Source organism: Roseibium sp., assembly GCF_048261595.1.
Classification (GTDB): Bacteria; Pseudomonadota; Alphaproteobacteria; order Rhizobiales; family Stappiaceae; genus Roseibium.
The window spans coordinates 57672-171715 of sequence record NZ_JBLXFW010000003.1; the positions used below are offsets into that span (position 1 = coordinate 57672).

Below are 114044 nucleotides of genomic sequence, written 5' to 3' on the forward strand. Positions count from 1 at the left end.
TCGCTAGACGCGGCTGTCCCAAAGCGAAAAAGGGCCCGCCGGAGGCGGACCCTTATGCCGTTACTTGAATGCCAGATCTCAGAGACCTTCGAAAAGAGCCGTTGAAAGATAACGCTCCGCGAAGGATGGAATGATGACGACAATGGTCTTGCCGGCCATTTCGTCCCTCTGACCAACGCGGATCGCGGCAGTCAGCGCAGCGCCGGAGGAAATACCAACCGGCACACCTTCCGTCTTTGCTACTTCACGGGCCATCGCAAACGCGTCTTCATTCGCGACTGTCGCGACTTCATCAAAGACAGACGTATCGAGAACGCCCGGAACGAAGCCGGCACCGATGCCCTGGATCTTGTGCGGGCCGGGGTTCCCACCGGACAGCACCGGGCTGTCGGCCGGCTCGACCGCAACCACGTGCAGATCCGGCTTTCGGCTCTTGAGAACCTGGGAAACACCAGTGATGGTCCCGCCGGTTCCGATGCCGGAAACAAATACATCGATGGCGCCATCGGTATCGTTCCAGATTTCCTCAGCGGTCGTATTGCGATGGATTTCGGGGTTGGCAGGATTCTCGAACTGCTGCGGCATCACCGAATTCGGGATCTCCTCCAGAAGCTCCTGAGCCCGACCAATCGCGCCCTTCATACCCTTGGCGCCGTCGGTCAATTCCAGCTCCGCGCCCAGGATCTTGAACATCTTGCGGCGTTCGACGGACATGGTTTCCGGCATGACCAGGATCAGGCGGTATCCCTTCGCAGCAGCCACAAAGGCAAGCGCAATACCCGTGTTGCCGGAAGTAGGCTCAACCAGAACCGACTTGCCGGGCTCGATCTTGCCGTCGCGCTCAAGCGACTCGATCATGGCTACACCGATACGGTCCTTAACGCTCGAAATCGGGTTGAAGAATTCGAGCTTGGCCAAGAGGTTTGCCTTTACGCCATGGGCATTGGCCAGACGGTCCAGACGGACAATCGGTGTGTCGCCGATGGTCTCGGTGATCGAGGAATAGATCCGGCCACGTCCCGGCTTCTTGTCACTCATCATAATCTCCCAGTTCGATTGCCGCTTCGGCGTGTTCTGATGATTGGAAGTTAGGTCCTATTGTCGAAAAATGCGAGGGGTGACGCACTCAAGCCGTTCCCGTCGAACCAAATCCGCCCTGTCCGCGCACGGTCTCGTCCAGTTCCTCAACCTCGATGATCGTTGCCTGATGGACCGGAGCAATCACGAGCTGTGCGATCCGGCTGCCGCGTTCGATAGTAAAGGTTTCCTCTCCCAGATTGATCAGGATGACCTTCACCTCACCACGATAGTCCGCATCGATCGTGCCGGGCGTGTTCAGCACAGTAACGCCGTTCTTGGCGGCGAGACCCGAGCGAGGGCGCACTTGCCCCTCAAAACCAGCCGGAATTGCCATGGCGAGACCGGTTGGCACAAGTGCCCGCTTGCCCGGCAAGATGTCCACAGGGGTGTCGACAGCAGCAAGCAGATCAAGACCGGCCGCCAGATCCGACTGATATGCGGGCAAGGGCAGACCCAAGCAATTGGGAAGACGTTTGATTTGCAGACTGACGGTCATGACGGATCCTGTTTCCTGTCCATTTCGTTCTCCGCTACTCATCGATCTGGGCAAGGTCTTGTCAACTCTAACCAAAGCGGGCTCCCCCTGTTTTCGGTATTCCCTTGCGGAAGGCAGGGTCGAATGAAACACTTCGACTGCGGATTATGATTACGTCCAATGGGAGGAAGGATCGTGAATGCGCAGAAAATCCCGCAGGTTTCACAGTGCCTTATAGCAATGGAAAGGACTTGGAAGGGCCTTTTGATGATTGAGTGCCCAATCTCTCAAGTTCAATGAGGACACCGACACTCATCATTGCCGGTGTTGCAGCGCTCGGGATTGCTCTCGTAATGAGTCTGGCTGCCCCTTCGGCACAGACCTCCGGATCGAAAGCAGCCCCGATGCAAGTTGATCAAGGCACAGACCGAAACTGAAATGAGCAGGCAAGTGCCGGCAACCGCCAAGCCGGCACTTGCCATTTTTCAAAGCCAATCGCTCGCCCTGATGTAACGACAGGATAAAATCTGAACTCAATTTTGCGAATCAGCCTGAAGGGCTTCGGCAATCCGCACGACCAGTCGGCGAGCGACCTCGCTCTTGTTCAACGCCGGCCACGCATCGATACCGTCGCTGCTGACAATGCGCACCGTATTGGCGTCCCCACCCATGATTCCCGTTTCCGGACTGACGTCATTGGCGACAATCCAGTCGGCCTTCTTGCGCTCCAGCTTGGAGCGGGCATTGTCGATCAAATTCTGGGTCTCGGCGGCAAAGCCGACCAGTAACGCCGGTCGCAGGCTCTCGTGATGGCCAATCGTTGCCAAAATATCCGGGTTCTCGACCATCTCCAGGGCAGGTGGCTTGCCGGATCCGTCTTTCTTGATCTTCTGGCTGCCTTCACTCGCCACGCGCCAATCGGCGACGGCCGCGGCCATAACTGCAACATCGGCCGGAAGCGCGCTCGTCACGGCATCCAGCATCTGGACGGCTGTCTCCACGTGGATGACATCGACACCCTGCGGATCGGGAATCGAGACCGGCCCGGATATGAGTGTGACGCGTGCACCCGCCTCTGCCGCCGCAGCGGCAATGGCATGACCCTGCTTGCCGGAGGATCGGTTGGCGATGTAGCGAACCGGGTCTATCGGCTCATGCGTCGGACCTGACGTTATGACGATATGACGGCCGCTAAGCGGACGGGTGCCAGCATCCGCATCACCAGACAGAAGCTTTGAGGCAGCTTCTGCAATCTCGAGGGGCTCGGCCATCCGACCGACGCCGGCTTCGCCACTCTCGGCCATTTCGCCGCGGTTCGGACCAATGAAATGCTTGCCGTCAGCGTGCAGGGTCTCGACGTTGCGCCGGGTTGCCGGGTTGTCCCACATCTTCGGGTTCATGGCCGGCGCAATCAGTACCGGCTTGTCGGAGGCAAGGAGCACCGCCGTCGCCAGATCGTCGGCAATTCCGTGAACCATCTTGGCCATGAGATCGGCTGTCGCCGGAGCAATCAGGATCAGATCGTAGTCGCGCGCCAGACGGATGTGGCCGACATCCTGCTCCGCCTCCCGGTCAAACAGATCCGTGTAGACCTTCTGAGCGGTCAAGGCGCCAACGGCCAGCGGCGTCACGAACTCGCGCGCTCCGCGGGTCATGATGGCATGCACGCTGGCACCACGCTCTCGCAGACGCCGGATCAGATCCAGCGACTTGTAAGCGGCAATACCGCCGGAAATGATCAGCACCACGCGCTTGTTGGTGAGCATGTCGATAGACCTTCAAGGGCCGGATCAGGTGCCGGACCGGAAATCGCGGGGCGCTGCGGAAATCACCTGATTGCCGGAGCCGGTCAGCTGATAGACGGCCAGGCCGCGCTCGTTCTGTCCGTCGGAGCGGAAGCGGAACAGACCGTCGATGCCGATGAAGCCATCCCGGTTGGTCATGACACCCGTTGAGAACCTCTGAGGACCGGCCGAGCGGACAAGTCCGGCAGCAAGGGTTACGCCGTCATAGGCGAGCGTTGCATTTCGCGGAGGCACGGAGCCGTAGGCGCTCTGGTAACGGCCGGCAAAAGCCTGATAACCCTTGTCCTCGGGACCCGGATACCAGCTGCCTGCCATGATCGGGTTGGACTTCATGTCCGGAGTGTCCCACTGCCCGCTGCCGAGAACCTTCACACGGCCGAAATCGGCGCCCTGGACGGTAAGCGTCTGGACGACCAGCGGAGCAACCCCTCCGCCTGCCGGCACGAACAGGGCGTCAACCTTGCCCAGCGAACCCGCAATGGTATTCGTCTTGGCGATGAGGTCAGACGTGTCGGAGCCGTTCAGCTTGTAGCGCTGGATCGAGACGATCCGCCCGCCAATGCGGCCGACTTCCTGCCGGAACGCCGCCTCGGCGACGGCTCCGTAGGTGTCGTCCGGCAGCAGGGCCGCATAGGAGCGCTTGGACTGGCTGGCAGCGTAACCGATGATACGCTGAACATCGGTCTGCGGCAGGAAGCTCAAGAGGTAGACACCGCGCGATGCGACGGACGCATCAGACGAAAAGGCAACAAGGGGGACACCGGTCGAGCGCGCAACCGCAGCTGCCCCGGAAACTGCCGGGGAAAACACCGGTCCAAGGATCAACTCAGCGCCTTCCGCGATCGCCGACTGGGCTGCCGCACGCCCGCCTTCGGCAGTTCCTCCGGTATCCTTGACCAGAAGCTGGACATCCGCATTGGGAAAGTTGTTCAACGCCAGCTCGGCAGCATTGCGGAACACCGTCCCGATCGATGTCGAACCACCGCTGGCATTCATCGGAAGCAGAAGGCCAACCCGGACGGAACCGGTTCCAAGAACGTCGCCGGTCGCAGTTCCGACCTCACCGGGATTGATCGAGGTTCCCGGGTAGGATCCGAGTGTAGACCCCATGCAACCGGCGAGGCCGAGCGCGAGAAGACCTGCCGCCCCAGCGCGCGCACCCGCCATGACCGATTTCACGGTCCGGTCAATGCCAGAGAAAGGACCGGAGAAAAGCGTCGCGTCGTTCAAGTCTGCCTCCTGAAACACATTTCCAAACACTTACGAATTCATTGAAGATCTGTCCAGTTTCACCGCATCCAAGATGGGGACACCTGACCCGGCTCGGATTTGCGCTTGAGAAAGCGATCGGCCACCATTAGCCAGAACGACATGGAAATTCCGCGTGCATCCAGCACATGGCCAGTGAAAGACACCCTCGCATGAACTCCCCGACCGGTGCGGACCAACGCCGCTACATCCTGTCCCAGCACGCGTTCTCCGCTCCGCCACTTGAGCCCGCGCTGTACATCGTCTCGACTCCGATCGGAAACCTGGGAGACATCACCGTGCGGGCGCTGGAAACCCTTGCGGGAGCCGCGGTGATCGCCTGCGAGGACACGCGGGTGACCGGAACGCTCACTCATCGCTTCGGCCTGAAGACACCACTCATGCCCTACCATGAGCACAACGCGGACAAGCAGCGACCCAAAATCCTGGAGACCCTTGAACGCGGCGAGGCCGTTGCCCTCGTCAGTGACGCCGGAACGCCGCTCATCTCCGATCCGGGGTACCGGCTGGTGCGCGACGTGGTGGCAGCGGGTTACAAGGTGGTTCCGATCCCCGGTGCCTCTGCCTTGCTTGCCGGCATGGTCGGCGCGGGCCTACCCAGCGACACGGTGCTCTTCGCAGGCTTCCTGCCGCAAAAAGGCGGACCAAAGACGCGGCGCATCGAGGAATTGGCGAAAATCCCGGCCACGCTCGTATTTTACGAAAGCCCGCGCCGGGTCGGCGCGACACTGGCGACCATGGCCGAAATCATGGGCGAGACCCGCGAAGCCTGTGTCGCCCGCGAACTGACCAAGCGCTTCGAGACCTTCGAACGGGGAACCCTCGGTAGTCTGGCAGAGCTATTCTCGGGCGATGCGCCTAAAGGGGAGATCGTCATCCTGATCGCACCGCCGGAAGAGGCGCCGGAAGCGGACGCAGGCGATGCGGAAGCGCTGCTTGTCGAGGCCCTTAAGGACATGCCGGTGAGTGCCGCCGCCAAGACGGTCGCGAAACAGACCGGGCTTGATCGCAATGACCTGTACAAGCGTGCACTGGAGCTGAAGGCCGGCGGCGACTGACTGGCGAACGCGGAGAAACGATGGGGAAGGGGCAGATCACAGACGAGAACCGCAAACGGCAACGCGCCCAGCGCCGCGGCCGTTTTGCCGAGATCCTCGCCGCCCTGTCGCTGCAACTACGCGGCTGGCGCATCCTGAAACGGCGCTACAAGACGAGAGCGGGCGAAATCGACCTGATCGCCAAGCGCGGCAAGACGGTCGCCTTTGTAGAAGTAAAGGCCCGCCGGACCCGGGAGGCCGCCATGGAGGCAGTCACACCGGCCAGCCAGCGGCGTATCGTCAAGGCCGCACGGATCTTCATAACCGAACACCCCAAGGCCGCCTTCTTCACCTTGCGCTTCGACGTCGTCATCGTCCGTCCCTGGCGCTGGCCCGAGTGGATCCGAAACGCTTTCGAGGCACACGGTTGAGCCAGGAGCGACGATACCGACCTCTGCCCCACTGGACAAAGACGTTTGCGAAACGCATATCTGGACCAACCAAACCATAATTCCCTCCAGCGCGACACACGCGCCCCTGCCGGGAGACGTCTCACATGGCCCTCAAGGTCGCGGTCCAGATGGACCACATTTCCTCCATCAACATTGCCGGGGACAGCGCCTTCGCGTTGATGCTGGAAGCGCAGGCGCGGGGCCACGAGCTCTATCACTACACGCCAGACCGCCTTGCGATGATCGGCGAGGAAGTCTTCTGCGGACTGGAGCCGGTGGAGGTTCGCGACGAGGCCGGAAACCACTTCAGCCTCGGCGAAAAGAAGCGCTTCAACATGGCGGATATGGACGTGGTGCTGATGCGCCAGGACCCGCCGTTTGACCTCGCCTATATCGCAGCAACTCATATTCTGCAGAAGATCCACCCGAAAACACTGGTGGTGAACGATCCGGTCGAGGTGCGCAACGCACCGGAAAAGCTGTTCGTGACCGAGTTTGCGGACCTGATGCCGCCCACGCTGATCACCCGGGACAAGTCAGAAATCGACCTGTTCCGCGCCGAATATGGCGACATCGTCATGAAGCCTCTGTTCGGCCACGGCGGCGCGGCGGTGTTCCGTATCACCTCGGACGATCTCAACTACGGCTCGCTCTACGATTTCTTCGCCGCGACCTTCCGGGAACCCTGGGTCATCCAGCAGTTCCTGCCGAACGTGAAGCACGGCGACAAGCGCATCCTTCTCGTCGACGGTGAATTTGCCGGCGCCGTCAACCGGGTACCAGCCGAAGGCGACCTGCGCTCCAACATGGTGCGGGGCGGCGCGGCGCGGGCCAGCGAGCTGACCGAGCAGGAACGCCACATCTGCGAACGTCTCGGCCCGTCCCTGAAGGCAAAAGGCCTGATCCTGGTGGGCATTGACGTGATCGACGGCAAGCTGACGGAAATCAACGTCACCGCCCCTACCGGCATCCGCGCCGTCAAGCGCATCGGCGGCCCGGACATCGCCGCCCATGTCTGGGACGTGCTGGAAGCCAAGGTGAAGGGTTAAGGCTGAAGCCGGACGCAATCTTTCAGGCCCCTCACCCCAGCCCTCTCCCCATGGGAGAGGTCGGCACGTCAGTGCCTAGTGAGGGGACCAGCATCTAGGATTGTTCCGCAATTTCGCTGTCTTAGGTCCCGGGTCTTCGCCCGGGACGGCGAGTAGGTCGACACGCTTTCTCTCAGCCTCATCCGGAGGAGCGGGCATTGCTCGCGTCTCGGTAAAAGAGGACTGTCGCGCCACACCCTCCTGCGTCATCCCGCACTTGATGCGGGATCCATTGGCACCCGTGTCCTCACGATGAGGAAAGGTACTCCCGGCATGGCGAAAATGGAGGGGCTTTGTGACCTCTCCCGAGTCTGTTGCTAAACCCCAGAACCTGTCATCCCGAACGAAGGCAAAGCCGCGGATCAGGGATCGGAGAGCCGGGGTGTTTCGGAAGTCAACTGCCCGAAACCGAGAGGATTTTGATACTACGGTCCCGGGTCGCGCTTCGCTTGCCCCGGGTGACTAATTTAAAGGTTTGTACCTTCGCCGACAGTCCAGGGAGAGGGACTGCGCCGCCTCTCCCTCTGCCGTTCCGGTTGATGGCGAGTGTTACTCTGCAGCGTCGACCTTGATCACGCCGCGGCGGATCTGGTCTTCCTCGATGCTTTCGAAGAGCGCACGGAAGTTGCCTTCGCCAAAGCCTTCGTCACCTTTTCGCTGGATGAACTCGAAGAAGATCGGGCCGATGACCGTCCTGGAGAAGATCTGCAAAAGGATCTTGGTCATGCCGCCGTCAACGACGCCTTCCCCATCGATCAGGATGCCGTGCTGCTTCATCCGCTCGATCGGCTCATCGTGGCCCTGCACACGGTCGAAGCTCTGCTCGTAGTAGACCTCCGGCGGGCCGGGCATGAACTTCAGGCCATTGGCCGCCAGCTTGTCGGTGGCATCGTAGATGTTTTCCGTGCCGACCGCGATGTGCTGGATGCCTTCGCCCTTGTACTTCTTCAGGTATTCGACGATCTGGCTGGTGTCGTCCTTGGACTCGTTCAGCGGAATGCGGATCTTGCCGCAGGGCGAGGTGATCGCCCGGCTGACGAGACCGGTGATGCGGCCGTCGATGTCGAAATAATGGATCTGCTTGAAGCCGAAGAGCTCGCGGTAGAAGTCCCACCACTTGTCCATATTGCCGCGATAAACGTTATGGGTCAGGTGGTCGAGATAGTAGAAGCCGACGCCTTCCGGCTTGGGGTTCTTCTCGTCCAGCCAGTCGAACTCGGCGTCATAGGCAGAGCCCTTTTCGCCGTATTTGTCGATGAAATAGAGAAGTGAGCCTCCTATGCCGACAATCGCCGGAGCATCCAGCGCCTTGTCGGTGCCGGTGTAGGGTTCCGCACCCTTGGAAACGGCATGGTTGAAGGCGTGTTCTGCATTGACGACGCGCCAGGCCATGGATGGGGCACAGGGTCCGTGATCCTCGACAAAGCGCATGGCATGGCTGCCCGGCTCGGCGTTGATCAGGTAGGTGACGTCGCCTTGGCGCCAGACGGAGACCTTCCTGGTCTTGTGGCGGGCGACTTCCCGATAGCCCATACGGGTGAAAAGCTCTTCAAGCTTTTCCGGCTCGGAATGGGCGAATTCAACGAACTCGAAGCCGTCGGTTCCGGCCGGGTTGTCTGCGGTTACCCGCGCCACCGGCGCATCGTGCGGAAAGGGACCCATGAGCTCCTCCTCTGAAGTCATCTGAATGTTGGAGAAGCATGCTCTCTTTGACGCGCAAGGTGTGTGCAAAACACGTAAGTTCACCTATAATACCGCACAATATCACGACCAAACTCGGACTACATGCATGACTGTTGCATTGGACAGCTTTGACGTAAAAATCCTGCGCACGTTGCAGGAGAACGCGGCCCTGACCAATCAGGAGCTCGGCGATCGCATCGGCCTGTCGGCGAGCCAGGTCTCCCGTCGGAGGCAAAGGTTGGAACAGGAGGGTGTTATCCGGTGCACGCGAGTCAGCCTCGACCCGGACGCTCTCGGGCTTAGCGTAATCGCTTATGTTGGCGTGACGCTCGGGGCACACAGCCGGGAGAACGCCCGCCGGTTCCGCGAAATGGTGACGGCCATGCCCGAGGTGCAGGAGGCGCACACGCTGACAGGGGACGTCGACTACATGCTGAAAGTGGTGGTGAAGGACCTGAAGGCCCTCAGTCGCATTATCAATGACCAACTCTTGCCACATGAGGCCGTGCAGCATGTGCGCTCCTCCATCGCCATGGAGACGCTTAAAGACGACAACCTGCTGCCTGTTTCGTGAAACTTTGGCAAGAAACCTTGTGTCAGTAGGTTCACTTCCCCAAATCGGAAGGGATTGACGATTTGCGGTGCTCGAGCCGCCAGAGGGAGTGACAGAATGTTCGATGCCAAATCCTTGCTGGATCAGTTTCTTGGCGGTGCAGCCGGGGGCGCCACGAGCGGACGCCGGTCCGGCAGAGGCGGGACAGACGATCTCCTTGCCCAGGGAAAGGATTTCCTGTCATCCCAGGGCGGAGGCCTTGCGCTTGGCAGTCTGGCAGGCCTCATGCTCGGCACCAAGACCGGGCGCAAGCTTGGCGGCAAGGCAGTGCAGTACGGCAGCCTCGCGCTCGTCGCCGGGCTCGCCTACAAGGCCTATCAGGGCTACCAGGCCAACAAGCAGGGCGAACAGCGCCCGCAATATCCTTCCGACGAACCGGTTCCGATCGAAGCCCCGCGCGGCACTGCCTTTGATCCCGAGCGCCAACCCGGCGGAGAAAATGCCTTCGCCATCACGCTGCTGACAGCCATGATCTCGGCTGCCAAGGCCGACGGTCATATCGACCGGGATGAGCAGGATCGGATCTTCGCCAAGATCGATGAAGCCGGGCTCGAATCGGACGCAAAAGCCTTCCTGATGGACGAACTGCGGTCGCCGCTCGATCTGGACAAGGTGGTGGCTGGCGCAACCTGCCCGGAAACGGCCGCCGAGATCTACGCGGCATCCCGCCTTGCCATCAACCCGGACCACAGGGCCGAACAGGCCTATCTCCAGATGCTTGCCGCACGGCTGGATCTGGACCCGGCACTGGTTGAAGAGATCGAGCTTGCGGTTCGCGAAGCCGAAGCGATCGGCTAGTACCGATCACTCGCAAGGCCTCAGCCTTCACTCAGACTGAGCGGCAAGCAGCGGCGGATCATTCCGCCGCGCTTACGCGTGCGACCTGCTTTTCGCTTTCAAGGTCCGCGATCAATGCCTTCATCTCGTCGATTTCCCGCACCTGAGCCTCGATGATTTCATCGGCAAGCTGACGAACGCGCGGATCTGAAATCTCGGCACGGCGGCTGGTCATGATGGCAATGGAATGGTGCGGGATCATGGCTTTCATCCATGCAACGTCCTGGATCGTTTCCTGGGAACGTACAAGATAGAGCGACCCGGAGAACAGGATCGTCGCGGCAACCAGAATTGCCATGTTCGCAAAGCGGTTCCTGTACATGTTGAGCATGAAGGCGAGCATAACCACCATCATCGCCGCCCCCATGTAGAGCGCCATGTAGAGCCGCGTCTCACTGAAGAAGACATGGTCGGCGGCATAGGTGTTCAGATACATCAGCCCAAGCATCACCACTGTCGACGTGGCGATCATTGCAAAGAAACGCATATAGGACGCTTGCATGTCGGGTCTCCTGATCGGGTTGGCTGCTTGATGGTCTCGAAAATCAACGGCAACCTCAGGCCATGGTTCCCGTTGCGGCGTTTCCGCCAAAATTTTCGGCAACCTTTAGCCTGCGGCATGAGCCTTCGCCAATTGCATTTGTTCTATTTCTGTTCTTGAAATTTTCGCAAAAGCTGTTCTACTATCGATTGCAATCATTGGTGGAGATGACAATGGTCAGCCGCGTCACGACTGTTGCTTTTCAGGGCATAGAGGCTCTTCCCGTCGACGTTCAGGTCCAGGTCGGCCCCGGAATGGTCGCCTTCACCATCGTCGGCCTGCCGGACAAGGCGGTCGCGGAGAGCCGGGAACGGGTGCGCGCGGCGCTTCATGCTTCAGGCCTGGCGCTGCCGGCCAAGCGAGTGACGGTCAATCTCGCTCCTGCCGACCTTCCCAAGGAAGGCTCTCACTATGATCTGCCGATCGCGCTGGGCGTCATGGCTGCCATTGGCGCCCTACCGGGCGACATGCTCGAGAGTTACGCGGTTCTCGGGGAACTCGGGCTTGATGGGCGGCTTGCCCCGGTGGCCGGTGTCCTGCCGGCGGCCATGGGGGCGAACGCGCTCGGCAAGGGCCTGATTTGTCCGGCGCAAAGCGGTGCGGAAGCGGCCTGGGCCGACAGCGAAATGGATATTCTCGCACCTGTTTCCCTGATCCAGCTTGCCAACCATTTCAAGGGGACGCAGGTTCTCGGCCGGCCCCACCCGAAACTGCAAGGCGCTCCGGAGGGACTGCCGGACCTCGGCGAAGTCAAGGGCCAGGAAAGCGCCAAGCGCGCGCTCGAAATCGCAGCTGCCGGTGGGCACAATCTCCTGATGTGCGGGCCACCGGGCGCCGGAAAGTCGATGTTGGCCAGCCGCCTGCCCTCGATCCTGCCCCCTTTGCGTCCGCGAGAGCTGCTGGAAGTTTCCATGATTGCCTCCCTGGCCGGAGAGCTTGCCGACGGACGGCTGAGCGACCGGAGGCCCTTTCGCGCGCCGCATCATTCGGCGTCCATGGCCGCGCTTGTCGGCGGCGGCATCAAGGCACGCCCCGGCGAGGTCTCGCTCGCGCATAACGGCGTCCTGTTTCTCGACGAGCTACCGGAATTCAACCCGCAGGTGCTCGACAGCCTGCGCCAGCCCCTGGAAAGCGGCGAGGCCGTCATTGCGCGGGCAAACCATCGGGTATCCTATCCGGCTCGCATCCAGCTCATTGCTGCCATGAATCCGTGCCGCTGCGGTCACGCGGGGGAGCCCGGTCATCAGTGCCGGCGCGGAGAGCGCTGCGCGAGCGAATATCAGGCACGGCTGTCCGGCCCGTTGCTCGACAGGATAGACCTGCGAATAGAGGTTCCCGCCGTTACTGCCGTTGACCTGATCGCGCCCGCGCCGGCCGAACCATCCGCGATCGTTGCCGAGCGGGTCGCTGAGGCGCGGCGCATCCAGCGGGACCGTTACCTGGCGCTCGGACTTGCCTGCACCACCAACGCGGCAGCACCGGCGTCGGTGGTCGAACAGGTGGCAAGCCCCGATGCGGCTGGCCTTCAGTTCCTGCGCGATGCCGCAGCAACGCTTGCCCTCAGCGCACGCGGATATCACCGGGTGCTAAAGCTGGCGCGGACACTGGCGGATCTCGACGGTCTTGATACGGTTGGGCGCATTCACTTGGCCGAGGCGCTGAGTTATCGCGGCAAGGACGCCATTCGTCAGGCAGCCTGAAAACAGCAGGCGGATTATGCGGTCTTCCGGGGCGATGACCGGGAGCAGCTTTTTCCTGGGCGTTGATCCATCAGCTTTCGCGGTGGAAACGGTTTTTCAAAGGTTACCGGTCACACTTGCAACCGAGTGAAGTCTCAGTAGCGAGTATCAGTCTTGACCAGCCAGACGAACCACCGGGCAGACCTTCCGGACATGACCCTTCCGCAGGCCACTGCAGACGGTGCAGCGGAACACCGGCTTCAGACAACCGCATCCGGAGGCACCAGTACGGTTTCGAGTGGACCCGGTGATCTGCGCTCGCTCGTATGGCCAAGCATGATCGAGGAAGGCCGGACCATCGGGAGCGAACCGGTAGAAGCGGGCGATTCCGCACACTCCCGGGTCGAGCTACGCCGGTCCGTCGGAGCGTCCGCCAAGATCCGGTCGGAACGTCGAGGCGAGGCGGGAGACAACGGCCTCGGCGGCGCGCAAGCCCCGACAAAAGCGCTGATGATGCTCTCGGTGGTCGGCGCAGCTGTTGGAGCTGTCGGCGCGATCGCCCTTGTAGCCTCGCCGGGCTTCAGGTTGGTTGCCATTGCCCTTGCCTTCTTTGCCGGTGCCATGGCGGTCTGGCGACTGATGGCCGACGACCAGCACCGTGCAGTAGAGGCGCTGGAGAAAAAGGATGCCAAGATCCGCCGGCTGATGGCCCGCTGCGAGGAACTCGAAGACGGTGCCTGGGAGCTCCGGGAAAGCGACGAACGCCAGGCCAGTATCCTGTCCACTCTCGGCGACATCGTCATTCGCCGCGACACCTCCAGCACCGTTGTCTACGCCAATACAGCTGCCCAGGAAGCGTTCGGCCAGCCGAATTCCCCTCTCCTGGGCCTGCCGCTGAAGCTGCCACGCGCCGATGCAAACGATGGCGATCCGACGCAGGACCTTTCAAAGGATAGCGGTAGCGATTTCGGCGATGTCCGACTGCAGACGAAGTCAGGACCACGGTGGTTTTCCCGTCTCGACATCAGCGTTCGCGACACGGTCACCGATCAGCCGCTGATCCAGACGGTTTTGCGGGATGTCACCGATCGGCGCATGATCGAGGACGAATTGCTGGCCGCCCGCCAGTCCGCGGAAAGCTCCAGTGAGGCAAAATCACGTTTCCTGGCCACCGTCAGTCATGAGATTCGTACGCCGCTCAACGGCATTTTGGGCATGGCTGCGCTGCTGCGCGACACAAGGCTCACGAAGGAACAAACCGCCTATATCGAGGCGCTTGAAACATCCGGCGAGACGTTGCTGCTCCTGATCGATGAAGTCCTCGACTTCTCCAAGGTTGAAGCCGGAAAGCTCGACATTCAGGCGCGGCCTACCCCCCTTGCCCCGCTGGCGGAAAATGTTGTCGAACTTCTGGCACCAAAAGCCCAGGCCAAGGGCTTGGAAATCGGGACGTGTATCGATCCCGCGCTACCCGAGATGGTCACACTCGATGCGACCCGCGTCCGGCAGATCCTCTTCAACCTCGCCGGCAACGGCGTGAAGTTTACAGATGAGGGCGGTGTTTCGATCACCCTTTCCGGCCGCGCCAATCCGGATGGTGGTTGCTTCATCGACATCGGCGTTCGCGATACGGGTATTGGCTTCGCGAGGGACCAGGCGGAGCGGCTTTTCAAGGAATTTGAACAGATCGACCACGGCCCCGCGCGAAAGTTCGACGGTACCGGACTGGGTCTCGCCATCGCACAGCGGCTCGCCAAGCTCATGGGCGGATCGATCACGGCGGAACCAGGCACGGTCGGCGGCGCGCTGTTCAAGGTTTCCTTGCCGGTGCCGGAGAACCTGCGTTCGGATGCCGAAGCCGGGCTGGACAATGCCGCGGGCAAGAAGATCGTTATTGCCAGCAACGGCCGTATCGAGGCGCCTCTTCTGGCCAAGCGCATGAGCGCCCAGGATGCTGACGTCCGTCTTTGCCTTCCAGGGTCCGTGGATATGCCGGATCTGCTTGCTGAAGCTGATCTTGTGATCGTCGACAATTCCGCTGTTCCCGACAGCGGTGGCTGGCTTGCATCAGCCAGGCTTGCCGGCTGCTCCGCTCCTGCCGTGGTGATGGTGTCGCCGCCGGAGCGCGACAGGCTTGATCGCCTGCGCGAAGCCGGGTTCGCCGCTTATCTTATTCGCCCGGTCCGGATGGATACCCTGTCGCAGGTGATCTCCGGATTGCTCGGCAATGCCGAAGCGGAGCATTGCTGGGATGTTGGAAACGAACTCGTGCCGCAGAGCAATCTGAAATCACTCGTACCGGCCCGGCCGCTGCGCCTTCTCGTCGCCGAAGACAATGATATCAACCGCCTTCTCAGCGAGGCGTTGCTGCGCAAACTGGGTCATGAACCAGTGATGGTCGTTGATGGAGAAAAAGCCGTCGAGGCCGCCTCGGGCGGAAACTTCGACGCTGTTCTGATGGACCTTCACATGCCGGGCCTCGATGGCATCGGCGCCATTCGGCAGATCCGCGCGGAGGAGGCCGAGAACGGCCGCGACCCCGTGCCGATCCTGATGGTCACGGCAGATGTCATGCAAGATGCCCGAGACAAGGCTGCAGCGGTCGGGGCGGCGGGATACCTGACCAAACCGCTGTCGGCGGAGGCAATCAGTGAAGCGCTGGACGGGTTGGCACGGAAATCCGCCTGACCAACTTGCGAGAACCTCCAGACCAAAACGGGCGTGCATCGACGCCTGTTTTGGCGTATTGGCTCCGGTGTCATGTATTTGTCGGATTAATGTGATCTACGGCAAACGAACAAACGGCCGGATACAGCCGCCGTACAAAACGACAACACGGAGACCGGTTTTCCATGATGCGGTCGGGCATGTTTTCGCCGAGGAAACTCGCACAAAAGCTTTCACCAAACGGGGCTCCCCTGTCACCGCTCTGGGTCCCGAAGGTTGTTCGCGGGGATGCGGGTCCTTCCCTTGTTGATCGCGGCGAACACTCCCTTGGCCGTGTCGGCTCCCTTGAAGTCCGCCTTGCGCGCAGCGCCAAGGAGATCAAGACGGCGCAGCGCCTGCGCTATGAAGTCTTCTACGAGGAAATGTCTGCAATTGCGGACGCCCAGACACTGGCGACCCGGCGCGACGCAGATCCTTTCGATGCGTATTGCGATCATCTGCTGGTCATTGATCATTCCTCGATGAAGCGGAACCGGATCGGACGCCTGAAACCTCAAATCGTTGGAACCTACCGTTTGCTTCGTCAGGATGTGGCCGAGCGAAATAGCGGTTTCTATACCTCCGGCGAGTTCGATATCCAGCGCCTGATCGACGCCAATCCGGGCAAACGCTTCCTGGAACTCGGCCGCTCATGCGTTCTCAAGGCCTACCGCAACAAGAAGACCGTGGAGCTTCTGTGGCACGGCATCTGGGCCTATGTTCTGGAGCACAAGATCGACGTCATGCTCGGCTGCGCCTCCATCGAAGGCACTAGTCCGGATGCCCTCGCAGGACAGCTCTCGTTCCTGCATCACAATGCACGCGCACCTGAAAACTGGCAGGTCCGGGCACTAGATCACCGCTATGTCGACATGAACCGGATCGCCGCGGCCGAGCTGAACCAGAAAGCCGCGTTGCGCGACCTGCCACCGCTTGTGAAGGGATACCTGCGTCTGGGCGCATATATCGGCGATGGCGCCGTCATCGATCACCAGTTCGGCACGACCGACGTTCTGATCATCATGCCGGTTTCGGATCTCAATTCACGCTATGTGAACTACTACGGGGCCGACGCCAGCCGCTACGCCAGCTAGCGCCTCCCGCCTGTTCAGAACCCGAGGGGTCAAGCGTCCCCAGGCTGCGGGCCGTCATAACCCTCGATGATGACGAGATCGCCCTCGGAAGCCTCATCGCGCAATGCCTTCGCACGGGCGTATTCCGGGGACTTGTAGCAGGCCATCGCGGTTTCGTAGTCGACGAACTCGATCACCACGTTGCGCGACCGGGATGATCCCTCCATCGTCTCGAAATTTCCGCCACGCACCAGGAAGCGGGCACCATACTTGGAAAACGCTTCTGCATTGGCGGCAACATAGTTCTTGTAAGCATCAGGATCGTTCACGTCGACGCGGGCGACCCAATAGGCTTTGGCCATGAATTTTCTCCTTTTTTACAAACTCTTGTCGTATCAAGTAGACGCATTTTCCAGTTGCCAACAAGGCCAGATCGCAGTGCTCGCGAGCCACAAGGCTTAACGCCCCCTTAAATTGCCGCATTCTAAGGTCATTGGCGGAGATACCGGCTCAAGGGCCGGCACTGGATCGGGACAATTCACCACATGGCACGCAAGCCGGCACGCAAACAGCGGATCGAGCCGCGGTTTGAGGACGACCAGGACGGTTCGTCCCTCGACCTGCGTCCAACGCAGCGTGACCGTGCAGCCGCGCCCGGCCCGAAACGGACGCGAAAGAAGCCTGCGAGCGATCAAGCGAGAGCAGCCGGAAAAGCAGCCGGTCGGCGCAAGCCTCCGTCAGGGAAGAAAAGCGGCGCCGGATCATCGGGCGGAGGCCGCAGAGGCGGTGGCAAGAGGTCCGCGCGCAAGTCCCGAAGCTGGCTGGGACGACTGGTCAAGCGCGGCCTGTACTGGAGCTTTGTCCTCGGCATATGGGGCGGGATCTTCGCGGTCGGCGTCCTTCTATACTACGCCGCCTTCCTGCCGCCGACGTCCGAATGGGAGGTGCCGCAACGCCCGCCGAATGTGAAGATCGTGTCGGCCAGCGGCAATCTCATTGCCAACCGAGGCGACACCGGAGGCGAGGCCGTGAGGCTCGAGCAACTGCCTCCCTATCTGCCCAATGCCGTGATTGCGATCGAGGACCGGCGGTTCCGCTCACATTTCGGGATAGACCCGATCGGCCTTGCACGTGCCGTGGTCACAAACGTGACCGCTGGAACCCTGCGCCAGGGCGGCTCGACACTCACTCAGCAGCTTGCCAAGAACCTGTTCCTCGAACCTGACCGAACGCTGAAGCGCAAAATGCAGGAGTTGGTTCTGTCGCTTTGGCTGGAGGCGAAATTCTCCAAGGACGAAATCCTGGAGATGTATCTGAATCGGGTATACCTGGGAGCCGGCGCCTATGGGGTCGATGCCGCGGCCCGGCGTTACTTCGGCAAGTCTGCGCGTCTGGTGACCATTGCCGAGGCGGCTACGCTTGCGGGCCTGCTCAAGGCACCGTCACGCTACTCCCCGGCGACCAACCCGGACCTGGCCGAAGAGCGCGCGCAGCTGGTGCTGGCTGCAATGCACGAGGAAGGCTACATCACGGGCGAAGAGGCAAAGAACGCCCTCGCCGCACCGGCCAAGGTGGTCCGCCGCTACACGACGGCCAGCTCGAATTATGTCGCCGACTGGGTGATGGATGTCCTGCCCCACTATGTAGGCTCCTTCGACCAGGACATCATCGTCGACACGACCATCGATCTCGACATGCAAAGCGCCGCGGAAACGGCCTTGCGCGACGCCATGTCCGAAAACCGGGAAAAATACGGCGTCAGCCAGGGCGCAATCGTAACCCTGGACACCGCCGGCGCCGTCAAGGCGCTGGTCGGAGGGGTCGATTACTCCAAGAGCCAATTTAACAGGGCTGTCTACGCCAAGCGCCAGCCAGGCTCCGCGTTCAAGCCATTCGTCTACCTGACCGCACTCGAGCAAGGCATGACGCCCGACACGGTCCGGCAAGATGCCCCCATCACGATCAAGGGCTGGTCACCCCAGAACTACACGAAGAAGCACTACGGCGACGTCACTCTCACCCAGGCGCTCAGCATGTCGCTGAACACTGTCGCTGCCCGGCTTGCCTATGAAACCGGTCCAAAGGCGGTTATCCGCACTGCGCGGAAGATGGGGATCACATCCGATTTGCAGTCCAATCTTTCGATCTCCCTTGGCACCTCGGAGGTCACTCCGCTGGAAATCGCTTCGGCCTATGTGCCCTTCTCCAATGGCGGCTACGGCGTGCTGCCGCATGTTGTACGGCGAATCACGACGGTGGACGGCAAAATCCTCTACTCCCGCCAAGGAGACGGCCGTGGCCGGGTCATATCCCGCGAACAGCTGGGCCAGATGAACCGGATGATGGCGGAAACGCTTCTGACCGGAACCGGCAAAAAGGCCCTGCTTGCGGACAACCGGCCGGCAGGCGGAAAGACGGGCACCAGTCAGGACTTCCGCGACGCCTGGTTCATCGGCTACACGGGCAACCTGACGACGGCTGTCTGGTTCGGGAACGACGACAATTCACCGACAAAAAAGGCGTCCGGCAGCACTCTGCCCGCGATCGTCTGGAAAGCGGCAATGGATGCTGCACATCGCGACATCCCGATTGCAGATCTTCCAGGCGTACCCAGCTACGGTGCACCCGTCACTGCTCCGGCACAGAAAGCGCCTGTTCCGCCTGCGAACGTCGGCAGCGGCAGCGATCTGGTGCGTCCGCCCGCGGGCAATAGCACCGGGGGACCGCTCAATCTCCTGAAAAACCTCTTCGGCGGGTAAGTCCAGCCTTATCAGCCGTAGCCATGAAGACGCGCGCCGTTTTCCTTGAGCCACTGGCGTGCCTCGGGCGTGTGCGGGGCCAGTTGCCGGCACAGCTTCCAGAAGCGCGCGGAGTGGTTCATTTCGCGAAGATGGGCCACCTCGTGCGCCGCGACGTAGTCCAGGATCTCCGGCGGCGCCAGGATCAGGCGCCAGGAAAATGACAGGTTTCCGTTGGAAGCGCAGGAGCCCCAACGGCTCCTGGTGTCACGAATGGTGATCGCTGAAAATTCGGCACCAAGCCGCCCCGCGTGATGCGCGACGGCGCGCGTCAGATCGTCTTTGGCCTGCCCTTTCAGCCAGGTAACCAGCTTGCGCGGAACGTGATCGTCAGCTCCGGGGACGAGCAGCTCGGGCATCTCTCCCTCATGTCGCCATGCGACAAGCCCCCGCAACTTGCCGGTCGGCACGATAAGATGGTCCCTCCCACGCAAAGGTACAATGTCACCTGGCCGCAAGGCGACATGGTCAGGGCGGCTCGTCATCCGCTCCTGCAACCACTGCAGATGTTCGCGGGCAAAACGCTCGGCCCGGGCAAGGTTGCCCCCCTTCGGGACAGTCAGAACCGGCCCGGAATTGTCGGCAGGCAGACGCAAGAGGTATCGGCGTGCGCGCGGATCAGAGCGCAGGCGGATACGCAGCGGTACATCGCCAGTGTCAATCTCGATATGATCGGGAAGCGCCGGTTGCCGGCGCAGGCGTAGCAGCATCTGCGGGTCGTCATACGGGTTCGAATCAGGTCAACACAGTTTATCTGCTGGCCAAGAACGACGAAAGCGGCGCTTCATCAGCGCCGCTCTCCGTCGCAAGATCCGGAGGAAGCCGGATCAGAGGCTGCTTGCCGCCGGCCGATTGCGGGCAGACATGAAGCGGTCGAACTCTTCCTGGTCCTTCGCACGGCGCAGGTCCTTGAGGAAATCATCGAACTCGTCCCGCATCCGGTCGAGCTTTGCGCGCTCTTCCTCGAGACGCTTCAGCTCTGCTTCGCGGTAATCGTCAAAGGCAACATTGCCCGTCCGGCCATAAGATCCGGTGTTCATCTGGTTCATGGCTCCTTTGAGAGGGCTCGAATGCCATTGATCGCGGGCATCCCGCATCATTCCATGAAAGCGATCGCCCCACAGAATGTAGGCCAGCATGGCGAGACCAAGCGGCCAGAAGGCCACGAAACCGAGAACCATCAAGCCGATGGTTACCGGCGTCCAGCCAGGTCTGATCGAACAGTTTGCAGTCGTCATTGTCCTATCCATGATTGACATCCACGCCAGATCACGTGGGGGCAGGACAGGAGGATTTCAAGAATAAGTGATCGAGCCGCGAAGGTGAGTTGGGCGTCGACAGATAAAAAATGCCTGCCGAAGCATCCGGCAAGCATTTGATTTACCGCTGTATTAGCTTAGCGCGGCGGATGGCCACCAAGCAGTCAGCCCACCGTCTCGGAGAGCTTCTTGGCCTGCTCGATCCAGTTGAACCGCTCGATACGGCCACGGAAATCAAGCTTGGTATCCAGTGCCTCGATCTGCTTTTCGGTCAGACCGGCGATCTGCCAGTAGTGAAAGATACCTGCTTCGTTAAGGGCTGTTTCCAGCTTCGGTCCGATGCCGTCGAGCGCCTTGAGGTCATCTGCAACGCCCCGCGGACTGGACAGGAGAATCTCCGCCAAGGAATCAGTCTTCGGTGTTGAAGCGTCCTCGGTCACCTGCGCCTTCTTTGCCGCAGTTGCCTTAACGGGAGCAGCAGCATCGGCAGACTTTGCGGCAGAACGGGACGGACGAGCATCCCCAACCCTGTTGGACTGGATGAAATCCATGATCCGCGGGCAGATCTCTGCACGCCAGCGCGACCCGTTGAAGACACCGTAGTGACCGACATTCGGCTGTTCGTAGTGCGCTTTCATGTCATCAGGAAGATTGGAACAAAGATCGTGCGCCGCGCGTGTCTGGCCACGTCCGGTGATATCGTCCTTCTCACCCTCGACGGTCATCAGCGCCGTACGGCGGATCTTCGAGCAATCGACCAGTGTGTCGCCATGGGTCATCGTTCCAAGCGGCAGGGCATGTTCGATGAACACGGTTTCAACCGTCTGGAGGTAGAATTCTGCCGTGAGATCCATCACCGCCAGGTATTCGTCGTAGAAATCGCGGTGCTTTTCCGCGCTGTCTCCGTCACCTTCGATCAGGTGCTGGAAGAAGTCGCGATGCGCGGTCATGTGGCGGTCCAGGTTCATGGACATGAAGCCGGTCAGCTGCAGGAAGCCAGGGTAAACATCGCGCATGAAGCCAGGATGCGGGAAGGGCACCTTCATGACGACGTTGCGCTTGAACCAGTCGATTCCCTTGTCGACCGCCAGGTCATTGACGGCAGTCGGCGCGACCCGTGTATCAATCGGTCCGCCCATCAGCGTCATGGTACCGGGAACATAGGGATCGTCTCGCCCCTCCATGACCGCAACGGCGGCCAGAACCGGAACAGACGGCTGGCACACGCCAATGACGTGAGTGTCAGGTCCGAGGAAGTGAAGCATCGAGATGATGTAGTCGATGTAATCATCCAGATCGAACTTGCCTTCCTGGATCGGCACCATACGGGCATCGATCCAGTCGGTGATGTAAACGTCAGCTCTCGGCAGAAGCGCTTCGACGGTCCCGCGCAGGAGCGTCGCGTAATGGCCGGACATGGGTGCAACGACCAGGATCTTCGGGTCGTTCTTGCGAGAATCCATGCGGCGGTCAAAGTGAATCAGGTCGCAAAAGGGCCGGGACCAGACAATGTCCTCGTGGACCGGCACTTTCACACCGCTGACCGTTGTTTCGTTCAGGCCGAAGTCAGGTTTGCCATACCGCCGGGTCATCCGCTCAAGGACCTCGCAACCAGCAGCAATGGAGCGGCCAAACTCGGTATGGGTCATGGGATTGAGCGGGTTCTGGAAGTAGAGCCGCGTCATGTCCGCAGCCGCTCGGACAGGTCCCATGGCTGCGTGATTCAGTTCATAGAGATGGTAGTAGGGCACCCACTCTTCTCCTCGAAAAATCCCATCGCCCCGGCGACCGGGCGGCGTTGCACACGCCATTTTGCATTGCAACACAATAGGCCGAACTAAGGATCCGTAGCAATACTGCTATTTTCCGAGTTTGTTTGCCGCAGAACGGCCCTGCAAGCACCGGACAAATGGCCTTGTCCAATTGGACAAGGCGAAGCTTTGGCGCACCAAATCTTTGAAATATGTTGGAGTTTTCAGCTAATCAGGCGGCGAGATCGGCAACTACGGCATCCAGAACGGCAAAACCGTCAGGGGTCGCGCGAAGGCGGTTTCCCTCCAGTTCCTCAACCATACCGTGCTCCAACAGGGCCGCTAGGCGGCGCGGGTCGATCTTGCGATGCGCGAGAGCCTCATACCGTGCAACGTCGATACCTTCCACGAGACGCAGACCCATTAGCAGGTACTCGTCACCCTGCTCTTCTTCACTCAGGCCGACATTCTCGACCATGCCATGACCATGGGTCTCGACATTTTCCAGCCAGGTTTCCGGATATCGTTCGATTGCCGTCGCCAGCTTGTTGGCTCCAACCTGAATGCGGCCATGAGCACCCGGACCGACACCGACATAATCCCCATAGCGCCAGTAGACGAGGTTATGACGGCATTCCGCACCCGGCTTCGCGTGGTTGGATACCTCATAGGCCGGCAGGCCATGGGCGGCTGTCACCGCTTGGGTCAGCTCGTAGAGTTCTGCGCCCAGTTCCGGATCCGGCACCTGCAGCTTGCCTGCATTGTAGAGATTGAAGAAGGGCGTGCCTTCCTCGATCGTCAGCTGGTAGAGCGAGAGGTGATCGGCAGCGAGGGAAATCGCCCGTTCCAGCTCCGCCTGCCATGCCTCTACCGTCTGATCCGGACGCGCATAGATGAGGTCGAAGGACAAGCGCGGGAACGTGCTGCGCGCGGTCTCGATGGCCCGAAGCGCCGTGTCGACATCATGCAGACGCCCCAGAAGCTTCAAGTCCCGATCGTGAAGCGACTGAACACCGAGTGAAACCCGATTGACGCCGGCAGCACGGTACCCCTTGAAGCGTTCGGCCTCGACGCTGGACGGGTTGGCCTCCATGGAGATCTCGACATTGTCGTCGATGGACCAGAGGCCGGAAATCCGGTCGAGAATACGCTCAACGGTCCGCGGCTCCATCAGCGAAGGCGTGCCGCCGCCCATGAAGATGGACTGAACCGTCCTGCCCTTGGTCAACTCGGCAAAATGACCGAGTTCCCTGTCGAAGGCGGCAACAAATCTTTCCTGGTCCACCGGCTGGTGGCGAACATGGGAGTTGAAGTCGCAATAGGGGCACTTGGCCGCGCAAAACGGCCAATGCACGTAGATGCCGAAACCGCCTTCAGGGGACTGGCTCATCAGGCCTCCAGACAAGCCTTGGAGAAAAGCTGGAACGCGCGGGCACGATGTGACAGCGCCGGTGCATCCTTGGACCAACCGTGCTTTTCTTCTGACGTCATTTCACCAAAGGTCCGGTCATGTCCATCCGGCTGGAACACCGGATCGTAGCCGAAGCCTCTCTCGCCACGTGGCGGCCAGACCACCTGCCCCTCAACCTCGCCGCGGAAGAACTCCCTGTGACCATCCGGCCAGGCAAGGCACAGGACAGCCACGAAGGACCCCCGGCGGTCAGCGTCCGTGCTCGCGCCCTTTTCCTGCAGTTTTTCCTCGACGTTACGCATGGCCATGGCGAAGTCCTTGTCCGGACCTGCCCAGCGCGCGGAGTAGATACCCGGAGCCCCGTCAAGCGCAGCGACACAGAAGCCGCTGTCATCAGCGAGTGAGGGCAGGCCGGACGCCTCGGCGGCCGCAACGGCCTTGAGTTCCGCATTTGCCTCGAAGGTCGTGCCCGTCTCTTCCGGCTCCGGCAGGTCCAGATCACCAGCGGAAACAACATCGAAACCATAGGGCGCGAGCAGCTCGTTGATCTCTCGGATCTTGCCCTTGTTGTGGCTGGCGACGACCAGACGGCCCGGCTCAAGCTTGCGGTGGCTCATTGATAGGTCCTTAGAGAATGGACATCTTCTGAAGGTCGACCAGACGGCCGATACCGTTCTTTGCAAGGCCGAGGAGTTGACCGAATTCGGCCTCCGAGAAAGGAGCTCCCTCAGCCGTTCCCTGGATCTCGACGATGCCGCCCGAGCCGGTCATGACGAAGTTGGCATCCGTGTGGGCGGTGCTGTCTTCGGCATAATCAAGATCGAGGACCGGGGTGCCTTCGTAGATGCCGCAGGAAATCGCCGCAATATGGTCGGTCAGGACTTCCTTCTTGACCATTTCACGGGCCTTCATCCACTCGATGCAATCGCGCAGGGCAACCCAGGCACCGGTAATCGAAGCTGTGCGGGTGCCGCCATCGGCCTGGATGACGTCACAGTCGACGGAAATCTGGCACTCGCCGAGAGCCTGCAGATCGACGACGGCACGCAGGGAGCGGCCGATGAGGCGCTGGATTTCCTGGGTGCGGCCGGACTGCTTGCCGGCTGAGGCTTCACGGCGCATGCGATCACCGGTCGCGCGCGGAAGCATTCCGTATTCCGCGGTCACCCAGCCGCGCTGCTGGCCGCGAAGCCACGGCGGAACGCGTTCCTCAAGGCTTGCGGTGCACAGGACGTGCGTATCGCCGAATTTCACCAGGCAGGACCCTTCCGCGTGTTTGGAAACGCCTCTTTCGAGCGTGACCGGGCGAAGTTCGTCTGCGGCGCGTTTGGACGGACGCATCATCTGCTCCCTCATGTTGAACCGGCTCCTTGGTCGGCTCCTCAGGGGCCGCGAGCCTTGTGATTTTCCGGATGTCCCGAGTGTCTGTCCGGCCTTGTAGACCTTGTGGGCGTTCAACGCAAAGGTCGGCTTGCAACTGATGCCCATTTTGCGCCTATATCTAGGACAACAGTTCGGGAGGCAAGATAAGCCCCGATCTTCGAAGGAGAACCATAGGTGAGCCTGAGCGATCTCGACAAACGATCTCGGGAGATTTTCCGGTCCATCGTCGAATCCTATCTGGAAACGGGAGAGCCCGTCGGATCCCGCAATGTTTCGCGCGCTTTGAACATGTCGCTTTCACCCGCATCCGTGCGCAACGTGATGTCGGATCTGGAACACATGGGCCTGTTGCACTCGCCCCACACCAGCGCCGGCCGGCTGCCGACCCAGATCGGCCTGCGGTTCTTCATCGATGCCCTGCTCGAGGTCGGCGACCTGAGCATGGAAGAGCGCCAGCGCATCGACATTCAGGTGCGTGCATCGCGCAATGCAAATTCCGCAGAACAGGTGCTGACCGAGGCGAGCCAGATGCTGTCCGGCCTGTCAAGCGGCGCGGGTGTCGTCCTGACCCACAAGTCGGACATGCGTCTGAAGCACATTGAGTTCGTACGCATCGAGCCGCTCAAGGCACTCGCCATCCTCGTCGGAGAAGATGGCCAGGTCGAGAACCGTGTGGTCGATCTGCCTGCGGGTTTGCCGCCCTCGGCACTGATCGAGGCGAGCAACTACCTCAATGCCCAGCTCCAGGGGCGAACCATCGCCGAGGTTCGCCGCGAACTGGAACGCGTTCAGGCTGTCGACCAGGCCGAGCTGGACCAGCTCAGCCGAAAAGTCGTCGATGCAGGCCTTGCAGTGTGGAGCAACACGGCAAACGATGAACCGGACACCCTGATTGTCCGCGGCCGTTCCAATCTCCTGACGGATCTAGAAGCCGCGGAAGACCTGGAACGTATCCGTCTGCTGTTCGACGATCTTGAAAACAAGCGTGACCTGATACAGCTGCTGGGCCTTGCGGAAAAAGGCGACGGGGTGCGGATCTTCATCGGCTCGGAGAACAACCTCTTCTCGCTTTCCGGATCGTCCCTGGTCGTCTCGCCCTACCGCGACAGCAACCAGCGGATCGTTGGTGTTCTCGGGGTGATCGGGCCGACACGGTTGAACTATGCCCGCGTCATCCCCATGGTCGACTACACGGCAAAACTGGTCAGTCGGCTTCTTGGCTGACCATCGGCGACGCAACGCCCAACATACAACTGGACAAGAAATGCAGACCCTGACCCCGGCTGAACTGGAACGCTACGCCCGACATATCGTCATGCAGGACATTGGCGGCCCGGGGCAGCAGAAACTCAAGAATGCGCGGGTTCTGGTAATCGGGGCCGGCGGTCTTGGCGCACCGCTTCTGCAGTATCTTGCTGCCGCAGGCGTTGGAACGCTCGGGATCGTAGATGACGATACCGTCAGCCTGTCCAACCTGCAGCGCCAGGTCATCCACGACACGGATCAACTCGGCGAACCAAAGGTTGCGAGCGCTGCCGAGGCCATTGCCCGGCTCAACCCGAACGTCAAGGTGGAGCCGTATCCGACGCGGATTGCCGGGCACAACGCCATGCAGCTGGTCTCGAATTACGACCTGGTGGCAGACGGATCTGACAATTTCGGCACCCGCTATCTCGTGTCCGACGCCTGTTTCTTCGCGCAAAAGCCCCTTGTCACGGCAGCAGTCGGCCAGTTCGACGGGTCGATCACGACGCTGAAGCCGTTCGAGGAAGACGGCAACGGCAATCTCAACCCGACCTACCGCTGCGTTTTTCCCGACCGCCCGCGCGACGGATTGCTGCCGACCTGCGCTGAGGCCGGAGTTATGGGCGCGCTCACCGGCATCATCGGCGCCATGCAGGCGATGGAAGTGATCAAGGAAATCACCGGGGCAGGCGAGGGGCTGGTCGGACGCCTCATGATGTTCGACGCCCGCGCCTTCCGGATGGAAACCATCCGCTACAAGCGCTCGAAGAAGAACCCCCTTCACGGCGACAATCCGAAGACCTGGGCCGAACTTCTGGAAGAAAGCTAAGCTGTTCACACGTCACTTGGCGGCACTCCGCTCTTGGCCCCGGCATCTAAGGCCGGGGCGGCACAGATGTGAGCTCGCTTCAAGGCATGAAAAAGGCTTCCGGCAGACCGTAGACATCAAGCCAGCCATACCAATGCACGTCGGTCGGACCGATGACATAATCCATCACCTGCCACCTGCCACCGGACTTGCGCATGAGCACCATCACCACGTCGCTCATGGCATCTGCTTTCCAGTCGCGGGCAAAAGGCGTCCGCAACCAGTTGAGCGGAGCGCCGTTGGGCTGGACGGGCGTTCCCTGCAGGTACGCCCAGTTGCCATCCGTGTGCAGGACAGAGACGACGAAGATCACCTTCTGACCGAGTTCGTTCGAGATCGGCACCCGTGCGGCGTCCATCAGAGCCTTGCGCTCCGGCGAGCCACGCTTGGGTGTGTAGGTCCGGCCCGGATTGGCGCCTGCGGTGCGCGTCGGTGCCGACGGCTCGGCCCACCCACCCGAAGCCGGGCCGGAGGAAATCGTCGGAGACGGCGCGTCGGGTATCGGAGCAGGAGAGACCGGAGTGGGAGCTGCCTGCGCCAGACGGTTCAACTTGTTGCGGGCAAGCGCTGCGAAGGTGCCATTTGGCCATTGCGACAGATAGGCCTCGAAGTCTGCGGGATCCTCTGATGCTGCGATGGCCTGCCAGAAGGCGAGTTCCATCGCGGATTGATCGGCAGCCGGTTGTTGCGGTTGGGAGGGTACATTCGAAGCAGGCGACATGTCCGGATGTTCCGCCCGGAAGGTGATCGCCATCTCGCTAAGGTCGGAGACAAGTTTCTCCGAAAGATCCGCATCATGGGCGATGTCGAGCGTATGGACGATGTTCTGTTCGTCGAGGATTTCGACATGGACGACCGACCGGCCATCTCTGGTACCGCCGACCTCGAAGCGGTCGCCCTGCATGACGGACGAGGTGAGCGCCTGATACCCACCCTCCGCAATCTGCCGCGCCATCAACGCCGGAAGCGTACTGTCATCGAAATTGTGACTGCCGTAGACAAGGACCCTTGCCTTGCCATCGATACTCTCGAAGGTCCGGCCATCGTCGTTCGTCGGCGCCGGCTGCATCACGAGATAGCCGGCAGGGTAGTCCACGACCGTTCCGAACCGTCCGTTCGCGTAGGTTTGCCAGACAACATCCATCTTGTCCGGGGACGAGGGTGCTGAAGAAGCAACCTGATTTCCGGACCCGGAGCCTGCCGCAGCAGCAGGCCCGGCTTTGGCGCAATCATGGGTGCCTTCCGGCAAGGTCAGAGATATCGCTGATAGGAGATCTTCGAATCCCTTGCTTTCCATCCAGCGCGGTGCCCCGACCTGAGTGACATGAATCTCACCGAGGTCGGGCAGGCAGCGGTCCAGAATGAAGAGCTTCTTGACCCCGGACACCATGGACATGCCTTCCATGATTTCCTGGTCGCGAGTCATACCGGCATAAACCCGGGCAGTCTCGCCCAGGATGGTCGCGCGCTCCTCGGCGGGCGGGCCAGCGAATTCCGGTTCCACCCCGTTCGGCAATTTGCCGCGCTCCCCTGTGCCGATCGTCAGATACGCGCTGTATTCGGGTGTCGTCGTGAAGGAGACATAGGTGTCGCTGTTGGAGACGACTTTCCAGCCTTGTGGAACGGTGAACGTCACCAGTCCGGCCAATCCGCCCTTTGGCGCCGCCTCTGCCGCCATTTTCGCCTCATGCGGAGCGATGACCTCGGCACGAAAGGCTCCCGGGTTGGCAAGCCTGACGGTCTTGCGGATTTGATCCATTTGAGCACGATGCGGCTCGGGATCGACGTTCATGGCGACAATGCTGAAAACACTGTGTTCCTCTTCAGCGTTTGGCCAGGGAGATACGACGAAGTAGCCCTCGCCTTTTGTCCGCTTGTCATCCACGTGAACGCGGTACTGGTTGAAATGGATCTCGCCGCCCACATCCAGACTTTCGATGCTGTCGACGATTCCGGACCGGCTTTTGAAGCCGATGCGTTCGCCGCTGAAATCGCGGGCAAACTCGCGATCGTCGAGCTGGTGCAGAACGACCATCAGGCCGCCTTTCTTGGCCTGTTCAATGTCTGTCGCGAGAATAACCGCGCCGTCGTCCTCATGTACGACCTTCCAGTCCGGAGGTAAGGACACGGCAAACACGCCGCCTTCAAAGACCTGCCAGCCCTCGGGAACCACCGGTTTCGCCGGCTCCGCAGTTTGGGCGTCCGCCGTTGTTGCTTCTAGCGTCTCAACGGCGTCCTCCGGCTGCGGCAGCTTCTCCACCAGCTCGTCAAGTGGCCGCTCCGCTTCCGACGGGGCAAAGTCATCCAGCCCGTTGGCGAAGTCGTCGAGTTGCTTGCCGGAGGTCTGAGCCGCTGCAGGCAGACCTTGCAGAAACGCCAGAGCAATACCGAGGCAAAGGGAGGTTCGGATCGTCATCACTTTGATACTCCGGGATTGGCGAAGCCTTTTTTCATGGATTCCTTGAGGACACCGCGAATGATCTCCCCCTGTGGTCCGTCGAGCGGATAATACTGCTGGGTGCCTCCCTGGGGCATGTAGACGCCCTTGAGAGAAAAGGTGGCAGTCGACAGGCAGGTGGTTTCCGTTTCCGTGCCTTCAGATGTTTTCTCGACTTTTTGCCGTTTCACCTTGCAGGTGCCGCCGCTGAGGATGTCGCCTTTCAAAAAAGCCGAAGAGCAGTCCGTCAGGGCAACGATGTCCTCAAAATAAGGCGCGGCAAAACCCGTCGACCCATCCGCTTGCAGCGCGCCGGGGGATGCAATTACCCAGCCGGACGATGGATCGTATTTTCCAAAGAGAACGCTCGTGAGGTCGGGAGATGCGGACGTATGGATAACGGGCGAGAAATTTGCCGGACGCTGTTCCGTGGCCGTGGTCGTCTGACCCGATTTCGTGGTGCGCCGAATGGTGCAGGAGAGGGCGGTCTCGGATTTTTCAAGAACGGTCACCAATATCGCGGATGGCGCTCCGAAAACAACAACTCCCCGCCCGCCACTGAAGACTATCCGCTTTTCGACAGGCCCCGTTTCGCCTTCCAGCACCACCTGATCCGGAAGCCCCGCCTTGATGAAGGCGAGCTTGGTGATCTTCAGGGTGCGGGTCTGGCCAGGTTTCAAGGTGCCTGCCCACGCACCGCCTGCTGGCCGAGGCATCGAAAAGCGGGCAGGGGCCTTCAGATCGTAGGCGGACACGTCGATGTCGATGGTGGAGTTGAGATCCGGGACCGTTTCGGCGTTCAGCTTACCAACCTCGCGCTCAAGCCCTTCGACCCAAGCCTTGTAGGCTATCTCTGGAAAGATCTTCGTCGCGAACATGGCCTTCAGACGGGCCTTGTGCTCGTCTTCCAGCGCCGTCTTGATCTTCTTGGTCAGGCTCGCCCCCTTGGCGAGCCCGGTCGTACCGCCTCCGGTATCGGCGACATATTCCTCGAAGTCGGCGCTGGTCCAGAAGCGGGAAGCATAGAGATCCAGTTCCGCTTCCAGTATGGCCTTGAAGCGTTCCGGTGACCTTGCACGCCGAAAATAATCAGTCAGCAGGATCTTCCATTCATTCACCGACCGGCCACCTTCGGTCTGCGTGCGAATGGCACGGACCTTTTCCTCGAGTGTCGGAGACAGGTAACCAGACTGGGGACCGAGTTCGTTGGCGCGGGCCGCAGCATCCCGGTCTCTGTAGTAGGCGGTGTAGACCTTGCGCCAGTAGTCTTCGCGCGCCAACCATGCGTTCGTGCCGAACTCGGTCAAGGTCACATCGACCACGAACCAGACGACACTCGCGGCCTGCAACGTTGACCAGCCCCATTTGCCGGCGGCAAACCCCATCATGCCCTTGTAGGCATTGCGGCCTGCGGCAGAGTTGTCGCCGGCCGACAGATCCAGACCGACCTGCCAAACGGTCATGAACAGACCGAGATTAGTCATGGCGTTGTTGATGCCGCCAAGACCTTCGAACTTGACCACATGCTCAGCCAGAGTTCCGACGGCTGCGCCGGCACCGAACCAGAACCCGAACTGACCCCAGCCCTCGGCACGGGCAACCGCTTCCTGCCGAGCCTGATTGTCGCCAAATGCCTCGTCGGAGATTGCAGCAAGGGTCGGCGCGGAGACGAAATGCCGTTTCATCACGCGCGAGGTGTAGACTTCCGGGTTCACCTTGAAGGCGGTGACCACTTCGCCCGGGCCCTTGCCCTTGGTCTGAGCAAGGATCGGCTGAAACTGCGCGGCTTCATCGGCCTGAGCTGCGGGAAGCGGGACAGCTGCAGCGAGGGCACATACCCCGCCAAACACTCGGGTGCGCCAAGCCTGGGATATCGATTTGTTTGTTTGCGCCACCAGCACCTGCCCCGTCTGACACGACGCTGCCGCCGAAGCGACAGATGATCAGACGTCAAACTCTCATGAAGTCGCTGGAAGATCGGGCAGATTGGCGATGCATGCGTTGACATGCCTCAAGATTGTAGGAGGCGCAGGGATCCGAGAATGAAAAAAGGCCGCGGCACCTGGCGCCACGGCCTTCGAATGTCGTCCGGTCGCAGTCGATCAGTTCGGCTTCGACGGCTGCTGCTGAGCCATGTTCTGACGATACAGCTGGGCAAAGTCGATCGGGTCGAGCAGCAGCGGCGGGAAACCGCCGTTGCGGGTCGCTTCGGCCAGAATGTTGCGCGCGAACGGGAAGAGCATACGCGGGCACTCGATCATGACGAACGGATGCATGTGCTCCTGCGGAACGCCGGTGATGCGGAACAGGCCGGCATAGACAAGCTCGACATTGAACATGACGAGGTCCGGACGCTCGGCCTTTGCGTTGAGTGTCAGGATGACCTCGAACTGGTCTTCGCCCATGGGCTGCGCGCTGACATTGACATTGATGTCCAGCTTCGGCTGCTCACCCTGCTGGAGAGAACGCGGCGCATTCGGGTTCTCGAAAGAGAGATCCTTGATGTACTGGCCGATGATGTTCATGCCCGGTGCGGCGGGTGCGCTTTCTGCCTGCGGAGCTGCGCCGGCGTCGTTGGTATCGCTCATCTTGTCCTGTTCCGTTTCGCGGTCATCGTGGGGTCGTCGTCGCAGCAATTCGACAACATCCGGTTGGCGGCCCGCGTCTCGCCGCACAACCCCTTTTAGCGGCTGAGCTACCATCTGGGGAAGTCACACACAAGAGCTGCGCCTTGCCAGCGCTAAGAAACCGCTACAAAAAGGGCAGATGCAGCACCAGCCCAACACCCGGATTTCGCTTCCCCACCGACGCCTCAGACTCGATACGCTCGTTCGCCTGCGATGGCTTGCAGTCGGCGGGCAGACTGCGGCACTGCTGGTGGTTCATATCGGCCTCGGGTATCCCCTGCCGATCGGCGTCGCTTTCTTCCTCGTCGCCATGTCGGCATGGCTGAATGTGTTCCTGAAGATCCAGTCGCCCTCCCCGACCCGCATTTCGGAGCGTGCGGCAACGGTCCAGCTCGGCTACGACATCCTTCAGATGAGCGGTCTGTTGTTCCTGACCGGTGGCCTCGGCAACCCCTTTGCGTTTCTGCTCATGGCCCCCGTGATGGTGTCGGCGACAGCTCTTTCCGCGCAGAAAACGATCATCCTCGGTCTTCTGGCAACCATCAGCGCGACTTTCCTTGCAGTCTTCCATCTACCTCTACCATGGCCGGGGGATGCGGAGTTCGGTCTGCCGGCGGTCTATTCAGTCGGGATCTGGATCGCCCTCGTATCGACGCTCGGCTTCATGGCAATTTATGCCTTTCGTGTGGCGGAAGAGGCGCGACAGCTTGCCGATGCCCTTGCAGCAACCGAACTGGTTCTGACCAAGGAGCAACACCTGAATGCGCTCGATGGATTGGCGACGGCGGCTGCACACGAGTTGGGAACGCCGCTCGCGACCATCTTCCTCGCTGCAAAGGAACTTTCGGACGAGTTCGAACCGGACGACCCCCGCGGCGAGGACATCGAGCTCATTCGCTCTCAGTCTGAGCGATGTCGCGACATCCTGCGCAAGCTGACCAGCCTGTCTAGCGACGAGGACAAGACCTTCCAGCGCATGCCGGTTTCGCAACTGGTCGAAGATGTGGTCGATCCTCACCGGGGTTTCGGCGTTGACATAAAGGTCTCCGTCTCCGGCCATGGTCCCGAGCCTGTAGGAACTCGAAACCCCGCGATCCGCTACGGCCTGGGCAACCTCGTCGAGAACGCGGTCGACTTTGCTGAAGGCGAGGTGAGTGTTTCTGCCACCTGGGATGCGAAGACCGTCAGCATCTCCATTCGCGACGACGGGCAGGGCTTTGCGATGGAGGTGCTCCCCAAGATCGGAGACCCTTACGTTTCCGTTCGCAACGATCGGGCCGACCGGAGCCAGACGGGGGGCGGCCTGGGCCTCGGGTTCTTTATTGCAAAGACGCTGCTGGAGCGGACGGGCGCCAAGCTTTTCCTCGAGAACAGGGCACCTCCCGAACACGGTGCACACATCCGCGTGACCTGGCCACGTGCGGCAATTGAGTCCTCCGAACAAGTGGACTGATGGTGGTTTTCCCGGCATAAGGACGGGAAATGGCGCTTCAACTGCCCGGGATTAGGGGTGAACCGGCAGCGATCTTGTGCCGTAAACACGATAAAGACGGGATCGTGAGCATGACCGACCCAGTAGCCGATCTGGCAGGCGCAGAAGACAAGAGCCTGCTGATCGTAGACGACGACAAGGCATTCCAGCAAAGACTTGCCAGGGCAATGGAAAAGCGCGGGTTTGCAACGGACACCGCCGACGGTGTTCGCGAAGCTGTCGCCAAGGCCAGCGCAAACCCGCCAGCCTATGCCATTGTAGACATGCGCCTTGAAGACGGAAACGGCCTCGATGTCATCGAAGCCATCCGGCAAAAGCGCGAAGACTGTCGAGCCATCATCCTCACAGGATACGGCAACATCGCGACCGCGGTGACCGCAGTGAAGCTCGGCGCCATCGATTACCTCGCCAAGCCCGCTGATCCGGACGACATTCTCGCAGCCCTCGAACGCAAGCCGGAAGACAAGGCTGTTCCGCCCGAGAACCCGATGTCGGCAGATCGCGTTCGCTGGGAACATATCCAGCGCGTCTACGAGCTGTGCGATCGCAACGTGTCGGAAACGGCCCGGCGGCTGAACATGCACCGTCGGACGCTGCAGCGCATTCTTGCAAAAAGAGCACCCAGGTAATCCTGTACTCCGGAGCTCCATTTGCGTAAATCTTCGCCTTGGCGCTTGCCCTTTCTTGCCCGATTTGACTAAATCCGGCTGTTGAACCGCTACAAATCGCGCCTCTACGGAGATTTTGCATGCCGCGTCCGGCTGTTGGCCTTTACCCTGCCGTTCTTGCAGGCCTTGTAAACTTCGTCCTGCTTTCAGGTTTGTCTGTCGCCTTGGCACAGACCCCACCCGAAACCTTGCGGATCAACGTCGAGCCTGCAAAGCCCGGCATTCGGTCCATCACGATCGACAAGAAGTACCGGCCGATCATCAGCAGGGACGACGCGGGCGTCGTGATCGACACCATGGGCAGTGCGAGCTCCTTGCCGCCCTGCGAGGTCCAGCTGGAAGTGACCCTGGAAAACAGCCGCGTGCTTCATCGCAGCGCTGATATCTGTTCCGGGGATACGCTGGTGGTGGATGTCGCTAGCGACGGCAAGCCGGGTAGCGCGCGGATTGTCGGAACCTCCGGAAGCGCCGTTTCGGCCCAGAGAACGCCTGCTGCACCTGCCGCAACCACACTCACGCAGACACAGCCCTCGACGACTCTTGCACCCGTTGAAGCTCCCGAAAACAACGGTCTTGATCCTGTTTCAGGACAAAGCAATCGCGCGGACCCTGCGACTGCCGACGCACCCGCGCCGCAGGAGGAAAGCGTACTCAAGCCGCTGGAACGCGTCGATATCGACGGCGGACAGCCCGGCAACAATGACCTTGGCGCGACCCCTGACCAGTTTGGAAACGGTATCAGCGGCCAGAACGGCTTTCTCGTCTCTCCCTCCGAAGACCGTGTCTGGAACACCACGACGGGGTTTGGTGCCAACTCACGCACGGACCTCACCCACGGCGTCCCCGAGACAGACGACATCGATTTCCGCGCCGCCTGCCTAAGCCAGTCGGGTCAGGCTACGCTTGTCTTCAGCCAGACATCACCTTCCGTTTCCGAAGGTATTTCAGAGACGGTCAACGTCAGCGCCGGTGATTTTTCGGCTAGCTATTCCGCCATCGGCGGCAGCACGAACAACCAGTACGGCCAGTCCTTCCCGCAAGTCGTTTTGCCAATGACGGACCCGCTTTGGCAAGCCTTGATCGCGCAGTCCGAGCTGACGGTCCAGGTTGCTGGAATTGCCCCCTATACAGTCTCCCTTAAAGGTAGCGCACAGCCGGTGCGCCTTTTCATCGCCACCTGCGCGCAGCCTCAGACCATTATCGGAGAGGACGGCGGGCTAAACGGCGCCGGGCAGGTCATTGCGGCAAATTCAGATGTATCTTGTGGCGAGATTGGCCGGATTACGTCGCTCGAAGGCACCCGCCCCGGTCAAATCGTCTTCCGCAATACCAGCCAGGAAGCCGTTGACATCCATTGGATCGACTACAACGGCGGTGAACGGGTTTACGCACGGCTTCAGCCCGGCCAATTGCTTGATCAGCAGACCTTCGTCTCCCATGCGTGGCTGGTTCGAAGCGCCGCCGGTCAATGTCTCGGCATTTACGTGACCCGCACACCCTATCGTGAGGTCGTCATTTCCGGAGGTGGCCAAGCAACGGAAACTCAGCAGCCGGGATTCGGACTTCCGACGGAGACCTTGCCGGCCGGGCCAATTCCCCCGGGCTCTATCGGTGATCGTCCATCTGACCGAGGAGGCTGGGATCAGTCGTCGTTTTCGCCAGATCGACAGGCAGTCAATTACCTCTGTTCGGCAGGCGTAGACCTGAACGTGTCATTCTCGCCCGACGGTTCAACCGCAACGGTCGCGGAAATGGGCTTTGGCGTTTTCACGCTTACCAGGATCGGCAGCCCCTCCAGTTTTCATTACGAAGCGCAAGGATACGTCCTGAAAGGCCAGATCGCGAATACAACGTGGTCACGCCCTGGCCTTCGCGACGTCTTTTGTGCCGCACAGTAGAAAAGAATTGTCTAAGCCTACTATCTGTATCAATTGGTAAGTGCAGATACAAAATATTTGTAAGTATAGATACATTTACCTGTATCGTAAAAAATAACTATAACAAAAATTAAACCATTACTTCCTAGGTTTATTCCATCGTGCTGAAGATGGAAAAGAACAATGACATTCTCACGCCTTCCTGTTGTTTGGAAGATCATAATCCCAGTCGTCACAATATTCGCATTCACGATCGTCCTTGCCTTCGTCAGCCTGAACTCGTTGCACAGCTCCATGCTGAACGAGCGAATAACGACGATCGAGCATATCTCGAAGACCGCAAAGTCGATCGCTGCCAACTATCATGCGCAGGAAGTCGCAGGTGAACTCACCCGCGATGAGGCTCAGGCACTTGCAAAAGGTGCTATCGGGGCCATGCGCTATGAGGGCAACAACTACATCTTCGTGTTTGACTACGAATCCGTCACGCTCGTGCATGTCAATGAGAAGCTCATCGGCAAGGACCTCAGCGACCTGACGGACTCCAATGGCACCCGCATTATCGACGGCCTTGTCGCAAACGCGAAGGCCGGCGGAGGCGTGCTCCTCTACCAGTGGCCGCGCGCAGGAAGCGACGTTCCGATCGACAAGTGGGGCTGGGGCGAGGGCTTCGAACCCTGGGGCTGGATGATGGGTACGGGCGTCTATGTCGACGACCTTGAGACGTCCTATCGCAGTCAGGCAGTGATCATTGTCGCAATTGCAGTCGCCGGCGCATTGATCGCCTTCGCCATCGCCTTCTTCTCCATTCGCAGCATCGTTTCACCGCTGTCCGTGCTGACCGCGAACATGAATGAGCTGGCCGAAGGCAACAGCGACATTGACATTGACGGAGCTGATCGCGGCGACGAGATTGGCCAGATGGCAAGCGCCATGCAGGTCTTCGTCCAGAATGAGCGCAACCGAAAGGCCCTGGAGGCTGAGCAGCAGGAAACGCAGCGCATTGCGGCCCAGCGCGGTGACGAGATCCAGGCCCTGTCGAGCGACTTCGACAGCCGCGTCATGGAAATGATGGACGTGATCGAGCAGTCTGTTCACAGCCTCCAGCATGCTTCCGCAGAAATGACCGAGGGCGCAGCTCGCACAAACGAGCAAAGCGATCTTGTATCAAGCGCTTCCTCTCAGGCAGCACACAACGTCGAAACCGTGGCAGCGGCAGCGGAAGAACTCTCGGCCTCAGTCAATGAGATCCGCCGCCAGGTGCAGTCGTCCAGCGAGATTGCAGCCCAGGCCGCTTCCGAAGCCTCCTCGACAAACGAGCGCATGAAGGGCCTCTCGGACGCGGCAGGCCGAATCGGCGAGGTTGTGACGTTGATTCAGGCGATTGCCGAGCAAACGAACCTCTTGGCCCTGAACGCTACCATTGAGGCAGCACGTGCCGGCGAGGCAGGCAAGGGCTTCGCGGTCGTCGCGGCCGAGGTGAAGGAACTTGCCACCCAGACCTCGAAAGCAACGGAAGAGATTTCCAGCCAGATCGGTGCGATCCAGGGTGAAACCGAGCACGCGGCGGGTGCGATCTCCTCGGTGACCGAGATCATCAACCAGATGAACGAGATCGCCAGCTCGATTGCCTCTGCAGTCGAGGAGCAGGGTGTCGCCACACAGGAAATCGCTGTCAATGCGACCGAGGCATCGCGTTCGACGATTGAGGTGACCACCAATATCGAGAGCGTGTCCCAGGCGGCTGAGACCACAAAATCTACAGCCGAAACAGTCGATGCATCGGCGCGCCAACTGGAAGACAATGCGAACTTCCTGAAGCAGACGGTATCCGGCTTCCTCGCGGAGGTACGTAGGCGCTCCGCCGCCTGACACCTATCTTACATTCCGGCAATTGAAGACCCCGTCGCAGCCCTGCGGCGGGGTTTGTCATTTCGAGACAACGTTGTCCTATCTGGACTGAAAGAACCCGTTTGAGATCCAAAGTGCCTTTTTCCTGCCAGGTCGAAATCCGGTGAGGTAATCGATTTTCTATAATCAAGGATAGGCTGCATTAACCAGTTTGATAGGAAGTGAACCCTAGAGAGAGGCAAGAACAACACTTAAAGGTGCACTCATGTCCTTTGCCCGCTGGCCACTGGCCTGGAAAATCTCGGTTCCAGTCCTCGTTATCCTTCTCTTTACCGCGATGCTCAGCGTCCTGAGCCTCAGGGCACTCGATCACGCCATGCTGGACGAACGTCTTCGGCAGATCGAAAGTCTTTCCGACAGCGCGAAGGCCATTGCTGGTGCGTATCACGCACGCGCGCAGTCGGGTGAGATGACCGTCGATGAAGCGAAGGCCGGTGCGCTCAAGGCGATCGGTGCCATTCGGTTTGAAGGCGACAACTACATATTCGCCTACGATTACTCCGGCACGGCGCTGATGCACCCCAAGGCCGATATGATCGGCAAGAACTTCATGAGTTTGACCGACAAGTCCGGCGTCAAGATCGTCGCCGAACTGATCGATATCGCCAGGAACGGTGGCGGCTCTCTTCTGTACAACTGGCCGCGCGTGGGCAGCGATGTCGCCGTACCGAAATACGGCTGGGGCACAGGCTTTGCGCCCTGGGGCTGGATGCTCGGCACAGGCGTTTATATCGATGATCTGGAAACCGCTTTCTGGGATCAGGCTCTCACCATCATCGCTCTGGCCGTTGTCGGCTCGGTTCTGGCGATCCTTATCGCTATCGCGGCAATCAAGAGCACGATCCGCCCGCTCAGCGCACTGACCCGGAACATGAAGGAACTCGCCAACGGCAACAGCGATATCGAAGTTTCAGGTGCCGATCGCGGTGACGAAATCGGTGAAATGGCCAGTGCAATGCAGGTCTTTATCCGCAACGAGCATGCTCGCAAGGAGCTGGAAACAAGGCAGAATGCAAATCAGGAAGCGGCTGCCCAGCGCGGAGCGGAAATCCAGCATCTGTCCAGCGATTTCGACAGCAAGATCATGACCATGATGGACGTGATCGAGAAGTCGGTGAAAAACCTCCAGCACGCATCCGCCGAGATGACGGAAGGCGCAGCACGCACCAACGAACAGAGTGGTCTTGTCTCCAATGCGTCTTCGCAGGCTTCCCACAATGTGGAAACCGTAGCGGCGGCGGCTGAAGAACTCTCCGCGTCCGTAAACGAGATTCGTCGCCAGGTTCAGGCCTCCAGCGAGATCGCTGCCCAGGCCGCGTCGGAGGCCACCTCCACCAACGAGCGCATGAATGGCCTTTCCGAGGCTGCCGGGCGTATCGGTGAGGTCGTCACGCTCATTCAGGCGATTGCCGAGCAGACCAACCTGCTGGCCCTCAATGCTACGATCGAGGCAGCGCGAGCAGGTGAAGCAGGCAAGGGCTTCGCTGTCGTTGCCGCCGAGGTGAAGGAACTCGCCACCCAGACGTCCAAGGCGACCGAAGAAATCTCCAGCCAGATTTCGGCGATCCAGAGCGAGACCGAACATGCGGCCGGCGCTATCTCCTCGGTCACGGAAATCATCAACCGGATGAACGAGATCGCAAGCTCGATTGCGTCTGCAGTCGAAGAGCAGGGTGTCGCGACCCAGGAGATCGCGGTCAATGCGACCGAGGCTTCCCGCAGCACGGTCGAGGTTACCACCAACATCGAGAGCGTGGCGCAGGCCGCGGAGAACACCAAGTCCACTGCGGACATGGTCGACACATCCGCCCGCCAGCTCGAGGACAATGCAAAGTCCCTGCGTCAGACGGTCTCCGGTTTCCTTGCCGAAGTTCGCAATCGCTCTGCTGCCTAAGCAGTCCGCCGCAGTCAAAAAAAAAGCCCCGCCGCAAACATTTGCGGCGGGGTTTTTTATGCTTGTATTTCAGCTCAACAGTCAGATTTTCCGAAGGGCGACCTTTGAGATCTTGTGGCTCGCGTCCTTCGTGAGGATGAGATCAGCGCGCGGCCGGGTCGGCAGGATGTTTTCCCGCAGATTCTCAAGGTTGATCTCGTTCCAGATCTTGTGAGCGGTCGCGAGCGCTTCCTCGTCCGAGATTCGGGAGTACTTGTGGAAGTATGAGCCTGGATCGCGGAAGGCCGTTTCCCGCAGGCGCATGAATCGTTCCACGTACCAGTTCAGCAGCAGATCCTCGTCCGCGTCGATATAGACGGAGAAGTCGAAGAAATCGGACACGAAGGGAACCGCACGACCATCCTTCGGCAACTCGCGCGTCTGAAGCACGTTCAGGCCTTCGACGATCAGGATATCCGGGTTGTCCACGGTGACGGTATGGCCCGGCATGACGTCGTAATAGAAGTGCGAATAGACAGGTGCGCGAACGTTGCGCTGCCCGGCCTTGATGTCGGACAGGAATTTCAGAAGCGCCGGCCGGTCAAAGCTCTCCGGAAAGCCCTTCTTCTGCATCAGGCCCTCGGCTTCGAGCACCGCGTTGGGATAAAGAAAGCCGTCCGTCGTCACCAGGTCGACCTTGGGGCTTGCGGGCCAACGGGCCAAAAGCGCGCGCAAAACGCGCGACGTAGTCGACTTCCCGACTGAAACGGAGCCTGCAACGCCAATGATGAACGGCGTCTTGCCGTCGCGGATATCAAGGAATTTCTGGGTGGCCTGATGCAGGCTCACCGTCGCTTCGGCGTAATACGCCAGGAGGCGGGACAGTGGCAGGTAAATCTTCTCGACCTGCTCGATGGACATTGGATCGTTGAGACCCTGCAGCTGGGCGACTTCAGCGCCTGTCAGCGTCATCGGGGTGTCCGCCCTCAACCGGGCCCATTCACGTTCGGTGAAGACCCTGTAGGGGGACAGATCCATGTCCCGCTTCAAATCGACAGTCTGATCCATATCCTGATGCAGTCCGTGCTGCGAAGATCGTCAGGCCAACCGGACATCAGTCCTTCGGTCTGGATGCCTTTTCTTCCAGACCGCTCTGACCAGTCCGGCGTGACAGTTCCGCCATCACGTCCTCAAGGCTTACTCCCGAGATCCTGAGAACAACAAGCAGATGATAAAGGATATCAGCGGCTTCCGCCGTGAGCTCCTCGCGATCCTCCCGAACGGCAGCGATCGCCGCCTCGACTGCTTCTTCTCCCAGCTTTTGGGCGCATTTGGCGACGCCCTTGCCAATCAGTTTGCGCGTATAGGAGTTCTCATCGTCGCTCGACGCACGCGCGGCGATAATGGCGTCCAGATCGGCAAGAGTAAAATTCGTCATTCGTCTAGTCTTTCCCCAAGGGCAACCGGCGATCACATGGATCCGTTCCGGATCTATGGTCAGCCGTCCATCCGCATGGCGACGCCAGCATCATTCATATGCGCCTTGGCTTCATGAATCGTATACTCGCCGAAATGGAAGATCGAGGCGGCAAGCACAGCGGTCGCGTGGCCGCCGCGGATGCCCTCCACCATGTGGTCGAGATTACCGACACCGCCTGAAGCGATGACCGGCACCGGCACCGCGTCGGCGATAGCTCGCGTCAGGGCAATGTTGTAACCAGACTTGGTGCCGTCGCGATCCATGGACGTCACGAGAAGCTCGCCTGCACCGAGCTCGACCACCTTCCTTGCGAATTCAACGGCGTCGATTCCGGTGGCATTGCGTCCACCATGAGTGAAGATCTCGAATCTCTCCGGCTCGCCCGGTGCATTGACCTGCTTGGCGTCGATGGAGACGACAATGCACTGGGAACCGAACTTTTCGGCAGCCTCGCGAACGAAATCGGGATTGTTCACGGCAGCGGTGTTGATGGACACCTTGTCAGCACCAGCGATCAAGAGCTTGCGGATGTCATCAACAGTACGCACGCCACCACCGACAGTCACCGGCATGAAACAGGCTTCAGCGGTCCGGCGCACCACATCGAATATGGTGTCCCGACCTTCGTGGCTCGCCGTGATATCGAGGAAGCAGAGCTCGTCGGCGCCTGCAGCATCATAGGCCTTGGCCGCCTCGACAGGATCACCCGCGTCGACAAGATCGACGAAATTGACGCCCTTGACGACGCGGCCGTCCTTGACGTCCAGACAGGGAATTACACGAGCCTTGAGGGTCATGATGCCTCCTTGCGGGCTGCCTTGATCAGATCCATCGCTTCGGCCGGATCCAGACGGCCATCATAGAGTGCGCGGCCGGAAATTGCGCCCTCAAGAATGGTGCAATCGGGTTCGAGCAGGCGCTTGACGTCGTCAATGGATGCAAGACCGCCGGACGCGATAACCGGGATCGACACCGCGTTGGCGAGTTCCAGCGTCGAGGGGATGTTGAGCCCCTTCAGGATGCCATCGCGGTCAATGTCGGTGTAGATGATCGCCGAAACGCCTGCGTCCTCGAACCGCCTTGCGAGATCGACCGCAGTCAGCTCGGACGTTTCCGCCCAGCCTTCCACGGCGACATAACCGCCCTTGGCGTCGATGCCGACTGCGATCTTGCCCGGAAACCGCTTACAGGCTTCCTTGACGAGGTCCGGATCACGAACCGCCACCGTACCCAGAATAACGCGGGTGATGCCTTTCGTCAGCCAGGTCTCGATATGCTCGAGCGTACGAATGCCGCCACCGAGCTGCACCGGGTTTTTCGTGGACGCCAGAATTCTGTCGACCGCGGCGCCATTGACGCTTTCACCGGCAAAGGCGCCGTTGAGGTCCACTACATGCAGCCATTCGAAGCCCTGGTCCTCGAAGGCCTTGGCCTGTGCGCCGGGATCGTCGTTGAAGACCGTGGCCTGGTCCATGTCGCCCAGTTTCAGGCGCACGCACTGGCCGTCCTTCAGATCGATTGCGGGAAAGAGAATGGTCATAAGCTTGTTCAATGTCCTTCGACGACCACCAGATCGGTGTCGGCGTAGCGCTGCCGCAGTTTCGCGGCAGCCTGGTATTCCGGTGAATTGTAGCAATCGAGCGCCTGCTGGTAGCTGTCGAACTCGATCACCACGTGACGTTCCTTTTCCCGGCCCTCAAGGGTCGTATACTGACCACCCAGGACCAGGGACCTGCCGCCGAACGTGTCGAGCGAGGGCAGTCCGATCTTCAGGTATTCCTCGAACCCTTCGGGATCATGCACATGGACATGTGCAACGATATAGCCCTTTTTCATCTCAGGCTCCTTGCCGACGTTTACGGCGTCCAGTCCAGGAAATTGGCGATGAGGCCGAGACCGAGCCGCTGGCTCTTTTCCGGGTGAAACTGGGTTCCGACCATGTTGTCCCGCGCCACCATGGCGGTGAAGGTGCCGGAATAGTCGAAGGTGGCGAGACGATCCTCCTCGCGCGCTGTCGCGAAGTGGTAGGAATGGACGAAATAAGCGTGCAGGCCGTCCGGTCCGGTGTCGAGATCCTTCAGCACCGGATGGCCGCCTTCGCGCACGTCGATGGTATTCCAGCCCATGTGCGGGATTTTCAGCGTCGGGTCAGACGGCTTCATTTCGGATACGTCGCCGTCGATCCAGCCAAGACCCTCAACTGTTTCGAATTCGAGGCCCCGGCTCGCCATCAGCTGCATGCCAACGCAAATGCCCATGAAAGGCCGGGCCTTTACCCGAACGGCCTCTTCCAAGGCCTCGGCCATGCCGTCGACAGCATAGAGCCCGCGCTTGCAGTCGGCGAAAGCACCCACACCCGGCAGCACAACCCGGTCTGCCTTCAGCACCTGATCAGGATCGGCACTGACCAGCACATCCGGCATCCTGGCATGATCGCGCGCCGCGCGTTCAAAGGCCTTTGCGGCCGAGCGCAGGTTGCCCGATCCATAGTCGATGATAACGATGCTCATCGGTTCGTCTCCTGGCCCAATGTCAGGCCAACAACAGTTTCAGTTCCAATGCGCGGAATGATCTTGGAAGCGCGCACGATGGGGGCCGGAGGCTGTGAGGCCGCCGACATGCCGGTTGCCTTGGCCTGAAGTCCCTGGAAAAAGCGGAGTTCTGCTTCCGTCTGGTCGGAGCCGCACGCCAGGCCCATCAGGCGCCAACCCTTGCGCTCGAGCGTCCAACGGCGAAGGCCATTGCCTTCGAAACCGAAGATGATCGAAACGGCCAGGGCCGCAACAGCTGGCGCTGCGCCACCGGCAAGGGCGGCGGCCAGCTCGAGACTCAGCGTAGCAGCCAGATAGGCCAAAAGAATCAGCCACATGCGGTTCCAGGCCAGCCAGACAAGAGTGATGACGCAAGCACCCCAGGAGAACTTGTCTGCGATAAACAGCAGACGGTCCGCCTCATGGGGACTTGCCACCGGATCCTTCAGGTCCGGCGGCGCCATAACATAGTAGGTGCTCATGTGCCGTCCTCAGCCGCCGAGCTGGCCCTTGGTGGTCGGAATGCGGTTTGCCTGACGCGGGTCAATCTCGATCGCCTTTCTCAGGGTCCGTGCCACCGCCTTGAAACACGTCTCGGCGATATGATGGCAATTGGATCCGTAGAGATTGGCGATATGGAGCGTGATCCCGGCGTTCATTGCAAAAGCCCGGAAGAACTCCTCGAAGAGTTCCGTGTCAAAGTCGCCGACCTTGTCGCGATCGAAGGTCACGTCCCAGACCAGGAACGGACGTCCCGAGACATCCAGCGCGCAACGGGTCAGCGCTTCGTCCATGGCAAGGTGGGTGTCGGCATAGCGGGTAATGCCCGCCATGTCGCCCAGCGCCTGACGGATCGCCTGGCCGAGCGCGATGCCTGTGTCCTCGACCGTGTGGTGAAAGTCGATATGGGTGTCGCCCTCCGCACGAGCGGTGATGTCGATCAGCGAATGTCGCGCAAGCTGCTCCAGCATATGGTCGAAAAATCCGACGCCGGTCGCTACGTCATAAGCGCCCGTGCCATCGAGATTGATTTCAACGGAAATGCGGGTTTCCTTGGTGTCGCGCGAGATCTTCGCTGTGCGCATCTCTGATCCTTCCGAGAAGGCCGGGATGTTTCCCGGCGAAACGGCGTCGTTTTAGCAGGCCCTACCGGACATGGGAACACTTATCGACCGATTGGAACTCAAGGAAAATCAGGGACTCGTGCGTTCGATTGCCGCTGGTCGACGCTCCTTGACGATGGTAGGAAGGCCAAATTCGTCCGACCGATGACCTGACCCAGCGCGAGCGCCGCGCCGATCATGGAGGCTGCCCATGTCCACGACCCTTGTCCCAAGCCCCTTCGCACCGACGTCCGCCGTTGACCGGCTGATGCTTCCGCTGGACGTTCCGACCGTCGAGGAAGCGCGCACCCTGGTCAAGAAAACCGAGGGCGTGGTTGGTGTCTACAAGATTGGCATGGAGCTGCAATTCGCGGGCGGGCTGGAGTTGGCTCGGCTGTTGGCCTCAGAAGGTCACAAGATCTTTCTGGACGTGAAACTGCACGACATCGACAACACCATCTTCAGTGCCGTCCGGAATGTTGCGAAGATGGGCGTTCGCTTCATGACGCTGCATGCCTATCCGAAGACCATGCGCGCGGCGGTGCGGGCGCTTCAGGAAGACGGTGTTTCGGATCTCTGCCTTCTTGGCGTCACGGTGCTGACCTCGATGGACGACGACGACCTGCAGGCTGCCGGCTATCGCGGCCGGGTGGCCGAACTGGTGGCAAAACGTGCGGAAGACGCAAGACTTGCCGGAATGGGTGGCATCGTCTGCTCCCCCCAGGAAGCTGCGGCCATGCGTCCGATCCTCGGCAGCGAGATGGTCATGGTCACCCCTGGCATCCGCCCGGCAGGCAGCGACGCCGGCGACCAGAAGCGCATCATGACGCCGGGCGATGCCATCCGCGCCGGAAGCGACTACCTCGTTATCGGTCGTCCGATCTCGAAAGCCGCCGATCCGCGCGCAGCAGCTGAAGCCATCCTTGCGGAAATTGAAGCGGCGATCTGAGCGCTCCTGTTATCTTTTGACCTCAACATGCCTGGCTTTCTTCAGGCTTGAACTTGCGCTATGCAGGTGCTGCAGAACACTCCGATCTATATGATTTTCCTAGGTTTACGAATTTTATGAGAATTTCAAAGCGGCTCCAAAGAGCTCTCGCTGCCATCTTTCTTTTTCTCTTGATGGCAGCCCCTACAGCGGCTTTTCAGCTTTTCGTCAATGTCCCGCCCGGCAAGTTGATCACGCTTGATGTCGAGGGCAATGACACAATTGAAAATGTGAAGGCCAAGATTCAGGACAAGGAAGGTACGCCTCCGTCGCAGCAGCAACTGAGCTTCGCAAGCCAGGTCCTGCAAGAAGGGTACACGCTTTCAGACTATAGTATTCAAAAAGAAGATACGCTCGTTCTTACAATCGCCACATCTGCGCCAGACATCGGCATTAACGGTCAAAAAGAACAGCTCAAATCAGTCATCAGGGCTCACATAACGTCCGATCTTCGCATGCAGATAGCGGCGGCGAGCAAAATTCTCTCCACCGCCTCCGAGCGACTTCTGAGGGGCTCGAGCGCCTCGCAGCCCGCCCTTCATCTCAACAGCTTTGTTTCCCGCCATGAAGCCGGGCCTGTAAACGCCTTTGCCAACTTCTTCGGCGGACAGGAAGACGGCGGTTTCCGTCAATTCTACAGTGGAAATTTCGAAATCGCGGGCGACTCGCAGGGCACGATCTCCGGCCGGTTCGATGTGAACGCCGGGGTTGAGCGCGCGCTATCGAATGACACCGCCTTGGCACTGTTTGTAACAGTCGATGGAACGCAATCTCATATAGATGACGTTTTCAACGGCAACGCTTCACGCATCGGCTCCGCTTTGGGGGCATACGCCGTCACCAAACTCAGCAACACTATTACACTGGGGGCTTTCGGCACTTTCGGGTTCGACTACAATAGGTTCGACCTGCGAAGCACGGCCCTGTCATCATCCAGCGACACTTTCAATGCCCGATTTCTGGCAGGTGCTTCGCTAAGCGGCCGCTACGAAAGCGCTCAGGCTAGCATTTTGCCGCAGCTGTCGATTTCCACCGGCATATCTGATCTGGACAAAATCCCGTTTGAAGTCTTTAGCGATAGTACTTCTGGAGCGGTAGAGCTGAGCGGCGTGACTTTGACCCGCCTGGAATTCGAACCCGAAGTCCGGTTCAGCTTTCCCTGGTTTCAGAGTACGGGTCACCGCAACGGGCAATATGCTTTCTTTGCACCGCGGGCAATCTGTGAAGCCGTGCATGAAGGGGCGGGCAGTTCAGATTGCGGCGCAGGTGCCAGCTTTGGCGTCAACCACGCCTTTGCCAATGGCGCCGGATTGCTCGCAGCAAAGGTTTCCTATGAGTTTGTCGGAGGACTGGAACGCACGTCTTCAAAATTGAAGTTCGCGCGCCAATTCTGAAGTCCACGGCGATCAGCCAGACGAACTTGAAGGGAACGGACTCAAATCCTCACGTTCCGGACAGCATCCGCGCGACCTTGACCGCATAGCGATCGGTCATGCCGGAGACATAGTCCGCGAGGGAGTGGAGAGCGGTATAGGAGCTGTCGACATCCCGGATGTCGACGCCGCACGCCTTGATCAGCTGACGATAATAGGAATCCAGATCTTCCGGGTTCCAATTCACTGCCTGGAGCTTCACATAGACGCCTGACACGCCGTCCAGCACCCGGTGCACCACATTGCGGCCCTGAACTTCCAGTTCGGTCTTGCGCGGCGAGGTGAACAGTCGTTCCTTGGCCAGGGTCTTGATCGCCCTGAACTCATCCGCCTTGCTCGAAACATCAATCAGAGCATCGGAGAAGGTGCCATCCATGATGGCATCATAGTTGTCCTTGAAGGCCTCGACACAGGCGTTGATTGCAATGCCGATGCCGCGGGCCCGCGCATAGGCGATACGATCCTGGTCGGCCATATGGGAGAGATCCTGGTTGGACTTGCCCGTGATCGGTTCCAGATGGCCGATCACCGTTTCGGCGGAAAAATCGCCCGACGTATATGCGTCCTCAAGATCCAGAATGTTGTAGCAGATGTCGTCCGCGGCCTCGACGAGGAACACCAGCGGGTGGCGGCGCCACCACGTTCCCTTCTCTTGAACGACCTGCGGCAGATCGACGGCGGCGGCCACTTCCTCGAACTGCTTCAGTTCGCTCGCGAAGACGCCGAATTTCTTCAAGCCGCAATAGCGGTCGTTCATCCGGTTTTTCACCGCTGCCGTCACCGGGTATTTGGTAAAGGCGCCCAGAACGCCTCGCGACAGGCGCATGCCACCGTCGTTGCGATACATCTCAAGCCGCGTCAGGATCCGGAAACCCTGCGCATTGCCCTCGAACTCGATGAATTCGTCCCGAAGTTCCGGATCAACATCCGCGAAAAGCGACGTGCCCTCTGCGAAGCGCGCCTCGAACCACTGGCCGATGGCAGCTTCGCCGGAATGACCGAAGGGTGGATTGCCGATGTCATGGGCGAGACAGGCGGCAGAAACGATGCCGGAAACAACATGGCGGTCACCGGCGGGAATATGCCCTTCGCGCTCCAGCCACTCGCCAACCTCGACGCCGAGGGAACGTCCGACACTGCTGGTCTCGAGGCTATGGATCAGGCGATGATGGAGATGGTCGTTCTCATAAAGGGGGTGGACCTGGGTCTTGTTCGCAAGCCTTCGGAACGGTGCGGAGAAGGTGATCCGGTCCGCATCCTGCAAATAGGACGGCCGGTTTGCCCGCTTTGTGAAATCCGGTTGGCTCAAAAGCCCTTCATCCAACAGCCTGGACCAGTCCACGCCTATCTCCCTGGCAACTGACGACAAAACCGCCGAACCGGTAGTTACGGCCACGGCGGCTTCATCCATACACGGGCAGGGCAATCGGGTCGAGGCAGTTACCGGCCGACTCCGGCCGGAAGCACGATCAGGCAGCAGCCCCTTTTCCGGTGCCTTGGGACCGCAGCACCATGCCGTAGAGATCGCGCGGATCATCCGGATCTGCCAGCAGATCGAGCTTCACGAAATGCCCGGTGCGCGGCAACAGGTCGTGCAGAAAGCGCAGGGCGGCGAAGTCCTCGATTGCAAAGCCGACACTGTCGAACAGCGTGATCTGGCCGTCAGACGTCCGGCCCTTTGCCTTTCCGGAATAGACCTGCCACAGCTCGGTGACCTGGTGATCTTGCGGCAACTGCTGCAACTCACCTTCGATGCGGGTCTGCTCGGGAAACTCGACGAAGATATCGGAGCGAAGAAGAATATCCCTGTGCAGCTCGGTCTTGCCGGGGCAGTCACCGCCAACAGCGTTGATGTGGACACCGGAGCCAACCATGTTGTCGGTCAGGATCGTGGCACTCTTCTTGTCTGCGGTCACGGTCGTGATGATCTCGGCACCCTCGATGGCCGCTTCAGGCGATTTGCAGATCGTCACATTCAGACCCGAACTGGCGAGGTTGCGCGCAAGCCTCTGACTTGCTTCCGGGTCGATGTCATAGGCACGGATTTCACTTATCCCGACAAGCGCCTTGAAACCGAGGCACTGGAAATCCGACTGGGCGCCGTTGCCGATGACGGCCATGGTCCTGGCGTTCTTCGGGGCAAGATACTTGCCTGCGAGCGCGGACGTGGCTGCGGTCCGCAGGGCGGTCAGGATCGTCATCTCGGTAAAAAGCAGCGGATAGCCGGTTGTCAGGTCGGACAGAACGCCGAACCCGGTAACAGTCTGCAAGCCTTCGCGGGTATTGCCCGGATGGCCGTTGACGTACTTGAACCCGAAGGTCTTGCCGTCGCTCGTCGGCATCAGCTCGATGACCCCTTGAGGCGCATGAGCCGGGATGCGCGGCTTCTTGTCAAAGCTCTCCCAGCGCAGGAAGTCGGCCTCGATATACTCCGCAAGACCCTTGATGAAGGTCTCGACGCCGACGACCGCAACATTCTTCATCATGTCATCGACGCTGACGAAGGGAACATAGGCCTTTTCGGACGGGGCGAGGGTCGTGACCTTGGCGCTCATGGCGATCTCCTTGTCAGAAGCTTCTTGTTGGACGGTCGAAAACGCGCTTGCCGAACAGCGAAGACGTCAGATCAACCATCAGCCGGGCCGTTCGGCCACGGTCGTCGAGGAAGGGGTTGAGCTCGACGAGATCGAGCGAAGTAACGAGGCCGCTGTCATGAAGCATTTCCATGACCAGATGAGCCTCACGGAAGGTTGCCCCGCCGGGAACGGTCGTGCCGACAGCGGGCGCGATTTCGGGGTCTATGAAATCAACATCGAGGCTCACGTGCAGAAGACCATTCGCCTCCGCCACACGGTCGAGGAATGGCCGAAGCAGCCCTGCGATCCCGATCTCATCGATCCGGCGCATATCGCTGACACTGACGCCATATTCGAGGAGCAGCTCGCTTTCCTGCCGGTCGATGGAGCGAACGCCAAGAATCTCGACATTCCCCGGGTCGACAGGCGCGTTCAAGGGGTGCCCGAGATAGCTCTCAAAACCGGGCAGGCCACAGGCAAAGGCAAGCGGCGTTCCATGGAGATTGCCGCTCCTGGTCGAGTCGAGCGTGTTGAAATCCGTATGCGCATCCAGCCAGAGCACGAACAGGGGACGTCCGAGCTCATTCGCTGCCGCGGCATGGCCCGTTACCGTTCCGGCGGCCAGAGCGTGATCGCCACCCATATAGATCGGCAGGGTTTCCCGCAGCCCAAGCTCAAGCGCACGTCCGTGAAGCGCACGCGTCCAGCCGGCAATAGCGTCGAGGTTTTTCAGCACCACACCAGGTGTCTCCGGAAGCGAAACCTGCTCGGGCTGGATGTTGCCCACATCGCGTACGGAATGACCAAGTTCGCCCAAGGCTTCCGACAAACCCGCAGTTCGAAAGGCATCCGGCCCCATGATGCAGCCCCGGCGGCCTGCCCCGGCCTCAAGCGGAACTCCGATCAATGTGATGTCTTGCACGGACAAATGCGGCTCCTCGTCTGATATCCAATCAGACACAGGATCCCACCCGCCAATGGCGGAGTAAATCCAATGACTTGCTAAAATGCGTAATCAAACTTACCATATTGGCTACTTTTCTTTGCCAATATGATAGACACCATGGACGATCTTGATCTGCGACTTATTACCTGCCTGCGCTCTGACGGGCGGCGCTCGGTCTCCGACCTTGCGGCTGATCTGAAGGTTTCACGTGCAACCGTCCGCGCCCGCATGGAAAAGCTGGAGGCATCGGGTGAAATCCTCGGATACGCCGCTGTGCTGCGTGACGATTGGCGTGACCTGCCGATCCGTGCCATCACGCTGATCGAGATCGCCGGGCGCAGTACCGAACCGGTCGCCCGGACGCTAACCGCAATGACGGAAGTGCGTGCGATTCACACCACCAACGGCAAATGGGACCTTGTTCTGGAAATCGCGACACGGGATCTGGCCGCCTTTGACGAAGCGCTTAACCGGATTCGCCTGATCGAAGGCATCGCGGGATCGGAGACAAACCTGCTCCTTTCCACCCGAAAGGGTCCGGCCGTCGCGGCCTCGGAATTTGCCCGAAAGAGTTAGAACGCTCGCAAAGCGGGTGGCGGGTGGCCTTGGCTGGTTCTAGATTTGAGCCAAGCAATTCGACCGCAGGATATCGACCGATGACTTCACTGCCCTTTTCGCTCACCGGTGAACCCAGGCCTGTCTCTCTCGGGGCGGAAGCGGAGAGGGACTACGGCGTCGTTCGCCAGACCCTGGAGCGGATTACGCTGAGCTGGCGCGATCAGCCGCGACTGGAGGATCTTGCCAAAGAGGTCGGGCTTCAACCGATCCAGCTGCAGAGGGTGTTTTCTCGCTGGTGCGGACTGACTCCGAAGCAGTTTGTCCAGGCGATCACCCTCGATCACGCCAAAGCTCTCCTGCGCGATGCGGCCAGCGTTCTGGACGCGAGCTACGAAGTCGGCCTGTCAGGCTCCGGACGCTTGCATGATTTGTTCGTGTCCCACGAAGCCATGACACCAGGGGCTTACCGAAATCGCGGCGAAGGCCTGACGGTTTCCTATGGCTTTCACCCTTGCCCCTTCGGTCAGGTGCTGCTGATGGTCACCGACAAGGGGCTGGCTGGCCTCGCCTTTGCGGATCCGGGCGAAGAAGCGTCGGCGCTAAAGGACATGTGCAGCCGCTGGCCCGCAGCACAATTTGAAGAAAATGCGGCCCTGACCGCTCCCTATGCCTCTCGGGTGTTCGATCCGGCTGAATGGCAGGACGGCAAACCGCTCAACGTCATTCTGATCGGGACGGACTTTGAAATCCGGGTCTGGCAGACCCTTTTAAAGATCCCGATGGGCAAGGCGACGACCTATTCGGACATTGCGCGCAAGCTCGGTAAGCCTTCGGCCTCGCGGGCTGTGGGGACGGCAGTGGGCCGCAATCCGATATCCTTCGTCGTCCCATGTCACCGGGTCCTCGGGCGAAACGGCACCCTTTGCGGATATCACTGGGGCCTGACCCGCAAACGGGCGATCCTCGGTTGGGAGACAGGTATCAGCAGCCCGGTTCTCGAAGCGGTCTGACCTGCATTAGAATACCGGACCATCCGGCATCGGCATATTGGAGGTGATCCCCCAGCCCATGGAGGCAATCCGTTCTGCCGCAAGATCCGTGATATCGCCGGTCATGACAAAGTCCACCGATGTTGGCGGAAACGGCAGGGATCCAAAACCTTCGTTCAAGCTTGAAAAAGCCGTCGCGGTTTCCTGCGTCCAGGCAACCTGATCGAGCGGCATCACAACTGCCGCAATTCCATCCCGGCGCAGGGCGATCGGGAAACCGGCAACCATCCGGATGCTGGCGAGGCCTGCAATCTTCTCGTCATAGAACCGCGTCAGGACGATACGCCGAAGCTGGAAATAGGCCTCGTCGCGGCTCCCTGCTTCGGCTGCACGGCCAACAAGCAGGTCGATACCCTCAACGTTGGAAAAAGCCTCTGTCTGATAGGCGACAACGGCGCGCTCCGCCGGAGTGAAATAGGCATTGGCCAACAAACGGCTGATGCTCGGTTCCGGAATCCGGTTCCGACGCAGAACGGACGCGGTTCTCTCTTCGAGTTCGCTTCGCGTACTGTCGATAAGCGAGGTGCGAAGGGATTCTGCAGTCCCGGCAACCTGCGAAATCGCCCCACCGGGAACAAGTGCCAACAGGGCACCGACTGAAAGGCTCCCGGCAGTCGAGACGCTTGCCGCCTTGTCGAGCGCTTCACCGAGAGGGCGATAGGTCGTGTAGGGATCAACGCCGAGTTTCACCGCAAGTTCGCGCTTTGCACGCGCCTGGCCCGTAATGGCCTTGGCCAGCTCGGCGGGCGATCCCGCTTCTCCGGTCACCGCTTGCTCAACCCCCTTGCCGATGCGGCCAAACATGCGCCCGACGCCCGTCAGGGTGTTCTTCGCGGTACCGACCGGATCTGTAACCGTGCTTTCAACGAAACCGACAGGACGCTTGGCCGCCTCCTTCAAACCATCCAGAAAGCTCTGCTCGGTCTCCAGTTGCCGCAAGGCGGAAAGGACCTTGAGTTCGTGCAGCCGCAGCTTCAACAGGCCGTCACCCGATATGCGCTCTACCCCAAGCTCTGTCTGAACATCATAGACACGTAAAAACCCGTCACCGCGCACGGGGGAGAGCACAAGATAGCCCGGCCCGGTATCCGCTCCCTCAAGGATGCTTGAAGCCTGCTGCTCCGGCGGCGCTTCGAAAGCATCGGTGAATGCCACGAGGTTTGACGGAAAAGCAAAAAGGGCGAACAGCACGAAACCGGAAAGCACCCGTAGTTGCTGTGTTTTCATGCCGGTTCCTCTTGATGCTTGGATTTGGTGCGCCGATCCTATCTGGGCGGCATTCCGTTTGCAGCCAGAACTTCGCCGGCAAGGTATAGCGAGCCGCAGATGAGAATGCGTGGAGGCTCACCGTCACCCCGTGCGGCCTCGACAATGCAAGCGATTGCATCGGCCACCGTATCGCAGGCAACGGAATCAAGACCTGCAGAGCGGGCGAACTCCGCCAGCTCCGATGGCTCACGCGCCGTTGCCGTATTCGATATCGGAACCGTGAGGACCTTCCGCGCAAGACCCTCAAAGGGACGATAGAAGCCGATCGGGTCCTTGGTCGTAAGCATCCCGGAAATCATGTAAAGCGGCCGGGAAATCCGTTCCTCCTGCTCCCCCATGAACGCGGCTATGGAAACTCCGGCGCCTGGATTGTGGCCGCCGTCCAGCCAGACTTCGGCACCTTCCGGACACAGCTCGACAAGCGGACCATGGGTCAGGGGTTGCAGACGACCCGGCCAGTTGATTGCCCGCAGTCCCGCTGCAGCTGCCTCTTCCCCGGGCCAAAGGCCTGCAGCTTTCAGGGTTGCGATCGCGATCCCGGCATTGATGAACTGGTGACGTCCGATCAGGGATGGCAAAGGCAGATCATAGAGGCCTTCCTCATCCTGAAACGCCATACGGCCCTGATCCTCCCCGGAGCTGAACTCCTCACCGAACCGGAAGATCGGGGCCTTCATGCGTGCGGCCTGACGCTCGATCACGCGCATTGCCTCATCTACCTGCGGGGCCACGACGACGGGACGACCACGCTTGATGATCCCGGCCTTCTCGCCGGCAATTGCAGCAAGGTCCTCACCCAGGAACTTCTCGTGATCCATCGACACCGGAGTGATGACGGTCGCCAGAGGCGCGTCGATCACATTCGTTGCATCCAGTCGTCCGCCCAGTCCCACTTCCAGGAGAAGCACATCCGCAGGATTTTCAGAGAACAACAGGATCGCGGCAGCGGTGGTTATCTCGAAAAAAGTGATCTCCTGTCCCTGGTTTGCCTCTTCGCAGCGATACAGCGCGTCGAACAGCTTTGGATCGGAGACGAAGGAGCCGTCTTCGCCGAGGCGGATGCGTTCGTTGAAAGAGACCAGATGAGGGGACGTGTAAACGTGGCATCGCCGGCCAGCCGCTTCCAGGATCGCCCGCATGGTCGCGGTCACAGACCCCTTGCCGTTGGTGCCGGCCACATGGATCACCGGCGGGAGCTTCCGCTCCGGATTGCCCAGCGCAGAAAGCAGACGCTCCATCCGGCCCAGGGAAAGATCGATTTCCTTGGGGTGGAGAGCCAGAAGGCGGTCAAGAATGGCGGTAATCTGATCCAAGAGGTCCTCGCCGATCATCTGGCAGCGGGTCCGCGGCCGGTGGCTCCGGCTGATGGGCCAAGGCCCATGAAGTGTTTACGTGACAGACGGCAGCAATGTCCGACTGTCACGCCGTTCGCTTGAAACCTCAGGCAGTTTCGCTTTGGGAGACCGCCTGGTTGCTAGTCTTGCCGGCTTCCCGCTGATCGGTAAGAGCGGGGATCTCGACCTCGCGCTTCATCAGGATGCCGCAGATACGGGAGATGGTATTCTTCAGATCATGGCGATTGACCACCATGTCGACCATGCCGTGCTCCAACAGATACTCCGCGCTCTGGAAGCCTTCCGGCAGTTTCTCGCGGATCGTCTGCTCGATCACCCGGCGGCCTGCAAAACCGATCTGGGCGCCCGGTTCGGCGATATGGACATCACCCAGCATCGCGTAGGATGCGGAAACGCCACCGGTTGTCGGATTGGTCAGGACCACGATGTAGGGCAGGCCCGCTTCGCGCAGCATCTGGATGCCTACGGTCGTGCGCGGCATCTGCATGAGCGACAGAATGCCTTCCTGCATGCGTGCACCGCCGGAAGCCGCGAAAAGCACGAAAGGGGTCTTGTGAGCGATAGCGGCCTGCATTCCGGTCAGGATGGCTTCGCCTGCCGCCATGCCGAGCGAACCGCCCATGAAGGCAAAATCCTGCACCGCAGCAGTCATCGGCGCCCCATTGACCTTGCCCCGGGCAATATGAACCGCATCGGTTTCGCCGGTCTTGGCCCGGTACTCCTTCAGACGGTCGACATATTTCTTGGTGTCCCGGAACTTCAGAGGATCCGCATGCACCTCGGGTGTCGTTATCCGCTCAAAGCTGCCGCCGTCGAAGAAACTCACAAGGCGCTGCTTTGCCGGCATGCGCATGTGGTGACCCGAGTTCGGTACGACCCAGAGATTTGCCTCCAGATCGCGATGGAACACCATCTCGCCGGTTTCCGGGCATTTGATCCAGAGGTTCTCCGGCACTTCGCGCTTCTTCAGAAGATCGCGGATTTTCGGCCGGACGAGGGAGTTGATCCAGTTCACGAGAGCGTGTCCGTTCTTTTACACAAATACTCGGTCAGCCCGGACAAATCCGGCCTGACCCTGGTTCATCATGCGCCGCGCGCGCGCGCCGCGCCGCCAGCAAGGGATGCAATCAGGTCGGTGACTGCCGATACGGTCTTATCCGTTGCCTTTCCGGCATCATCAAGGCTGTCACGAATTGCGTTCACGAGTACCGAGCCGACAACTACACCGTCGGCATCCTTACCGATGGCTTCTGCGTCTGCAGCGGTCTTTACGCCGAAGCCGACCGCCACGGGCAGATCGGTGTGACCCTTGATACGCTGCACTGCAGTGGCAACGTTGGTCGCATTCAGCGCGCCGGAACCGGTGATGCCCGTTACCGACACGTAGTACACGAAACCGGAGGTATTGGCGAGCACGGCCGGAAGACGCTTGTCGTCGGTCGTCGGGGTCGCAAGGCGAATGAAGTTGAGACCCGCCTCAAGTGCGGGAATGCAGAGCTCATCGTCGGCCTCGGGCGGAATGTCGACAACGATCAGTCCGTCGACGCCGGCTTCCTTGGCCTCTGTGACGAATTTCTTGGGGTCGCGTACATAGATGGGATTGTAGTAGCCCATCAGGATGATCGGGGTATCCTGATCGTCTTCACGGAATTCACGCACCATCTGGAGCGTCTTGTCCATGGTCTGGCCGGCTTTCAGGGCGCGCTGGGTCGATAGCTGGATAGGAATGCCCTCGGCCATCGGATCCGAGAATGGCATGCCGAGCTCGATCACATCGGCTCCGGCTGCAGGCATCGCCTTGAGGACCGCCTTGGACGTCTCGAGGTCCGGATCGCCAGCGGTGATGAAGGTCACCAGAGCCGGGCGGTTTTGCTCCGCACAAGCCTTGAAGCGGCGATCAATACGCGTGTCCGTCATTCTCATCCTACCCTGCTCAGCTGGAAACGCCGGGGCAACCGGCGTTTCAGTTCCGCTTGGATGTAGGGGGCAGGGCAACCCCGTGTCAATCCGCCTTGGCCCTCGCGGCCATGAATTTGTGGCCGTATCCTGCGAAAGCCCGGGTCTTGGTTAGCGCAGGTCGTAGACCTTTGCGTAGACCGTGCGGGAGATCTCGTCGCGCTTCATGCCAAGCTCGGAGAGCTCTTCGTCGGTCATGCAGGCGAGTTCCGCGTAAAGAGCCTTGGCGGCACGAGCCTTGCCGAATTCCTCGCAGACGGCCAGGAACCGCTGACCTGCAGCCGACAGGGCGCTGGAGAGACCTTCGAGGGGGGAAGCGAATGCAGTGAAAGCAGCCATCGGACTATCCTTTCTCCGGGTTGCGCAGCGCGTCGACCCGACCACCGGGGCGCAGCTGCTCTTGAAATCTGCCTAGATAATAGGACTGCTCACGATCTTCACAACAACCGATGCTGCACAGCAGCAATGCGGTTTCGGAATGGCATCAAACGCTGGTGCCGACATGCCGCAGTCAGCAAGGTTCAGCGACGTGCCCGGCCTCAAACAAAAACCGCCGCCGTGACACCACGGCAGCGGTCTGACCTGATGGGACGATCCCGGCCTTGGACTAGAGATCGAAGCCGAGCATGTTGCCAACGGCAAAGACATCCTTGTCGCCACGACCGCAGAGGTTCATGACGATGATCTGGTCCTTGTCCATGGTCGGCGCCAGCTTGGCGACGTGAGCGAGCGCATGCGCAGGCTCGAGCGCGGGAATGATACCTTCTACCTTCGTAAGCATCTGGAATGCGTCCAGCGCTTCGTGGTCCATGGCCGGAACATAAGTCACGCGGCCACTGTCCTTGAGCCAGGAGTGCTCCGGCCCGATACCCGGGTAGTCGAGGCCGGCCGAAATCGAATGACCTTCGAGGATCTGGCCGTCATCGTCCTGAAGCAGATAAGTCCGGTTGCCGTGCAGAACGCCTGGCTTGCCGGCGGTCAGAGATGCGCAATGCTCTTCGCCTTCAAGCCCCTTGCCGCCTGCTTCGACGCCGTAGATTTTCACTTCCGGGTCATCGAGGAACGGGTGGAACAAGCCAATGGCGTTCGAGCCGCCACCGACGGCGGCAACGAGCGCATCCGGAAGACGGCCTTCGGCGGCCAGCATCTGCTCGCGGGTTTCCTTGCCGATGACGGACTGGAAGTCTCGCACCATCTCCGGGTACGGATGCGGACCCGCCGCAGTGCCGATCAGGTAATATGTGTCATCAACGTTGGTGACCCAGTCGCGCAGCGCCTCGTTCATGGCGTCCTTCAACGTGCCCGCACCTGCGGTTACCGGGACAATCTCCGCACCGAGCAGCTTCATGCGGAAGACGTTCGGCTTCTGACGCTCCACGTCCGTTGCGCCCATGTAGACCACGCATGGCAGACCGAAGCGGGCGCAAACCGTCGCAGTTGCAACACCATGCTGTCCGGCACCGGTTTCCGCGATGATGCGTGTCTTGCCCATACGCTTTGCCAGCAGGATCTGGCCGAGGCAGTTGTTGATCTTGTGCGACCCGGTGTGGTTCAGCTCGTCGCGCTTGAAGTAGATCTTCGCGCCACCGAGATGCTCAGTCAGGCGCTCAGCGAAATAAAGCGGTGAGGGCCGGCCGGTGTAGTGGGTGTTGAGCTTCTCGATCTCTTCACCGAAGGCCGGATCGTTTTTTGCGTCCTCATATGCCTGCTCCAGGTCGAGGATCAGCGGCATCAGGGTCTCGGCCACATAACGACCGCCGAAAATTCCGAAATGGCCGCGCTCGTCCGGGCCGGAGCGCAATGTATTTGCCATCGTGGTCAACTGAGTTACTCCCCTGACACAAGTGCGCCCCGGGCATTGGCCACGAATGCGCGAATAAGTTCTCTGTCCTTGACGCCCTTCTCCCGCTCAACGCCGGAGGACACATCAATGGCTTTCGCCCCGCTCTGCCTGAGGGCTTCGCTCACGTTTGACGGATCAAGACCACCGGAAAGCATGAAGGGCTTTCCAAGGTCAATACCCTTGAGCAGCGACCAATCGTATGACACGCCGTTGCCTCCGGGGCGATCGGCGCCCTTCGGCGGCTTGGCATCGAACAGCAGCATGTCGGCGACGATCGCGTAGAACATGGCCTGCTCGATATCGGTCTTGTCGGCTACGGGAACCGCCTTCATCACCTTCTTCTTGAACATGACCTTGGCGGCGGCACAAGCCTCCGGGCTTTCCTCCCCATGGAACTGGAACCAGTCCGGATTAACGAGCTCGTTGATCCGGGACAGTCCGTCCAGATTCATGTCCACGGTCAGGGCAACGATTTCAGCCTTGCCCCTGGCCATGTCCGCCAGCTTGCAGGCCTCGGACAAGGAAACGTGGCGCGGGCTCTTGGGAAAGAAGACAAGCCCGACCATATCCGCGCCTGCATCCAGGGCGGCTTGCATGGTCTCCTCGCTGGTGAGACCGCAGATTTTGATGATCAGATCCGTCATTGTGTCTTTCTATATGGCGTCCGGCGGAATTTTACCCATAGCAAACTTCATAAAGGCCACAGTCCCATCTGACAAACGTGAAAACTCCCGGCCATGCACTCGGCAGACCGGGAGCCTGTTCGTCGAAACGGATTATCGCATCACGTCACATTGAAGGCGGCGATAGCGGCCATGTTGACGATGTCCGAATCCTTGGCGCCCATCGGCACGATCTGGACCGGCTTGTCGAGACCGGTCAGAAGCGGGCCGATGATGGTCGAGCCGCCCAGTTCCTGCAGCATCTTGGTCGAGATGGATGCGGAGTGGAATGCCGGCATGACCAGGACATTCGCCGGTCCCTTCAGGCGGCAGAACGGATAGGCGGACATCTTGTCCATGTTCAGCGCGATATCGGCCGCCATCTCGCCGTCGTATTCGAAGTCGACACGGCGACGGTCGAGGATCTTGACCGCTTCCTGGACCTTTTCCGAACGCTCGCCGCGCGGGTGACCGAAAGTGGAATAGGCCAGCATGGCCACACGCGGCTCATAGCCGAGCTTGCGGGCGACATGTGCCGCTTCTTCCGCGATATCCGCCAGTTCTTCCGAAGTCGGCATGTCGATCACCGCCGTATCGGCGATCAGGACGGTTCGTCCGCGCGCCAGCGCGACCGTAACGCCGATCACGCGATGACCGGGCTTCATGTCGATGCACGCACGCACGGTATCGAGTGCGACCGAATAGTTTCGGGTCAGGCCCGTCACCATGGCGTCTGCGTCGCCGCGGGCAACCATGATGGCGCCCCAGTAGTTACGGTCATTGTTGACCATGCGCTGACAGTCACGCAGCAGGTAGCCTTTGCGCTGGAGGCGGCCGTAGAGATACTGGGCGTAGTCGTTGTTACGGGTCGAAAGACGGGCGTTCTGGAGCGTGATGCCGGGACGGTTGATGTCGACGCCGGCAGCTTGGGCAACGCTTTTGATCTCGTCTTCGCGGCCGATCAGGATCGCCTCGCCGAGGCCCTGGTTGACGAAGCTCACCGCAGCGCGGATCACCGGCTCTTCCTCGCCCTCGGCAAAGACGACGCGCTTCGGCATCTGGCGCACCTTGGAGAAGATGCGCTGCAGGGTGCCGGCGACCGGATCGCGGCGCGCAGACAGCTGATGGCGGTACGCATCCATGTCGACGATCGGCTTGCGCGCCACACCGGAATCCATTGCCGCCTGGGCAACCGCCGGCGGAATGGCCGAAATCAGGCGCGGATCAAACGGCACCGGGATGATGTACTCGGGGCCGAACTTCGGCCGTGTGCCGCGATACGCGGCCGCCACTTCGTCCGGTACTTCCTCACGGGCGAGTTCCGCCAGAGCGTTGGCGCAGGCCACCTTCATGGCGTCGTTGATGGTCGTCGCCTGAACGTCGAGGGCGCCGCGGAAGATATACGGGAAGCCGAGGACGTTGTTGACCTGGTTCGGATAGTCCGACCGGCCGGTGGCGACAATGGCATCATCGCGCACTTCCGCCGCCTCTTCCGGGGTGATTTCCGGATCCGGGTTGGCCATCGCGAAGATGATCGGGTTCGGAGCCATGGCGCGCAGCATGTCTGGGGTCAACGCACCCTTGACCGATACACCGAGGAAGACGTCGGCCCCCTTCAATGCGTCATACAGGGACCGTGCCTTGGTTTCCACCGCGTGGGCCGACTTCCACTGGTTCATGCCCTCGGTACGCCCCTTGTAGATGACGCCCTTGGTGTCGCAGAGAATGACGTTCTCATGCGGGATGCCCATAGCCTTCACCAGCTCGATACAGGCAATACCCGCAGCGCCAGCGCCGTTGCAGACGACCTTGGTGGTCTTCATGTCGCGACCGGTCAGGTGCAAGGCATTGATCATGCCGGCGGCCGCGATGATGGCCGTGCCGTGCTGATCGTCATGGAACACCGGAATGTCCATCATTTCGCGCAACTGCTGTTCGATGATGAAACAATCCGGCGCCTTGATGTCTTCCAGGTTGATGCCGCCGAAGGAAGGGCCAAGGTAACGAACCGAATTGATGAACTGCTCGACGTCCTGGGTGTCGACTTCAAGGTCGATGGAGTCGACGTCGGCGAAGCGCTTGAAAAGAACCGACTTGCCTTCCATCACGGGCTTCGAAGCCAGCGCGCCGAGGTTGCCAAGACCGAGGATCGCCGTGCCGTTGGAGATCACGGCCACGAGGTTGCCGCGGGTTGTGTAGTCAAAGGCTTTGCTGGGATCTTCCGCAATCGCGCGCACCGGTACCGCCACACCGGGGGAATAAGCCAGGGAGAGATCCCGCTGGGTAGCCATCGGTTTCGTCGGAGTGATTTCCAGCTTTCCCGGACGCCCTTCCTGGTGAAACTGAAGAGCTTCCTGCTCCGTAAAGCTGACGGAGGTTTTGGAGGATTTCTTGTCGGCGGACATGATTTCGGCGCTTCCTTTTATTGGCCTTGGCTTATGAGCTGGGGTAGCGACCTTATCCCCTGAAATTTGCCCACTCAAGGCGCGATCGGGCACAGCAATTGTGAAAGCATGAAAAGGGTTTGCTACTTTCGCCGAATGTCAGAAACGCAGTCCCAGAAAAATCCGGCGGCCGACGCGCGGGTCACCCCGATGATGGCCCAGTTCATCGAGATCAAGACCGCCAATCCGGACAGTCTGTTGTTCTACCGGATGGGAGACTTTTACGAGCTGTTTTTCGAAGACGCCGAGATCGCCTCGCGCGCACTGGGAATTACCCTGACCAAGCGCGGCAAGCATCTGGGCGAAGACATTCCCATGTGCGGCGTTCCGGTTCATGCGGCCGACGACTACCTGCAGAAACTCATTTCGCTGGGTCACAGGGTTTCCGTCTGCGAGCAGACGGAAGATCCAGCAGAAGCCAAGAAGCGTGGCTCGAAATCTGTCGTCCGGCGCGACGTCGTCCGCCTCGTCACGCCCGGTACACTGACGGAAGAGCGGCTTCTCGACTCCAGCTCCAACAACTTCCTTTGCGCGCTGACGCGCCTGCGCGGCGGTTCGCTCGCCGGTGACAGCGTCTATGGCCTTGCGTGGATCGACATGTCGACCGGTTCGTTCCAGGTTTCGGAGACCGACGACCAGCGCCTCGCCGCTGACCTGGCGCAAGTTGCCCCGCGTGAGCTGATCCTGGCCGACAACCTTTTGCAGGAAGCCGAGATGCGGCAGGTCGTCGAAAATTCCGGCAGTGCCCTGTCTCCGGTGCCTCGCGCCTTTTTTGACAGCGCGACGGCCGCCGACCGGCTGGCGCATTACTTTGGGGTCAAGACCCTCGACGGCTTCGGCACATTCACCCGAGCCGAGCTCTCCGCAGCGGCTGGGATTCTCGCCTATGTCGAAAAGACCCAGCTCGGCGAACGCCCGCCACTCGATCCGCCAACCCGCGAAGCGGGCGCAGGACGAATGCTCATCGATCCGGCGACGCGCGCAAACCTGGAACTGACCCGCACCCTCGGCGGCGAAAAGCAGGGCAGCCTGCTGGCGACGATCGACCGCACGATCACCGGCGGCGGATCCCGATTGCTGGCCAGCCGTCTTGCCGGTCCACTGATCAACCCGGACGAGATTTCTCGCCGGCACGATTCCGTCTCCTTCTTTCTCGACAACGAAATCATGCGCGAGGGCCTGCGCCAGACGCTCAAGGGCGCGCCGGACATGGCCCGTGCCCTGTCGCGCATCGCCCTGCAGCGTGGCGGCCCGCGTGACATTCTCGCAATCGCTACTGGTCTGCAGGCCGCCCATGACATGGCAGAACGGATCGGTGCTGCCGGTAACGTGCCTGCAGAAATCGTCGCGGCGCAGGCTAGCCTGGAACAGGCGCCCCATAGTCTCGGTGCAGAACTCCTAAAGGCTATCAAGGAAGAACCGCCGCTGCTCAAGCGCGATGGCGGCTTTGTACAAGCAGGCTACAATCCGGATCTGGACGAACTTCGCGCATTGCGCGACCAGTCCCGAAAAGTCATTGCTCGACTGCAGGCAGACTATGCCGAGGAACTCGGCATCCGTTCACTGAAGATCAAGCACAACAACGTGCTCGGCTGGTTCATCGAGGCGCCCACGGCCCAATGCGACCCTATGAAGAACGATCCCGGCCGCTTCATTCACCGGCAGAGCATGGCCGGTGCCATGCGCTTCGCGACGACGGAACTGGCCGATCTCGAATCCAAGATCGCCAGCGCCGGAGAGCGCTCGCTAGCAATCGAGATGGAGATCTTCGACCGGTTGTCAGCCGCCATCGTGGATGCCGGAGACCGTATCAAGGCGGCCGCGCAGGGACTTGCAATCCTTGATGTGTCCGCAGCTCTTGCCAAGCTGGCCCAGGAAGACGGCTATGTCCGGCCGACCGTCGACAACAGCCGCGCGTTTGAAATAAAGGCCGGCCGCCATCCGGTGGTCGAGCAGGCCTTGAGATCGGCAGGCGGCGAGAGCTTCGTCGCCAACGATGCCAATCTCGGTCCGGACGGTGACGGGGATATCGGCAATATCTGGCTGATCACCGGTCCGAATATGGCGGGTAAGTCCACATTCCTGCGCCAGAACGCGTTGATCGCGGTCCTCGCACAGATGGGCGGCTTCGTGCCTGCGGCCCATGCCCATATCGGCGTAGTCGACCGTCTGTTCTCTCGCGTCGGCGCGGCTGACGACCTTGCCCGCGGTCGCTCGACCTTCATGGTCGAGATGGTGGAGACCGCAGCGATCCTCAACCAGGCTGGCGACCGTTCACTGGTCATCCTTGATGAAATCGGGCGAGGCACAGCAACCTTCGACGGCCTCTCCATTGCCTGGGCCACCATCGAGCACCTGCACGAGGTCAACAAGTCACGCGCTCTGTTCGCGACCCACTATCATGAGCTGACAGCTCTTTCCGCGAAGCTCGACCGCCTGTCCAATGCCACTGTTCAGGTGAAGGAATGGAAGGGCGAGGTGGTCTTCCTCCACGAGATCGTGCCGGGGGCCGCGGATCGGTCGTACGGTATCCAGGTGGCCAAGCTGGCAGGTTTGCCGGCTGCAGTCGTCGCAAGGTCCCAACAGGTCCTGAGCCAGTTGGAAGAGCAGGACCGGCGCGCGCCGTCTGAGGCGCTGATTGACGAGCTTCCACTGTTCGCCTCAATCACCCCGGCGGCAGCCAATGCGAAGACGGAAGTGGCAAAGTCTGATCCGGTGCTGGACGAACTCGATGCACTCGACCCTGACGACATGACCCCGCGCGACGCACTTGAAGCGCTATACAGACTGAAATCCGCCCGTCGTCAGGAGCATTAGACCCTATCGCCCGTAGACCGGAAGCGTGACACGACCGAGGTCTTGCAATAGAGTTTGGAGGCACCTTTCAATCGCTGCGCCGGATCCCGACGCACCTCCCGGTATTTTCATGTCCGCTTTTGCCGCCCTTCCGTTCCAGGGCTTCAGGATCCTTTTTCTCCTGACACTTGGTACGGTCTGCACTTCTTCGCTGATCCCCTCGATGGGCTATTTCATTATCGAAGGTCTGCAGCAACCAGCCTGGAAGATCGGTTTCTATACCGGACTGGTCACCATCCTGACCCTGGTAATCAATCGCCGGTTCGGACGCCTGCTGGACGGCTCCGTGCCTGTGCGCAGGTTGCTCGGCCTTTCAATCGCCGGTTTTCTGGCCTTCGCCGGGTTACTGTCATCAAGTCCAGGGTTTGAGGTGCTGGTTCTGGCGGGAGCGCCATTGATGGCCCTGGCCAATGGCGCCATGGCGACGACTTTCACGTTCGGCCGGCTATATGCCAATGAGAGCAAGCTTGATGCTGGCAGATACAACGCACTCCTGCGCATGGGCGTGTCGCTGGCATGGATGATTGGCCCGGCAGCTGCCTTTTTCCTGATTGCGGAAATCGGGTTCCAGAAAACCTATATGATCTCTGGTGCAGCCGGTGTGCTTTGGCTACTCGCATGGCATTTGATCGTACCTGCCGACTTTCGCGCGCCGCTGAAAACCACCACTACGCAGAACGCCGAAGCGGCGAATTGGCCATTGCGCTTCGCGGCCTTCGCCTGTGTTCTGTTCGCGCTCGGCAACGTGCTCTTTGTCTCCGCGATGCCAATCTATTTCATCAAGGAAGTTGGGCTGCCGGGTTTCACTCCGGGTCTCACCCTCTCGCTCAAATGCCTGGTCGAGGTCATCGTGATCCTGTCGGCTGCGCGGCTTGCAGAACGTTTCGGTTCCCGGCAGGTACTGACGTTTGCCGCGCTGCTTGCTGTTGGGAGTTTTCTCCTGATGGCGCATGCAAGTTCGGTCTTTCAGGCCGGAGCCTTTTCGATGCTGGAAGGGGTCTACTATGGGCTCTTCGCCGGCGTCGCCATCAGCTATATTCAGAGCTTCATTCCGGACAAGCCGGGCCAGGCGACTGCGCTCTACATGAACAGCCTGTTCCTCGGCGGCATGATCGGGAGCGTATCTATGGGCTTCATAGCAGACGCCTTCGATTTCCGAACCGTCGTTTTCGCTGCTGCGTGTGCCGGAGCAGGAGCATTTCTCCTGCTGACCCTGACGCGCAACGTCGCAACGCAGCCCAAGTGACGGTCATTTCCGACTTCCATGATGAGCCTTGATCTGGTCAATCTCCGACTGCATCACCCGGAAAGCATCGAGAGCCAAACGTTCGTCCCGGGTTAAATCCCCGAGCTTGGGTTCCAGCTTGTCGATCAACACCATGAGCGCTTCGCCCATCCGACCGAGCTGACGTCCGTAGCTGCCCACTTCACGAAGGACATCCTGCTCAATTTCCGGTGCCGGGGAGCGGCCCAAATTGATGTTGATCAGGCCGAACTGACTTCCGAAGGCCTTGAACATGTCGAACCAGGGATTGATGGCCTGGACAACGTCGCCGGAGAGGGGGAGCCTGAATTCGGGCATCGCGAGCCTCCTGATTTGATATCGGTTGCCTGAAAAGACTAATACAACCGTGTCGCAAACGGATGCCCAAATTCCGGTCTCATGGAAGAGGCTACATCTTAAGCCCGGCCGGCTTTGGCATTGGCCAATGCATTTGCAAGAGCGCCGGCAAAACTGGTCCGGTCTTCCGGATTAAGAAAGTTGCCAAGATCGACCGCTTCACCGCGGGAGGACAGGCACAGCTTCGTCACCCCTTCATCCTCGATCCGGGTCATGGTTAGTCGCGCCCAGTAAGGATTGAACCGGTATTCCTGATGGCGCCTTCCCGGGCCAACCTTTCGAATGATAATTTCAGTCGCGGAAACGCTGACTTCTTCGAAGGCATTGGCAGAGGCGTAATTGCGCCGGAATGCGTACCAGATCAGCAGAACATCAAGACCGAAGAACCCAAAAACCGGCCAGGCCCCAATCATAAGGAAGAGCATACCGGCGACGAAGCTGACGGCACCCAGACAGGCCATCAGGATCAGAAACCCATTCGGACTAAGTGATCTATAGGGCGTCAGCACAGCAGAGAAGAACGGCGCGTTCTGCGCATCGCCCTCATGGCCGCTATCGTCTTTCGCGTTGTGATCCGTCATGTGCTGAGATTATAGAGAGGCCATGACAGATTCAAAGATCACAAAGCGTCGCGCCTCTGCCTCCGCGAAAACCACCGCCGGGAAAGCCGCTCCAAAGAAGCGCAAGGCTCCGTCCGTCGACAATCCGGGCAAAGTGCTGAAGCGCTCGCGTTACAGCAAGGCGGAGACCTACGCGATCTTTCAACGCTTCCATGCGGACAATCCGGAACCGGAAGGCGAACTGGACTACACCAACGCCTATACGCTGCTGGTCGCAGTGCTCCTATCAGCGCAAGCGACTGACGTCGGCGTGAACCGGGCCACGAAGAACCTGTTCCAGATGGCTGATACGCCGGAAAAAATGGTTGCCCTCGGCGAGGACACGGTGCGTGAGGAAATCCGTACCATCGGTCTTTTCAAGACCAAGGCGAAAAACGTCATTCTCATGTCCGAGCAGTTGATCCGCGATCATGGAGGCGAGGTTCCCGAGGACAGGGAAGCCCTTGAGAAACTGCCCGGCGTCGGCCGGAAGACCGCCAACGTGGTGCTCAATATCTTCTTCGGCCACCCAACGATCGCCGTAGATACTCATCTGTTCCGCCTTGGCAACCGGATCGGTATTGCCCCCGGAAAAACACCGCTCGATGTCGAAAAAGCCATGGAAAGGGCTGTGCCACAGGAATACAGCCTGCACGCGCACCACTGGTTGATCCTTCATGGCCGCTACATCTGCAAGGCACGCAAGCCGGAATGCAAGCGGTGCGTCATCTATGATCTTTGCCGCAGTCCGGAAAAGGAACCGTTCGACGCTGTTCCCGAGATCGCCTTGCGCACTGCAAGCCTTGTGGCACAAGGCAAGACGACGCTGGACACTTAGGCAAGGAAAAACCGCAGCTCACTTGTCTGAACTGCGGTCCATAAACGACGCCGGTGATGTCGGCTAAAGCCCGAGTGCCGGGCAGTCAGACCTTTTTGCGCACGCGCACAACGACGTCTACACGAACGATTTCCATGCCCTCGGGTGCCTTCGGCACTGATCCGATGCTGACCCCTTCGCTCGGAATGTCGAAAACCTTGTTCTCGCCCTCAACGAAGAAGTGATGGTGGTCGGATACGTTGGTGTCGAAATAGGTCTTGTTGCCGTCGATCGCTACTTCGCGCAGAAGCCCCGCCTCGGTGAACTGGTGCAGGGTGTTGTAGACCGTTGCGAGAGACACCGGCACATTGGCGTCCACGGCTTCCTCGTGAAGGAGCTCAGCGGAAATGTGGCGATCGCCTTTCGAATAGAGGATTTCAGCCAGGGATACGCGCTGACGGGTCGGACGCAGTCCTGCATCCCGGAGCATATCGGTCACATTCTGTTCGGCATGATGGTATGTCATCGTGTCGGTCATTCCAGATCTCGTTCCCGTCGTCTGCGGGCGATTGCGCCTGCATCCTTAAATCTAGGGTCTGGCACACAAAATGGCAAACAACCCAGCTATTCCGCCTATATCTGCCATTTCTTGGTCCGCAGATGCAAGTTTTAAAAGGCGAGACTGTTTGACAATTCGACGCCATCGATCACCAAGAATGCAACTGAAAGCGTAAAAAAGACTTCAATTGACCTGAAACTTACCGCTTCCGTGATCTTCCGATGACGTTTCCCCTGTGTTAGGAAGTCGGCCTACGCATTTCGATGAAAACCGCCATCCGGCCCTGTCACGAGATCAAGCCGGATGCAGAAGAGAACAACGGAACCCGAATGACCGAGCGGCGCTCCAGCTACGAATACGAAGACCTTCTTGCCTGTGCACGCGGCGAACTGTTTGGCGAGGGCAATGCCCAGCTGCCGCTGCCGCCGATGCTCATGTTCGACCGTATCACGGACATTTCCGAGACGGGTGGCGAGTACGACAAGGGTTATGCTCGCGCCGAATTCGACATCAAGCCGGACCTGTGGTTCTTCCCGTGTCACTTCCAGGGCAATCCGGTCATGCCGGGCTGCCTCGGCCTTGATGCCATGTGGCAGCTGACCGGTTTCTACCTCGGTTGGCTCGGCCTCGAGGGCAAGGGCATGGCCCTGTCCACCGGCGAAGTGAAGTTCAAGGGGATGGTGACCCCGGACGTCAAGAAGGTCGAGTACGGCATCGACTTCAAGCGCATCATGAAAGGCCGTCTCGTGCTCGGCATCGCCGACGGATGGGTCAAGGCCGACGGCAAGCAGATCTACACGGCGACCGACCTACGCGTCGGTCTGGCGAAGACCTGATCTTCGCCAGCTTACCGCACCACTGACGCGAGCTGACCTGGGCTCTGCCTCGCTCAGCATCTGAAACACTTGAAAAGTCCGGAGGGTCGACCTGCCGGACTTTTGACGAATGAATGGATAGGAGACCGCAATGAGGCGGGTGGTTGTTACAGGGATGGGGATTGTTTCGTCGATCGGCGCAAACACCCAGGAAGTTCTCGCAAGCCTTCGTGAAGGCAAGTCTGGCATCAGCTTTGCGCCGGACTATGCAGAACACGGATTCCGCAGCCAGGTTCACGGGATGCCGAATGTCGACATTCCGTCTCTGATCGACAAGCGCCAGCTTCGCTTCATGGGCGATGGCGCTGCATATAACTACATCGCCATGGAACAGGCGATCGCGGACAGCGGCCTCGAGGAGAAGGACATCTCCAACGAACGCACCGGCCTGATCATGGGTTCGGGCGGTCCGTCCACCAAGAACCTCTTCCAGGCGCACAAGATCGTCATCGAGAAGGGTTCGCCCAAGCGCATGGGCCCGTTCATGGTGACCCGCGGCATGAGCTCCACAAACTCTGCCTGTCTTGCGACCCCGTTCCAGATCAAGGGCATCAACTACTCCATCACGTCGGCCTGCTCGACCTCGGCACACTGCATTGGCGCTGCCACCGAACAGATTCAGTTCGGCAAGCAGGACGTCATGTTCGCAGGTGGCGGCGAGGAACTGGATTGGACCCTGTCCTGTCTGTTCGATGCAATGGGCGCCATGTCCTCGAAGTACAACGACACGCCGGAAACCGCCTCGCGCGCCTATGACGCGACGCGCGACGGCTTCGTCATTGCCGGCGGCGGCGGTGTTGTGGTTCTGGAAGAACTCGAGCACGCCAAGGCCCGCGGTGCCAAGATCTACGCCGAAGTCACCGGCTACTGCGCGAACTCGGACGGCTACGACATGGTGGCTCCGTCCGGCGAAGGCGGCGAGCGCTGCATGCGCCAGGCAATTTCCACCCTCGGAGAACGCAAGGTCGACTACATCAACTCGCACGGCACCTCGACGCCGGTCGGTGATATCGGCGAAATCCAGGCGATCCGCCGCGTCTTCGGCGAGAACCAGCCTCCGGTCTCCTCGACCAAGTCGCTCACCGGCCACAGCCTCGGCGCGACCGGTGTTCAGGAGGCGATCTACTGCCTGCTGATGCTGCAGAACGACTTCATCACCGCGTCTGCAAACATCACCGAGCTGGATCCCGAGCTGAAGGAAGGCGAGATCGTTACCAAGCGTATCGACAATGCCGGCCTCGACACGGTTCTTTCCAACAGCTTCGGCTTCGGCGGCACCAATGCGTCGCTCGCCATGTCCCGCTACCACGGCTGAGGTTCAAAAACATGTCTGAAATCATGAAGGGCAAGCGCGGCCTCATCATGGGTGTGGCCAATGACCACTCCATTGCCTGGGGTATCGCGAAGACGTTGGCCGACCATGGCGCCGAACTCGCCTTCACCTACCAGGGTGAAGCCTTCGGCCGCCGTACCAAGCCGCTTGCCGAAAGCGTAGGCTCCAACCTGCTGCTGCCGTGCGACGTGGAAGACATCGACAGCGTCGATGCGGTTTTCGCCAAACTGAAGGAAGAATGGGGCACCATCGACTTCCTGGTGCACGCGATCGGGTTCTCCGACAAGAACGAACTGAAGGGCAAATACGCCGACACCACGCGGGACAATTTCTCCCGCACCATGGTGATCTCCTGCTTCTCCTTCACAGAAGTGACGAAGCGTGCGGCCGAGCTTATGCCGAACGGCGGTTCGATCATCACCCTGACCTATGGCGGCTCCACCAAGGTGATGCCGAACTACAACGTCATGGGTGTTGCGAAGGCGGCGCTGGAGTCCTCCGTGCGCTACCTGGCAGTGGACTACGGTCACCAGAATATTCGTGTGAACGCGATTTCAGCCGGTCCGGTGCGGACACTCGCAGGCTCCGGCGTCTCCGACGCGCGTCTCATGTTCAACTACCAGAAGCGGAATGCGCCGCTTTGCCGCACCGTGTCCCTGGAAGAGATCGGCGGCACGGGCCTCTACCTGTTGTCGGACCTTTCCGGCGGCGTGACCGGCGAAGTGCACTTCGTCGACAGTGGCTACAACATCATGTCGATGCCCCGTCTGGACGAACTGAAGGCCCAGGAAAGCCAAGGCGATTAAGCCGGTACAAGACGACTCCTTGAACATGAAAAGGGCGGCTCGAAAGGCCGCCCTTTTTTTGTTTTCAATCGCTTATGGCAATCAATCGATCAGTTCGTCCGGATAGACACCGAAGAGCCGTGTCTGGTCGACCCAGCCGTCGTAACCGTCGCCATTAACGCGGCACCAACCGCCAGCGCACTCGGTCACGTTCGTCAGAACGTTCGCTTCCAATTCTGCGACCAACTGTCCATCGGACTTGGATCGCGCTCTGAGTGGCGTCCTGGCATTCTCATCCCAGGGCGTTACCAACGCTGTTCTGCGGCCGGAGAGGAGCGAGTGAAACACCCAGCCTTCTTTACCTTCCCAGTCCCTGATACGGCGCCAGTTGTCGAATTCCTGAATGATTTCAACAGGAAGACCGGCCTTCACGAAGGTCCACCCGATATCGTGATCTCTCGATGGACCGATCCGCACGTTGACCCGGTCCGACTTCAGGCTGACAAAACGAGGGACGGGAAGTCCGGAGGCACCGGTCTTCGTTGCCTGAGCAGCAGCTTCCATCGGGACCAAGGCAGCCGTGAGAAGTGCGAAAGCAGTGATGACGCCGGCCTGAATCCACGTCTTCAATCGAGCCATATTATTCGCTTGTCCAATTGTTATGTACGCTCAACATCATGCAAAACCTGTATCGAAAACGGCGCTCGAACACCAGCACTCTGCATTTGCGAGAGCTGGAGATCCGTGCAGACTTGCATGCCCTTGTTTCTCTCCAGCCATCTAGGTAAGGAGAATGGAGTGTTGGCGTGCGCGTTCTCTGCAAGGTGCGCTATGGTGGAACCGTTGTGGTTAACGTGACCTCAACGATACGCAAAGGCATGAAGCATGGCGAAAAAGAAGCCTGTGGTCGTCGTGACCCGGAAACTCCCGGATGTGGTGGAAACCCGCATGCGCGAGCTCTTCGAGACACGGTTGAACGAGAACGACCGGCCCTTCAGCCAGGCAGAACTGGTTGAGGCGGTGAGATCGGCAGATGTGCTGGTTCCGACCGTAACAGACCGCATCGATGCCGCCGTGCTGTCTCAGGCTGGCCCGAATCTGAAACTGATCGCCAACTTCGGTAACGGCGTCGACAATATCGATGTCTCCACCGCGAACAACCGCGGCATCAACGTGACGAACACCCCCGGTGTTCTGACCGAAGACACTGCAGACATGACCATGGCCTTGATGCTTGCCGTGCCACGTCGTCTCGCTTCGGGTATCAAGGCGCTTGAGGCCGGCGAATGGACCGGCTGGTCTCCGACCTGGATGCTCGGCCACCGGATCTGGGGCAAGCGCCTCGGCATCATCGGCATGGGCCGCATTGGCCAGGCAGTCGCGCGCCGCGCCAAGGCCTTCGGCATGTCGATCCATTATCATAATCGCCGCCGTGTCACGCAGGATGTCGAGGAAGCCCTTGAGGCAACCTACTGGGAAAGCCTTGACCAGATGCTTGCCCGCATGGACGTGGTGTCGATCCACTGTCCACATACGCCCGGTACGTTCCATCTTCTGTCTGCCCGCCGCCTCAAGCTCCTGAAGAAGGATGCTTACGTGGTCAATACGGCGCGCGGCGAGGTGATCGACGAAAACGCCCTGATCCGGATGCTGGAAGCCGGCGAAATCGCCGGGGCCGGCCTCGACGTGTTCGAGCATGAACCCGCCGTCAATCCGAAACTGATTTCTCTCGAAAACGTCGTCCTGCTGCCGCACATGGGTTCGGCAACCATCGAAGGCCGCATCGAGATGGGCGAGAAGGTGATCATCAACATCAAGACCTTCATGGACGGTCACCGTCCGCCGGACCGGGTCCTTCCGTCCATGCTTTGACCAGATCTAGCGATGTCGAACCAGGTCCCTGAGAACCTCAAAGCTCTTGAGGTAACCTCAGCAGGAAAAAACTGGATCGACGCGCTCCCCAATCTGGTTGACGTTTGCGTCCGGCACTGGGATCTGGAGAACGTTGGAGCGCCATTCGGCGGTTCAACCGTATCTCTCGCCTTCCCCGCAGTTCGCGACGCAGTTCCTGTCGTGGTCAAGTTACAGTTCCCGCATGATGAATGCCGATTTGAAGCAGATGCCCTGAAAGTCTGGAACGGCAACGGCGCGGTGCGTTTGTTCGGTCATTTACCGGAACACAACGCATTGCTATTGGAGCACGCTCAACCCGGGACATATCTATCCGACAATCCGAACATCGATCATTTGGGCGTTGTGGCGGACTTGTTGAAACGGCTCTGGGTAACAACGGATTTTCCGTTCAAGCGGCTGTGTGAGCAATCAGAAGACTGGACAACTGCGTTCGAATGCGAGCTCCGGATTGCGACCGACACAGGGGAACGCCGACTGATCCGCCATGCTCAAGATCTGTTGCAAGAGCTGCTGTCGACGCCGATGCAAGAAGTCCTCGTGCATCAAGATTTACATGGGCAGAACATCGTCTCCGCCCAGCGAGAACCCTGGCTCATCATAGATCCGAAGCCCCTTATGGGGGAAAAAGCATTCGGCCTTGCACCAATTGTTCGTAGTTTCGAATTCGGAAATACAAAGTCATCAATGCTCTACCGACTAGATCGGATGTCGGAAGAACTGGGTATCAATCGTGAGCGAGCTCGGAGTTGGACGGTCGTTCAGACACTGGCTTGGGGTTTTGAACCGCGCTTCAAGGCAAAGCACCGACAGATTATCGAGTGGCTTATCGGCACTGTCTGAGAAAGCTACTTGTACTTGTTCCAGATGGCTCCCTCACCCATCTTCTCGACAAAAGCCTGATGGGCGGCATATTCGTCATCGCGGCGCATTGAAGCCAGCGGGGTGGGCCGCTTGCGGGCATTGAAGGGGCCAAGGCCCAGCTCACTGCTGCCACCGCCGTTCGCCGATCCTGCCCCATCATCTTTTTCGTCGTCTGGAGAGAGGATCAGCGCTGCCTGCTTACCCCCCTTGAGCTCAAGATAGACCTCGGCAAGGATTTCGGCGTCGAGCAACGCCCCGTGCTTCACACGGCGGGAATTGTCGATGCCGAAACGGGAGCATAGCGCGTCCAGTGAATTCGGTCCGGTCGGGAACTTACGGCGAGCGAGATCGAGGGTATCGATAACCTGCGTGCGCGGGATCAAACGGCGGCCCGCGCGCTCAAGCTCCATGTTGATGAAGCCCATGTCGAACGCGGCATTGTGGATCACAAGCGTGGCGTCTCCGACGAAATCAAGGAATTCATCTGCAACATGTTCAAACAATGGCTTGTCGGACAGGAACTCTTCCGAAAGACCGTGAACGTTGAATGCCTCAATAGGCATGTCCCGCTGCGGGTTGATGTAGACGTGATAGAAATTTCCGGTCGGGATCTGGTTGAACAGCTCAACTCCCCCGATTTCGACCAGACGGTCTCCGCCTCGCGGGTTCAGCCCCGTGGTTTCGGTATCGAAGGAAATTTCACGCATGTCGTCGCCTTGCCGATGTTTCCGGCCCAATTTGCCCAGTCTGTTGGCCTAGGCCAACCCGCTTTCCGCGTTTTTCAGCTCCGGGACGACAATAGTCACGACAATCTCACGGAAGAGGCGCAAGGGCCCGCAAGATCGCAACGACCGAACGCTCGGCAGCTTCAAGGCCACGGCTAGTATCGATGATGAAATGTGCCCGGGAACGCTTGTCGGCGTCGGGCATCTGCCGGGAAACGATCACCTCAAAACGCTCTGGGGTCATTCCCGGCCGCGCCAGAACGCGGGAGCGTTGAATGTCCGGGTTCGCTGTCACCACAACCGTGACATCAACACGGTCATCACCGTTGGTTTCGAACAGAAGCGGGATGTCGAGCAGGACAGCCCGGCGGCCTTCGGACAGTGCCTTGGCGAGGAATGCCTGTTCCTCCTCACGCACCAGCGGATGGACAATCGCCTCAAGGCGCCTCATCGCATCGGGCTTTCCCAGAACGTGCGGGGACAACAGGGTGCGATCGACCTTGCCCTCGACAACGGTTCCGGGAAACTCGGCCTCGATTAGCGGAGCCGCGCGGCCAGCGTAGAGGGCGTGAACGGCTGCATCCGCATCGTATGCGGGAACACCGTTGGCGGCAAAAAGCTTCGCCGTCGTGGATTTTCCCATGCCGATGGAACCGGTCAAGCCAATGCGGATCATCAAGACTGTCCCAGATCGGCCAGAATGAGGGCGCGCAACTCATCATCGACTTCAGGACGAACACCGAACCAGCGCTCAAAGCCCGGTACCGCCTGATGCAACAACATGCCGAGACCATCAACGATGGGATTTCCCCGCGCCTCAGCCTGGAGGAGCAAATCGGTCTTCAGGGGCGAGTAGATAGCATCTGTGACCAGAGCCGTTCTGGACAGCTTTGAGAGATCGATTTCAAGCGGCGGCTTTCCAGTCATACCGAGGGATGTCGTGTTGACCAGAATGTCCGCTTTCCCCAGGTAGTCCTCAACTTCTTCCCAGCCATGGGCAAACGTTTTTGATCCGAATTGCCTTACGAGTTCTCTGGCCTTTTCAACGGTTCGGTTGAAGATATGCACTTCCTTGAAGCCACGGGAGAGAAGTGACCAGATGATCGCCCGCGACGCCCCGCCGGCCCCAAGCACCACGGCAACGCCGGGCTCGTTGTCCCATCCCGGCGCCCACTGGTCCAGATTGCCCAGAAAACCGATCCCATCGGTATTTGCACCGCAGAGTTTGCCATCATCGTCCAGCCAGAGCGTATTGACCGCACCCATGGCCTTTGCAGCATCGTCGAGCCAATCGCAGGCCTTGGCGGCAACTTCCTTGTGAGGCACCGTGACATTCCCCCCGGAAAGACCGGATGCGGCGAAGTTGGCATAAAATTTTTCGGCATTCTCAGGTTCGACGGCCTGGCGACCATAGTCGCCATCAATTCCGTGCTTTTTCAGCCAATATCCCTGGACCATCGGCGAGCGGGACTGTGCGACAGGCCATCCGGTAATCGCGACCTTCTTTGTCATCACTCCAGCACTCCCTGAACCCGCAGTTCTTCAAGAAGAGGCAAAAGCGGCAGTCCAAGGATGGTGAAGTAGTCTCCATCGATCCGCTCGAACAGCTGAACGCCCGGTCCCTCAAGCTGATAGGCGCCGACGCTGGACAGCGCGACTTCACCGACATCTGCCAAATAGTGACCGACGAACGCAGGCGTCAACTCGCGCATCGTGAGGCGGGCAGTCGAGACATGGCGCCAGATCGCCTCACCGTTACGCGACAAAACTACAGCAGAATGAAGCTCGTGGGTCTTCCCGGCAAAGTTCAGCAGCTGGCGGCGCGCTGCCTCCATGTCCGCGGGCTTGGTATAACGCTCGCCTTCAAAGGCGAGCACCTGATCGGCGCCAATCACAAGATCGGCAGGCCTGCGTTCGCTGACGTCGTTTGCCTTAGCTTCGGCCAGGATCGCGGCAAGGTCTTCCGGCGGCATGCCAGCTTCGATCAAGGGCGCTTCGACAGCACGTTCATCGACGCCGGCCGGATCGATGTCAATTTGCAGTCCGGCATTTTTCAAGAGCTCAGAGCGGATTCTGCTTCCGCTGGCCAAGACCAATGTCATGTTCGTTTCGTCCCGATAAAGTTTGGTGTCAGTCGACCGGTGCGGCCTTTTGCGCAGCCTTGTAGTCTCGGTAAAGCGCCATGATTTCCGCCGCGGTTTCCTCGATGGACCGCCGGGTGACGTCAATCAACGGCCAGCCGTTCTCAGAACAAAGACGGCGGCTGAGATTGATTTCCCGAGCAATTTCCTTTCGGTCCACATAGGTGTCGTTGTAGTTCTCCGACTGCAACGACAAGACGCGGTTGCGCCGGATCTGCTGGATACGTTCTGCAGATGCAATCAGGCCAACGACGAGCGGTTTCTTCAGGTTCATGAGTTCCTGGGGCAGGGGAATGTCCGGTACCAAGGGTACGTTGGCTGCCTTGATGCCCCGGTTAGCCAGATAGATGCAGGTCGGCGTCTTCGATGTTCTTGAAATACCGACGAGGACAATGTCCGCGGCCTCCAGGTCCTCCCAGATCTGACCGTCGTCATGCATCATCGTGTAGTTGAGTGCATCGATCCGCTGGAAATATTCCGCGTCCAGTTCGTGCTGGCCCCCGATGCGATGCGTCTTCGTGACATTCAGGTAGGACTGGAACACCGCGAAAACCGGATCGAGAATGTTGACGAATGGAATGCCGAGATCTCGGCAAGTGCGCTCAAGACGCTCAGAAATTTCCTTGTCGACCAGAGTATAGAGGACGATGCCCGGAGCTGCCTCAATCTCGCTGATGACCCGGTCGAGCTGCTTTTGCGTGCGGACCAGAGGATAGACGTGCTCGATCTCCTGGACGTCCTCATATTGAACCGTTGCCGCGCGGGCGACGGTCATGAGCGTTTCACCGGTCGAATCCGAGACCAGATGCAGATGAAAATAGTGTCTGGACTTATTCACGCAGTCATCCCCAGCCCTGTTTATTAATAGGGGGTTAACGTCCGGCGGTCGTGCGGACGTCCACTTTATGCCCGTTCCCTGTTTTTTATGAACAGGGCGGTTTTCTCAAATGACTCCCGACGAAACGAAAAGCCGCTCATGTGGATTAACATGAGGCCGGTCAATCGTAGACAGGTTTTCCACGTTCGCCAAATTAGTTAACGAAGTGTAAATTTTTCGATAAACCATTAGGGAGAAACAATTTTCCGAGTTATTGACTCCTGTGGAGGGTAACTTGTCCAGAACACGCGACGATTTATCCCGCATCGGATATAGCTGTGAATGATTGTGGAAGCCAAATGATCCCGGTAATCCACTCACAATAAGAAAAAACAGATTCAAAATTAAGAATCTTATTTGATTTGGAATGTGGGAAAGGGCTCTGCCTTATGAGATCCGAAGATCGTGCGGTGATGCGTGTACTGGCTGGAGAAAAGCTCTGGCCACCCCCCATCTGGATGATGCGCCAGGCAGGCCGCTACCTTCCCGAATATCGTGAAGTACGAGCCAAGGCATCGAACTTTCTCGACTTCTGCTACAACCCGGATCTTGCAACCGAGGTCACTCTCCAGCCGATCCGCCGGTATGGCTTTGATGCGAGCATACTGTTCTCGGACATCTTCGTCGTGCCGGATGCAATCGGCTATCCGGTTCGCTTTGAAGAAGGACGTGGTCCGGTTCTCGAACCTCTCAATTCCGAACTCGTTGATAGCCTTGAGCAGGATCGTGCCGAGGATCACCTAAAACCGGTTATAGAGACGGTTTCCCGCCTTCGGGCGGAACTTCCTACCGAAACCACCCTCCTGGGCTTCTGTGGCGCTCCCTGGACAGTCGCCTGCTATTCCGTAGCCGGACACACGACTCAGGATCAGGTTGCTGCCAGGGTTGGTTCGTATCGCGATCCGGATCTGCTTCAGCGGTTCATTGACCAACTGGTGACTGCCTCGATCAATTATCTGATCCGTCAGCTCGATGCGGGTGCCGATGCAGTCCAGATTTTCGATACCTGGGCAGGGGTTCTGGATGATGCGGGTTTTGAGCGCTGGTCGATCAAACCGACGAAAGCGATCGTCGCCGGTGTGAAAGCTGCGCGGCCGGGAGCCAAGATCATAGGTTTCCCCAAGGCGTCTTCTGCCCGTATGCAGACCTATATCGAGCGTACCGGCGTCGATGCGGTAGGTCTGGACTGGACAGCGCCGGATCACCTCGCGCTGGAAATCCAGAAGAAGGTTCCGATTCAGGGCAATCTCGACCCGATGCGGCTCGTGGCCGGCGGCAAGGCGCTTGATGAGGGCGTCGACCATATTCTTCAGACCTTCGATAAAGGCCCGCTGATCTTCAATCTTGGTCATGGTGTGACCCCGGACGCAGATCCGGAGAATGTTGCCCGTATGGTCGAGCGTGTGAAGAGGGGCTAGCACCATGGGTGTCTATGAATGGGTGAAGTCTCTTCACGTTATTTCGATCATCGCCTGGATGGCCGGGATGCTCTATCTGCCGCGTCTCTTCGTGTATCACGCCGATACGGAGATCGGATCGGAGAAGTCGGAGACCTTCAAGGTGATGGAGCGGCGTCTTCTGAAGGCGATCATCAACCCGGCGATGATTTCAGCCTGGATCTTTGGACTTTGGACTGCGTATGAAATCAGTGCGTTTTCCGACGGTTGGTTCCATGCGAAACTAACTCTCGTCATTCTGATGTCGGCCGCTCACGGGTATTTATCGGGATGCGTGAAGCGTTTTGCTCGTGACGAAAACAGGAAGACTGCCAAGTTCTATCGGATCCTGAATGAGGTCCCGACCGTTCTGATGATCTTCATCGTTATTCTTGTCATCGGGAAGCCGTTCTAAAGACAAACGCTCGTGGGCGGCTATTTTTTAGGCCGCCTACGCCTTTTTATGTACTTGCAGTTTTTTTTAAATTCCCCTAGTGTCTCGCGAACTTCCGGCCGGCGTTGTGGAGCGTTTGCATCCAACGGTCCCGGCAGCCACGTCTAGTCTAGACCAATCTGGCCGTCTCTCAGTCCCATCTTCCGAATTCTTCTGATTAATCGGTTTGCATGACGACACCATCAGAAGTCCATCCCTGGAAATATATCCACCAACATGATTGACCCCAACTCGATGCGGGAAATGAAACTCAAAGACCTCAAAGAAAAAACACCGACAGAGCTTCTTCAGGTTGCTGAAGAGCTAGAAGTCGAGAACGCAAGCACTATGCGCAAGCAGGAGCTGATGTTCGCCATCCTGAAGAACCTCGCGGCTCAGGACGTCGAAATCATCGGTGAAGGCGTCGTTGAAGTTCTGCAGGACGGATTTGGTTTCCTGCGGTCTCCCGATGCAAACTACCTGCCTGGCCCGGACGATATTTACGTCTCGCCGTCGCAGATCCGCCGGTTTTCGTTGCGGACAGGCGATACGGTTGAGGGTCAGATCAGAAGCCCCAAGGAAGGTGAGCGTTACTTCGCCCTTCTGAAGGTCAACACGATCAACTTTGAAGATCCGGACAAGGCGCGTCACAAGGTCCATTTCGACAACCTGACGCCGCTCTATCCTGACGAACGTTTCAAGATGGAGATCGAGGATCCGACGACCAAGGATCTCTCGCCGCGCATCATCGACATGGTCGCACCGCTCGGCAAGGGCCAGCGTGCGTTGATTACCGCGCCGCCGCGCACAGGTAAGACGGTCTTCCTTCAGAACATCGCCAAGTCCATCACGACTAATCACCCGGAATGCTACTTGATCGTTCTTCTGATCGACGAGCGCCCGGAAGAAGTGACCGATATGCAGCGCACCGTTAATGGTGAAGTCGTGTCATCGACATTCGACGAACCAGCATCGCGTCACGTTCAGGTCGCCGAGATGGTGATCGAGAAGGCGAAGCGTCTGGTCGAGCACGGCCGTGATGTTGTCATCCTGCTTGATTCCATCACCCGTCTCGGCCGTGCCTACAATACGGTCGTACCGTCTTCGGGTAAGGTTCTGACCGGTGGTGTCGACGCCAACGCACTTCAGAGGCCGAAGCGCTTCTTCGGTGCGGCTCGTAATATCGAAGAGGGCGGGTCCCTGACGATCATCGCAACGGCGCTGATCGATACCGGCAGCCGCATGGACGAAGTCATCTTCGAAGAGTTCAAGGGTACGGGTAACTCCGAAATCATTCTGGATCGCAAAATCTCCGACAAGCGTGTCTACCCGGCGATTGATATTCAGCGGTCCGGCACCCGTAAGGAAGACCTGCTTATTCCGGCTGAAAAGCTCAAGAAGACGTTTGTCCTTCGTCGGATCCTCAACCCGATGGGCACTGTCGATGCGATCGAATTCCTGATCGACAAGCTCAAGCAGACCAAGTCAAACGACGACTTCTTCGACAGCATGAACACCTGATCCGATTCGGATCCGTATCATCCAAATTCAAAGGCGCTGCGATCTGAAAATCGCAGCGCCTTTACTATTTCTTAAGCATATGTTTCACGTGAATCCGTCCCAACTGAATCGGATCCGAACGGACCAATTGCATGACCTATCTGGAAACAGATCGCCTGATCCTTCGCCGCTGGACTGACGCCGACCGTTTTGCGTTCGCAGCGATGAATGCCGATCCTGAAGTGATGAGGTATTTCCCTTCGACTCTGAACAGGGTGGAGAGCGACAAGCTGTATGACAAGGCCGTCCTGTTAACGCAAAAAGATGGCTTTTGCTTCTCACCGGTAGAAGACAAGGAAACAGGAGAATTTCTCGGATTTGTCGGATTGTCTGTTCCGCGATTTGAACCGGAACTTCCGTTTGATCCATGCGTCGAGGTGGGCTGGCGACTTATCCGCAAGGCCTGGGGACAAGGGTTGGCAACGGAGGCAGCCAGAGCCTGGATCGGATTCGGTTTCGAAACGCTGAAGCTGGAAGAAATCGTATCCTTCACGACCATAACCAATTTGCCCTCACAAAGGGTGATGCAACGTCTTGGTATGATCAGAAGCATGGCGGATGATTTTCATCATCCGGCATTACCGCCTGATCACCCACTAGGCCCCCATGTCCTTTATCGGCTGAATAGAAGCGATTGGCTGGAACACCGTCAGCGGGATCAATCAATTCTCTGAAGGGCTGCTTCCAGGTCGCGCCGCGTCTGAATCGGGAACGAACACGCCCCGTCACGGCAAAGATAGACAGTAGCCTTGCCATCGAGCGCGTTCTTCAATCGCGCCGGATGCCCTTCCGCAAAATCATCGGTCGAACTCACAACAATACGAATGAGCGCGGGATCCACGGCCTTGTCCAGTATTTTCAGAAAAGGATTCGGATCCGTTCCCTCGGGAGCGACGATGACTGCAAGCCGCCCGTTGACGCGCGTATCGAAAGCAGCAAGCAGGGAAGAGGTGGCGAAAACGTTTTTCGGGATTTCCGATGACACTGCCACCAAAAGCTTGTCGGCAACGTCACGGTACAGCGTGTTACCTGTCATGAGAAACAGCCGCGAGAATGCTTCTGCCGCGAGACCGTTTGCACTTGGTGTCGCCTCATCGGCGACACTGAAGGGACGCGTGATCAATCCCTCCGCATCATCGGCCGTCAGGTAGAATGCACCTTCAGCGCCTTGGTAGTGCCTCAATAGGATCTCCGCAAGGCACTGCGCGTCGGTGATGTAGCGCTCAGCGTTATCGGGTATCACCTCGGCAAGTGCGAGGGCGGCCACAATCATACCAGCGTGATCTGACGCAAAGCCAGGAAACACGAGCTCGCCATCGCGCCAGGAATGCCCCAAACGCCCATCGACAGTCATAGACGCCATTACGAAGTCGTAGGCCTTCCCAGCGGCTTCCAGGACTGATTCACGTGAAACATATTTACTGACGCGGGCCAACCCGGTGATGACATAGCTGTTCCAATCCGCGAGCACCTTGTCGTCAAGACCAGGCCTCACACGAGTGGTTCGCCGTTCCAGGAGCTTCTTTCGCAGCCGAGCGAGGCGTGCTTCATCGCGAGCTGAGACACTGGGTGCCTTGAGACGATTGAGGATTGTGGAGCCTTCCCAGTTGCCAGAGGGATGAACGTCGTACGCCTTGGCGAAGGCGAGGGCATCCTCAGGCCCGAGAGCCTCAGTGATTTCATCCGATGTCCAGACATAGAACTTGCCTTCTTCGCCTTCACTGTCCGCATCCAGACTTGAGGCGAAGGCGCCGCACGGAAGCTGCATTTCATCCAGAAGCCAATCGACCGTCTCTTCGATTCGCCGGCGAAACAGGTCATCCTCGCTGGCTGGATAGGCAACCGCAAGATTGCTCAAGTATTGGCCGTTGTCGTAGAGCATCTTCTCGAAATGCGGCACGAGCCATAGATGATCGACAGAGTAGCGGGCGATACCGCCTTTCAGGTGATCGTAGATGCCCCCGTTGCTGATCTGGCGCAGCGTATGGAGGTAGGTCTCCTTTGCCGTGTCGTTGCCACTACGCAGTCCCGCCCGCCAGATCAGATCCAGTACCGAAGCTTGCGGGAACTTCGGCGCGCCCTTGATTCCACCATGCTCCCGGTCGAACAGGGTAAGAAGTCGCTCACCAGCAGTCACCATAAGGCTTCTGTCGATCGGGGCTGTGGGTGTGATCTGAGCCTTGAGCGCCTCCATCAAGCCGGAACTGTTGTTTTCGATTCGTTCCCGATCCGTATGATAGGTGCGCGATACCGCTTCCAGAGTATCAACGAAGGAGGGCCGGCCCCATTGCGGGGTCTTCGGAAAGTAGGTCCCACCCCAGAAAGGTTCACCCTTGGGGGTGAGGAACATGGTGAGGGGCCATCCACCCTGCTCACCCAGGGCATGCAGGGCCTTCATGTAGATCTGGTCGATATCGGGCCGTTCCTCACGGTCGACCTTGATGTTGACGAACAGCCGGTTCATTACCTCTGCAGTTGCCGGGTCTTCAAAGCTCTCGTGGGCCATGACGTGGCACCAGTGACAGGCCGCATATCCCACGGAGAGCAAGATCGGCTTGTTCTCGGCCTTCGCCGCCGCCAACGCTTCCTCGCCCCACTGGTACCAGTGGACCGGGTTATCCTTGTGCTGCAGCAGATAGGGACTCGTGGACGTGGCGAGGCGATTCTCGGTCATGGAAACGGGGGACCTTTCAGGGACCTTTTTGATTTGCTGACCAATAGGGTTGAAGCAATTTGCGCCGTGGTGCAACAACGTCCTCTGTAAAGCTCTTTCGGCAAGGTGGAATGAAATCATGGCAGACACGATCTTTGCCCTCTCCAGTGGCGCGGTTCCCTCTGGCGTTGCCGTCATTCGACTGTCAGGAGAGAGGGTCGGGGAAGCCCTGCGTCTATTGACCGGATCCGTGCCTAAGCCGCGGAGAACTGCTTTGCGCAGGCTGAGGGCCCAGGAAAGCGGAGAGGTGATAGACGAGGCCCTGGTGCTGTTCTTCAAGGGTCCGGCAAGCTTTACCGGCGAGGACGTCGCCGAACTCCAGTGCCATGGTGGACGAGCGGTAGTAGCGCGCCTGCTCGAAGTGCTTTCCGGCATTGAGGGAATGCGTCCGGCAGAGCCAGGGGAGTTTACCCGGCGCGCCTTCGAGAACGGTCGGATGGACCTGACCGAGGTGGAGGGACTGTCCGATCTCATTGCGGCAGAGACCGAAGCACAACGGCGCCAGGCGGTGAGGCAGATGGGTGGCGCACTCGGCCAGCTCTACGAGGGCTGGCGGAAAAGGCTCATTCATATGCGTGCCATGGTCGAAGCAGAGTTCGACTTTGCCGATGAGGAGGATGTTCCGGGAAGCGTTGCAGATGAGGTCTGGGTCGAGGCAGCAGCTCTTGCAGACGAAATCGAGCTTCATCTCGAAAAGTCCCGCAGCGGAGAGCGTTTGAGGACGGGGCTGCAGGTCGTTCTGATGGGGGCACCGAATGCGGGTAAGTCGAGCTTGCTGAACGCCATTGCCGGCCGGGATATCGCCATCGTCACAGAAGAGGCCGGTACTACCCGGGATGTCATCGAGACCCATCTTGATCTTGGAGGGTACCCGGTGACCCTGGTCGATACCGCCGGCCTCCGGGAGACAGATGGCGTGGTCGAACGCGAAGGTATACGTAGGGCACGGGAACGAGGGCGGGGCGCTGACCTAGTTCTCTGGGCAATGGAGCCAGGCGGCATGCCGCCCGATCATGTAGCGGCCGGGTTAAGCGATGAGATACGGGCGATCGTTCCTCTCTGGATCGTAAACACCAAGACGGATCTTGAGACTCCTCCGGAACGAGACTCCTCCGGAACGACCCATGAAATCCCTTGTTCTACGAAGAATGCTTCCGGAACAGATCTGCTGTTGAAGCGGCTTTCCGATTTCGCTGAAGAAACGATAGCAGTCGGTGAAGCGCCCTTGGCCACGCGTCAAAGGCATCGTCACTTCCTGGTGGAATGCTGTTCCGCCCTGCGCCAGGGTGTCAGTGCCGCCCACTTACCGGGAGAACTGCGCGCAGAGGAGCTGCGCCTTGCCGCGGACGCCTTGGGCAGGATCACCGGTCGCATTGACGTGGAAGATCTGTTGGATGTCATCTTCAGGGACTTTTGTATCGGCAAATAATTGTTTCACGTGAATCAGCCTGAGTAACTCTGGATCGATTCATATCCGGAACATGTTTCACGTGAATCATTTGTCGGTTTGGGGAGGTTTCTTGGCGCGGCAATGCCCCGTCCGCCTCCCTTGTTCATCCCGTATCGTTTCCTTTTCTTTTGACCGTGATGGGCCACGGATTTATAAAGTGCGCAACGTAAGCGTCGGGACTTCCGGCGTTTGAAACGGAAGCTTGTGTCTGTCCTGTCTGTGAATTCGGACTCTGTGCTTTCCGACAATCTCCATTCAAGACATGTCCGAAGCCGGCTTTGAGCCGCCGGGCTTGTGAGCGTTGCAAATGAGCGAAGCAAACCTGACCTATGATGTCGTTGTAATTGGCGGTGGCCACGCCGGCTGTGAGGCGGCGGCTGCCTCCGCCCGCCTCGGGGCGGAAACCGCGTTGGTCACCCACCGGTTCGACACCATTGGTGTACTGTCCTGTAATCCGGCCATCGGCGGTCTGGGCAAGGGGCACCTTGTTCGCGAGATCGATGCACTCGATGGCCTCATGGGTCGCGTCGCCGACAAGGGCGGGATCCAGTTCCGCATGCTCAATCGCCGCAAGGGTCCCGCCGTTCGCGGGCCACGGGCGCAGGCTGACCGTAAGCTCTATCGCGAAGCCATGCAGGCTGAGATCTCGGCCATCGACCATCTTACGGTCGTGGAAGGTGAGGCCGACCGATTCCAGTTTGAGGATGGCCGCATCACCGGAGTTGCTCTCGCTGACGGCCGGGTCATCTCCTGCAGGTCCGTCGTGCTCACTAGCGGAACCTTCCTGCGTGGTCTTATTCATATAGGCGACAAGAAAATCCCGGCGGGCAGGCAGGGCGAAGGTCCTGCGATGGGGCTGTCCCTATCGCTCGAGGAAATCGGCTTCGACCTCGGCAGGCTCAAGACCGGCACGCCGGCACGACTCGATGGCCGGACCATTGACTGGGGCAAGCTCGAAGAACAGCCGGGCGACGATGAGCCTATCCCGTTCTCTACTCTGACTGATCGCATCGAGACGCCGCAGATCCCGTGCCATATCACACGCACGACCCCGGAGACGCACAAGATCATCCGGGACAACCTGTCCCGTTCGGCCATGTACTCCGGAAACATCAAGGGGCGGGGCCCGCGGTATTGTCCTTCAATCGAGGACAAGATCGTTCGCTTCGGTGACCGCGAGGGGCATCAGATCTTTCTGGAGCCTGAGGGCCTCGATGATCACACGGTCTATCCGAACGGTATTTCAACCTCGCTGCCGGAAGATGCTCAGATCGCATTCCTGAAGACGATCCCCGGTCTGGAGAATGTCACAGTCATTCAGCCGGGCTATGCCATCGAGTATGACCACGTTGATCCGCGAGAACTGTCGGCTTCACTCGAAGCAAAACGATGCTCCGGACTGTTTCTCGCCGGTCAGATCAATGGCACAACGGGATACGAGGAAGCAGGTGCTCAAGGGTTGGTCGCAGGTCTGAATGCGGCGCTCAAGGCACAGGGACGGGACGCGTTTGTCGTGGATCGAAGCCAGGGCTACATCGGTGTGATGATCGATGACCTGATCACACGGGGCATCACCGAGCCGTATCGAATGTTCACCTCGCGAGCGGAGTATCGCTTGTCGCTTCGTGCCGACAATGCAGACCAGCGTCTTACGCCGCTCGGCATCAAGCTCGGATGCGTATCCGATACCCGTCGAGTCGCCTTCGAAACGAAGATGGCCAAGATTGAAGCTGCGCGTGAGACGCTGAAGACCTTGACCATCACTCCGGCGGAGGCGCAGCGCAAAGGCTTGCCGATCAACCAGGACGGCATCCGGCGTTCCGCCTTCGACCTGCTGTCGTATCCGGATCTGACGTTCGATCAACTCATACAGGTCTGGCCGGAGCTGGTGGACATGAGTCCGATGATTGCAGAGCAGGTCGCCACCGATGCCCTCTATGCGGTTTATCTTGACCGGCAGGCCGCCGACATTGAAGCGCTGAAGCGTGACGAAGCTCTCGCCATCCCTGCGGATTTCAATTTCGACGCGCTGGCTGGTCTGTCGAATGAGGTGAAGCAGAAGCTTGCCACCGTGCGACCAGCGACCCTTGGCCAAGCCTCGCGGATGGAGGGAGTGACCTCTGCCGCCTTGACGCTGCTCTTGTCTCACATAAAGCGGCAAAATCGGCAGGGAGCTGCCTGATGGCAAAGATTCCACCGCTTAGAACATCTGCACAGGATGTGCATAACTATGGGGATGTTTCACGTGAAACGCTTGAGCGACTACAGATTTACGTCGACCTGGTTTTGAAATGGCAACCGGCCCAGAACCTGATTGCACCGTCGACCATCCCCGATATCTGGACCCGCCACGTTGCGGACAGTCTGCAAACGAAATGGTCTTTGCCGGAAGCGAAAGTCTGGGTCGACATTGGAAGCGGCGCCGGATTTCCAGGAGTCGTGACCGCGATCCTTCAGGCCGACGATCCGGAGGGTCATGTCCACATGATCGAAAGCAACCAGCGCAAGGCGGCCTTCCTTCGAACAGCTCTGCGTGAAACCGGAACCACGGGCACGGTTCATGCCGGACGGATCGAATCGGTTGCGAAAGAGTGGCAATATGGTCCAGTGGATGCGGTGTCAGGCCGAGCCTTGGCTGCGCTTGATTTGCTTTTGACGCTTGCGGAGCCCTTCACATCCACCGGAGCGCGCTGCGTTTTCCACAAAGGTCAGGATTTTCAACGGGAAGTTAACGAAGCGTCTCACGCATGGTCGTTCGATCTGGTAGAAAAGAAAAGTCTAATTGATCCTACGAGCCGGATGCTTCTTCTTTCAAATATTTCTCCCCGGCATAGCGAGGAAGGTGTCGCCGTATGAGCATGCTTCCAGAATCTCCGCGCGTTCTGGCCCTTGCCAATCAGAAGGGCGGGGTGGGCAAAACCACCACGGCCATCAACCTGGGTACGGCTCTTGCCGCGATTGGGGAGAAGGTTCTCGTCATCGACCTTGATCCACAGGGCAACGCGTCGACGGGTCTCGGCATTGAGCGTCGTGATCGGGGTCTTTCCACCTATGACGTTTTGAGTGGCGATTGCAGTCTGGACGAGGCAGTGAAGGACACTGCGGTTCCTCGGGTATGGGTCGCGCCGTCGACTATGGATCTGCTTGGTCTGGAGCTGGAAATCGCGTCTTCAAGCGACCGGGCTTTCCGCCTCCGGAATGCTATCGAGCAGCTCACGCGCTCGCGCCTGTTCCAGGAAATCGGGTTTACCTACGTCCTGGTCGATTGCCCGCCGTCGCTGAACCTGCTGACGATCAACGCCCTTTCCGCGTCGCATTCCATCCTCGTTCCGCTTCAGTGCGAGTTCTTTGCCCTTGAAGGTCTGAGCCAGCTGCTCAGCACGGTCGAACAGGTTCGGAATGCCCTGAACCCGCAGTTGACCATCCACGGTATCGTCCTGACCATGTATGACAGCCGCAACAACCTCTCGAGCCAGGTGGTTGCCGACGTGCGTGAGACCATGGGCGATGCAGTTTATGAGACGGTCATCCCTCGCAATGTACGCATTTCCGAAGCACCGTCTTACGGCAAGCCGGCGCTTCTTTATGATTTGAAGTGTGCAGGAAGCCAGGCATATCTCCGCCTTGCGTCGGAGATCATCCAGCGAGAGCGAGATCTGCGCAGGGTTGCGGCTTGAGCGCAATAGACTGGCGAATTGATGGGATTGCCCGGATTTGATTCGGCTGCGATACGCTCGATCCATGATCGGTGTGTCTGAGATAAGCTTTTGAAATAAAATAAGAAACATGAAATGGGTGCGGCGGCATGGCTGATGAAGGCGTGAAAAACAAACGGCTCGGTCGAGGACTTGCGGCTCTGATAGGAGATTCTGCCGTTCAGGATACCGCGCCGCCGGAGCGGGTCATCCGCGACACGCGCAAGGTTCCGATAGAGCATCTGGAGCCCAATCCCCGGAACCCGCGCAAAACATTCGCCGAGAAGGATCTGGCCGATCTGACGGAATCTCTGCGGGCAAAGGGGATCGTCCAACCGATCCTGGTGCGTCCGGCTGCCGGCAAGACCGATCGCTACGAGATCATCGCAGGTGAGCGCCGCTGGCGTGCGGCTCAAAAGGCCGGGCTGCACGAAGCGCCGATCGTCATTCGCGATGTGACCGACCAGGAAGCCCTCGAACTCGCGATTATCGAAAATGTTCAGCGCGCCGACCTGAATCCCATCGAAGAGGCGATGGGCTACGATCAGCTGACGGCAGAATTCAATTACAGTCAGGGTGAGCTGGCGAAGGTTATCGGCAAGAGCCGGAGCCACGTCGCCAATACCATGCGCCTTCTGAAGCTGCCGAACTCCGTCAAGGATTATCTGTCAGAAGGACTTCTGACGGCTGGTCACGCCCGCGCCCTGATTACGGTCGAAGATCCTGCTACGCTTGCCGATCTGATCGTCGAAAAAGGCCTGACGGTCCGGGATGCCGAGAAATTGGCCCAGGATCCAGAGGCACTGGCTAAGCTGATGAGCGGCGCGAAGTCAGATGTGGTCAAGCCGCAAAAAGACGCCGATACCAAGGCCCTGGAAAAGCGTCTTTCCGACACGCTCGGCCTCAAGGTCAGCGTCGGCCATAAGCACGGCAAGGAAAGCGGCGATCTGAAGATCAAGTACACCTCGCTTGACCAGCTTGATGAGATTTGCCGCAAGTTGGGTGTCGAGGTTCGATAGACCGACGCCTTCTTCGTATGAACTTCAAACCCCGCAGCCTCTCGGCAAGCGGGGTTTTTTATTGGTTCAACTTGCCACATCGTGCCCTGATTTCGGTTCTCACAGTTCATCTGTTCATGTTATGTTCTTCCCATTGATCGGGAATATGAGCGGAGGGGAAATGTTCAAGGGTAGCTGTTGTTGTGGCGGCGTTCGGTTCGAATTGACGCGTGAACCGTCAATGCTTGGAACCTGTCACTGTTCGCGTTGCAGGAAACTCGGCGCAAGTGCCATAGCCTTTGTAAGGCGGGACGATTTGATATGGGTCTCCGGCAGGGAGAATATCGTTAGATATCAGCCGCCTGAGCCCTACAAATACCTCCGCTGCTTTTGCGGGATCTGCGGTACATCTCTCGGAGAAATTCTGTCTGAGGATGAGAGTTTTCCGATTGCGGCGAATACGCTTGATTTTGATCTCAGCGTGGCAAACAAGTTCCATGAATTCGTAGCTGAAAAACCGTCTTGGTATGTGATCGGTGATGATGCCAAGCAGTTTGAAGGGCATCCCCACACGGACTAGCGCGTGCGGCGCTTGGATGGCGCAGTGTTCTTCAGTGCTTAGCGTCGCCGGGAGCGCGCTTGTGCCACACGGGCAAGCGTCAGAAGCGCCTCAGAGAGCACTGGAGCGCCAAGGCTGGCATTGAGACGGCTGACCTTCATTGCCTCATGGAGCCGCTCTGTGGCCTTTGCCAGATCCTCTGAGGACCATATCTGGATCTGACGTGTCATGGCAGTCTTGCGCTTGAAAAAGACAGGCGGGCGCTGCCCGTCGACAATAGCTTGTGCCTGTATGCCGCGGTCCAGGTCGGCTCGCATGCGGTGTAGCCACTGGAAATGCTTCAGCGCCTGACCCGCAATGACCGAAGCATTGGATCCCTGCGCCTCCAGGCGCTCAAGACCGTGATCGAGCGTATTGAGGTCACCAAGAGCGGCGGAGTCGATTAGTTCCGACATTTCAAACGCTGAAGCGTCGCCAATGATGGCCTCGACATCGTCGCTTTCAATGCGACCCTTGCCTAGGGCATAGAGGCAGAGCTTCTTCAGCTCGCCCCGGCTGGCCATACGGTCGGCGCCGAGCAGGCTGTGCAGCGCCGCACGTGCTTCGCGAGAGATGGTGAGGTCAGCGGCCCGCGTTTCCTGGTCGATTAGCTGGTCAATGTCCCGGCCTGCATCCGAGTAGCATGGCACCGCCACCGCCCGCTTGTCGCTTTCGAACAATTTGCGAAGACCGGTTCCTTTTTTCAGGTCACCGGCTTCGATGACTACCAGCGACGGATTGTCATCGAGCTTCAAAAGGGGGGTGACCGCTGGAGACAGGTTCTTTCCGCCTGCGTCCTTGATCCAGATGATGCGGCGGCCGCCGAAAAGCGGCACGGTCAAAGCCTCATCAATCAGCCGATTCGGATCGGAAACGATCTCGGAGGCATCGATCTTGGCGAGATTGAAGGGATCATCCTCGCCTTCGGATGCCTTTGAGACAAGGTCGGTCGCACGTTCGGAGACAAGTCCGGTGTCCGGTCCGAATATCAAGACGGCGCAGCCGCCGGCAGGCGGCTTTGCCAGAAAACGATCAATTTCACCGGCCTTGAGCGCGGTCACAGGACGATCCCCTTAGCGCCCGGATGCGAAGTAACCGGCCAGCCGTGCCTGAATATCGCTGGCGACAACCTTTGCGGCACGCTGTTGCGCATCGCGTTTTGCGCGAATGTTGGCGAAACGCTGGTTGGAGAAGTCGTAGGACGCCGTCGCAAAGGAGCGACCGGTGGTCAGGGTCTTGTCTGTATCGATGTCGGACAGAACAAATGTCGTGTTCATCGTCATCGTGTAGGCCGCAGGTACGTCGGCAAGCTGTTCAACGCCGACCTCGGCCTCGCTCAAGTCCATCAGGATTTTGAGACGATAGCGCTTCGCGGGTACCCCGGCGCCTCGTTCGAATCCGAATACCAGCTCGTTGTAGAGCTCGCGTGCGGCCGTGGCATCGCCGTAGCGATCGGAAATCGGATCGATATCGATTGCTGCCAGTTCACTCTGGACCGTGGCGGAAGGCGAGAAAGACGAACCTCCATCAAGAGAACCGTAAAGCGGCCTTACCTGACATCCGGAAACAAATCCGGCTGCACCGACAGCAAGGACGAGACCGGTCAGCGTCCGGCGGCTAATCTGTTTCAGGTCAGGCAACGACATTCACGATCCTCTGCGGCACCACGATGAGCTTGCGCGGCGGTTTGCCTTCAAGCGCACGCTGGACGAAATCAAGCTCCAACGTAGCCGCTTCGACCGCTTCTTTGGAAGCGTCTCGTGCAACAGTTATTTCACCGCGCTTCTTGCCGTTGATCTGGACCGGCAAGGTGACGCTGTCTTCAACCAGAAGAGTTTCGTCGATAACCGGCCAGTCGGCTTCGGAGATCAGCCCATCTTGGCCGAGTTTGGTCCAGCATTCTTCTGAAAGGTGCGGCATCATAGGCGCCATCATCTGCGCGAGATACTGAGCAGCTTCACGGGTTGCGTAGGCCATGTCGTCGGCTTCGACGCCATCATGAACGGCCTTGCCGATCTGGTTCACGTACTCGTAGATGCGTGCGACCGCACGGTTGAAACCGAGCCCTTCCAGATCCTTTGAAACGGCAGCCAGGGTCTTGTGGGTCGCGCGGCGCAGTTCGACGGCCTTTTCGCTCATGTCGGAGGGCATCGACGCAGCCGGTTTGGTGCTCTCGGCAATCTCCTGAACCAGGCGCCAGACGCGCTGGACGAAACGCCAGGATCCCTGGACACCTTCCTCGGTCCAGATCACATCGCGCTCGGGCGGGCTGTCGGACAGAACGAACCAGCGAGCGGTATCGGCACCATAGGTTTCGATGATGTCGGTCGGGTCGACGGTGTTCTTTTTCGACTTCGACATCTTTTCGATCGAGCCGATGGTCACAGAAGCCCCGGTTTGGGCATGAGTTGCCGTGCGCTTGCCATCTGTTTCGGCAAAAACGACCTCGGCCGGGCTCAACCACTTTCCGTCTTCCGACTTATAGGTCTCGTGGGTGACCATTCCTTGGGTGAAGAGGCCCTTGAAAGGCTCCTTCAAATCAAGGGCGCCAACCTTCTGCATCGCGCGTGTAAAGAAGCGCGAATAGAGCAGGTGCAGGATCGCATGCTCGATGCCGCCGATATACTGATCGACAGGCAACCAATCATTCGCCGCCTTCGGGTCGGTCGGCTGATCACAGCGCGGAGCGGTAAAGCGAGCGAAATACCAGGAGCTGTCCACGAAGGTGTCCATGGTATCGGTCTCGCGCAGGGCAGCCTTGCCGCATTTCGGGCAGGTGGTGTTGCGCCAGGTCGCGTGGCGATCCAGCGGGTTGCCCGGCTTGTCGAAGTTGATGTCGTCCGGCAGCTGAACCGGCAGGTTCTCGTCTTTTTCCGGTACGACGCCGCAGTCATCACAGTGAATGACCGGGATTGGGCATCCCCAGTAGCGCTGGCGGGAAATGCCCCAGTCGCGCAGACGGTAGTTGACCTGACGCTCGCCCTGCGGCTGGTCCGCGATCTGGATGGCTTCCAGCTTTGTGGCCACTGCATTCTTGGCGTCCGTGATGGACAAACCGTCGAGGAACCCGGAATTGAAGATTGAGCCGTCGTCTGTGTAGGCCTCGTCGCCGATCTCGAAGGTCGCAGGATCGGCATCCTTCGGCAGGACCACCGGCTTGACAGGAAGGCCGTACTTGCGGGCGAAATCCAGATCGCGCTGATCGTGTGCAGGACAGGCGAAGATGGCGCCCGTGCCGTAATCCATCAGGATGAAGTTGGCGACATAGACCGGCAATTCGATCGAGGCATCGAGCGGGTGCTTCACGCGAAGACCGGTGTCCATGCCTTTCTTTTCTGCGGTTTCGATGGCCTCCGCGGAGGTGCCCATACGGCGACATTCTTCGATGAATGCCTGCAGGTCCGGGTTTGCTTCCGCAAGCTTTTCCGAAATCGGGTGATCCGGAGACAGGCCCATGAAGGACGCACCGAAGAGGGTGTCCGGACGGGTCGTGAAGATTTCCAGAACCTCATCGCCTGTTGGGGCAGGGGCCGTGAACTCGAAGCGGACGCGCAAGCCTTCCGACTTGCCGATCCAGTTCTTCTGCATCAGGCGGACCTTGTCCGGCCAGCGGTCGAGTGTGTCGATGGCTTCCAGAAGGTCTTCCGAATAGTCGGAGATCTTGAAGAACCATTGGGTCAGTTCGCGCTGTTCAACCAGCGCACCGGAGCGCCAGCCGCGGCCGTCGATCACCTGCTCGTTCGCCAGGACCGTCATGTCGACCGGATCCCAGTTGACCTTGGCATTCTTGCGATAGACCAGACCCGCTTCCAGAAACTTCAGGAACAGGCGTTGCTGCTGGGTGTAATACTCGACGTCGCAGGTCGCGAACTCACGGCTCCAGTCCAGGGAAAGGCCCATGATCTTGAGCTGGTCGCGCATGAAGGCGATGTTCTCGTAGGTCCAGTCCTTGGGATGGACGTTGTTCTGCATGGCGGCGTTTTCGGCCGGCATGCCGAAAGCGTCCCAGCCCATCGGGTGCAGAACATTGAAGCCCTTTGCACGCTTGTAGCGGGCAACCACGTCGCCCATGGCATAGTTTCGGACATGGCCCATGTGGATGCGGCCGGACGGGTAGGGGAACATCTCAAGCACGTAGTACTTGTCGCGCTTGTCTTCGTTGGACGTCACGAAGACGTCCTTCTCGTTCCAGACCTTCTGCCAGCGTGCTTCGACTTCGCGGGCGTTATACCGTTCCGTTGCCATTAAAATCGCCGTTTCATGAGGCGCCGTCCTGCAGCGCTTTATCGTTGAGTTGTTTGGCGGACTGTCACCAGAAATCCGGCGTGGGGTCAACATGATTGCGGCAAAATCTCAGCATTTTCGTTATTTGGGGAGTGATGCTTGCAATCAGGGTGGTCGCGACCTTATCAGAGGCGAAGATCATGACCCTGCAAGGTACCCGGACGGAGATTACGGACATGGCGGACACGGCAACCGATCGGCTGGCAAAAGTGGTTTCGGATATTCGTGCCGCCGAGGCCGAAAATGGTCGTCCTGACGGGGCAGCCACTCTGGTTGCCGTTTCCAAGACGTTTCCTGCCGAGGACATTCGCCCGATTCTGGATGCCGGTCAGCGGGTGTTCGGAGAAAACCGTGTCCAGGAAGCCATTGGAAAATGGCCTGGCCTGCGCGAAGACTATGACGGTATCGAATTGCACCTGATCGGACCGCTTCAGTCGAACAAGGCCAAGGAAGCCGTCGCGACCTTCGATGTCATCCATACGGTGGACCGGGAAAAGATCGCCAAGGCATTAAAGGCAGAAATGGATAAGCAGGGAAGGAACCTGCCGGTCTTCATTCAGGTCAACACAGGCGACGAACCGCAGAAGGCCGGAATTTCTTCCAAGGAGACCGATGACTTCGTCCGCTTCTGCCGAGATGAGATTGGGCTCAACGTGGTGGGCCTGATGTGTATTCCTCCCGTCGAGGAAGCGCCCGGGCCCCATTTCGCTTTGCTGGAGAAGATCGCAAAGCGGAATGGACTGGATCAGCTCTCCATGGGCATGTCGTCGGATTATGAAATCGCACTTGGCTTTGGCGCTACCCATGTTCGGGTCGGTTCAGCCATTTTCGGACATCGCGATTACTCCGCCTAAAGTCTGGTTGATGGCAAACCCGTTGCCATATCTCCGCCCAAGATACGTAAAAGTGACTAATCCGTGATCGCCTTGTGGTCGTTTTCGTGCCGCCGCCGCAACAATGTCATGACAGTTCCTCGGACTTGCCATTCGGCAAACGATGTTGCCCTCCATCTTCAGGTCGTTCCGCAGTGAATGCTCATGTCGAGCGTTCAGGGACAAACCAACCTGAAAAGGGAGTAAAACCATGTCCAAACGTATCGCTACTGTCGCTCTGATTGGTGCACTGACCGCATCGGGCGCAGCCTTTGCCCAGGGTATTGCCTTTGGCTCGGTGGATGGCGACCAGGACGGTTTCGTATCCTATGAGGAACTGACCAAGGCCGTTCCGTCGATTTCCGAAGAGATCTTCATGTCGGCGGACAAGGACTCCGACAAGTTGCTCAGCCAGGAAGAGTTTGCAGCTCTCGAGCTGTAAGTTCGGGCGATTGGCAGGCTGATCGGCAGTATCCCGACATCCCGTCAAAGCACAAAAGCCACCGTTGGCGTAGATGCCAACGGTGGCTTTTTGCTTGTGCGGTTTTCAGATCAGGCCTCTTCCCAGAAGTCGGGCATCAGGATGACGAGGCCGGCGATGATTTCCAGGCGCCCCAAGATCATCTCTAGGGACAGAAGCCATTTCGCGGCATCGGGTAGTGATTGAAACGTGCCCGACGGCCCGATGATGTCGCCGACGCCAGGACCGACATTTGCAAGAGCCGTGATCGATCCGCTGAAGGCAGTCAGTACATCCATTCCGAGCCCGGCATAGGCGAGGCCGAACAATGCGAATGTTCCCGCATACAAAATGGCAAAGACAAAAACGCCTTCCATGACCGCGTTGCCCACCGGCCGGCCGTCATATCTTGGCGAGAGTACTCTGTGGGGATGGATCATCCGCCGCAACAGTACCCGGATGTAGCTGAGCAAAAGGGCGAGGCGGAACATCTTGAAACCGCCCGAGGTTGAGCCGCTGCATCCGCCAAAGAAAGTCAGCAGGAAAAAGATGCAGATAACCAGGGAGCCCCAGGTCAGGTAGTCGGTCGAAGCATAGCCCGTCGTGGTGATTACGGAAACGACATGGAACACAGAGACCGTGAACAGGTGGAATGGGTCGTCGTGCTGTACCCATCTCTGGGAGAGGAAGATCGCAAAGCTCGCCAGCCCGACTGCAGCCAAAAGGACATGGATCTGCTGCCGGTCGTCGGCTCTTTTGCCTTCGATCCGGCGGATCAGAAACAGGAATGGCACGCTGGAGGCGAGCATGAATATGATCGACACCCAATAGACCGCAGTCCCGCCGAATTGGCCGAAGGAGCTGTCTGACGTCGAAAATCCGCCAGTCGATACGGTGGTCAGGGCGTGATTGATGGCCTGAAACACGCTCATTCCGCACAGGATGTAAAGACTGGTGCAAGCGATCGTAAGGCCGCCGTAGAGGGTAATCAGTCGTTTCAGGAACGGTTCGATGCGGCCATAGGGCTTGTTTGCGGTTTCTGACGATTCAAGGGCAAACAGCTGGCTGCCACCCACGCGCAGTCCCGGAAGCAGCCAAATGCCGATAACCACGATACCGATGCCGCCGATCCATTGCAGAAGCGAACGCCAGAGCAGGATGCCCGGTGGCAACTGGTCTAGACCGGTCAGAATTGTCGATCCGGTTGTCGTCAGGCCGGACGCAGATTCGAAGAAGGCGTCGGTGAACGAAATGCCAAGACCGCTGCCATAAAGAGGGATGGCGCCAGCAGTGCAGAACGTGATCCAGGCCGCATTGACGAACACGAAGGTTTCCCGACGTCGCAGGTCAGGTGCAGCGCTCGAAAAGGCTGCGGTCGTCAACGTGCCCACCGTGCCCAGGATCAGCGCCGATATGGTGAAAACGATCCAGTCCGGATTTCTGGCTATCAGGTCTGCGCCAGCAGGAATGACCATGAAGGCTGCGATAATGATCAGCAGCCTCCCGATCGGGAGCGCAACTGCGCGATAGTTCATGTTCCGGTTTCCTGTTCCGCCCCTATTGCCAGGCGTGGCCTTGGCGGGGCGGATGTCCAGATCATTTGAAGTTGGCGGATCATACAGCCTTCTTCCGATGGAACCCATATGGAAAATGCATGGCTGCAGGTCGGCAAAATCAGCAGCGTTCCTTGACTCTTGATCGCTCTTGGGTCATTTACACCACCGAACTCCATATGAGTGATGACATTGTGATCCGCCAACCGGGACCCGCGAAGGTATAAAGAGCGCCCGGAGGTCAACACCCGACAGCGCGATGCGCCCTCGGGTGCAATACTGCTTTGCGTGATCCGATACCGTCGCCATATGGACGGGAGCAACTCCCGGAAATGCAACGGCAAGGACCTTTTTATGTTTGAAAGCCTGTCCGATCGACTGAGTGGAATTTTCGACAAGCTCACCGGCCGCGGTGCGCTGTCCGAAAACGACGTCAACGAGGCGCTGCGCGAAATCCGCCGCGCGCTGATCGAAGCCGACGTCGCCCTGCCGGTTGTTCGGTCTTTCACCGACAAGGTTCGCAACCGTGCGGTTGGCGCTGAGGTGGTCAAGTCGGTCACGCCGGGCCAGATGGTCGTCAAGATCGTCCACGACCAGCTCGTCGAGATGCTTGGGGTCGAGAGCCAGGGCGTTGATCTCAACGCACCGGCTCCTGTCGCGATCATGATGGTCGGTCTGCAGGGCTCCGGTAAGACGACGACGACCGCGAAGATCGCCCGCCGCCTGATCAACCGCGATAAGCGCAAGGTCCTGATGGCGTCGCTCGATACGCGCCGTCCTGCCGCCCAGGAACAGCTCAAGGTTCTGGGTGAGCAGAATGAGGTCGACACACTGCCGATCATCGAGGGGCAGGGGCCTGTCGAAATCGCCAAGCGTGCGATCTCCGCTGCCAAGCTTGGTGGCTATGACGTGGTCATGCTCGACACCGCGGGCCGGATCCACATCGACGAGCCGCTCATGGTCGAGATGGCGGAGGTCAAGGCCGCGACCAATCCGCACGAAATCCTGCTGGTCGCCGATGCGCTGACCGGTCAGGACGCCGTGAACCTTGCCAAGAACTTCGACGAGCGTGTTGGCATTACCGGGATCGCGCTGACGCGTATGGACGGTGACGGTCGCGGTGGTGCGGCGCTGTCGATGCAGGCGGTGACAGGCAAGCCGGTCAAGCTCATCGGTACGGGCGAAAAGTCCGACGCGCTTGAGGATTTCCATCCAAAGCGGATCGCCGACCGCATTCTGGGCATGGGCGACATCGTCTCGCTCGTCGAGAAGGCGGCTGAGGCTATCGATGCCGAGCAGGCCGCCAAGATGGCGGCGAAGATGCAGAAGGGTCATTTCGACCTGGAAGATCTCGCCGAGCAGCTCAAGCAGATGGAAAAGCTCGGCGGCATGTCCGGCATGATGGGCATGCTCCCGGGCGTCGGCAAGATGAAGAAGCAGCTCGATGCTGCCAACATCGATGACAAGATGTTCAAGCGCCAGATTGCCATCATTCAGTCGATGACGGGTCAGGAAAAGCGCAAGCCCGACATTCTCAAGGCCAGCCGCAAGAAGCGCATTGCATCAGGTGCCGGCGTTGAGGTTGCCGAGGTCAACAAGCTTCTGAAAATGCACCGCCAGATGGCGGACATGATGAAGATGATGGGCAAGAAGAAGGGCATGCTCGGCAAGATGATGAGCGGCCTGACCGGCGGCATGGGCGGCATGCCGAATGTCGATCCGAAGCAGCTCGAGGAAATGGCGAAATCCGGGCAGCTTCCCGGCGGCATGGAACTGCCGAAGGGTTTGCCGGGTGGAGGCCTCCCGGGTGGTTTCGGCGGCGGCATGCCCGGTCTTCCGGGCCTTGGCGGTCCAAAGATGCCGGGTGGGCTCGGCGGTCTGCCGGGACTGGGGAAAGGTAAGAAAAAATGAGCATGAGCGACGCGGAAAAGGAACTCGGTCAGTCGGCCGCGATGACGGAGCTCCGGGCTCTACGATCCTCCATCGACAACATCGATGCCGCCCTCGTTCATATGCTCGCAGAACGTTTCAAGTGCACCCAGAAGGTGGGTGTTCTGAAAGCCACAAACGACCTGCCGCCGGCCGACCCGGCGCGGGAAAAGATTCAGATCGAGCGCCTCCGGCAACTGGCGGAGGACGCCAATCTCGATCCTGATTTTGCTGAAAAGTTCCTGAACTTCATCGTGAAGGAAGTCATTCGGCATCATGAAGCCATAGCCGCTGAAACCGGCAAATGAACAAACTGGAGAACTAACAATGGCTACGAAAATTCGCCTCGCTCGCGGCGGTTCCAAGAAGCGCCCTTACTACCGCATCGTCGTTGCAGACGTCCGCGCTCCGCGTGACGGCCGTTTCATCGAGAAGGTCGGTTCCTACAACCCGATGGTTGCCAAGGATTCCGATGAGCGCGTCAAGCTCGACGTCGAGCGCATCCAGTACTGGCTGGACAATGGTGCGCAGCCGACCGACCGCGTGCACCGTTTCCTGGATGCTGCTGGTCTGTTGAAGCGTGAAGCGCGCAACAACCCGAAGAAGGCACAGCTCGGCCGCAAGGCTCAGGAGCGTCTCGATGCCAAGAAGCAGGCTGAAGAAGAAGCAGCTGCCGCTGCTGCCGAAGGCGGCGAAGAAGCTGCTGCTGAATAAAATGCAGAAGAGCTTGCGCCGAGAGGCACTGGGGATGGTGTTGCACCATGACTGATGGAGCCAACGATCTTGTCCTCATGGCCCGCATCGGCGCGGCTCACGGCATTCGCGGGGAAGTGCGGGTCAAGCCATTCGGTGATGACCCGCTTTCCTTCACGGACTACGGAACGCTTGTGACAAAGGACGGCAAGCGGTCATTCGAGGTTGTTCGTGCAAGGGTGCAGAAGACGGTCGTGATCACCCAGTTCGAGGGGATCAAGGACCGCAATCAGGCTGAAGAACTGAACGGTGTCGAGCTCTATATCCACCGAGACCAGTTGCCTGATACCGAAGAAGACGAATTCTATTATTCCGATCTGACTGGATTGCCCGTCCTGGATCCTGCCGGCAACAAGCTGGGTTCCGTCGTGGCCGTGCAGGATTTCGGTGCGGGCGACCTCCTTGAAATCCGGCCTCAGCGTGGCAAGACGTTCTACGTGCCTTTCACGAAGGCGTTTGTCACAGCAGTCAATCTCGAGGGTGGGTTTCTGACCGCCGATCTGCCGGAAGACTATTTTTCGGAAGAGCGCCTGGACGAAACTTCAGACTGATACGGTTGCAGCCCGATGTTCCGGAGGTCCAGTTCCATCGGTTCGGCGCGAAGCGCTTGTTTCCGTTCGGATCTGAGCAGGGCAATTGCGGCGACCACCATCGCAACGCCAATTCCATTCGCGAAAGCATCGGCCAGAGAAGCTTCGTGGTGAGGAACGAAGGCCTGAACGGCCTCACCGGCAAGACCCATCCCGAAGGCGACGATCGCGGATATTCTCAATCGACAGCAAAACAGCGTATGGATCGACAGGGTCAGAAGAGCGTAAAATCCGACGTGAATGATCTTGTCATACGGATGGCCGACGCCCGTGTTGAAGACGAGGCCCACAAGGACTCCGAATGTGAGCAGGCAGGCGAGGGGTAATATCCGACTAAGCGATATGTCGAGATAATGCTGCTCGACGCGGGTGCGAATGAAACCTGGCAATTTGAGACGAAAAACGGGCACGGACCGGCTCCCTGACAATACTGCCAGAGTTACCTGCGGATCTTAACGATCTGCTACCGCAGCTCTCCTAATCGACGGAATTTGTGCGTGCGCGTGATCAGGGTTAACAAGATACTGGCTTTCCGAGCGGAATCGACACCGGGAGAAGATTTTTGACGTTCAAGGCGACCGTATTGACGCTTTATCCGGACATGTTTCCAGGTCCGCTCGGACAAAGTCTGTCCGGCCGCGCGCACGAGAACGGTTTGTGGCAGCTCGAAACCAGCCAGATACGTGAATTTGCGACCGACAAGCATCGATCCGTCGACGACACGCCGGCCGGCGGAGGGGCCGGGATGGTGCTCCGCGCGGATATCCTTGCCAAGGCGATCGATGCGGCCACGGGGGAGGGTGATCAGCGACCGCGTATCCTCATGAGCCCGCGTGGCAAACCCTTTACACAAGCCAAGGCACATGAGCTCGCGGAAGGACCGGGCGCCATCATCGTCTGCGGGCGTTTCGAAGGTGTCGATCAAAGGGTCATTGATGGTCGGGATCTCGAAGAGATTTCCATCGGAGATTACATCCTTTCAGGTGGCGAAATAGGCGCCATCACGATGCTCGACGCAATCGTTCGACTCATCCCCGGTGTGATGGGCAACATGGAAAGTGCGGATACCGAAAGCTTTGAAACCGGCTTGCTGGAACATCCTCATTACACCCGCCCAGCAGAATTCGAGGGGAGGGGGATTCCCGAGGTCCTGACCTCCGGGAATCACAAGAGGATCGCCGAATGGCGCCAGAGCGAAGCCGAACGCCTGACCATGGAACGGCGCCCGGACCTGTGGCGCCGGTATATTGACGGTCAGGAGGAAGTGTAACGGCGCATCCTAAAGGCTCGGGAGCCTTGCGAGGATCTGCGTGGCCTTGCGAACGAGGTCTGTCTGGCTTCGACAACCGGTCTTGTTCTGCGCGCTCGCGAGCTGGTTGCGCCCGGTATTGTAACTGATGCCCATCTCATCCGTCGCGTCTCGCAGGTTCAATCCCAGCACCAGTTTCTGGAGCAATACGCTTTCCCGCTGACTCACGTTAAGGGTCGCTGCCAGAAGCTCCGTGGCTTCCTTCGGCTTGTCTCGCGTGGAGAAATAGGTCAGGAGGATCGGCAGCCTCGGTGCGAGAAAGGTTTGCAGCATCAACGAAACGTCCGCTTTCTTGGTAATCGGAATTGCGAACAGGAGACCTGAACCCTGATCCGGTTCAGGAACGTCTACCGGGCCGACCGGCTGTCCACTCTCGTAGGCAAGCGACACGGTTTCTTCTATCTGCTGGCGGGCAGCGAAATTGCGGGTGCTCAACTGTGCCTGGGTTCCTTTCACCGAAAGTACCGGATGGTCTGCCAGATTTTCCTCGGCAAAACTATTCATCTGCAGCACCTTGAGCGTCGGGTCAACAATCAGGGCTGTCGTCGGGATCTGCTCCAACCAGATGTCATGGTTTCGAGGTTCGATTTCCCGCGACTTAACTTCAAGCAGCAACTTGAATGCCCCCTGCAGATGTGGCCGCAATTGCCGTAGCAAGCCATTGATCTCTGCCTCTTCGGTCTCGCCCAGTTCCTTTGGGTAGTTCGCTGCAACGAAGGCGGAATCAACACCGTGTCGGTGCAAGATGATGCCGGCCGCGCGATTGATCTTCCTGTGATCGCGGAGAAATTCGTCGTAAAAGTCCATCTTTTCGACGGCGTCCGGGGAAATCGAGTGTTTTGTCTCGACGATATCGCCGACATCGCCAGTCAAGGCGAGCGGCGGAAAGGGATTGAAGCTCTCGGTCCTGGTAAATTCGTCGATCGCGTTCGGCCCAAGGTTGCAAAGAATGCCGTCGTACAAATTGTTTTTGTAGACGCACTGAGCTTGATAGCTCAAAGCGATATGAGGGTAAGCCTCGGCAATTTCTGCGACAACCGAAGTCAGACCTCCATCCAGAAGGGCGGAGGAGTAGATTCGCGTCAATATGCTTTCAACTGACAAGTGCGTCATCTAATTTCCTTTAGTCAAATTTACTTCAAACAAGTCCCTGTTTGTCTTTTACGTAAAACAACGTGAAAAATTTTTAGTACAAATGTATCAATCGCAACATTCCCTAACGTAATAACTTACATGATGCTGGTAGGGATTGCTAGTTGGGGGCAATTTTCCCGATTATCATAGCGGCCTCGGCCGAAACCGCGATGCAACGTCAGAGTCGACGGAGGCGTCCCTCCGGTTGTTTTTTAATAATTTTATTTCGATCAGCGGTGACCGTGAATGCGGTCACCGCTTTTCGTTGAAAGCCTGTCGGCGTAGCCGGACCAACAGCGATTGCGCCGAATTCAGTCGGATGTGGAGAAAAGACATGACAACCTCATGCTCTTGCTGTATCACGCGCGGCGAATGGATCTGATGGCCGAACCGTGAGTGCACCTTTTAGGTGTGCCGAGCGAGAGCTGCCACTTTCCGATCAGGAATGTCACCATGGCCCGAAGACGGTTCATCCGTCCCACTTTCGAGTGCTGGACGCTCTGACCGCTTTGTTAATTGAAAAGGGAAACATGCCATGAACATTATTGAACAACTCAACGCCGAGGAAATGGCGAAGGTCGAATCTCAGCGCAAGCTGCCGGAATTCTCTCCGGGCGACACCGTTCGTGTTCTCGTGAAGGTTACGGAAGGCAACCGTACCCGTACCCAGGCGTATGAAGGCGTTTGCATTGCACGCTCCGGCGGCGGCATCAACGAGAGCTTCACTGTCCGCAAGATCTCTTATGGCGAAGGCGTGGAGCGTGTGTTCCCGATCTTCTCGCCGATGCTCGAAGGCCTTGAAGTCGTTCGCCGTGGTAAGGTTCGCCGTGCGAAGCTCTACTACCTGCGCGACCGTCGCGGCAAGTCTGCGCGTATTGTCGAAGCGACCAACGCTCGTGCGAAGCGCCTCAACGAAGAAGCTCGCTCGGAAGCCGCTGCTGCCAAGGCTGCCAAGGCTGCCGAGAAGGAAGCCGCTGCTGCCGCAGCCGCAGCGGAATCTGCTGCCGAATAAGACCGGCGCAGACGTTGGAATTCCGAAAGGCGGGTCATTGACCCGCCTTTCTTGTTTTCTGCACCGCAGGGGTCGCTCGAGCCGCCTTATGCTGCCGTGTCAAGCTGAGTTGACAAAAGCTCAAGTCAATCTTCTTGACCTTTCCACACTGGTTGAGTCATTGAACATCCTGAGATTGGAAGACTGCGCCTTCGAGCGTGGTCTTCGGGCTTAACGGACGGTTTTTGGACGCGCTGGGCAGCATTCCCTGCGAAGAACAATAAAGAGCCGCCGAGGTTTCAGGAGAGAACCCATGACGAAAGCCAGGACGCTTTACGACAAGATCTGGGACGACCATCTGGTAGATGTCCAGGACGACGGTACCGGTCTGCTCTACATCGACCGCCATCTTGTGCACGAGGTGACGAGCCCGCAAGCGTTTGAAGGCCTTCGCATGACAGGTCGCAAGGTACGGCAACCCGAAAAGACCCTTGCGGTTGTCGACCACAACGTACCGACCACCGACCGCAGCCTGCCGAATCCTGATCCGGATAGCGTCACGCAGATCGCTGCTCTTGCGGAAAACACCAAGGAATTCGGCATCGAATATTACGATGCCTTCGATCATCGCCAGGGTATCGTGCATATCGTTGGTCCCGAGCAGGGTTTCACCCTGCCAGGCATGACCATCGTCTGCGGCGACAGCCACACCTCGACCCATGGCGCTTTCGGCGCCCTGGCGCATGGTATCGGCACCTCGGAAGTGGAACACGTTCTGGCAACCCAGACCCTGATCCAGAAAAAAGCCAAGAACATGCTGATCCAGGTTGATGGCCAGCTGCCCGAAGGCGTAACGGCGAAAGACATCATTCTGGCAATCATCGGCGAGATCGGGACTGCCGGCGGCACCGGTTACGTGATGGAATATGCGGGGGAAGCGATCCGGTCGCTTTCGATGGAAGGCCGCATGACCATCTGTAACATGTCCATTGAAGGCGGCGCGCGTGCCGGCCTGATTGCTCCGGACGAAAAGACCTTTGAATACATCAAGGGTCGTCCAAAGGCGCCAAAGGGCGAAGCCTGGGACATGGCAGTCGAATACTGGAAGACGCTCCATTCCGACGAAGGCGCGCACTTCGACAAGGTCGTGAAGCTCGATGCAGCGAACCTGCCGCCTATCGTGACCTGGGGTTCATCGCCTGAAGACGTTGTATCCGTAACGGGCGTTGTTCCGAATCCGGACGATATCAAGGACGAGAACACCCGCAAGTCCAAGTGGCGTGCACTGGAATACATGGGTCTGAAGCCGGGTACAAAAATCACTGATGTTCCGGTCGATGTTGTCTTCATCGGTTCTTGCACCAACGGCCGTATCGAGGATTTACGCGCCGCAGCTGCTGCGATCGGCAATGGCAAGGTCAAGGAAACTGTCCGAGCCATGGTCGTTCCGGGTTCCGGTCTCGTCAAGGAACAGGCTGAAGCTGAAGGACTGGACAAGATCTTCAAGGATGCCGGCTTTGAATGGCGTGAGCCCGGTTGCTCGATGTGCCTTGCCATGAACCCGGACAAGCTGAAGCCGGGTGAGCGTTGTGCATCGACCTCGAACCGCAACTTTGAAGGCCGTCAGGGCTTCAAGGGCCGCACCCATCTGGTGTCCCCTGCCATGGCTGCCGCCGCAGCAATCGCGGGTCACTTTGTCGATATTCGCGAGTGGCCACAGGCCTGATTCGGGAACAATCCGAACGTTTTGACGGGCGCCCTCGTGGCGCCCGTTTTTTGTTGTGGGTGGACGGCGTTGGCCGGATACGAGCGCCGAGCGAATTCAGCTTTTGATGTCAGAAGGTTAAGCTTTGTTAACCCATCAGTATCTGCCTGACCGCTACTGCTGCTCCAAAGATGAATGAACGCTTCACAAGAGTGTCACGAGCGCTCTACAATACTCCCATCTCATGAAGACTGGCGTTTGCCGCAGAGACATGTGGTTGGCGGTCATGTAGCAGGCATGAGGAGCGGAAGGTGACGATTGCGGTTTCGTCGGGTGCCCACCCCGCATTGGTACTGAATGCGGATTACAGGCCTCTGAGTTATTATCCGTTGTCGCTCTGGTCGTGGCAGGACACCATAAAGGCTGTGTTTCTCGACCGGGTGAACATCGTGTCTGAATACGAAACGACGGTTCGAAGTCCCAGCTTCGAGTTCCGATTGCCCAGTGTCGTATCTCTCAAGACCTTCGTTAAACCCAGCCGCTATCCAGCCTTCACCCGCTTCAACGTCTTTCTGCGCGACCGTTTCCAGTGCCAATATTGCGGCTCACGGTATGAGTTGACTTTCGATCACCTTGTTCCGCGGTCGAAGGGTGGGCAGACCACTTGGGATAACGTGATCACAGCGTGCTCTCCATGCAATCTCAAGAAGGCCAACAAGTCCTGCGAACAATTGAACATGTGGCCGATGCACATGCCGTTCCAGCCAACCATTCAGGATCTCCACAGCAACGGCCGGGGTTTCCCGCCCAACTATCTGCATGAAAGCTGGATGGATTTTCTTTATTGGGATACCGAGCTCGAGCCTTGATACGAATGTGCTTCTTCCGGCGCGGCAAGGTTGGGAGCGCATCTCGAGTTGGCCCGAGATGTTAGGTATTTTCGGCAATCTGTTACGAAGTTGTAAACCTGCGTGACGTAACGATGCTTTCGGGAAATTCCTGGAGCAACGTGATGATCAAGGCTGTGTTCGGCCGCTTTTCTGCTGCGCTACGCAAGTTCCGCGATGATGTTCGCGGGGCCGTGCTGCCCTATGTTGGCCTTCTTGGGATCGTGATGGTAGTCGTGGCCGGCGCGGGTATCGACTACGGGCGTGCCATCAATGAGCGGGAAATCATGGCGCACGCTTTGGATGCAGCAGCGCTTGCGGTCGCCAGCCAGCTTTCGACCAGCATTATGTCCGATGCCGAAATTGGAGATATGCTGGAGCAGACCTTTGAAGCGAACCTCTCCGCCCTCGGATACAAGAATGTCGCATTGGACAATATGACCTTCACCGTCGATCCGGATGAAGGTGTTGTCCGGGTTAGCTCGTCGATCAATGTTCCGACTTATTTCGTAGGACTCGCCGGTATAGGACCAGAAACCATCCCGGTTCGTGTCAATACGGAGGTGAATTATTCGAAGTTCGATGTCGAGCTGACACTTGTTCTCGACGTTACCGGTTCCATGGGCGGTGACATGGGGGCACTCAAGGATGCTTCTCAGGAACTCCTGAATACCTTGATACCGGCAGGAACCGCCGAGAGTGACAGCAAGGTTCGCATATCAATCGTTCCCTATAGCCAAGGCGTCAATCTCGGTCTGAATGCGGCCACCGTGACGAATGGGACTGCCACTGGCGGCTGCGTAACCGAGCGCCTTGCGCCCGGAAACTTCACTGACGACGCTTATGATTACAAGGTGGATGAGGAAGATGACGATCCGGCCGTAACCTATTACTTCGGTGGCGGATCGAGCAGATGTCCTCTCAGCCAGCTTCAGCCGTTGACGGCAAACCGGCGGACGTTGGAGACGTCGATCACAGGGCTTGTCGCAAACGGTGGTACAGCGGGCCAGACCGGTATTGCCTGGGGTTGGTATACGCTTTCGCCCGAGTGGGCGAACTTCTGGCCGGCCGCCAGCGCACCGGAAGCCTACACGAATACAGATGTCCTGAAATTCGCAGTCGTAATGACCGATGGCGACTTCAATCAGCAATATGATTACGTCCGTGACGGAGAAGATTGTTCAGGCGGGGAATGGCAGACGCAACTTGTCTGGCGATGGACTTGGAGAGGCTGGCGTCAGGTAGAGGAACGTGTCTGGGTCCAGAACTGCGTACCTCGATACCGATGGAACGAAACCTATCTGTCCAGAGCAACCTATAACGATCCCCCCGCGACCCGCGCTCGAGAGATTTGTGATGCCATGGCTGACGAAGGGATCGAGATCTATTCGATTTATTTCGACACTGGTGGTGCCGGGTTCGGGGATGATCTGATGGAAGCCTGCGCCTCTTCTCCACGAAACTATTACACGGCAGATTCCCGCGAGGATCTCATCAACGCTTTCGGGAACATCGCCAAGAAAATCCAGTCCATCTACCTGGCGAAATAGGACGCGGCTGGTCGGACACAAAAAAGGCCCGCCAATCGGCGGGCCTTTTCTTTGCATTTGCCAACTGTCGGGATCAGGCCGTAGCAGGCGCCCGGTTCTGGCGATTGTCGATCAGATCGTCCACCACGGCCGGATCGGCCAGGGTTGACGTGTCACCGAGGTTGTCAAAGCTGTCCTCGGCGATCTTGCGCAGGATACGGCGCATGATCTTGCCGGAACGCGTCTTCGGCAGGCCCGGAGCGAACTGGATCAGGTCCGGAGAGGCAATCGGGCCGATTTCCGAACGAACATGGGTCACCAGTTCCTTCTTCAGAGCGTCGGTTGGTTCTTCACCTTCCATCAGAGTGACATAGGCGTAGATGCCCTGCCCCTTGATGTCGTGCGGATATCCAACGACGGCAGCCTCTGAAACCTTCGGGTGCGATACCAGAGCGCTTTCGACCTCTGCCGTCCCCATGCGGTGTCCGGAGACGTTGATGACGTCATCAACGCGGCCAGTGATCCAGTAATAGCCGTCCGCGTCGCGGCGACAGCCGTCACCGGTGAAGTAGAGGCCCTTGTAGGTCGCGAAGTAGGTCTGAACGAACCGGTCGTGATCGCCGTAAACCGTGCGCATCTGACCCGGCCAGCTGTCGGTGATCACGAGATTGCCCTCGGTCGCGCCTTCGAGGAAGTTGCCTTCAGCATCTACCACCGCCGGCTGAACGCCAAAGAACGGCCGCGTTGCAGAACCAGGCTTCAGATCGGTTGCCCCTGGAAGCGGAGTGATCAGGATGCCGCCGGTTTCCGTCTGCCACCAGGTATCCACAATCGGGCAGCGGCCTTCGCCGACGACATTATAGTACCAGGTCCAGGCTTCCGGGTTGATCGGCTCGCCCACGGAGCCGAGAAGCCGCAGCGACTTGCGCGATGTCTTCTTCACGTGCTCGTCGCCAGCGCCCATAAGGGCGCGGATTGCGGTCGGCGCGGTGTAGAAGATGTTGACGTTGTGCTTGTCACAGACTTCCCAGAACCGACCCGGTCCCGGATAAGTCGGAACACCTTCGAACATCAGCGTGGTCGCGCCGTTGGCAAGCGGGCCATAGACAATGTAGCTGTGGCCGGTGACCCAGCCCACATCCGCCGTACACCAGTAGACGTCTCCGTCGTGGTAATCGAAGACATACTGATGCGTCATCGATGCGTAGACCAGGTAGCCGCCAGTGGTATGCAGCACGCCCTTCGGCTGTCCTGTAGAACCGGATGTGTAGAGAATGAAGAGCGGGTCTTCCGCGTTCATTTCAACAGGTGCGCAATGGTCGGAAACCCGGTCGGCCTCCTCATGGTACCAGACGTCGCGCCCGTCCTTCATGGTGATGTCGCCGCCGGTGCGCTTTACCACGATGACGCTGTCGACCGGGGCCTTCTCGATGGCCTTGTCGACATTAGCCTTCAGCGGCACCTTGCGGCCACCGCGCAGGCCCTCATCGGCGGTGACGATGCACTTGCTGTCGCAGCCGTCGATCCGCTGGGCGAGGCTGTCCGGAGAGAAACCCCCGAAGACGATGGAATGCACTGCACCGATGCGCGCGCATGCAAGCATGGCATAGGCTGCTTCCGGTATCATCGGCAGATAGAGCGTAACGCGATCGCCCTTCTTGACGCCCTGGGCGTGCAGGACGTTGGCGAACTTGTTCACCTCGTGGTGCAGCTGCTTGTAGGTAATGACCTTGCTCTCGCTCGGGTCATCGCCTTCCCAGATGATCGCGGGCTGGTCGCCACGAGTTGCAAGATGGCGGTCGACGCAGTTGGCGGAAACGTTGAGCGTTCCGTCCTCGAACCACTTGATGTCGACGTTGTGGTAATCGTAGGAGGTGTTCTTCACCTTGGTGTAAGGCTTGATCCAGTCGATCCGCTTGCCGTGTTCGCCCCAGAATGCGTCAGGGTTCTCAACCGACCGCTTGTACATTTCCAGGTACTTGGCGTTGTCCACGTGCGCGCGTTCCGCGACCTCAGCCGGCACGGGGAATACATTGTCCGACATGTGATTACCTCCCAGAGATCACTCGTAAAGGCTACTGCCGGAGCGGCAGGCCTAATTTGTCGGCGCCATTATGCGCATGCACCCAAGCAGCGTCCATAAGGATGCGCTGGTACTTTCGTAGGCTTCAACCTTTGTCGGAGGGGGCGTTTCAGCCCCAGAGCGTGATGACGAGGGCCTGAACCACAAGGACACCGAGCCAGTGGCCGGAGTCGATCAATGTGAGCAGCCAGGATGCGCCCTGGAAGCGATGGTTGACGATCTGGCTGGTCAGGATGAAGCCGGTCCAGATCATGCCGGCCGATATGAGCCCGGTTTTCAAGCCATTGTTGCCGAGATGGTAGATGACACCGGCAAAGACGAAGGCCATCAAAAGCTGGCAAACGAGGGCAATCGCCATCGTCAGTGCCGCAGGGCGTGTCCGTTCGGGGTCCAAGCGTGCTGCCGTCATCCAGGCCTTGCCGAGAATGCCGTACCAGAGCGCACCGAACAGAAATGAGGCGACCCCGGCGACTGCCACAGCAGTGAGATTGATACCGTCGAACATCATGGCACCGGCGCCCTCTTCTCGTACTCTAGTGGTCCTTCAATGCCGCAAATTTTGCAGGCTTTTTCATCGTTTGGAAGCCAAAAAAGCAAAAGGGAGGCCATAGCCTCCCTCTCCGCACCATTCATGTGCCGGTGATCAATCCAACTGAAAAATCGGGCCACCAAGATCGGTGCCGACATTGGTGTAGCCGTGGTCTTCGGAAGATTCAGGCTTAGCAGACTTGAAAACCGGAAGTGCCTGTGCGCCGAAATTACGGACAACACCGCCGCGATCATTGCCGACATTGACATAGTCGGAGCTGGCAGCGCCTTCGGAAGAGCCGGCAACCGGAGCGTCGATAGGAGCGCCGGACAGATTGACGAGAACAGCACCGCGGTCGGTTCCAATGGGGGTCAGGGTTGCGGCACTGGCTGCCGAAGCGGCTACGGAGGCGGCGATTGCAAGGCCGGCGATTGCGGCAAACTTATTGATGGTCATTTCGGGTTTCCTTTCTCTCTCAAACATCGGCGGGCGAGCTGCCCTGCCGCTGTTCCTGATCTGGGAAACCCGTTGATCACATACAAAACAATGAAACGGGAGGATCGGAGAGCAAATCCGCCGGTTTGCGTGAGCGGCGCGTGACTGGCCGTTACTCTCCAAGACCTCCGCGCTTGATGATGAAGTCGACGATCGCGTCGATACCCTCGCCCTTTCGGTTGTTCGCAAAAACGAAGGGCTTTCCCTTGCGCATGCGCGTGGCGTCTCGCTCCATGACGCCGAGATCGGCGCCGACATAGGGCGCAAGGTCGACCTTGTTGATCACCAGGATATCCGAGCGCGTGATGCCGGGACCGCCCTTTCGAGGTATTTCCTCACCTGCGGCCACATCGATGACATAGATGGTCAGATCGGCAAGCTCGGGTGAAAAGGTTGCGGCCAGGTTGTCGCCACCGCTTTCGATCAGGATGAGGTCCAGATCCGGAAATGCCTTGGTCAGGTCCGCCACGGCGGCCAGATTGATCGAAGCATCTTCGCGAATGGCGGTGTGCGGGCACCCCCCCGTTTCGACACCGCGAATGCGTTCGCTCGGCAGTGCCTGTGAGCGCATCAGCGCTTCGGCGTCTTCGCTTGTGTAAATGTCGTTGGTGATGACGGCGAGCGAATAGCGGTCTCGCATGGCCTTGCAAAGCTTGTCCGTCAGCGTCGTCTTACCGGCGCCGACCGGGCCGCCAATGCCGACGCGGAGAGGTCCATTCGGGGAAGCGTTTGATGCACTCATGAGCGGAAAAGCCTCGAGTATTTCGTTTCATGCGCCATGGACGCAATGTCAGTCAGGAAGGTACAGGTGCCCAGGTCGTCCAGTCCGGCTGAGAGAGCTTCCTCGGTCACGGCGAAAATGACTGGCTCGAGCGAAGCCAGCACGCGCTGGCCGTCGGTCTGGCCGAGAGGTACGGCTCGGATTGCCGCAGAGATCAGGTTGGCAGCAAAGGCATGCAGGAAGCCGGTCATGGCTGCCTTCAGTTCAATCTCCCACGCAGCGACGGTGAGGCCTATCGCGACAGGATAAGGCCAGCTGTCCAAGGCCTCCCGGCCAGCCAGACGGATCAGGAGCTTGGTTGCGGGCGTATCGCCAGTCGGTTGCCACGCATTGAACACCGTCTTGAGGAACGCCGTGCCCTGGGCGCTGGATTCCAGATGCCGCTCCCGGGAGGGTTGGAGCGCAAGGCCGAGTTCGATGAGTTCGAGGACCGTGTGCTCGTCGCCGCTGTAGGCGGCTGTCGTGGTTTCCTTCAGAAGGATCGCATCGCTTCGCCCTGCTCCTTTGGTGAGAATATCGGTAAGCCATTCCTGAAGGCTGGCTGTATCCGTAACGCCGTCGTCCTCGATGATCTGCTCAAGGCCGTGGCTATAGGTGAAGGCACCTACGGGAAAGGCTGGCGACAGGAACGAAAGCAGCCGGTACAGCGCACCCTGGTTGACCGGTTCAATGGTCATGGGAATGTCCGTGGTGGTGGTGATGACCGTGATCGTGGGAATGATCATGACCATGGGTCTGGCCATGGCCGTAGGCGCCGCCTTCCGGATCAAACGGTGCCTTCAGTGGCGTCAGCTGACCGCCGAGGCGCGTCACCAGGTCCTCGATCACGTGGTCACGCCGGATTCGCAGTGTCGATCCCATCAACTGGGTCGGAAGGTGCCTGTTGCCGAGGTGCCAGGCAATCTTGACCAGGTGCTGCATATCTGTGGCGGCGATCTCGACGAGGTCTTCGGCGGTGGCAAGTACCTCGACGATGCGGCCGTCATCCAGTTTCAGACCATCACCGTGATGAAGATGGATGGCGCTGGGCAGGTCGAGCAGGAACGCCAACCCGTGTTCAGCGGTCATCGCAGCCCTGCGGCGGTGCCGCTCCTCGCGGTCAAGGGTAATGGTGTCGGCAGGTGTATCTTCCCAACTGCCTGCGCTCAGGATTTCAGCGACGCGGATCATGCGGTCTCTTTCA

The 114044-nt window shown here is 59.1% G+C and carries 108 protein-coding genes (2 of these 108 cut by a window edge); 50 read left to right on the forward strand and 58 right to left on the reverse strand.

The genetic code is table 11. The features are described 5' to 3' along the window. Positions 1–7: the 3' end of a heavy metal-binding domain-containing protein gene (locus ACN0SY_RS11365; RefSeq protein ID WP_417687254.1), read on the forward strand. Its footprint begins 314 nt before the window's first position; the window shows 7 of its 321 coding nt (coding positions 315–321); its start codon lies off the left edge, out of view; it ends in the stop codon at positions 5–7. Between the two features lie 71 nt (positions 8–78). On the opposite strand, the gene cysK is transcribed toward ACN0SY_RS11365, so the two are convergent. From cysK to ACN0SY_RS11385, 4 genes are all read right to left on the reverse strand, one after another. After that, positions 79–1041, reverse strand: a complete 963-nt coding sequence (cysK, locus tag ACN0SY_RS11370) for a cysteine synthase A (protein WP_417687255.1) — start codon at positions 1039–1041, stop codon at positions 79–81. 85 nt (positions 1042–1126) lie between these two features. Next, positions 1127–1576 (reverse strand): dUTP diphosphatase, encoded by a 450-nt coding sequence (gene dut / locus ACN0SY_RS11375; RefSeq protein ID WP_417687256.1) that lies wholly within the window; start codon positions 1574–1576, stop codon positions 1127–1129. Between the two features lie 512 nt (positions 1577–2088). Further along, positions 2089–3321, reverse strand: coding sequence for a bifunctional phosphopantothenoylcysteine decarboxylase/phosphopantothenate--cysteine ligase CoaBC (coaBC, locus tag ACN0SY_RS11380; protein ID WP_417687257.1), 1233 nt, complete (start codon positions 3319–3321; stop codon positions 2089–2091). Positions 3322–3345: 24 nt separating this feature from the next. Then, a complete protein-coding gene (locus tag ACN0SY_RS11385) occupies positions 3346–4527 on the reverse strand; it encodes a penicillin-binding protein activator (protein ID WP_417687902.1) in 1182 nt (393 codons plus the stop codon). 254 nt (positions 4528–4781) lie between these two features. Between ACN0SY_RS11385 and rsmI the strand changes: the two genes are divergently transcribed. The 3 genes from rsmI (at position 4782) to gshB (ending at position 7167) form a co-directional block, all read left to right on the forward strand. Next, entirely contained in the window at positions 4782–5687 is a 906-nt protein-coding gene (rsmI, locus tag ACN0SY_RS11390) for a 16S rRNA (cytidine(1402)-2'-O)-methyltransferase (RefSeq protein WP_417687258.1), read from the forward strand. Positions 5688–5707: 20 nt separating this feature from the next. After that, entirely contained in the window at positions 5708–6097 is a 390-nt protein-coding gene (locus ACN0SY_RS11395; protein ID WP_417687259.1) for a YraN family protein, read from the forward strand. Positions 6098–6222: 125 nt separating this feature from the next. After that, positions 6223–7167, forward strand: coding sequence for a glutathione synthase (gene gshB, locus ACN0SY_RS11400; RefSeq protein ID WP_417687260.1), 945 nt, complete (start codon positions 6223–6225; stop codon positions 7165–7167). Positions 7168–7755: 588 nt separating this feature from the next. Here the strand turns inward: gshB and hppD are convergent. Next, the gene (gene hppD / locus ACN0SY_RS11405; protein WP_417687261.1) at positions 7756–8868 is read right to left on the reverse strand and encodes a 4-hydroxyphenylpyruvate dioxygenase; all 1113 of its coding nucleotides are present in this window, start codon (positions 8866–8868) and stop codon (positions 7756–7758) included. A 127-nt stretch (positions 8869–8995) separates the two neighbouring features. Here hppD and ACN0SY_RS11410 point away from each other — a divergent pair, with 127 nt between their 5' ends. Beyond that, on the forward strand, positions 8996–9463 hold the full coding sequence (locus tag ACN0SY_RS11410) for an Lrp/AsnC family transcriptional regulator (RefSeq protein ID WP_417687262.1): 468 nt from the start codon (positions 8996–8998) through the stop codon (positions 9461–9463). Positions 9464–9559: 96 nt separating this feature from the next. Continuing rightward, a complete protein-coding gene (locus ACN0SY_RS11415; RefSeq protein ID WP_417687263.1) occupies positions 9560–10300 on the forward strand; it encodes a tellurite resistance TerB family protein in 741 nt (246 codons plus the stop codon). A 58-nt stretch (positions 10301–10358) separates the two neighbouring features. On the opposite strand, the gene ACN0SY_RS11420 is transcribed toward ACN0SY_RS11415, so the two are convergent. Further along, complete coding sequence (locus tag ACN0SY_RS11420) at positions 10359–10841, reverse strand: DUF305 domain-containing protein (protein ID WP_417687264.1); 483 nt, start codon at positions 10839–10841, stop codon at positions 10359–10361. Positions 10842–11053: 212 nt separating this feature from the next. Between ACN0SY_RS11420 and ACN0SY_RS11425 the strand changes: the two genes are divergently transcribed. From ACN0SY_RS11425 to ACN0SY_RS11435, 3 genes are all read left to right on the forward strand, one after another. Continuing rightward, positions 11054–12580: a YifB family Mg chelatase-like AAA ATPase gene (locus ACN0SY_RS11425; RefSeq protein WP_417687265.1), complete on the forward strand. Its 1527-nt coding sequence runs from the start codon at positions 11054–11056 to the stop codon at positions 12578–12580. Positions 12581–12733: 153 nt separating this feature from the next. Then, complete coding sequence (locus ACN0SY_RS11430) at positions 12734–15247, forward strand: response regulator (RefSeq protein WP_417687266.1); 2514 nt, start codon at positions 12734–12736, stop codon at positions 15245–15247. A gap of 167 nt (positions 15248–15414) precedes the next feature. After that, positions 15415–16359, forward strand: coding sequence for a GNAT family N-acetyltransferase (locus tag ACN0SY_RS11435; protein ID WP_417687904.1), 945 nt, complete (start codon positions 15415–15417; stop codon positions 16357–16359). 29 nt (positions 16360–16388) lie between these two features. On the opposite strand, the gene ACN0SY_RS11440 is transcribed toward ACN0SY_RS11435, so the two are convergent. Further along, positions 16389–16700 (reverse strand): DUF1330 domain-containing protein, encoded by a 312-nt coding sequence (locus ACN0SY_RS11440; protein WP_417687267.1) that lies wholly within the window; start codon positions 16698–16700, stop codon positions 16389–16391. 183 nt (positions 16701–16883) lie between these two features. On the opposite strand from ACN0SY_RS11440, the gene ACN0SY_RS11445 reads away from it, so the two are divergent. After that, a complete protein-coding gene (locus tag ACN0SY_RS11445) occupies positions 16884–19097 on the forward strand; it encodes a transglycosylase domain-containing protein (RefSeq protein ID WP_417687268.1) in 2214 nt (737 codons plus the stop codon). An 11-nt stretch (positions 19098–19108) separates the two neighbouring features. On the opposite strand, the gene ACN0SY_RS11450 is transcribed toward ACN0SY_RS11445, so the two are convergent. From ACN0SY_RS11450 to rph, 6 genes are all read right to left on the reverse strand, one after another. Further along, positions 19109–19846 carry a M48 family metallopeptidase gene (locus ACN0SY_RS11450; RefSeq protein WP_417687269.1) on the reverse strand — a complete coding sequence of 246 codons (738 nt, stop codon included), beginning with the start codon at positions 19844–19846 and terminating at the stop codon, positions 19109–19111. A 117-nt stretch (positions 19847–19963) separates the two neighbouring features. Then, positions 19964–20374, reverse strand: a complete 411-nt coding sequence (locus tag ACN0SY_RS11455; RefSeq protein WP_417687270.1) for a DUF2852 domain-containing protein — start codon at positions 20372–20374, stop codon at positions 19964–19966. Positions 20375–20559: 185 nt separating this feature from the next. Beyond that, positions 20560–22107 carry a polyhydroxyalkanoate depolymerase gene (gene phaZ, locus ACN0SY_RS11460; protein WP_417687906.1) on the reverse strand — a complete coding sequence of 516 codons (1548 nt, stop codon included), beginning with the start codon at positions 22105–22107 and terminating at the stop codon, positions 20560–20562. A 271-nt stretch (positions 22108–22378) separates the two neighbouring features. Further along, positions 22379–23536 (reverse strand): radical SAM family heme chaperone HemW, encoded by a 1158-nt coding sequence (gene hemW, locus ACN0SY_RS11465; RefSeq protein WP_417687271.1) that lies wholly within the window; start codon positions 23534–23536, stop codon positions 22379–22381. Further along, positions 23536–24174, reverse strand: a complete 639-nt coding sequence (gene rdgB / locus ACN0SY_RS11470) for an RdgB/HAM1 family non-canonical purine NTP pyrophosphatase (protein WP_417687272.1) — start codon at positions 24172–24174, stop codon at positions 23536–23538. Before rdgB ends, hemW begins: the two co-directional genes overlap by 1 nt. A gap of 10 nt (positions 24175–24184) precedes the next feature. Beyond that, the gene (gene rph / locus ACN0SY_RS11475) at positions 24185–24898 is read right to left on the reverse strand and encodes a ribonuclease PH (protein WP_417687908.1); all 714 of its coding nucleotides are present in this window, start codon (positions 24896–24898) and stop codon (positions 24185–24187) included. Positions 24899–25114: 216 nt separating this feature from the next. On the opposite strand from rph, the gene hrcA reads away from it, so the two are divergent. Beyond that, positions 25115–26164, forward strand: a complete 1050-nt coding sequence (hrcA, locus tag ACN0SY_RS11480; protein WP_417687273.1) for a heat-inducible transcriptional repressor HrcA — start codon at positions 25115–25117, stop codon at positions 26162–26164. Between the two features lie 40 nt (positions 26165–26204). Next, a complete protein-coding gene (locus tag ACN0SY_RS11485) occupies positions 26205–27014 on the forward strand; it encodes a HesA/MoeB/ThiF family protein (protein WP_417687274.1) in 810 nt (269 codons plus the stop codon). A 79-nt stretch (positions 27015–27093) separates the two neighbouring features. Here the strand turns inward: ACN0SY_RS11485 and ACN0SY_RS11490 are convergent, their stop codons facing one another. From ACN0SY_RS11490 to secB, 3 genes are all read right to left on the reverse strand, one after another. Continuing rightward, the gene (locus tag ACN0SY_RS11490) at positions 27094–29469 is read right to left on the reverse strand and encodes a hypothetical protein (protein ID WP_417687275.1); all 2376 of its coding nucleotides are present in this window, start codon (positions 29467–29469) and stop codon (positions 27094–27096) included. Beyond that, positions 29469–31385: a hypothetical protein gene (locus tag ACN0SY_RS11495; protein WP_417687276.1), complete on the reverse strand. Its 1917-nt coding sequence runs from the start codon at positions 31383–31385 to the stop codon at positions 29469–29471. The genes ACN0SY_RS11490 and ACN0SY_RS11495 overlap by 1 nt, the downstream gene beginning before the upstream one ends. A gap of 207 nt (positions 31386–31592) precedes the next feature. Continuing rightward, entirely contained in the window at positions 31593–32078 is a 486-nt protein-coding gene (gene secB / locus ACN0SY_RS11500; RefSeq protein WP_417687277.1) for a protein-export chaperone SecB, read from the reverse strand. 178 nt (positions 32079–32256) lie between these two features. On the opposite strand from secB, the gene ACN0SY_RS11505 reads away from it, so the two are divergent. The 5 genes from ACN0SY_RS11505 to ACN0SY_RS11525 all read left to right on the forward strand — a co-directional run bounded on the left by ACN0SY_RS11505 (position 32257) and on the right by ACN0SY_RS11525 (position 39959). Then, on the forward strand, positions 32257–33570 hold the full coding sequence (locus ACN0SY_RS11505) for an ActS/PrrB/RegB family redox-sensitive histidine kinase (protein WP_417687278.1): 1314 nt from the start codon (positions 32257–32259) through the stop codon (positions 33568–33570). Between the two features lie 110 nt (positions 33571–33680). Then, complete coding sequence (locus ACN0SY_RS11510) at positions 33681–34238, forward strand: ActR/PrrA/RegA family redox response regulator transcription factor (RefSeq protein ID WP_417687279.1); 558 nt, start codon at positions 33681–33683, stop codon at positions 34236–34238. 119 nt (positions 34239–34357) lie between these two features. After that, positions 34358–36175, forward strand: coding sequence for a hypothetical protein (locus tag ACN0SY_RS11515; protein ID WP_417687280.1), 1818 nt, complete (start codon positions 34358–34360; stop codon positions 36173–36175). Between the two features lie 162 nt (positions 36176–36337). Further along, entirely contained in the window at positions 36338–38026 is a 1689-nt protein-coding gene (locus ACN0SY_RS11520; protein ID WP_417687281.1) for a methyl-accepting chemotaxis protein, read from the forward strand. A 244-nt stretch (positions 38027–38270) separates the two neighbouring features. Further along, entirely contained in the window at positions 38271–39959 is a 1689-nt protein-coding gene (locus tag ACN0SY_RS11525; protein ID WP_417687282.1) for a methyl-accepting chemotaxis protein, read from the forward strand. Between the two features lie 81 nt (positions 39960–40040). Here ACN0SY_RS11525 and coaA read toward each other — a convergent pair whose 3' ends face one another. From coaA to hisB, 8 genes are read right to left on the reverse strand one after another with little or no spacing between them, the layout of a single operon-like run. Then, positions 40041–41006, reverse strand: coding sequence for a type I pantothenate kinase (coaA, locus tag ACN0SY_RS11530; RefSeq protein WP_417687283.1), 966 nt, complete (start codon positions 41004–41006; stop codon positions 40041–40043). Between the two features lie 46 nt (positions 41007–41052). Continuing rightward, complete coding sequence (locus tag ACN0SY_RS11535; RefSeq protein ID WP_417687284.1) at positions 41053–41376, reverse strand: phosphoribosyl-ATP diphosphatase; 324 nt, start codon at positions 41374–41376, stop codon at positions 41053–41055. Positions 41377–41435: 59 nt separating this feature from the next. Next, positions 41436–42215 (reverse strand): imidazole glycerol phosphate synthase subunit HisF, encoded by a 780-nt coding sequence (gene hisF / locus ACN0SY_RS11540; protein ID WP_417687285.1) that lies wholly within the window; start codon positions 42213–42215, stop codon positions 41436–41438. Beyond that, positions 42212–42958: a 1-(5-phosphoribosyl)-5-[(5-phosphoribosylamino)methylideneamino]imidazole-4-carboxamide isomerase gene (gene hisA, locus ACN0SY_RS11545; RefSeq protein ID WP_417687286.1), complete on the reverse strand. Its 747-nt coding sequence runs from the start codon at positions 42956–42958 to the stop codon at positions 42212–42214. Before hisA ends, hisF begins: the two co-directional genes overlap by 4 nt. Before the next feature lie 8 nt (positions 42959–42966). Next, positions 42967–43254: a DUF1330 domain-containing protein gene (locus ACN0SY_RS11550; protein WP_417687287.1), complete on the reverse strand. Its 288-nt coding sequence runs from the start codon at positions 43252–43254 to the stop codon at positions 42967–42969. Between the two features lie 20 nt (positions 43255–43274). Next, the gene (gene hisH / locus ACN0SY_RS11555) at positions 43275–43928 is read right to left on the reverse strand and encodes an imidazole glycerol phosphate synthase subunit HisH (protein ID WP_417687288.1); all 654 of its coding nucleotides are present in this window, start codon (positions 43926–43928) and stop codon (positions 43275–43277) included. Beyond that, on the reverse strand, positions 43925–44431 hold the full coding sequence (locus tag ACN0SY_RS11560) for a DUF2628 domain-containing protein (RefSeq protein WP_417687289.1): 507 nt from the start codon (positions 44429–44431) through the stop codon (positions 43925–43927). The genes hisH and ACN0SY_RS11560 overlap by 4 nt, the downstream gene beginning before the upstream one ends. 9 nt (positions 44432–44440) lie before the next feature. After that, positions 44441–45034, reverse strand: a complete 594-nt coding sequence (gene hisB, locus ACN0SY_RS11565) for an imidazoleglycerol-phosphate dehydratase HisB (protein ID WP_417687290.1) — start codon at positions 45032–45034, stop codon at positions 44441–44443. 229 nt (positions 45035–45263) lie between these two features. On the opposite strand from hisB, the gene pyrF reads away from it, so the two are divergent. After that, positions 45264–46001: an orotidine-5'-phosphate decarboxylase gene (gene pyrF, locus ACN0SY_RS11570; RefSeq protein WP_417687291.1), complete on the forward strand. Its 738-nt coding sequence runs from the start codon at positions 45264–45266 to the stop codon at positions 45999–46001. Positions 46002–46117: 116 nt separating this feature from the next. Further along, on the forward strand, positions 46118–47434 hold the full coding sequence (locus ACN0SY_RS11575) for a ubiquitin-like protein (RefSeq protein WP_417687292.1): 1317 nt from the start codon (positions 46118–46120) through the stop codon (positions 47432–47434). 49 nt (positions 47435–47483) lie between these two features. Here the strand turns inward: ACN0SY_RS11575 and dgt are convergent, their stop codons facing one another. From dgt to rocF, 3 genes are all read right to left on the reverse strand, one after another. Beyond that, positions 47484–48815 carry a dGTP triphosphohydrolase gene (dgt, locus tag ACN0SY_RS11580; RefSeq protein ID WP_417687293.1) on the reverse strand — a complete coding sequence of 444 codons (1332 nt, stop codon included), beginning with the start codon at positions 48813–48815 and terminating at the stop codon, positions 47484–47486. Positions 48816–48942: 127 nt separating this feature from the next. Beyond that, entirely contained in the window at positions 48943–50028 is a 1086-nt protein-coding gene (locus ACN0SY_RS11585; protein ID WP_417687294.1) for an ornithine cyclodeaminase, read from the reverse strand. A 13-nt stretch (positions 50029–50041) separates the two neighbouring features. Then, the gene (rocF, locus tag ACN0SY_RS11590; protein ID WP_417687295.1) at positions 50042–50977 is read right to left on the reverse strand and encodes an arginase; all 936 of its coding nucleotides are present in this window, start codon (positions 50975–50977) and stop codon (positions 50042–50044) included. A 135-nt stretch (positions 50978–51112) separates the two neighbouring features. Here rocF and ACN0SY_RS11595 point away from each other — a divergent pair, with 135 nt between their 5' ends. Both ACN0SY_RS11595 and ACN0SY_RS11600 read left to right on the forward strand, forming a co-directional pair. Continuing rightward, on the forward strand, positions 51113–51571 hold the full coding sequence (locus ACN0SY_RS11595) for an Lrp/AsnC family transcriptional regulator (RefSeq protein ID WP_417687296.1): 459 nt from the start codon (positions 51113–51115) through the stop codon (positions 51569–51571). Positions 51572–51651: 80 nt separating this feature from the next. Continuing rightward, entirely contained in the window at positions 51652–52563 is a 912-nt protein-coding gene (locus tag ACN0SY_RS11600; RefSeq protein WP_417687297.1) for a methylated-DNA--[protein]-cysteine S-methyltransferase, read from the forward strand. A gap of 6 nt (positions 52564–52569) precedes the next feature. Here ACN0SY_RS11600 and ACN0SY_RS11605 read toward each other — a convergent pair whose 3' ends face one another. The 8 genes from ACN0SY_RS11605 to ACN0SY_RS11640 all read right to left on the reverse strand — a co-directional run bounded on the left by ACN0SY_RS11605 (position 52570) and on the right by ACN0SY_RS11640 (position 62092). After that, on the reverse strand, positions 52570–53829 hold the full coding sequence (locus ACN0SY_RS11605) for a hypothetical protein (RefSeq protein WP_417687298.1): 1260 nt from the start codon (positions 53827–53829) through the stop codon (positions 52570–52572). Between the two features lie 38 nt (positions 53830–53867). Beyond that, positions 53868–55184 (reverse strand): bifunctional folylpolyglutamate synthase/dihydrofolate synthase, encoded by a 1317-nt coding sequence (locus ACN0SY_RS11610; RefSeq protein WP_417687299.1) that lies wholly within the window; start codon positions 55182–55184, stop codon positions 53868–53870. A 127-nt stretch (positions 55185–55311) separates the two neighbouring features. Further along, a complete protein-coding gene (gene accD / locus ACN0SY_RS11615) occupies positions 55312–56241 on the reverse strand; it encodes an acetyl-CoA carboxylase, carboxyltransferase subunit beta (protein ID WP_417687300.1) in 930 nt (309 codons plus the stop codon). 68 nt (positions 56242–56309) lie between these two features. Continuing rightward, a complete protein-coding gene (gene trpA / locus ACN0SY_RS11620) occupies positions 56310–57143 on the reverse strand; it encodes a tryptophan synthase subunit alpha (protein ID WP_417687301.1) in 834 nt (277 codons plus the stop codon). Positions 57144–57293: 150 nt separating this feature from the next. Further along, on the reverse strand, positions 57294–57521 hold the full coding sequence (locus tag ACN0SY_RS11625; protein WP_417687302.1) for a hypothetical protein: 228 nt from the start codon (positions 57519–57521) through the stop codon (positions 57294–57296). 268 nt (positions 57522–57789) lie between these two features. Further along, a complete protein-coding gene (gene trpB / locus ACN0SY_RS11630; protein ID WP_417687910.1) occupies positions 57790–58995 on the reverse strand; it encodes a tryptophan synthase subunit beta in 1206 nt (401 codons plus the stop codon). A gap of 14 nt (positions 58996–59009) precedes the next feature. Continuing rightward, positions 59010–59669 (reverse strand): phosphoribosylanthranilate isomerase, encoded by a 660-nt coding sequence (locus ACN0SY_RS11635; RefSeq protein WP_417687303.1) that lies wholly within the window; start codon positions 59667–59669, stop codon positions 59010–59012. A 140-nt stretch (positions 59670–59809) separates the two neighbouring features. Beyond that, a complete protein-coding gene (locus ACN0SY_RS11640; protein ID WP_417687304.1) occupies positions 59810–62092 on the reverse strand; it encodes an NADP-dependent malic enzyme in 2283 nt (760 codons plus the stop codon). Positions 62093–62227: 135 nt separating this feature from the next. Here ACN0SY_RS11640 and mutS point away from each other — a divergent pair, with 135 nt between their 5' ends. Continuing rightward, positions 62228–64948: a DNA mismatch repair protein MutS gene (gene mutS, locus ACN0SY_RS11645; protein ID WP_417687305.1), complete on the forward strand. Its 2721-nt coding sequence runs from the start codon at positions 62228–62230 to the stop codon at positions 64946–64948. Between the two features lie 109 nt (positions 64949–65057). Further along, entirely contained in the window at positions 65058–66233 is a 1176-nt protein-coding gene (locus tag ACN0SY_RS11650) for an MFS transporter (RefSeq protein WP_417687306.1), read from the forward strand. A gap of 3 nt (positions 66234–66236) precedes the next feature. Here ACN0SY_RS11650 and ACN0SY_RS11655 read toward each other — a convergent pair whose 3' ends face one another. Beyond that, the gene (locus ACN0SY_RS11655; RefSeq protein ID WP_417687307.1) at positions 66237–66569 is read right to left on the reverse strand and encodes a hypothetical protein; all 333 of its coding nucleotides are present in this window, start codon (positions 66567–66569) and stop codon (positions 66237–66239) included. 98 nt (positions 66570–66667) lie between these two features. Beyond that, positions 66668–67189, reverse strand: coding sequence for a DUF2244 domain-containing protein (locus ACN0SY_RS11660; protein ID WP_417687308.1), 522 nt, complete (start codon positions 67187–67189; stop codon positions 66668–66670). 22 nt (positions 67190–67211) lie between these two features. On the opposite strand from ACN0SY_RS11660, the gene nth reads away from it, so the two are divergent. Next, positions 67212–68045 (forward strand): endonuclease III, encoded by an 834-nt coding sequence (gene nth / locus ACN0SY_RS11665; RefSeq protein WP_417687309.1) that lies wholly within the window; start codon positions 67212–67214, stop codon positions 68043–68045. A gap of 85 nt (positions 68046–68130) precedes the next feature. Here nth and irrA read toward each other — a convergent pair whose 3' ends face one another. Continuing rightward, entirely contained in the window at positions 68131–68562 is a 432-nt protein-coding gene (irrA, locus tag ACN0SY_RS11670) for an iron response transcriptional regulator IrrA (RefSeq protein WP_417687310.1), read from the reverse strand. Positions 68563–68912: 350 nt separating this feature from the next. Between irrA and fabA the strand changes: the two genes are divergently transcribed. From fabA to fabI, 3 genes are all read left to right on the forward strand, one after another. Next, on the forward strand, positions 68913–69419 hold the full coding sequence (fabA, locus tag ACN0SY_RS11675) for a 3-hydroxyacyl-[acyl-carrier-protein] dehydratase FabA (protein ID WP_417687912.1): 507 nt from the start codon (positions 68913–68915) through the stop codon (positions 69417–69419). 130 nt (positions 69420–69549) lie between these two features. Next, on the forward strand, positions 69550–70773 hold the full coding sequence (gene fabB, locus ACN0SY_RS11680; protein ID WP_417687311.1) for a beta-ketoacyl-ACP synthase I: 1224 nt from the start codon (positions 69550–69552) through the stop codon (positions 70771–70773). Positions 70774–70784: 11 nt separating this feature from the next. Then, positions 70785–71597, forward strand: a complete 813-nt coding sequence (fabI, locus tag ACN0SY_RS11685) for an enoyl-ACP reductase FabI (RefSeq protein ID WP_417687312.1) — start codon at positions 70785–70787, stop codon at positions 71595–71597. Positions 71598–71678: 81 nt separating this feature from the next. Here fabI and ACN0SY_RS11690 read toward each other — a convergent pair whose 3' ends face one another. Beyond that, a complete protein-coding gene (locus ACN0SY_RS11690) occupies positions 71679–72215 on the reverse strand; it encodes an SH3 domain-containing protein (protein ID WP_417687313.1) in 537 nt (178 codons plus the stop codon). Positions 72216–72461: 246 nt separating this feature from the next. On the opposite strand from ACN0SY_RS11690, the gene ACN0SY_RS11695 reads away from it, so the two are divergent. Further along, positions 72462–73448, forward strand: coding sequence for a 2-hydroxyacid dehydrogenase (locus ACN0SY_RS11695; protein ID WP_417687314.1), 987 nt, complete (start codon positions 72462–72464; stop codon positions 73446–73448). A gap of 12 nt (positions 73449–73460) precedes the next feature. After that, positions 73461–74330: an aminoglycoside phosphotransferase family protein gene (locus tag ACN0SY_RS11700; protein ID WP_417687315.1), complete on the forward strand. Its 870-nt coding sequence runs from the start codon at positions 73461–73463 to the stop codon at positions 74328–74330. A gap of 5 nt (positions 74331–74335) precedes the next feature. Here ACN0SY_RS11700 and dnaQ read toward each other — a convergent pair whose 3' ends face one another. The 5 genes from dnaQ to ACN0SY_RS11725 all read right to left on the reverse strand — a co-directional run bounded on the left by dnaQ (position 74336) and on the right by ACN0SY_RS11725 (position 78055). Next, positions 74336–75058, reverse strand: coding sequence for a DNA polymerase III subunit epsilon (dnaQ, locus tag ACN0SY_RS11705; RefSeq protein ID WP_417687316.1), 723 nt, complete (start codon positions 75056–75058; stop codon positions 74336–74338). Positions 75059–75164: 106 nt separating this feature from the next. Continuing rightward, the gene (coaE, locus tag ACN0SY_RS11710; protein ID WP_417687317.1) at positions 75165–75752 is read right to left on the reverse strand and encodes a dephospho-CoA kinase; all 588 of its coding nucleotides are present in this window, start codon (positions 75750–75752) and stop codon (positions 75165–75167) included. After that, positions 75752–76588, reverse strand: coding sequence for a shikimate dehydrogenase (locus ACN0SY_RS11715; RefSeq protein WP_417687318.1), 837 nt, complete (start codon positions 76586–76588; stop codon positions 75752–75754). The genes coaE and ACN0SY_RS11715 overlap by 1 nt, the downstream gene beginning before the upstream one ends. After that, entirely contained in the window at positions 76588–77178 is a 591-nt protein-coding gene (locus tag ACN0SY_RS11720; RefSeq protein WP_417687319.1) for a Maf-like protein, read from the reverse strand. The genes ACN0SY_RS11715 and ACN0SY_RS11720 overlap by 1 nt, the downstream gene beginning before the upstream one ends. Before the next feature lie 28 nt (positions 77179–77206). Further along, entirely contained in the window at positions 77207–78055 is an 849-nt protein-coding gene (locus tag ACN0SY_RS11725) for a pyruvate, water dikinase regulatory protein (protein ID WP_417687320.1), read from the reverse strand. Between the two features lie 428 nt (positions 78056–78483). Here ACN0SY_RS11725 and hemE point away from each other — a divergent pair, with 428 nt between their 5' ends. The 4 genes from hemE to ACN0SY_RS11745 all read left to right on the forward strand — a co-directional run bounded on the left by hemE (position 78484) and on the right by ACN0SY_RS11745 (position 82197). Further along, positions 78484–79512, forward strand: coding sequence for a uroporphyrinogen decarboxylase (gene hemE / locus ACN0SY_RS11730; protein WP_417687321.1), 1029 nt, complete (start codon positions 78484–78486; stop codon positions 79510–79512). Positions 79513–79516: 4 nt separating this feature from the next. Beyond that, positions 79517–79945, forward strand: a complete 429-nt coding sequence (gene hemJ, locus ACN0SY_RS11735) for a protoporphyrinogen oxidase HemJ (RefSeq protein WP_417687322.1) — start codon at positions 79517–79519, stop codon at positions 79943–79945. 273 nt (positions 79946–80218) lie between these two features. Then, complete coding sequence (gene rho / locus ACN0SY_RS11740) at positions 80219–81484, forward strand: transcription termination factor Rho (protein ID WP_417687914.1); 1266 nt, start codon at positions 80219–80221, stop codon at positions 81482–81484. A gap of 131 nt (positions 81485–81615) precedes the next feature. Next, positions 81616–82197 carry a GNAT family N-acetyltransferase gene (locus tag ACN0SY_RS11745; RefSeq protein ID WP_417687323.1) on the forward strand — a complete coding sequence of 194 codons (582 nt, stop codon included), beginning with the start codon at positions 81616–81618 and terminating at the stop codon, positions 82195–82197. Here the strand turns inward: ACN0SY_RS11745 and ACN0SY_RS11750 are convergent. Then, positions 82182–84197: a thioredoxin domain-containing protein gene (locus ACN0SY_RS11750; protein WP_417687324.1), complete on the reverse strand. Its 2016-nt coding sequence runs from the start codon at positions 84195–84197 to the stop codon at positions 82182–82184. The genes ACN0SY_RS11745 and ACN0SY_RS11750 overlap by 16 nt on opposite strands. A 118-nt stretch (positions 84198–84315) precedes the next feature. Between ACN0SY_RS11750 and mnmE the strand changes: the two genes are divergently transcribed. The 6 genes from mnmE (at position 84316) to ACN0SY_RS11780 (ending at position 90959) form a co-directional block, all read left to right on the forward strand. Further along, positions 84316–85665, forward strand: a complete 1350-nt coding sequence (mnmE, locus tag ACN0SY_RS11755) for a tRNA uridine-5-carboxymethylaminomethyl(34) synthesis GTPase MnmE (protein ID WP_417687325.1) — start codon at positions 84316–84318, stop codon at positions 85663–85665. Between the two features lie 328 nt (positions 85666–85993). Next, on the forward strand, positions 85994–87868 hold the full coding sequence (gene mnmG, locus ACN0SY_RS11760; RefSeq protein ID WP_417687326.1) for a tRNA uridine-5-carboxymethylaminomethyl(34) synthesis enzyme MnmG: 1875 nt from the start codon (positions 85994–85996) through the stop codon (positions 87866–87868). Further along, a complete protein-coding gene (rsmG, locus tag ACN0SY_RS11765) occupies positions 87868–88542 on the forward strand; it encodes a 16S rRNA (guanine(527)-N(7))-methyltransferase RsmG (RefSeq protein ID WP_417687327.1) in 675 nt (224 codons plus the stop codon). Before mnmG ends, rsmG begins: the two co-directional genes overlap by 1 nt. Continuing rightward, positions 88539–89363 (forward strand): ParA family protein, encoded by an 825-nt coding sequence (locus ACN0SY_RS11770; protein WP_417687328.1) that lies wholly within the window; start codon positions 88539–88541, stop codon positions 89361–89363. The genes rsmG and ACN0SY_RS11770 overlap by 4 nt, the downstream gene beginning before the upstream one ends. Before the next feature lie 128 nt (positions 89364–89491). Continuing rightward, positions 89492–90400: a ParB/RepB/Spo0J family partition protein gene (locus ACN0SY_RS11775; RefSeq protein WP_417687329.1), complete on the forward strand. Its 909-nt coding sequence runs from the start codon at positions 89492–89494 to the stop codon at positions 90398–90400. A gap of 220 nt (positions 90401–90620) precedes the next feature. Next, positions 90621–90959, forward strand: coding sequence for a GFA family protein (locus ACN0SY_RS11780; protein ID WP_417687916.1), 339 nt, complete (start codon positions 90621–90623; stop codon positions 90957–90959). Positions 90960–90997: 38 nt separating this feature from the next. Here the strand turns inward: ACN0SY_RS11780 and holA are convergent, their stop codons facing one another. Genes holA through leuS form a run of 3 tightly spaced genes read right to left on the reverse strand, consistent with a single transcriptional unit; the run spans position 90998 to position 95222 of the window. Beyond that, entirely contained in the window at positions 90998–92038 is a 1041-nt protein-coding gene (gene holA, locus ACN0SY_RS11785; RefSeq protein WP_417687330.1) for a DNA polymerase III subunit delta, read from the reverse strand. Positions 92039–92050: 12 nt separating this feature from the next. After that, the gene (gene lptE, locus ACN0SY_RS11790; RefSeq protein ID WP_417687331.1) at positions 92051–92623 is read right to left on the reverse strand and encodes an LPS assembly lipoprotein LptE; all 573 of its coding nucleotides are present in this window, start codon (positions 92621–92623) and stop codon (positions 92051–92053) included. After that, complete coding sequence (gene leuS / locus ACN0SY_RS11795; protein WP_417687332.1) at positions 92610–95222, reverse strand: leucine--tRNA ligase; 2613 nt, start codon at positions 95220–95222, stop codon at positions 92610–92612. The genes lptE and leuS overlap by 14 nt, the downstream gene beginning before the upstream one ends. A 215-nt stretch (positions 95223–95437) precedes the next feature. On the opposite strand from leuS, the gene ACN0SY_RS11800 reads away from it, so the two are divergent. After that, positions 95438–96115, forward strand: a complete 678-nt coding sequence (locus tag ACN0SY_RS11800) for a YggS family pyridoxal phosphate-dependent enzyme (RefSeq protein ID WP_417687918.1) — start codon at positions 95438–95440, stop codon at positions 96113–96115. 229 nt (positions 96116–96344) lie between these two features. Then, positions 96345–96575, forward strand: coding sequence for a hypothetical protein (locus ACN0SY_RS11805; RefSeq protein WP_417687333.1), 231 nt, complete (start codon positions 96345–96347; stop codon positions 96573–96575). Positions 96576–96685: 110 nt separating this feature from the next. Here the strand turns inward: ACN0SY_RS11805 and ACN0SY_RS11810 are convergent, their stop codons facing one another. Continuing rightward, on the reverse strand, positions 96686–98128 hold the full coding sequence (locus ACN0SY_RS11810) for a TrkH family potassium uptake protein (protein WP_417687334.1): 1443 nt from the start codon (positions 98126–98128) through the stop codon (positions 96686–96688). Between the two features lie 372 nt (positions 98129–98500). On the opposite strand from ACN0SY_RS11810, the gene ffh reads away from it, so the two are divergent. Genes ffh through rimM form a run of 4 tightly spaced genes read left to right on the forward strand, consistent with a single transcriptional unit; the run spans position 98501 to position 101379 of the window. Further along, entirely contained in the window at positions 98501–100057 is a 1557-nt protein-coding gene (gene ffh / locus ACN0SY_RS11815) for a signal recognition particle protein (RefSeq protein WP_417687335.1), read from the forward strand. Positions 100058–100059: 2 nt separating this feature from the next. Next, positions 100060–100383 carry a chorismate mutase gene (locus ACN0SY_RS11820; RefSeq protein WP_417687336.1) on the forward strand — a complete coding sequence of 108 codons (324 nt, stop codon included), beginning with the start codon at positions 100060–100062 and terminating at the stop codon, positions 100381–100383. Positions 100384–100402: 19 nt separating this feature from the next. Continuing rightward, complete coding sequence (gene rpsP, locus ACN0SY_RS11825; RefSeq protein WP_417687337.1) at positions 100403–100789, forward strand: 30S ribosomal protein S16; 387 nt, start codon at positions 100403–100405, stop codon at positions 100787–100789. Positions 100790–100836: 47 nt separating this feature from the next. Next, on the forward strand, positions 100837–101379 hold the full coding sequence (rimM, locus tag ACN0SY_RS11830) for a ribosome maturation factor RimM (RefSeq protein ID WP_417687338.1): 543 nt from the start codon (positions 100837–100839) through the stop codon (positions 101377–101379). On the opposite strand, the gene ACN0SY_RS11835 is transcribed toward rimM, so the two are convergent. Continuing rightward, a complete protein-coding gene (locus ACN0SY_RS11835; RefSeq protein ID WP_417687339.1) occupies positions 101340–101828 on the reverse strand; it encodes an antibiotic resistance protein VanZ in 489 nt (162 codons plus the stop codon). The two genes, rimM and ACN0SY_RS11835, sit on opposite strands and share 40 nt — an antisense overlap. Positions 101829–101980: 152 nt before the next feature. Between ACN0SY_RS11835 and trmD the strand changes: the two genes are divergently transcribed. After that, positions 101981–102688, forward strand: a complete 708-nt coding sequence (gene trmD / locus ACN0SY_RS11840; protein ID WP_417687340.1) for a tRNA (guanosine(37)-N1)-methyltransferase TrmD — start codon at positions 101981–101983, stop codon at positions 102686–102688. 9 nt (positions 102689–102697) lie between these two features. Here the strand turns inward: trmD and ACN0SY_RS11845 are convergent, their stop codons facing one another. Beyond that, on the reverse strand, positions 102698–103840 hold the full coding sequence (locus tag ACN0SY_RS11845; RefSeq protein WP_417687341.1) for a helix-turn-helix transcriptional regulator: 1143 nt from the start codon (positions 103838–103840) through the stop codon (positions 102698–102700). Positions 103841–104396: 556 nt separating this feature from the next. Between ACN0SY_RS11845 and rplS the strand changes: the two genes are divergently transcribed. The 4 genes from rplS (at position 104397) to ACN0SY_RS11865 (ending at position 108994) form a co-directional block, all read left to right on the forward strand. Then, the gene (rplS, locus tag ACN0SY_RS11850) at positions 104397–104873 is read left to right on the forward strand and encodes a 50S ribosomal protein L19 (RefSeq protein ID WP_417687342.1); all 477 of its coding nucleotides are present in this window, start codon (positions 104397–104399) and stop codon (positions 104871–104873) included. 292 nt (positions 104874–105165) lie between these two features. After that, complete coding sequence (gene leuC, locus ACN0SY_RS11855) at positions 105166–106578, forward strand: 3-isopropylmalate dehydratase large subunit (RefSeq protein WP_417687343.1); 1413 nt, start codon at positions 105166–105168, stop codon at positions 106576–106578. Between the two features lie 290 nt (positions 106579–106868). Further along, positions 106869–107426: an HNH endonuclease gene (locus ACN0SY_RS11860; protein WP_417687344.1), complete on the forward strand. Its 558-nt coding sequence runs from the start codon at positions 106869–106871 to the stop codon at positions 107424–107426. A 143-nt stretch (positions 107427–107569) separates the two neighbouring features. Beyond that, positions 107570–108994: a pilus assembly protein TadG-related protein gene (locus tag ACN0SY_RS11865; protein WP_417687345.1), complete on the forward strand. Its 1425-nt coding sequence runs from the start codon at positions 107570–107572 to the stop codon at positions 108992–108994. A 73-nt stretch (positions 108995–109067) separates the two neighbouring features. On the opposite strand, the gene acs is transcribed toward ACN0SY_RS11865, so the two are convergent. The 7 genes from acs to ACN0SY_RS11900 form a co-directional block, all read right to left on the reverse strand. Then, complete coding sequence (acs, locus tag ACN0SY_RS11870; protein ID WP_417687346.1) at positions 109068–111017, reverse strand: acetate--CoA ligase; 1950 nt, start codon at positions 111015–111017, stop codon at positions 109068–109070. A gap of 148 nt (positions 111018–111165) precedes the next feature. Continuing rightward, positions 111166–111564 carry a DUF1761 domain-containing protein gene (locus ACN0SY_RS11875; protein WP_417687347.1) on the reverse strand — a complete coding sequence of 133 codons (399 nt, stop codon included), beginning with the start codon at positions 111562–111564 and terminating at the stop codon, positions 111166–111168. Between the two features lie 135 nt (positions 111565–111699). Further along, positions 111700–112041: a hypothetical protein gene (locus ACN0SY_RS11880; RefSeq protein ID WP_417687348.1), complete on the reverse strand. Its 342-nt coding sequence runs from the start codon at positions 112039–112041 to the stop codon at positions 111700–111702. A gap of 151 nt (positions 112042–112192) precedes the next feature. Then, positions 112193–112822: an urease accessory protein UreG gene (gene ureG, locus ACN0SY_RS11885; RefSeq protein ID WP_417687349.1), complete on the reverse strand. Its 630-nt coding sequence runs from the start codon at positions 112820–112822 to the stop codon at positions 112193–112195. Then, positions 112819–113604: an urease accessory protein UreF gene (locus tag ACN0SY_RS11890; protein ID WP_417687350.1), complete on the reverse strand. Its 786-nt coding sequence runs from the start codon at positions 113602–113604 to the stop codon at positions 112819–112821. The genes ureG and ACN0SY_RS11890 overlap by 4 nt, the downstream gene beginning before the upstream one ends. Beyond that, on the reverse strand, positions 113528–114031 hold the full coding sequence (locus ACN0SY_RS11895; RefSeq protein WP_417687351.1) for an urease accessory protein UreE: 504 nt from the start codon (positions 114029–114031) through the stop codon (positions 113528–113530). The genes ACN0SY_RS11890 and ACN0SY_RS11895 overlap by 77 nt, the downstream gene beginning before the upstream one ends. Beyond that, positions 114028–114044: the 3' portion of a glutathione S-transferase family protein gene (locus tag ACN0SY_RS11900; protein WP_417687352.1), read on the reverse strand. Its footprint extends 589 nt past the window's final position; the window shows 17 of its 606 coding nt (coding positions 590–606); its start codon lies beyond the right edge, outside the window; the stop codon is at positions 114028–114030. Before ACN0SY_RS11900 ends, ACN0SY_RS11895 begins: the two co-directional genes overlap by 4 nt.

Coding starts and splice junctions, on each gene's coding strand:
- ACN0SY_RS11395 (WP_417687259.1), top strand. CDS start 5,708: ATGGGGAAGGGGCAGATCACAGACGAGAACCGCAAACGGCAACGCGCC.
- mnmG (WP_417687326.1), top strand. CDS start 85,994: ATGAGCGAAGCAAACCTGACCTATGATGTCGTTGTAATTGGCGGTGGC.
- cysK (WP_417687255.1), bottom strand. CDS start 1,041: ATGATGAGTGACAAGAAGCCGGGACGTGGCCGGATCTATTCCTCGATC.
- ACN0SY_RS11635 (WP_417687303.1), bottom strand. CDS start 59,669: ATGACGGATCTGATCATCAAAATCTGCGGTCTCACCAGCGAGGAGACC.
- ACN0SY_RS11425 (WP_417687265.1), top strand. CDS start 11,054: ATGGTCAGCCGCGTCACGACTGTTGCTTTTCAGGGCATAGAGGCTCTT.
- fabA (WP_417687912.1), top strand. CDS start 68,913: ATGACCGAGCGGCGCTCCAGCTACGAATACGAAGACCTTCTTGCCTGT.
- ACN0SY_RS11625 (WP_417687302.1), bottom strand. CDS start 57,521: ATGGCTGCTTTCACTGCATTCGCTTCCCCCCTCGAAGGTCTCTCCAGC.
- ACN0SY_RS11875 (WP_417687347.1), bottom strand. CDS start 111,564: ATGATGTTCGACGGTATCAATCTCACTGCTGTGGCAGTCGCCGGGGTC.
- ACN0SY_RS11775 (WP_417687329.1), top strand. CDS start 89,492: ATGGCTGATGAAGGCGTGAAAAACAAACGGCTCGGTCGAGGACTTGCG.
- coaA (WP_417687283.1), bottom strand. CDS start 41,006: ATGGATCAGACTGTCGATTTGAAGCGGGACATGGATCTGTCCCCCTAC.
- ACN0SY_RS11455 (WP_417687270.1), bottom strand. CDS start 20,374: ATGACGACTGCAAACTGTTCGATCAGACCTGGCTGGACGCCGGTAACC.
- ACN0SY_RS11600 (WP_417687297.1), top strand. CDS start 51,652: ATGACTTCACTGCCCTTTTCGCTCACCGGTGAACCCAGGCCTGTCTCT.
- ACN0SY_RS11750 (WP_417687324.1), bottom strand. CDS start 84,197: ATGACCGAGAATCGCCTCGCCACGTCCACGAGTCCCTATCTGCTGCAG.
- ACN0SY_RS11550 (WP_417687287.1), bottom strand. CDS start 43,254: ATGAAAAAGGGCTATATCGTTGCACATGTCCATGTGCATGATCCCGAA.
- ACN0SY_RS11715 (WP_417687318.1), bottom strand. CDS start 76,588: ATGACAAAGAAGGTCGCGATTACCGGATGGCCTGTCGCACAGTCCCGC.
- rpsP (WP_417687337.1), top strand. CDS start 100,403: ATGGCTACGAAAATTCGCCTCGCTCGCGGCGGTTCCAAGAAGCGCCCT.
- ACN0SY_RS11655 (WP_417687307.1), bottom strand. CDS start 66,569: ATGCCCGAATTCAGGCTCCCCCTCTCCGGCGACGTTGTCCAGGCCATC.
- ACN0SY_RS11560 (WP_417687289.1), bottom strand. CDS start 44,431: ATGAGCACCTACTATGTTATGGCGCCGCCGGACCTGAAGGATCCGGTG.
- pyrF (WP_417687291.1), top strand. CDS start 45,264: ATGTCCACGACCCTTGTCCCAAGCCCCTTCGCACCGACGTCCGCCGTT.
- trpA (WP_417687301.1), bottom strand. CDS start 57,143: ATGACGGACACGCGTATTGATCGCCGCTTCAAGGCTTGTGCGGAGCAA.
- acs (WP_417687346.1), bottom strand. CDS start 111,017: ATGTCGGACAATGTATTCCCCGTGCCGGCTGAGGTCGCGGAACGCGCG.
- ACN0SY_RS11690 (WP_417687313.1), bottom strand. CDS start 72,215: ATGGCTCGATTGAAGACGTGGATTCAGGCCGGCGTCATCACTGCTTTC.
- ACN0SY_RS11770 (WP_417687328.1), top strand. CDS start 88,539: ATGAGCATGCTTCCAGAATCTCCGCGCGTTCTGGCCCTTGCCAATCAG.
- ACN0SY_RS11810 (WP_417687334.1), bottom strand. CDS start 98,128: ATGAACTATCGCGCAGTTGCGCTCCCGATCGGGAGGCTGCTGATCATT.
- ACN0SY_RS11605 (WP_417687298.1), bottom strand. CDS start 53,829: ATGAAAACACAGCAACTACGGGTGCTTTCCGGTTTCGTGCTGTTCGCC.
- coaBC (WP_417687257.1), bottom strand. CDS start 3,321: ATGCTCACCAACAAGCGCGTGGTGCTGATCATTTCCGGCGGTATTGCC.
- ACN0SY_RS11535 (WP_417687284.1), bottom strand. CDS start 41,376: ATGACGAATTTTACTCTTGCCGATCTGGACGCCATTATCGCCGCGCGT.
- ACN0SY_RS11895 (WP_417687351.1), bottom strand. CDS start 114,031: ATGATCCGCGTCGCTGAAATCCTGAGCGCAGGCAGTTGGGAAGATACA.
- ACN0SY_RS11820 (WP_417687336.1), top strand. CDS start 100,060: ATGAGCGACGCGGAAAAGGAACTCGGTCAGTCGGCCGCGATGACGGAG.
- ACN0SY_RS11595 (WP_417687296.1), top strand. CDS start 51,113: ATGGACGATCTTGATCTGCGACTTATTACCTGCCTGCGCTCTGACGGG.
- ACN0SY_RS11720 (WP_417687319.1), bottom strand. CDS start 77,178: ATGACATTGGTCTTGGCCAGCGGAAGCAGAATCCGCTCTGAGCTCTTG.
- hppD (WP_417687261.1), bottom strand. CDS start 8,868: ATGGGTCCCTTTCCGCACGATGCGCCGGTGGCGCGGGTAACCGCAGAC.
- ACN0SY_RS11845 (WP_417687341.1), bottom strand. CDS start 103,840: ATGACGCACTTGTCAGTTGAAAGCATATTGACGCGAATCTACTCCTCC.
- hemE (WP_417687321.1), top strand. CDS start 78,484: ATGAGATCCGAAGATCGTGCGGTGATGCGTGTACTGGCTGGAGAAAAG.
- ACN0SY_RS11660 (WP_417687308.1), bottom strand. CDS start 67,189: ATGACGGATCACAACGCGAAAGACGATAGCGGCCATGAGGGCGATGCG.
- hemW (WP_417687271.1), bottom strand. CDS start 23,536: ATGAGCCAGTCCCCTGAAGGCGGTTTCGGCATCTACGTGCATTGGCCG.
- mutS (WP_417687305.1), top strand. CDS start 62,228: ATGTCAGAAACGCAGTCCCAGAAAAATCCGGCGGCCGACGCGCGGGTC.
- gshB (WP_417687260.1), top strand. CDS start 6,223: ATGGCCCTCAAGGTCGCGGTCCAGATGGACCACATTTCCTCCATCAAC.
- dnaQ (WP_417687316.1), bottom strand. CDS start 75,058: ATGCGTGAAATTTCCTTCGATACCGAAACCACGGGGCTGAACCCGCGA.
- rsmI (WP_417687258.1), top strand. CDS start 4,782: ATGAACTCCCCGACCGGTGCGGACCAACGCCGCTACATCCTGTCCCAG.
- trpB (WP_417687910.1), bottom strand. CDS start 58,995: ATGGCAAATACATTGCGCTCCGGCCCGGACGAGCGCGGCCATTTCGGA.
- hisF (WP_417687285.1), bottom strand. CDS start 42,215: ATGACCCTCAAGGCTCGTGTAATTCCCTGTCTGGACGTCAAGGACGGC.
- ACN0SY_RS11505 (WP_417687278.1), top strand. CDS start 32,257: ATGCAGCACCAGCCCAACACCCGGATTTCGCTTCCCCACCGACGCCTC.
- rho (WP_417687914.1), top strand. CDS start 80,219: ATGCGGGAAATGAAACTCAAAGACCTCAAAGAAAAAACACCGACAGAG.
- ACN0SY_RS11440 (WP_417687267.1), bottom strand. CDS start 16,700: ATGGCCAAAGCCTATTGGGTCGCCCGCGTCGACGTGAACGATCCTGAT.
- ACN0SY_RS11410 (WP_417687262.1), top strand. CDS start 8,996: ATGACTGTTGCATTGGACAGCTTTGACGTAAAAATCCTGCGCACGTTG.
- hisB (WP_417687290.1), bottom strand. CDS start 45,034: ATGCGCACAGCGAAGATCTCGCGCGACACCAAGGAAACCCGCATTTCC.
- leuS (WP_417687332.1), bottom strand. CDS start 95,222: ATGGCAACGGAACGGTATAACGCCCGCGAAGTCGAAGCACGCTGGCAG.
- ACN0SY_RS11490 (WP_417687275.1), bottom strand. CDS start 29,469: ATGACGATCCGAACCTCCCTTTGCCTCGGTATTGCTCTGGCGTTTCTG.
- leuC (WP_417687343.1), top strand. CDS start 105,166: ATGACGAAAGCCAGGACGCTTTACGACAAGATCTGGGACGACCATCTG.
- rdgB (WP_417687272.1), bottom strand. CDS start 24,174: ATGAGCCACCGCAAGCTTGAGCCGGGCCGTCTGGTCGTCGCCAGCCAC.
- hisH (WP_417687288.1), bottom strand. CDS start 43,928: ATGAGCATCGTTATCATCGACTATGGATCGGGCAACCTGCGCTCGGCC.
- ACN0SY_RS11695 (WP_417687314.1), top strand. CDS start 72,462: ATGGCGAAAAAGAAGCCTGTGGTCGTCGTGACCCGGAAACTCCCGGAT.
- ACN0SY_RS11700 (WP_417687315.1), top strand. CDS start 73,461: ATGTCGAACCAGGTCCCTGAGAACCTCAAAGCTCTTGAGGTAACCTCA.
- fabI (WP_417687312.1), top strand. CDS start 70,785: ATGTCTGAAATCATGAAGGGCAAGCGCGGCCTCATCATGGGTGTGGCC.
- ffh (WP_417687335.1), top strand. CDS start 98,501: ATGTTTGAAAGCCTGTCCGATCGACTGAGTGGAATTTTCGACAAGCTC.
- rsmG (WP_417687327.1), top strand. CDS start 87,868: ATGGCAAAGATTCCACCGCTTAGAACATCTGCACAGGATGTGCATAAC.
- phaZ (WP_417687906.1), bottom strand. CDS start 22,107: ATGGGACCTGTCCGAGCGGCTGCGGACATGACGCGGCTCTACTTCCAG.
- ACN0SY_RS11515 (WP_417687280.1), top strand. CDS start 34,358: ATGCCGCGTCCGGCTGTTGGCCTTTACCCTGCCGTTCTTGCAGGCCTT.
- ACN0SY_RS11585 (WP_417687294.1), bottom strand. CDS start 50,028: ATGAGCGCCAAGGTCACGACCCTCGCCCCGTCCGAAAAGGCCTATGTT.
- secB (WP_417687277.1), bottom strand. CDS start 32,078: ATGAGCGATACCAACGACGCCGGCGCAGCTCCGCAGGCAGAAAGCGCA.
- nth (WP_417687309.1), top strand. CDS start 67,212: ATGACAGATTCAAAGATCACAAAGCGTCGCGCCTCTGCCTCCGCGAAA.
- rph (WP_417687908.1), bottom strand. CDS start 24,898: ATGCGTCCGTCCAAACGCGCCGCAGACGAACTTCGCCCGGTCACGCTC.
- coaE (WP_417687317.1), bottom strand. CDS start 75,752: ATGATCCGCATTGGCTTGACCGGTTCCATCGGCATGGGAAAATCCACG.
- ACN0SY_RS11640 (WP_417687304.1), bottom strand. CDS start 62,092: ATGTCCGCCGACAAGAAATCCTCCAAAACCTCCGTCAGCTTTACGGAG.
- lptE (WP_417687331.1), bottom strand. CDS start 92,623: ATGTCGTTGCCTGACCTGAAACAGATTAGCCGCCGGACGCTGACCGGT.
- ACN0SY_RS11485 (WP_417687274.1), top strand. CDS start 26,205: ATGCAGACCCTGACCCCGGCTGAACTGGAACGCTACGCCCGACATATC.
- ACN0SY_RS11800 (WP_417687918.1), top strand. CDS start 95,438: ATGGCGGACACGGCAACCGATCGGCTGGCAAAAGTGGTTTCGGATATT.
- ACN0SY_RS11435 (WP_417687904.1), top strand. CDS start 15,415: ATGCGGTCGGGCATGTTTTCGCCGAGGAAACTCGCACAAAAGCTTTCA.
- rplS (WP_417687342.1), top strand. CDS start 104,397: ATGAACATTATTGAACAACTCAACGCCGAGGAAATGGCGAAGGTCGAA.
- ACN0SY_RS11890 (WP_417687350.1), bottom strand. CDS start 113,604: ATGGCCAGACCCATGGTCATGATCATTCCCACGATCACGGTCATCACC.
- ACN0SY_RS11865 (WP_417687345.1), top strand. CDS start 107,570: ATGATCAAGGCTGTGTTCGGCCGCTTTTCTGCTGCGCTACGCAAGTTC.
- hisA (WP_417687286.1), bottom strand. CDS start 42,958: ATGACCATTCTCTTTCCCGCAATCGATCTGAAGGACGGCCAGTGCGTG.
- ACN0SY_RS11385 (WP_417687902.1), bottom strand. CDS start 4,527: ATGGCGGGTGCGCGCGCTGGGGCGGCAGGTCTTCTCGCGCTCGGCCTC.
- ACN0SY_RS11450 (WP_417687269.1), bottom strand. CDS start 19,846: ATGCTGCTACGCCTGCGCCGGCAACCGGCGCTTCCCGATCATATCGAG.
- ACN0SY_RS11510 (WP_417687279.1), top strand. CDS start 33,681: ATGACCGACCCAGTAGCCGATCTGGCAGGCGCAGAAGACAAGAGCCTG.
- irrA (WP_417687310.1), bottom strand. CDS start 68,562: ATGACCGACACGATGACATACCATCATGCCGAACAGAATGTGACCGAT.
- dut (WP_417687256.1), bottom strand. CDS start 1,576: ATGACCGTCAGTCTGCAAATCAAACGTCTTCCCAATTGCTTGGGTCTG.
- ureG (WP_417687349.1), bottom strand. CDS start 112,822: ATGAGTGCATCAAACGCTTCCCCGAATGGACCTCTCCGCGTCGGCATT.
- ACN0SY_RS11650 (WP_417687306.1), top strand. CDS start 65,058: ATGTCCGCTTTTGCCGCCCTTCCGTTCCAGGGCTTCAGGATCCTTTTT.
- mnmE (WP_417687325.1), top strand. CDS start 84,316: ATGGCAGACACGATCTTTGCCCTCTCCAGTGGCGCGGTTCCCTCTGGC.
- ACN0SY_RS11415 (WP_417687263.1), top strand. CDS start 9,560: ATGTTCGATGCCAAATCCTTGCTGGATCAGTTTCTTGGCGGTGCAGCC.
- ACN0SY_RS11445 (WP_417687268.1), top strand. CDS start 16,884: ATGGCACGCAAGCCGGCACGCAAACAGCGGATCGAGCCGCGGTTTGAG.
- ACN0SY_RS11520 (WP_417687281.1), top strand. CDS start 36,338: ATGACATTCTCACGCCTTCCTGTTGTTTGGAAGATCATAATCCCAGTC.
- ACN0SY_RS11805 (WP_417687333.1), top strand. CDS start 96,345: ATGTCCAAACGTATCGCTACTGTCGCTCTGATTGGTGCACTGACCGCA.
- ACN0SY_RS11420 (WP_417687264.1), bottom strand. CDS start 10,841: ATGCAAGCGTCCTATATGCGTTTCTTTGCAATGATCGCCACGTCGACA.
- hemJ (WP_417687322.1), top strand. CDS start 79,517: ATGGGTGTCTATGAATGGGTGAAGTCTCTTCACGTTATTTCGATCATC.
- ACN0SY_RS11745 (WP_417687323.1), top strand. CDS start 81,616: ATGACCTATCTGGAAACAGATCGCCTGATCCTTCGCCGCTGGACTGAC.
- fabB (WP_417687311.1), top strand. CDS start 69,550: ATGAGGCGGGTGGTTGTTACAGGGATGGGGATTGTTTCGTCGATCGGC.
- ACN0SY_RS11525 (WP_417687282.1), top strand. CDS start 38,271: ATGTCCTTTGCCCGCTGGCCACTGGCCTGGAAAATCTCGGTTCCAGTC.
- ACN0SY_RS11780 (WP_417687916.1), top strand. CDS start 90,621: ATGCTTGGAACCTGTCACTGTTCGCGTTGCAGGAAACTCGGCGCAAGT.
- rimM (WP_417687338.1), top strand. CDS start 100,837: ATGACTGATGGAGCCAACGATCTTGTCCTCATGGCCCGCATCGGCGCG.
- ACN0SY_RS11880 (WP_417687348.1), bottom strand. CDS start 112,041: ATGACCATCAATAAGTTTGCCGCAATCGCCGGCCTTGCAATCGCCGCC.
- ACN0SY_RS11575 (WP_417687292.1), top strand. CDS start 46,118: ATGAGAATTTCAAAGCGGCTCCAAAGAGCTCTCGCTGCCATCTTTCTT.